Source organism: uncultured Marivirga sp., assembly GCF_963974845.1.
Taxonomy (GTDB): domain Bacteria; phylum Bacteroidota; class Bacteroidia; order Cytophagales; family Cyclobacteriaceae; genus Marivirga; species Marivirga harenae.
The window spans coordinates 57,672-173,014 of the sequence record NZ_CAXBEQ010000007.1 but is presented as its reverse complement, the minus strand read 5'-3'; the positions used below and the strand labels follow the sequence as shown (position 1 = coordinate 173,014).

Here is a 115,343-nt window from a genome sequence, read left to right as displayed (position 1 = left end):
AGGAATGAATCGAACAGGATTTCAAGAGGAGCATTTGGCAGAGGTGATAGAAATGATGAAATCAAATGAAGAGCATATTGTTTTTGAAGGTCTTTGTACTCATTATGCTGGTGCAGAAAGTATCACCAATTACTTAAGGGTAATGGATCAAATCAAAAAGTATAATCAGCTTTACGATATTTTTAAAGAACACGGTTTAATCCCAAACAGGAGGCATACAGCATGTTCAGCAGCCGCCATGTCTTATCCCGAAACTCAAATGGATATGGTTAGGATCGGAATTTTATTGTATGGTTTTTGGCCGAGCCAGGAAACCTTTATTGCATATCAAAGAAGTAATGGTTACGGGCAGGAAGGACTCAGCAGAAGAGTGAAGCATCCATTAAAGCGAGTCATTAGTTGGAGAAGTAAAATAATGTCTGTAAAAGAAGTGCCTGTTGGGGAGTTTATAGGTTATGGAACCAGCTACCAGGCCACCAAGAAGATGAAAATAGCAACAGTTCCAGTTGGTTATGCATATGGTTTTGCTCGGTCCTTGAGCAATCAGGGGAGGGTAATTGTTAACGGAAAAAGGGTGGCGGTAATAAGTACCGTCAATATGAATTTAATGATTATCAATGTAACAGAATGCAAAAATGTCGGGAAAGGAGATGAGGTAATCATGATCGGGTCCAATGGTAAGGTAAATGTCACTGTTTCTAGTTTTGGAGAGCTAAGTAATCAATTGAATTATGAATTGCTGAGTAGATTACCCATGGATATACCGCGAAAGGTAGTGATTTAGCAGATTATTTAACCCTCTATATAAATTTTTATATAAAATATCACATAATTTATTGCAAATATGTAACATTAATTGTTAATTAGAGACGTAATAAAATTAAAACTTTTAAACCATTTGACATGAAAAGATTACTACTAGCTGTTGCAGCTTGTTTCGTAATAGCTTCCTCAAGCTATGCAACGAACGCAGATTTGTTTGAACTGAATGAGGAGAAGATCAATGCTGAGTTTGCTGAATTGAATGAATTGGAAGCTTATGTATCCATGAATGAAAATGTAACTATTCATAACATTTATCAAGAAAATGCAGGATTGGTTACAGGCATGAATTTATCTTACGGGCCTGAAGGTATGATGGGTCATAACAGGTTTTCGTTAGACGAAATGGAATGGGGTTCATTTGCTTGGGGTTTCTGCTGTTGGCCGATTGGTATTTTTACTGTTTTATTAAACAATGACAAAGGAAGTAACCATAAAATTTCTTTCTTCATTGGTTTAGGAACTTCGGTTTTATTAGGTGCATTATCTTCACCTGCTTATATTTCGTACTAAAATTAGAATTTAGTAAAAATCAATTGAAAAGGACTATCCCTCACGAGAGGGGTAGTCATTTGTTTTTATGAGACACATCCTGACATTAGTTTTCCTTTTTTTTTTAGCAAGTTTTTCGGCTTTTACTCAATCTTACTTCAGGGTAACTGCCGATTTTTCAATTAAAGATAAAAATCCCAAGGGCTCTGAGTTCTATAAAGGGAAAGTATATTTTGATAAGGAATTCAATAAGATCGTTTACCAAGTTTCATTTCCTGAACAGAAGACTTTGGTTTTGGCGGATACCCAAATGTATGTTTTGGTAAATAAGAAAATTGAAAGCCAGTCTTTTACACCAAGCACAAATAAATTTACCATTTTCAATTTAGCTTTAAGTGGTGATTTAAAAAATTACGGGCTAGATAAATCAGGTTACTATATTAATTCCATAGAAGAATCTGACGATCAGACTATTATTGAATGGTTACCCCCCGCAGGTTTAGAGGATAAATTGGGTAAGGCGGTTCTATCATTGAAAAATAATCAACTTTTTGGAATAGTTTTATTTAAGCCCAATGGTGAAATCATGGGGAAAAGATTTTATCAAAATTATGTAAGTGTCAATGGATTACCATTTCCAAAAAAAGTAATTCAAGTATCATATCTACATGGACAGGAATATTATAAAATCACTACATTTGAAAATATAAAAATTGATGAGCTGGAAAATGATGAGATGTATCGTATTGATCTTTATAATAAATAGTCTATGTTTTCAAGTCTGGTCGCAAGTTAGTTCGGAATTAGAAATATTAGGAGGAATTAAATACGATATAAATTCAGTTGAAAAAGTTAAGATAAGTGATCAATATGATCATGTGCATGTTAATACTAATGAAGTTCAGTTTGTGTTTTCAGGTCTTTTTCTTTTCTATAAGTCATTCATTTCTTCACAGGATGCTCAATCCTGTTCTTTTATACCCTCTTGTTCTGTTTATGCCTTGGAGGCTGTAAAAAAGCAAGGTGTCCTAAAAGGAATGATGAATGGATTTGACCGCTTATCGAGATGTAATTCGCTCTCTCCCGAGAAATATAAAATAGATCCTAAAACCAAACTTTTAATTGACCCTTTAGTAGTACAATGAAATTTTACATTTTCTTATTCTTGTTCGTCTTGAGTTTAAACCTATCCCAAGCGCAAGATATTTACACCTTCAATAAGAGTAAAGAATTCGCATCCTATTTGTTCAAGAGTGGACAATATGAATTGTCTGCAGTTGAATATGAAAGACTATTGTTTGTTGATAAAAATAGTGACTCTTTGAAAATCGCTTTGGTCAACAGCTATTATAAAAATGGTGAAGTGGACAGGGCAGTGAGAAGAACTGAATCATTGTATCCTTCACTTTCTGATTTTACAAGGACGATGTCAGAATTATATTTACAAATGTTAATTCTCGGGAAACAGTTCGAAAAATTTGATCAGAATGCTGTTCGGTTGCCAATTAATGAAAAAAACAGAACAATTTATGAACTGCATAGGGAGGTTTTGGCAGGAAACTGGGAAAGCGTGGAAGCAAAAATCCCGCAAATTTCCGCTAGTGACCACCCCTCAATTACTGGTTTAAAGAATTTATCATCACAAGCAAAAGCTTTCAAGCCCAAGAAACCATGGGTGGCTGTTATGATGTCTGCTGTTTTGCCGGGCAGCGGGAAGTTTTATACCGGTAATTACAAGGATGGGATTTTTAGTTTGTTCGTAGTGGGAGGGAGTGCCTTTCAAGCCTACAGGGGCTTTAATAAAGAGGGTATTTCATCTACATCAGGATGGATATTTGGTGCTTTATCTACAGGTTTTTACGCTGGTAATATTTATGGATCAGCTAAGTCAGCACAGGTGTATAATCAAAACTTTTGGTTGGAAATTGATAAAGATGCAGAAAATATTATTCGTTCTACTTACTAGTCTTTCTTTTTCGGTTCAGATTTCTTTTTCACAAGATGTAAAAGAGACCTTGCAGTTTGCAGAGGAGCAGTTTATAATAGGAAATTACACCAATAGTATTTTGGCGTATGAACGAGCTATTTATTTTGAAGAAAATACTAGTTCAGAAACTTACTTCAAACTAGCAAATGCATATTTCAGTAAAGGCGATATTGGCAGAGCAATTAGAGTTTATGATAATGCTGCCTTTTTAGAGAAAGATAACGGTAAGCGGAATGACATAATATTTAAAAAATGTTTGGCTTACTTAAGTACAAATCAATACAATCAAGCTATTATTTCTTTAGGGGCAATCAATGATTTTAATGATACTGAAGCAGGATTGAAAAAGCAATATTTTAAATCCATTGCTTATTTTCTAAAAGAGGATTTTGATCAGTTTGAAGTATTGTTTGATGAATATGCTACAAATCTAAAACTAGCATCTAATCAACATTATATTGACCTTGAAACCTATAATCTAAAGGCGGATAAAGTAAAACCTAAACTAGCCATGTGGATGAGTGTATTTGTACCGGGCAGTGGACAGATTTTATATGGAAATTGGAAAGATGGACTAAATTCCATGGCCCTGACCGCGGCTTTAGTGGGTTTATATTTTAACTATGTTACTGAATTTTCCTTAGTGGAAGGATATTTAGTCGTATTGCCGTGGTTCCAACGATACCATAAAGGAGGTTATTTAAAGGCTAAGGAAACAGCCTTGAAGAAGCAAAGGGAATACAGAGGCAAAGCTTATGGTGAAATACTACAGTTGCATCCAGCCCTATTTTAAGATGGTTTAAATATGAAAATTTTACTTATAAGGTGTATCCTTTTTTTTGTCTTTATTCAATATAGTTTCGTTGCACTTTCTCAAATTGGTAACAAGGGCAATCAACAATTTTTTAAGCATCTTTATAATTTTGAGTTTTATAAAGCGGATAGCTTACTCTCCAATCTTGACAGCATTCAAGATGCCAGTCAGTATAATTTTTTAAAATCACATTTCATGAGGTGGTATTACTTGCCGATCCATGAGCAGGATGATAAAATATTATCTCTGTATAATCAATATTTGGAAGCAACAACAAATGAGGATAATGAATTGAACTACCTTTTTGTTAATAGTGCCTTATTGAAAGCTGAATTCAACTACAATCAAGGTAATTATTACAAGGCTTATCATAATGGTTCCAAGGTATACGAGCTTGTTAAGCTTAATTTGGAAAAGGCACCGGATAAGGAGGAATTAATGTTTTTATCTGCACTTTATCACTATTACTATCAATATTATAAAAATGAAAACCCTATTTATGGAAGCATGATGTGGCTTTTTAAGGAGGGAAATAAACAAACTGGTTTAGAGTGGTTGAAAATAGTGGCGGGAGGTGAAAGTATTGCTAAGACAGAGGCATTGATCTATTTATCTCATATTTATCTGAGGCTTGAAAATAATTTAGATTCAGCATTCAAATATGCAGAAATACTTCATCAGATGTATCCAGAGAATTTAAAGTTCTATGAGGTATATCTTGAAAGTGCTATTTCAAATAACTTGAATAATGAGTCGGTTCAATTACTCATTCAGGAGCTTCAAAATTCGAGAAAGATCTATTTTCAAAAATATGGTATTTGCTATAAGGCGATTCAACGTGCAAATAGAAATGACAAAAATAAAAGAGAAAGAATTCTTGATCTAAAAAATGCTTTGAGCTTTATTGAAAGAAATGGTGGAGGTAATCATCTATCTTCCTTAATTTATTATAGTTTACACCAATTAACAGGTGAGGAGGAATATTTAAGGCAGAAAAATAAGTATGAAGTTTATCAATTTGCTTTAACGGGATATCTTAAAAGTGAAAGTAACTGATATTTATAAAAACTGGCTTGCCGCCCCCACTATTCCAGCATGATTTTTCAATTCGGCAGGAATTACATTCAGTTTTTTGTCAATATATTTTTCATACTTTTTAAACTTCTTGCTAACTCCACCTCCAATAATGATTAGATCTGGCCAGAACAATTTATGAACTTCTATCAAATATAGATTTATTCGTTTGCCCCAAACCTCCCAACTTAAATCCTCATTTTCTCTTATGGAGTTGGCAGCATAGGCTTCTGCTATATCGCCTTTAAATTGAATATGCCCAAGTTCAGTATTGGGCATTAATTGTTGGTTATGAAATAAAGCAGATCCAATTCCCGTGCCCAGAGCCAATACCAAAACAGTTCCATTATGACCTTTGCCAGCACCATAATTCATTTCTGCTAAACCGGCTACATCCACATCATTCATCACTCTGGTGGCGCATCCGGTAGCTTTTCTAATCATATTAGCTAGAGGTTTTTCAATCCAGCTTTTATCAATATTTGAAGCAGTTTTTACCGTCCCATCAATGATAGCGGCCGGGAATCCACAGCCTATCGGACCAGACCAATCAAAATGCTTTTGTAGTTTTACTACTGTTTTCATCATGGCTTCTGGCGTTGCAGGTTGGGGAGTTTCAAAACGTTTGCGCTTAGTAATAAACTCACCTGTTTTTAAATCTACAACGGCTGCCTTCATTCCAGAACCTCCGATGTCAATGCCTAATACTTCCAAATTTTATCCAATTAGTTTCTGTTTTTAAGTTAATACATTTTTGAATCTGATAAAAAGAATTTCAAAGTTGAGACATTGAAAAATGTGACCTCTTAAAAAGTAATTATTATATGGTACTTTCTAAAAGGTCACAATATAAATCCGCTAAGCTGCAAACCTCAATACTTACTCACTTCAAGACTGATTCACGTCTAAATCAAGGGCAATTTTTTTACTTGTGCTTTTAATTGATTTTTTCGTACCGCGATTTGAATCTCAGTTTCCGGTTTTGCAAAATCAGTTTTTACGTAACCCAATCCAATACCATGACCCAGAGTCGGGGACTGCGTGCCTGATGTAACTACTCCTATTGTATTGCCTTCCATATCCAATATCTCATATCCTTTTCTAGGGATACCACGGTCTAGCATGTGGAAAGCCACTAATTTTCGTTCGACTCCTTCTTCCTTCTGTTTCTTAAGATTTTCAGAATTGATAAAATCTTTGGTGAATTTTGTCGCCCAGCCAAGTTTGGCTTCAATAGGTGAAGTAGAGTCATCTATATCATTTCCATACAAGCAGAATCCCATTTCCATTCTTAAAGTATCTCTGGCACCAAGACCAATTGGTTTTATGCCAAATTCTTCACCAGCTTCTATGATTTTTCGCCAGATGTTTTCTGCATCTTTATTGTGGAAGTAGACTTCAAAACCACCCGCACCGGTATAGCCAGTATTGGACATTATCACATATTTTGCATCAGCAAAAGCTCCCACCTCAAAATGAAATGGTTTAATGGCAGATAAATCCATTTCTGAAGTCAATTTTTGTAGCGTGTCTTCAGCTTTCGGTCCCTGAACAGCAAAAAGTGAAAAATCATCTGATATATTTTTCATGATCGCACCAAATTCTTCATTTTGTTGCGCAATCCAGTTCCAGTCTTTCTCAATATTGGAAGCATTCACCACCAACATATATTCCTCTTCTCCAATTCGGTAAATTAAAAGGTCGTCAACAATTCCACCCTCATCATTTGGCAAGTAGCCATATTGCGCTTTTCCAATTACCAAAGTAGAAGCATCATTGCTAAACACTTTTTGAATTAAATCTATGGCTTTTGGACCTGAGATTAAAAATTCTCCCATATGCGAAACATCAAACATACCGACTGCATTACGCACGGTATTATGTTCCTCAATCAAACCTGTATAAGAAACAGGCATATTATATCCGGCAAAAGGCACCATTTTAGCGCCTAATTGCTCGTGTATGTGATTTATAGCTACTTTTTTCAATTCCATAGTAGTGGTGTTTTAGTCTTAAAATTTCCTTAAGCAAAAGTATGGAAAATATGGGATTTACAGGAGATTTGGGCTGACCTTTTCCAAAGATCTAAATTTTGGAAATGATTTTAGTTACCTCTCTCCACAAATAGGAATATCCATCGTGGTCTGTGCCTGCCCGAAATCAGGCAATGGGATATGAATAAATTGCACTTCCATTCCTCTTAGGAAAAGGAATAAAGCTAAAGTAAATGCCAATACAGGCTTCATGTTTTGAGTGAAGCCGTTCAATTTTCTGAAAGTCAGTTTTCCGGCCCACACGCTTCCTATTATCCACGGGAGAGTACCTATACCAAAAACAGCCATAAATACAACAGAATCCATAATGGTTTCAGTGGCAAAAGAGCTTAGAAGTGCAAGATAGACTAGTCCGCAAGGAAGAAGACCGTTGAGCAAACCAATTGAAAATCTTGAGAGAATATCTTGCTTTCCAATAAACGTTCTAAAACTATTTTTTACCTTTTGGTAAGGTACTGATTCTATGCGATTAATGAATTTAAGGAATCGAAAACGGGCAGGTAATACATAAAAGTAAATGATAAATATCGCCATGATGATGGATAAGCTGTTTTGCCATCCTAAAATGGATAGACCTTCTCCAACAAAAGCCAAAGCTAAACCTAACATGATGTAGGTGATAATTCTACCTGTTTGGTAAGCCACAAAGCCCCATGCCATTGATTGATTGCGGAATACGCCCAGCATAAGTGGTGCACACATAAAAGTGCAATGAATGCCACCTAATAAACCTATGCTTAAAGCTGCCCAAATCATTTCTAACGCTGAATGAAAATTTGCTCTTCCTTAAAATATTTCTTGCCGTCAGTTTCCCAACTAAAAGAAATCTTCCAGCTACCGGCCTTAAATTTTTCAATGGGAATATTTATTTCCTCACTGATGGGTACAAAGAAATCTAGATCTGCGTCAGCGGGACGGTAAAATTGAATTTTCCCTTTTACTTTTTCAGCATCCGCAAATTTCAGTTTCAGCATTTGGCCTTCTTGCTTTGCTGATACTAAACCTGGCCAATCCCGACCATTTTTGATTTCATTCATTTTCCCTTCATATGCTATTTCTTCCTCATAGTAATTTTCTTCTACCATATGGAATTCCTGTCTCATACTGAAAACCACCATGCTGATAATCAATATCACGAAGCCTATAAATACTAAAGTTATTTTATTCCCCCAATGCATAATTATTTTAGTTTACTGAATGTGTTCGGTCCCGGAAATCTTGAATCAATGGTTTGGATTAATTCATCATCACGGTAGATCTCTACTTGAATTTTTTCGTCAATCTGAGCAAATTGCTTTCTCGTCATTTCTACAAAAACGTAAACCTCATCTTTTTCTTGTCCTTCCAAAACTTCAATGGGGCCAGAAGGGAAGAATAAACGGGCAGATATTGGCTTTACTTTATAAGTCAAATTCATAGGGTCAAAGGATTTGTTGATCATCTCCATTTGATACATATTGCTGATGATAGAATCATTTTTAATTTGATATATAGAACCGGGCGTTCTTGTCATAGTGACTTCAATCGGAGCTCTTCCGACCAATAAAAAGCCCATAGCACCTACTAATATGGCTAAAACAACAGAGTAGGCAATAACTCTAGGTGTAATCAATTTTTTGGTCTTTTTTTCTACTCCTTCTTCAGAATCAAATCGAATCAAACCCTTAGGTTTATTTATTTTTGTCATCACTTCATCGCAGGCATCAATACAAGCAGTGCAATTAACGCATTCCATTTGAGTGCCGTTCCGGATGTCAATACCTGTGGGACAAACTTGAACGCACAAGCTACAATCAATACAATCCCCTTTATCGGCTTGAGGTTCATTCTTTTTTAGTTTACCTCTTGGCTCACCTCTCAACCAATCATAAATTACCACAATGGATTTTTTGTCTAGAAATACACCTTGCAATCTTCCATAAGGACAAACCACTGTACAGGCTTGCTCTCGGAAGTAGGAAAATACAAAATAAAATATCCCTGTAAAGACTAGTAAACCCGTAAAGGCACTCCAATTAGCTTGTGGTCCTGCTTGAATTACCTCAGACATTTCACCAATTCCAATCAAATAAGCCATGAATGTGTGAGAAACCCAAAAGCTGATCAAAAGGAAAACACCTTGCTTAGTACTTTTCTTCCAGATTTTGTTCCAGGTCCACGGAGCTTTAGCAAGTTTCCTTTGTTGGTTGGCATCACCTTCAATCCAATATTCAATTTTACGGAAAACCATTTCCATAAATACCGTCTGCGGGCAGGCCCAACCACACCAGACCCGGCCAAAAACTACCGTGAATAGTAGAATAAAGACGACAAAGATTAGTAGCAGAAAAATTAAAAGATGTGTGTCTTGTGGCCAGAATACGCTTCCTAAAATGACAAATTGTCGATCGAAAATATTAAATAACAATAATGGATGTCCTCCAATTTTAATAAATGGACCAGCAAAGAATAAAATCAACAGCAACCAGGCCAAAACCCTTCTGTAGTTATGAAAAATCCCTTTTGGTTTTTTTGGGAAAATCCAATTTCGCTTTCCCTGCTCCCCAACTGTTGCTAGTTGCCCTCTAAATTGCTCTTCGTGTAAATTATCCATACTGTACTTTGTTTAGAGACCTGTCAGGTTTTCAAAACCAGACAGGTCTAACTATTATTTTTATTCTTAAGCTCAGATTCCGGTCGGTGAACCATGGTCGGTGGCATACCGACCATTCCCAATTTTCTCTATTGTTCCACTGCCTCAACCTCTGGCAATTCATCCACATTTTCCTCAATGCGTTCTTCAGCTTGTAATTGCTTTCTAATCTCACCTTGGGGCTCTTTAGGACTAGCAGGGGTACTTCCTACCAAACTCAAGATGTAGTTCGATACATCCTGTATTTGCTTAGGACTCATGTTACCTTTCCAGGGAATCATTCCTTTGGCAGGCACACCTTCTGACACAGTAGTGAAAACGCCCTTGATATCATTTCCATGTATCCAGTATTCATCAGTCAGATTTGGGCCAACACCACCGCCACCATCATCAGCATGACAAACGGCACAATTCTTTTTGTACAGAATCTGTCCTGCTTTCATTACGGCTTCATCAGTCTGTAATTCAGCTGTTTCTGCTGTGATTTGAACCATTCCTGCTTTTGTGCGGGCTTCTGCTTTCAATGCCGCTTCCTCAATTGACGCTTGATATTCGGTTTGTTGATCAGGAATAATATCGAAAATCAAAAAAGCTGGAACATAAAATAAAGCAAAAATGAAAGTACCAATAAAAACATAGCGAAGCCAAGGTGGCATTCCATAGTCCATTTCTTTGATGCCGTCATAATCATGATCTAACATCATATCTCCTTGTTTATCAACGGGCTTAAACTTGCCAGTGATCCATCTTTGCTTGAATTGTTTAAAGAAGCTTATACGAACCTCTCCTTTTTCAGCTGCTTTTTTATTAAGGATAATTTCTGCAGTTTTCAGCATTAAGACTGCTAGAATAACCATTAAAACAATAAGAACTACTAATAGGCCTCCGATTAGAAGTAATAGGCGTCCCTGTTCTGATTGCATGAGTTGTTCCCACATCGTAACTGTTTCAATTTCCATTTCTTCCACCGCCTCTTCTACCTGTGCGAAGAGTGGGGTGATGCCCAATCCTAAAAGGAAAAGGCTGCTCCATATCTTTTTAGTGACTTTTTTCATCTGTAGAATCATTTTGGTATGTAACATTATCCTCTTCCATGGGTAAGGACTTCATCTTATTGATATAGCTTTTATCTGCTCTTATCACCCACCAAATCAGGCCGATAAAGAAAATAAAGAATATACTCAGCGAAATGATGGGAAATATTTCCACATTTTCAATTGTTTCGAAATAGTACTTAAACATATCTTTTCAATTTTATTTTTCAGCAACTTTTATATCAGTACCCAGTCTTTGCAAATAAGCAATCAAGGCTACAATTTTGGCTTCTGGAACAGTCTCAATTCCATCAGCCTCTAGGCTTTTGACAATTTTTTCGGCTTGCTCTTTTGCATTTGCCTGGACTTCCTCTTCAAATCCTTCCTCATACGGAACACCTAATTGTCTCATAACCGTGATTTTATCAGGAAGCCCTTCTAAGTCATAGGCTTGTTGAAGTAACCATGGGTAAGGAGGCATAGTAGAACCTGGTGACATTGACCTTGGATCATACATATGGTTGAAGTGCCAAGAATCAGGGTATTTTCCACCGACCCTGTGCAAATCTGGCCCCGTTCTTTTGGAACCCCATAAGAATGGATGATCATAGACATACTCACCAGCTTTGGAGTACTCGCCATATCTTTCAGTTTCATATCGGAAAGGCCGTATCATTTGAGAGTGACATCCTACACAACCTTCGCTTATGTAAATATCCCGACCCTCTAATTCAAGCGGAGTATATGGTTTTACAGCTTCAATTTTGGTGGCCTCATTGTCTTTCATCATAAATGAAGGTATCAGTTCAAAAATACCACCTATTAGGATCGCCACTGTAGTAAGAATAGTGAAGAAAACTGGTTTTCTTTCCCATACTCTGTGCCAATATTCTTTTCCTTTGCTCACTGCTTTTTCTAAGGCTGGAGCCTCAGCTGCCTCATTGGCAACAAATTTCCCAGCTTTAGCTGTCTTGATCAAGTTGTAGACCATTACAAAAACACCCACCAAATAAAGTAAACCTCCAAACGCTCTTAACATATGCATCGGTATGATTTGCAGAGTAGTAGACAAGAAGTTAGGATACTGTAAAATTCCGTCTGGAGTAAATTCTTTCCACATCAACCATTGTGTGAAGGCAGATACGTACATCGGCAAGGCATAGAAAATAATGCCTAAAGTACCCAGCCAGAAGTGGGTATTCGCTAATTTCCTGGAGAACAATTTGGTTTTCCACATTTGTGGTATCATCCAGTATAACATACCAAATGTTAAGAAACCATTCCATCCTAACGCACCAATGTGGACGTGAGCCACAATCCAGTCAGTATAGTGAGCAATAGCATTTACACTCTTTAATGATAGCATTGGCCCTTCGAAAACAGCCATACCGTAGGCGGTTATAGCTACAACCATAAATTTCAAAATCGGATCTTCTTTGACTTTATCCCATGCACCTCTTAGGGTTAATAATCCATTTACCATTCCACCCCAAGATGGAGCAATTAACATGATTGAGAATGCGGTACCCAAGGCTTGTGCCCATTCAGGTAATGAGGTGTAAAGCAAGTGGTGAGGACCCGCCCATATGTAAAGAAAAATTAAAGCCCAGAAATGGACAATTGATAATTTATATGAATAAATAGGTCGATTTGCAGCCTTCGGCAAAAAGTAGTACATCAAACCCAAATAAGGAGTGGTTAGAAAGAATGCTACTGCATTATGACCATACCACCACTGCACTAAGGCATCTTGAACTCCAGCAAAAGCGGAATAACTTTTCATAAAATCAACCGGAATTGCAAAGGAATTTACAATATGTAATACGGCTACGGTTACAAAAGAGGCAATATAAAACCATATAGCTACATACATATGTTTCTCTCTTCTCTTGATTATGGTACCGATCATGTTAATTCCAAATACTACCCAAATTAATGCAATAGCAATATCGATAGGCCACTCTAGCTCAGCATATTCTTTGGACGAAGTGAATCCCATCGGTAGAGTAATAACAGCAGAAAGAATGATCAACTGCCAACCCCACATGTTTATCCACGATAGAGTGTCACTAAACATTCTGGTTTTCAGCAATCTTTGCATGGAATAATAAACTCCAGCAAAGATGGCATTACCCACAAATGCAAAAATAACGGCATTGGTGTGTAAAGGCCTTATTCTACCAAAGGTGGTGTATTCCGAACCTAAATTAGCCTCAGGTGCAAACAGCTGTGTGGCGGCCAAAAGACCTACCAGCATCCCGATGGCGCCCCAAACTACTGTTGCTATCGCAAAGTATTTGACGACTTTGTTGTCATAATGAAACTTTTCAATTTCCATGTGATTCTTGTTTATGATTTGTTGATTGATTACTTGATTTATTTTCTTTTTTTGATACGGCATCGTCCCACAGCATTCTGTAGGAAGGTGTGGAGGCATCATCGAACTGCCCACTTCGAACAGCCCAAACAAAAGCTACCAAAAAACCTGTCGCTACTATCAAACTCACGATTATTAGTACTACTAGTATGTTCATGAATATTGGTCTTTTTTAGTTTGTAGTAGATATTTACTAGCTAAATACCGGGTGCCCAGAGTAGCTAGAAGCACCACTGAAAAAGAGCTTATAGGCATCAATATAGCTGCAATAACAGGTGATAAAAGTGCTTGTACTGCAAAACTCAAGCCTACCACATTGTATAAGAATGAGAGAATAAAGCCTGCAATAACTAATTTGAATGTAGCTTTGGAAAATTTCATAATGTTGGGAAGTAACCTTAAGTTTTCACCCAAAAGGATACCATCGCAAGCAGGACTGAACTGCCGTGTGGATTCTGTAATGGCTAATCCGAAATTGCTTTTGCGTAAAGCGGCAGAGTCATTTAAACCATCTCCGGCCATCATTACTTTTTGATTTGATGCTTGCCATTTGGTAATAAACTCCTTCTTATCGCCAGGTAATTGTTCAAAATGCATATTATCCTCCGCTAGCCATTGTTTTAAATACTCTTTTTCGGCTGGTTGGTCTCCAGATAATAGGTTCAAATGATATGAGGAGCTTAATTCCGTAAATAATTTGCCAATGTTTTCTCTGAAGACATGTTTTACATTGAAGCAGCCGTATGTCAAACCATCCACATTGATAAAGACTTGAGAACTATTAGATTTCTTATCAAAATCTGTAGGTTGATTATCAACAAATTGTTTTTTACCTAATTTGATAATTTGCCCATTAATATTGGCGCTAATTCCTTGTCCACTTATTTCTTTGTAGTCCACGATTTCCTGAGATGGATAAAAAGGGAGCCAGTTATAAATAATTTGACTTAATGGGTGCTTTGACTGGTTAAATAGAGTTTTAACTGCAGCTAAAATCTTATGTTCTGGCATATTTCCCTCAAAAATTACTTCAGCTCTGTCAGAATAAGTAAGTGTACCCGTTTTATCAAAAACAATAGAATCTATTTTAGATAAATCTTCTACAGATTGAGTACTTTTTACGAAAAAACCGGCTTTGCTCAAAATCCTCATAGCGTAGCCCAAAGTTACGGGTGTTGCCAATGCTAATGCGCAAGGGCAAGCCACAATCAGAACTGTAGTGAAAGCTCTGATGGCACTTTCAAATGAACCTATGATTAGCCAACTTCCCAAAGAGATAAATGCAATAGCTAAAACAACTGCCGTGAAATACTTACTAATTTTGTCGGCCGTACTTTGGACTTGTGCTTTTGCAGCATCTTGAATTGATTCATCGTCCCAAAGTTGAGCTAGATAGCTTTGAGAGGGTCTTTTTTTAACTTGCACCAACACAGATACTCCCTTTAACCTTCCTCCTGCATAAATCAAATCTTCTTTTTGTTTGGTTTCTGGTAAAGATTCACCTGTGACAAAACTGTAATCTATGGAGGCCTCGTCTGAAATTAATAGACTGTCTGCCGGAATAATTTCTTCATTTCTGATTTTAAGGATGTCAGAGGGAAGTATGCTATTAAGTAATACTTGTTCTTCATGCTGAGCCTGAATTTTAGTGACAGATAGAGGGAAGAATGATTGAATATCTCTATCGAATCGAAGGTGGTCAAATGTTTTTTGTTGATAGTATTTACCTAACAGTAAGAAAAAAACCAGTCCTGATAAGGAATCTAAATACCCCAAACCAGATTGAAACAAAATGATATAATAACTATAACTGAATAGAGTGAATATGCCAATGCTAATTGGAACATCCATATTGATTTGTCTTTGTTTGATTGCACCCCAAGCAGATTTGAAATAATCCTGTGCGGCAAAAAGCAATACTGGAATTGCCAGTAGGGCATTTAGGTATGGAAAAATCTTGGAAATAATGTCCTCATTGAATATGTCGAGTCCAAAGTATTCCGGTAAGCTAAATAGCATGCTATTACCAAATACAAAGCCAGCTATTCCAATCTGCAACCAGATTCTTCTGTACGGTGAGGTATTAGATTTTGATTTCTCTAATTGGATATCAGGCGTATAGGCTATTGAATCTAAAATATTAACCAGTTCCAATAAGGTGAGTTCTTCATGATTGAAAGAAATAATAACTGTTTTTTTATTGAAATCTACTCTACTGCTGATTATCCCAGAGTGGAGCTTATAGAGCTTTTCTAATAGCCAAATGCAAGCGCTGCAGTGAATGGCAGGAATGTAAAATCTAACCTTGCTGATATTATCATTTTTGAAATCAAGTAAACTATGGGCAAAAGCTTCGTCTTTAAGAAATTCAAAATTTTGCCGAGTTCGTTTTTTAGAACTTACACCTGGACTTTCAGCTACGCAATAAAAATTATCCAGATCATTTTCCAGCAAAATCTCATAGACCATGCGGCAACCTTGGCAACAGAAATTCTGGCCAAGGCTTTCTATGAGCTCCTGGTCACATTTCTCACCGCAGTGTGCGCATTCTACATCCTGTAATTTCGCTGCTGATACACTCATTAATTGCTAATTTTTTATTTTTCAAAAGTAATAGCTGTTGGTCTCTAAAAACATGACATAAGTCAGACTTAAGCTTGAGTTTAATCATTCGTTAATCTAAAAAAAAATAAGGACATAAGTAAATAACGGAAAGGGTAATTGAAAAATTTTTGTTTAGAATTGCTTTAAACTTTGTTAAAAAAGACTGCTGCTATTTCAAAGCTCATATTCAAAACCTAACTTAGGCTTTAGAAAAAAATAGTTTGAAAAATGTCGATGTCTAAACCCGTGATGAAGGAAATTTTGCAGCGTGCAAAAAACATACTAGATGAGTATCTTAATGATCAGCATTTGAGGAAAACTGCCGAACGTTATTCTGTTTTAGAAGAAATTTATTATTTACCACAGGATGAACATATAGATGTAGAAACACTCTTCCTAAGAATGAGAAATAAAGAATACACTATTTCCAGAGCCACAGTTTATAATTCAATCGATCTTTTGGTGGAGTGTGGATTGGTGGTAAAGCATAATTTTAAGGATAAAAATGCACTCTATGAACCTGCTTTAACCTATGAACATCATGACCATTTGGTTTGTAATGACTGCTTGAAAATCAAGGAGTTTTTGGATCCAAGTATTGAGGATATCAAAAAAAGAGTTGGTAAGTCAGTTGGATCTGACATTAAACATCATTCGTTAGTTTTTTATGGAGATTGCACAATAGAGAATTGTGAGAATTTACAAAGAAAACAGGCCGTTAATGATTGATTAATAGGTAGAAAGCAGTCTGACCATCTTCTTACGAAATCTACAATTCAATGAAAACCGTAACAAAACCCCATTGTAATCGCTTAATATAGCATGATGCAATTACAAGAAACAATACAACATTTAAACCGAATAGTAGATAATATAGCCCAAGTTAATGCCCAAATTGACGGGTTGACGTATGAGGATTTTCGTAAGAATGAAACAGTAAAAGAAACCGTGTACGAGTATCTACAAGAAATTGGTCAAGCCGCAAGAGAATTGTCCGAAAACCAAAAGTTACCGAGTGAAATCAATTTGGAACCATTGGTAGCGTTTAGAAATGCACGATACAATCAAGAGGCAGAAACAGGTCATCAGCAAGTATTTAATACACTTCCTGATTTAAGACTTATTGCGGAAACTATTGAAAAATCAGATTTATACCAAAATAATTTATAATAATGGATATTACTTTAGAACCTGTAGACTTTAATATAAGTCAAGAATTGAATGATCACATGCGGGAGATGTTCAATAAACTTTCAAAATACAACGATCAAATTGTTGGCATTGATTTGTATTTAAAATCAAATGCAAATGATGAGGATAAAGAAAAAACGGTTGATGCAAAAGTTTTTTTACCTGGAAATGACATTTTTGTCTCGGGTAAGGGTGACAACTTTGTTTCTGCAGCCCAAGACTGTTACGATGTTGCCAAAAGACATGTCAGAAAAGCTAAGGAAAAAGTGAAAGACAGACAGCAGCACCGACCTGATAAATACTAAAAGACCTATTTATAACATATTTGAACTGCCTAAGGTACCAGAGATTTAAGTCTAGTGCTCTAGGCAGTTTTTTTGGTATTGGCAAAACTTGACCAAGTAGCCAGCTCTCCTGAAATCCATTGCTGTGTAATTTTTCGTACTTCTTTAAACAATAATGAATTAAAAGGATTAGCTTTAGCAAGCAATAGAGGAGTTTTTTTATGAGAGTAGCTTTAGCGGGTTTGTTGATCTTATCGGTCTTAACAGGGATCGGATTAATTTTTTGGCATCAAGAATGGAAATTTTCCAAACCCACACCCATACCAGCTGGATACAGCAGCCTTCAGCGTGGTGATTCAGTCTCAAAAAATGTTCTTTCTTCTTTAGAAATCGGGGAAGAAGATCAAGCTTTTATTCATTTTTACAATTTCGATTGTCCATGCTCTAGATTTAACATCAAAGAATTTCAAAACCTCGTGATCCAATATGGTTCAAAGGTGAAATTTTTAGCGGTCTTGGAAACTGTCGAAAGAAATGAAAGTGAAATTGAGGAGTTTAGAGAGAAATATAGTTTAGGTATAGATATCCATTTAGATAGGGAAGGAGTAATAGCAAGCGAATTAGGAGTTTACAGCACACCGCAAGCGGTTTTAATAAAAAATCAGCAAGTTTATTTTAGTGGCAACTATAATAAAGCAAGATTCTGTACTACCCAAAACACCAAATTTGCAAGTATAGCACTGAGCGCAATGGTCAGTGATAAAGAACCACCAGTTTTCCCAGAATTGGCAAGCATAGCTTATGGTTGTGAGCTACCTGCAAATGGAAATACCGATACAAGAATTGATAAATTTTTTAATTTTTTAAATTTATGACCGCAATCGCAAAAGAAAAGTTCAAACCTTATTTTGATGAAATATATAGGAGGGCTGATAGAGTTACTGAAATTACCATTGGAGGATATTTCCTTTTTGGATTGTTTTTAGCCTTCTTCTATGATACTTGGCTGGTAGGACTCGGAGTGGGATCATTGTCTTTAATTTTATACTTTGGAGTGAAGCTTTTGCTCCGTGGAAAATACGCCCATCACTACGTAGGAAGCTTAGTTGTTGCTATTTTTATGGCTCAATTTATATATCAGATGCATGGGTTGTTTGAGATGCATTTTACAGCCTTTGTTGCGGTCATAGTTTTAATGGCTTATCAAAACTATAAAGTATTTATACCGGCTACAATTTTCATTGTAATGCACCACGGCATTTTTGCTTACATTCAGTATTTGGGTTTTGTAAATAATGAGGAGACTTATCAATCAGTTTATTTCACTCAGTTGGATTACATGGATTTGCAGACATTCCTTTTCCATGTTGGCTTGGTTGCTGTTGCTGTAGTAATTGCAGCGTCCTACTCTATATACACGCGAAACAGGTCAAAGTTTTTGATTCAAAAAATGATTGAAAGCGAGGAGCAAGCAGATATAACCAAAACTAATATTCTTTTTGCTAAAGAAATAGCCAATAGCAATTATGATAAAGAATTTGACTTGAACGAAGAAGATCCGTTAAGTAGCGCATTGATGGATATGCGAGAAAGCTTAAAGAAAAGTTCGATTAGAGAAGAACAGGAGCGTTTTACGAACAAGGGCTTGGCTGAACTATCCAATATAATTCGAGATAACGGTAGTAATCTTAAGGATTTGACTTATGAGGTTATCGAATTTTTGGTAAAATATATGAAGCTCAATCAAGGAGGATTTTTCATTGTAAAAGAGGAGGGGGATGATACTTTTCTCGAATTAGAAGGCTGTTATGCTTATGATAGAAGAAAGAAAATCAATAAAAAAATTCAGCCTGGAGAAGGTTTGGTTGGTCAGTCTTATCAGGAAAAAGACAGCATTTACCTTACTGAGGTTCCCGAAAACTATATTAACATTAAATCTGGGTTAGGAGATGCCAATCCGCGGTCTATAATAATTACCCCAGTTAAAAGAGATGAATATATTGAAGGGATAATGGAACTGGCGAGCTTTAGAGTATTAAAAGAATATGAAAGAGATTTCTTGGAGAAGGCAGGGGAGAGTATCGCAGTGGCTTTAAACACTGCCAAAGTGAATCAAAAAACCACCGAGCTCTATCAGCAATCTCAGCAACAGACAGAAGAAATGAGAGCACAGGAAGAGGAGATGCGTCAGAATATGGAGGAATTATCTGCTACACAGGAAGAAATGCAAAGAACTCAAAAAGATTATGAAAAGATGCTGGCTGATGCACAAAACGAAAATGAAGAATTAAGGAAACAATTGGCAAGTAAGCTTTAACATTTACGAGATGGGAAGTGCTACGTAAAATGTACTTCCCTTGTGTTCTTCTGATTCTACCCAGACTTCGCCATTCAGTAAATCCACATACTTCTTAACTATTGATAAACCTAAACCTGTAGAGTTTTCACCACCCGTGGGTTGTGCACTTAATTTTTGAAATTTTTTAAATATCATTGATTTATCTTCATCTGTGAGGCCAGGACCTTCGTCCCGCACTGAAAATATTATGTTACCCTTTTTTCGCTGTGCATCTACAAAAATATCGGTGCCTCGTTCAGAAAATTTGATGGCATTTACTACAATATTTTCTAAAATTTGGGTAAGAAAAAGATGATCAGATTTTAGTGAGATGTTTGCCTGCGAATTATAATTTATTTTTATTTTCTTGTTATCGGCAGAAACTTTTAAATCATTTTTTACCGATTTTAGCAATTCTTTTATATTAATATCTTCGGGAATAACCTTCATTCTATTCCCCTCCAGTGCATCAAAATCCAAGATCTTAGTTATCATGTGATTCAATCTTTCGGCTGAATCCTTTGCTTGATGTATTATTTTTAAATCATCATCTTTGAAATTTTTGTTTCCTACTTTTAATATCTCCAGCAGTCCTGTAATTTGATTAATTGGAGATCGTAAATCGTGGGCCAGAATCTTTACTAAGTTATTTTTTTCTTCATTTAAATTAGTCAATTGTAAATTCCGATTAGACAACTGTTCATTTTTGTTTTGAATACTTTGTTGTTGTCGCTCTATTTGTTTGTTTTTGCGGCTCAGTATTTTCGCTACTTTTTGTTCTCTATAGAAGAGTATAATAATGATAGCCAATAAACCAGTAGTAACAATAGCTATTATAATGTAAGTGACGCGGGTATTTTTTTCTTTTTCTATTAATAAATTGGCATTCTTTAATTGCTCTAATTGAATTTCTTTTTCCTTAGTCAGAATAGAAGCACCTAAATTCTCTTGTCCATATAGGCCGTCTATAAAATTATAGAGTTCCGGCCCCATGTATTTGGAAGTAATATTTGCCAGTTTGGTACTGGTTTTGGGATCCGCAAGAAATTCATTGAAAATTTCTATCCAGTCGCTGTTTTTAGGGGCAATAAAAGCATACCCTTTACCTTTTATAGTGAAGAAGTTTTGTCGTGTCAATGTTCCTCCTCCTTTAATCAACATCAGGTATATAGGTAAGTCTATAAATCCGAATCGATCGTCATCCTTACTAATCTCATCAAGGATGTTTTTATCAGATTCAATGTATAAAATCTCAAAATCTAAGTTCAGCTGTTTTCTCAATTGCAAAAGAAATTGCTCATAAGTAGTTCCCTTAATGGTAACTGCCGTCATTTGAGACATCATTTTGTTGATTTCCCCTAATGTCCGAACTATTGGGGTGCCTTTACTTGATACCAGTACGGCAACATCCGATAAGTATGGTTTTGTAAAATCTACTATAGTGTTCCGTTTCTCAGTTATTGAAAAGGCTGAAACCCCAAATGAATTAGGCTTTAGTTCAGAGCTAATATGCTCTAAGATGTTATTAAAACTATTATTTTCAATCCATTTTAACTCAAGGGTAACATTATATTTGTTTTGAATATAGATTTGAAATGATTCTAAAATCTCTACCTCTAGTCCTTCAGGATTTCCACTCTGGTTTTTGTAAATAAACGGATTAGAGATGTACCAATGTAAATTTAGTTTGGCATGACCTTGTTTTTGAGCTTGGTGCCAGCTTTCAGTCTGACCCATCACCGGAACTTGCGAAAGAAGCAAGAGATTTACAAAAATGATCAGGACACTTCGAATTCTCATATTCGGTCTAAAATTTAAACAAAATATGAAAATTATATAAGTATCTGAAATTTAATCTATAAGTTGGGATAATTAAAGGTTAAAACACGCGGTCTGGAAGACCTATTTCTTACAGAGCGTCAGTTTGCAGCGTCAATGACTTTTCTCCTCATTTCAATTTTTTCTTCGTAAGTTCTAGCGAAGTCATTTTCATAAATTGCTGATTCCCATTCTCCGTACATTGGATTAGGAAGTATTATGAAATTGTGTAGTACTTCTTTATAATTTTTCTTAACTAAATTTTTTCCTAATGTAGAATCTCTTTCTGCAAATTTCTGACTGTAATCTGTCAGATTATCTCCAACATATAAGAGTATGTTGTGCCTGGCCGCAACCATTTCTCGTCTCTCTGACTTATCACTTTTTGTTGTCCGTAAGAATAAATGGTCTTTTTCAGCTTGTGGCAACTTAAGTGTTTTTAAGTTTTTCAGCGTTGGTTCGAAGACGTTTATTTTTCTGTTGGAGATATAGAAAATCTTTACTCCTAAACTATCAGCAAAATTTAAAAAGTCAATGGCCCCAGGCAGCGCCTCAGCCTTGGCCTCTGTGCACCATTTTCCCCAACTTTCTGAACTGTAATTTTCTCCTTCTAAAAATAATCTTGCCTCAAAAGGACTGTTATCCAGAACAGTTTCATCTAAATCAAGTACAACTGCGGGAGGGAAAGCCGAAGTGGTTAAGGTGTCCATTTTCATTTTCAGTAACATTTTCCCTTTATCGTATGCCTGTAGAAAGGATAACTCCATTTCGGCAGATTGTTGAAACCATAAAGTAGCATTGCCTAATTGCAAGGATAGCTTTTCAGCCGAACTGAGAGATTTTTTGCTTGAAAAATGATCGCAAGAGCTAAAAAACAAGGTGGCGATGATGAAAATTACAGGACGCATTTCTTTAATTTTAAACCTACCGCAAATTTAGAAGGTAATTCGGTAAACAGAAATACTATGTAGCCAGGAAGAATGATTTTTATTATATTAATTAATTATAATTGAGTTTTTATGCACGATTTTTTAGTTCACATTCGATTTTCCATCTGATAAAAGTTTAAATTTGAATGATCAAAAAGAACATTTTATGTTAATAAGACCAAGAAGAAACCGTAAATCAAAAGCCATTCGTGAAATGGTCGAAGAAACGACCCTCACTACCAAAGATTTTATCTTCCCTTTGTTTTTATTAGAAGGCCAAAAGAGAAAAGTGGAGGTCGATAGTATGCCCGGGATTTATCGTTTTTCAATTGACTTGATGCTGAAAGAAATAGAAGCCTGTCTAAAGCTGGGAATTAAATCATTTGACGTCTTTCCTGTGGTTGAAGAAAAACATAAGGATAAAATGGCAACTAAAAGTGCTGATGAGAACTTTTTCTACTTGAAAGCTTTAAAAGAAATTAAGTCTAGTTTTCCAGAGGCTTGCATTATGACAGATGTAGCCATGGACCCATACAGCAGTGATGGGCATGATGGCATAGTGGACGAAAATGGCAATATTCTCAATGATGAAACGCTGGATGTTTTGGCAGACATGGCTTTGGCACAAGCCGCAACAGGAATTGATATAATTGGTCCATCTGATATGATGGATGGCAGGGTAGAATATATTAGAGATGTCTTAGATGAAAATGGTTTTGAAAATACGTCCATTATGAGTTATTGTGCTAAATATGCATCTGCTTTTTACGGTCCCTTTCGTGATGCCTTGGACTCTGCACCGAAATCTGGTGATAAAAAAACCTACCAAATGAATCCGGCTAATAAATATGAAGCTTTAATTGAAGCTGAGTTAGATGCGCAAGAAGGAGCAGATTTTTTAATGGTTAAACCCGCCTTAGCCTATTTGGATGTGATTCACTTGCTGAAAGAGAACAATGAATTACCAATAGCTGCCTATAATGTAAGTGGCGAATACAGTCTTATTAAAGCAGCTGCTGAGAAAGGCTGGCTAGATGGAGAAGCCGCAATGATGGAAAGTTTATTGAGTATCAAAAGAGCAGGTGCAGATGTGATATTAAGCTATTTTGCAAAAGAAGCTGCTCAAGTATTGAGAAAATAGTGCTTTAACCATATCCGCAGCATGGTGCTTATCTTAGACTGAGTAAAAGCTTGATATTGTGGTGTCAAGCTTTTCCATTCAAATAAACTTTATTGTTTATCTGTGATTTTAAAATTACTTTCAATCAAAATTTTAATTATACCATAATGAAAATAAAAACTATACTATCAATATTGGCAATTTTCAGCTTTTTGAGTTGCCAAAATCAGCAAGAATCAGCCGAGCTCATCATAAAAGGAGGAACCATTTATACAGTTAATGATAATCAACCTACTGTGGAAGCGGTCGCAGTCAAAGACAATAAAATACTATTTGCAGGAAGTGAGGCTGAAGCTGAAAAATATATAACAGAAAAAACTCAGCAGATTGACCTCAAGGGGAAAACTATGACTCCAGGCTTTATTGAAGGGCACGGTCATTTTATGGGCTTAGGTTACAATGAATTAAATGTGGATTTACTTCAGACAAAAAGTTATGATGAAGTGATCCAAAAAGTGAAAGAAGCTGTTGATGCGGCAGAACCGGGCCAATGGATTACAGGCAGAGGTTGGCATCAAAGCAAATGGAATAAAATGCCGGATAATACTATTAATGGTTTTCCATTGCATCATGCGATAAGTGAAGTTTCACCCAATAATCCAGTTTATTTACGTCATGCGAGCGGTCATGCAGGTATGGCTAATGAAAAGGCCATGCAAATTGCAGGCGTATTACCTTTATCTAAAGAGAGTATGGCTAATCTGGATGTCGAAGGTGGGGAGATTTTTAGAGATGGTAAAGGTAACCCAACTGGCGTTTTCAATGAAAGGGCGATGACCTTAATTACCCAGCATATTCCTGAAAGCACACCGGATAAAGATCGAAAAGCTTTTGAATTAGCAGTAAAAGCTAGCCATAGAAATGGGATTACCAGTTTTCATGATGCAGGTATTGGTAGAGAAAATATTCAGCTTTACCGCGATATGAAAGCCGAAGGTAAATTGGATGTGAGAATGTATGCCATGCTCACAGGTTGGGATAAGGAGCTCTTAGAAGAATGGTATAAGAATGGTATAGAAGTGGATAGTGCTCATCTATTAACCATTCGCTCCATTAAATTAAATTGCGATGGCGCTTTAGGATCAAGAGGGGCATGGCTTTTGAAAGAATATACCGACCAACCTGGTCACTTTGGGCATGAGACTTTACCAATGGAATTTGTTTACACTACTTCTAACAAAGGCTTGCAAAATGGCTTTCAAGTTTGTTCTCATGCTATTGGAGATAGGGCCAATCAGGAAATTTTAGACAGATATGAAAAAGCTATGAAAGAAAATGCTGATCAAACTGAGAACCACCGATTCAGAATTGAGCATGCCCAGCATTTACATCCCGATGATATACCAAGATTTGCTGAATTAGGTGTTATTCCTGCTATGCAAGCTGTTCATATGTCTTCCGACCGTCCTTGGGCGATTGACAGATTAGGAGAAAAGAGAATTAAAGAGGGCGCTTATATGTGGCAAGCATTATTACAATCAGGAGTTCCGATTGTTAATGGAACTGATGTGCCTGTTGAACCTATTGATCCTTTAGCTTCATTTTACGCAAGTGTGAGTCGTAAAACTTTAGAAGGAACTCCTGAAGGTGGATACGAACCAGAACAAAAAATGACTAGGGAACAAGCATTAAGGTCTTATACGTTAGATGCGGCTTATGGTGCTTTTGAGGAGGAAATTAAAGGATCAATAGAAGTGGGCAAACTAGCCGATTTCACTATTTTTGATAAGGATATTATGACTGTTCCTGAGAATGAAATCCTAGATACCAATGTTGCTATGACTATTTTTGATGGTCGTGTGGTTTATGAGAAATGATTTTAATATCTGATTATAATATCAGCTCTGAAGGCAGACATTATAAATTGAAACCGATTTTCAATGGGACAAGATCCCCACCTTCGCGGGAATGAACAGTAATAAAAAAAGGTCCGAAATTTCAGACCTTTTTTTTGTTATTTATTTTATCAACCGTCAATTGCTTCATAATTCTCTATATTCTCAGGCAACTGGATATCAGCTAACAATTTTTCTTCCAATAAATCTGCCCAAGCTTTCATATAATCCACCACATCTTCTTTGCTATTATGGTGTAATTTTATTCCTCTTTCCCCCATAAACCTTCTCACTTCCTGATTCTTCAGTCGTTCCAGATCAATCATATCGTTTCTTTCCAGTCCGGAATCCATCATACTGGATATGATTTCGTCCATTGGCATGGAGCTAATGCTACAATAATCCTCTACTTGATCTGTCCAATCACCTGATTTTCTCATGGCATATTCATGGATTTCTCTTTTGCTGTAGGGAGTGAGTTCTTGAGCTAAATGTCCACAATTACAACCGCCCATATGGCCCCATTGGTAATGAGTTCCCTCTTGAATTTTCTTAGCAGCAGTTCTAATCGCTTTTATAAGTTTTATATTGGGTCTTGCCATAATTTTATTTTTCTTTTTGTAACTATCTATTTACAAGGAAAGTTTATTAAATGAATTGAAATTGTAAGCATTTTTCGAATTAATGAGCGAAAATTGTCAAAGCTTGTTAATTTTGCTTAACTATTATAGAAACATTGAGTTTACTCATATAAAACTAAAGAAGCATGGCATTTAATTTTTTCAAAAAGAAAGAAGATAAAGAGAAAAAGAAATCTAATCGATACAAGGAGTTAACAGTTCGTCAAGTCATCAATGCAACGACAGATGCGATTGTAATAGAGTTTGAAAAGCCTGAATGGGAAATTTCATATACAGCGGGGCAATTCCTAACGCTAATCACTGATATTGATGGTGAGAGCGTAAGAAGAGCTTATTCTCTTTGCACCTCTCCGCTAGTTGATGAATATCCTGCTGTAACAGTGAAAAGAGTCGAAAACGGAAAGATGTCCAATCATTTAAATAGCAATTTAAAGGCTGGCGATAAACTTCAGGTATTGGAACCAATGGGTAATTTCACGACTGAGGTGGATGCTAATAAAAAGCGACATCTGATCATGTTTGCCGGAGGTAGTGGAATAACTCCTATGATGGGAATTTCAAAATCAGTTCTGCATGCTGAGCCAGATAGTATTATTTCTTTGATCTATGCTAATAGAAATTTAGAGTCAGTAATCTTCAAACAAGAGTTCGATAAGTTAGAAGATGAATATGAAGGTAGAATGCATGTGATTCATGTACTGGATGATGCCCCAATTAATTGGCAAGGTGAATCCGGGTTGTTGAATGAAGAGATGCTGAAAAAAATCTTAGATAGAATTCCAAACTGGGGTAAGGATCAGACACAATACCTAATGTGTGGTCCGGAAGGGATGATGAAGAATGTAGAGCAACATTTAGACATTTTTGGTATTGATAAATCCAATGTTTACAAAGAGAGCTTCGTACAAGGAACTATCGATAAAGCGGAAAAGACAGTTAGCGAAGAAACTCAAGGTGATGAGTATGAAGTAACTATTCTGTTCGATGGAGAGGAATATAAATTTCCAGTTCCAGCTGATAAAACTATCTTGGAAACTGCATTAGATATGGATATCGATTTACCTTTCTCATGCCAAAGTGGATTATGCACAGCATGTAGAGGTAAGCTATTATCGGGAACTGTCCGAATGGAAGAAGATGAAGGTTTGTCAGATGCAGAAAAAGAGGAAGGATTTGTGTTGAATTGTGTTGGCCATCCGACTTCAGCTGATGTAAAAATTGAAATAGGATAAAACATTAAGAGAATAAACCAGTAAAACAGAAAGAGGGCGATATGTCCTCTTTTTTTATTTAATCGATTGGAAATTATGGAATTTGAGATAAAAGAAAGACAATTTTTACCGAAGGATTTTAAAGTAAAAGATTGGGAAACGCTAAAACCATATTTTGAAAAATTATTGAATCAAGACATTGATTCGGATGCAGATCTGAAAAAATGGTTTGCTGACCTCAGCGAGTTAGAAGCTGTGGTATCAGAAGATATGGCTTGGCGCTATATCAAAATGACTTGCGATACTACCGATGAAAAGTTAGCGGCTTCTTTTGAAGATTTCGTAAGAAATATTCAACCTCATATTGCTCCTTATAGCGATAAATTGAATAGGAAAGCATTGGCATCTCCCCATTTATCAGCTGTTAAGGAAAAAGAAGGCTTTGACATCATGATCAGAGAGATGGAGAAAGATGTGAGAATATTCAGGGAGGAAAATATTCCCTTAGAAACTGAAATTTCCAGCCTTTCACAACAATATGGTGCTATTTCTGGGGCGATGGATATTGAGCATGAAGGAAAGGAATTAACCCTTCAACAAGCAGCAGTAAAGTTACAATCAACTGATAGGAAATTAAGAGAAGAGATCTACCAAAAGATTTCATCAAGAAGATTAGACGATAAAGAGAAGCTGGATGATCTGTTCAATGAACTAGTGAAATTGAGAACCGAAGTGGCGATAAATGCTGGCTTTGACAACTTTCGTGATTATATGTTCGCTTCCATGGGGCGATTTGATTACACTCCACAAGATTGCTTTGATTTCCATGATTCGGTGAAGTCTGAAGTGGTTCCACTTTTAGATGAAATTGCCAGAGAACGAAAAGAAAAGCTTGATATTGATAAATTGCGACCATGGGATAAAGCGGTTGATATATCTGGAAAAGAAGCATTGGCACCTTTTAAAGGAGCTGATGATCTTACAGAGAAAACAATCAAGGTATTCAACCAATTGAATCCTTTTTTGGGAGATTGCCTTACTAAAATGGTTGAGATGAAGCATCTTGACCTAGATTCTAGAAAAGGGAAATCACCCGGAGGCTATAATTATCCGCTCTCAGAAACTGGTGTGCCATTTATATTCATGAACGCTACTTCTACATTACGAGATATGGTGACCCTTCTACACGAAGGGGGGCATGCTGTGCATTCTTTCTTAATGAATGGTTTAGAGTTAAATGATTTCAAAAACCCACCTTCTGAAGTGGCTGAGTTGGCGTCCATGAGTATGGAATTAATCACCTTAGATTATTGGGATACGTTTTTCGATAATGAAGAGGACTTAAAAAGAGCTAAAACAGAACATCTGGAAGGAATTATAGAGACCCTTCCTTGGGTGGCTACTATCGATAAATTTCAACACTGGATTTACGAACATCCTGATCATACTGTGGAACAGAGAACTAAAGCCTGGAATGATTTTCTAGATGATTTTTCAGATTCCATCACTGATTGGTCAGGCTTGGAAAAATTCAGAGATAATATGTGGCAGAAGCAACTGCATCTCTATGAAGTCCCATTTTATTACATAGAATATGGTATGGCACAATTAGGTGCCGTGGCTGTATGGAAAAACTACAAAGAGAATCCTGAAAAGGGATTAGATTCCTATATGAAAGCACTGAAAATGGGTTATACCCGTTCAATCCCTGAAGTTTACGAAGCTGCGGATATCAAATTTGATTTCAGTAAAAAGAATATCAGTGAATTGATGAATTTTGTGAAAGAGGAGATGAATAAGCTTTAAGGTGCTATTTAGAAATTTGGACAGCGATGTGAAGGTTATCAAACCGTTTAATTCCTTCTTCTTATAGTAGCCCGAATTAAAGAAAGGAAAGTTCAAAAGAACTTTCCTTTTATATCAGTTAATCAATTATGATATATCCCTGATTTTTAGCGCTTATTATTATTGACGAGCTCAGACGGTAGTCAGACCGCCTTTATAAAAATATTTTCCTATAAGGCCAATAGCTAAGAATAAAAAAAATCCTGCTCAGTTGCCCGAGCAGGATTTTGACTTTAATTATACAAAAACTATTTCTTGTTTTTAGCTAAGTAAGAAGAAACGCTTTCTCTTGATTCTTCCATCGCTTCTTTTCCTTCTTCCCAGTTTGCAGGACAAACCTCTCCAAACTTCTCAACATGTTGCCATGCATCAACAACTCTTAACATCTCATCGATATTTCTACCTAATGGAAGGTCATTGATAGTTTCATGACGAACAATTCCTTCTTTATCAATCAAGAAAGTTCCTCTATAAGCTACAGGAGTTCCTTCGAAGATTAAATCACCTTCTTCATTATAGTTCCAGTCACCAGCTAAAACGCCAAAATTATTGGCAATAGTTTTAGAAGCATCTGCAACTAATGGATAAGTAACACCTTCGATTCCACCGTTTTCTTGTGGAGTCAATAACCAAGCTAAGTGGGTTTCTTCAGTATCAGTAGATGCACCGATTACCGCCACACCTCTTTTTTCGAACTCAGCTAATTTCTCTTGGAACGCCAATATCTCTGTTGGGCATACGAAAGTGAAATCTTTAGGATAAAAGAAGAACATCACATCTTTTTGACCGATGTACTGCTCTAAAGAAAAATCTTCTACGATTTCTTCTCCATTAATAACTGCTCCTGATTTAAATACTGGTGCTTTTTTTCCTACTAAAGACATATTCTAATATTTAATTATTGTTAAAATTTATTATTTGATTTTAAATACTTATTTCCTTTCAATACGATCATATACTAGTGATGTTGTTCGTATACGAATTAATTTTTTCAATAAACTTTTTATTGTTTTTTGTTAAGTACATAAGACACTTAAAAAGTGTATTAGGTATGATATATCAATGCTTTTATCTAATGACTAAACCTTTACTTTCTTTCGAACTGCAAAGGTAAGTTTGAAAATTTTGAATAACAATTGCAGGTGTAAAAGTTTCGATTGATATTTCAAATGGAATTATCAATTTTTTCTATAATAATTCCAAGCACTCTTAATTATTTCCGTACGTAAAATTAACTTTTTATATCCCTTATTATTCCTATATCTTTAGGCTTTAAATTTAATTTATTAGATGAATCCATCGATCAAAGACTATATAGTTTCTATAAACTCTGCCATAGAAAGAGAGAACTTTGGAAGCAAGCCTCAAGAACTGTATGAGCCCATTCGTTACATTATGGCTCTCGGAGGAAAGAGAATGCGTCCGCTTTTAAGTTTGTTAGCCTACCAGCTTTATCAAGACGAAATTGAAAAAGTTATACCAGCTTCTTTAGCTGTAGAGATCTTCCATAATTTCACTTTAATGCATGACGATATCATGGATAAGGCGCCCTTAAGAAGAGGTCAAGATACGGTGCATAAAAAGTGGAACGAGCCTGTTGCTATACTTTCAGGTGATGTAATGCTGGTTAAAGCTTATCAGCAACTCATTCAATATGTTCCGAATGAGAAACTCACAGAGGTCCTGGAAAAATTCAACCAATGTGCAATTGAAGTTTGCGAGGGGCAACAAATTGACATGAATTTTGAAGATCAGGAGCAAGTGCATGAAGATGAGTATTTAGAAATGATCCGTTTGAAAACTGCTGTTCTGTTGGGTTTTAGTCTTGAGTTTGGAGGGATCCTTGCAATGGATAATGAAGCTGATCATGCATTGCTGTATCAAATGGGAGTTAATGCTGGTATTGGATTTCAGTTGATGGATGATTTGCTTGATGTTTATGCTGATCAGGAGAAATTTGGAAAGCAAGTAGGTGGAGATATCATCGCCAATAAAAAGACTTATCTATTAATCAAAGCAAAGGAATTAGCTAGCGGAGAAAATTCTAACGAGCTTAATCAATGGTTAAGAGCGAAGGATTTTGATAGTAGTGAAAAAGTAAACGCTGTGAAGGCGATTTATGATAAACTCAGCATCAAGCAGCTAACAGAAACTAAAATGAATCAGTATTTTGAAAAGGCATTTAAAAATTTGGATGACTTAGATGTGCCTTCAGAGAAGAAGCTCGTCATTAAAGATTTCTTCAATTACCTTATTAACAGAGAACAGTAATGAGTACTACTTTAATTATCATTATCGTCACTTGTATAGTGAGCATTCCAGCCTTCAGTAATCCATCCAGAATGTATGCTTGGATGTTCAATCCTTATCAAATTGTGTATAGAAAGCAATATTACAGGATGATCACTTCGGGCTTTTTACACGCTGATTATGTGCATTTAATTTTTAATATGCTTACGCTGTATTTCTTTGGAGATGCGGTGGAGTACTATTTTAATCAATTAACTAATTATGGCACTTTCCTATATGTGGGGCTTTATCTATCTGCAATAGTAGTTTCGGATATTCCAAGCCTTTTAAAACATAAAGAAAATCCGAATTATAATGCGCTGGGAGCATCGGGTGCTGTTTCTGCAGTAGTTTTTAGTAGTATTTTATTTAACCCAATGACAGATTTATGTTTGTATGGATTGTTATGTTTGCCGGGCTTTATTTTTGGAGCCATTTATGTGATTTATTCTTATTATCAAGGTAAAAGACAAGGGGATAATGTGAACCATGATGCTCACTTATTTGGTGCACTGTATGGGGTACTAATTACGATTGCAATCTGGCCCGGAGTTATTATGCATTTTATTGAGCAGTTGAGAACTTTTAGTTTGTTTTAAATAAGAAGCTAGAATCTAGAAACTAGAAACTAGACACCAGAGACGAGTATTGAAGTAGTTGATTATTTGAGAATTATTGAATTAAACGAAATCGAGAGTTTGCAGGATATGGGTGCTACTTCAACTTGCTTCTGATCAGTCTGACTAGAAATACCAAGTATACGCCCCTCTCTTTTTATCTAACTTATCAACAGCTAAACCTCCTAATTTGCCGACCTAGTTCTCGCAAAATTTTGTAGATTTGTCTAAAAATAAATAGTAAAAAATGAGCAAACAAAAACCTTCTATCCCTAAAGGAACCCGTGATTTTGGACCTGCTGAAATGGCTAAGAGACATTTCATTTTAGATACCATAAAAAAGGTCTATCAAAAATACGGTTATGCACCCATAGAAACACCTGCAATGGAAAATCTAAGTGTATTGCAAGGGAAATACGGAGATGAAGGAGATCAATTGCTTTTTAAAATATTGAATTCAGGAGATTTCCTTTCTAAAACTGAAGAAGAGGACCGATTTGATTCAAAATCTCTCCAGCCTAAAATTTCGGAAAAGGGTCTTCGATACGACCTTACCGTACCATTCGCACGATTTGTGGTAATGAACCAACATAATTTGACTTTTCCCTTCAAGCGATATCAAATTCAACCGGTTTGGAGAGCTGATCGTCCGCAAAGAGGAAGATACAGAGAATTTTATCAATGTGATGCGGATGCCATTGGCACAAACTCCATGCTGTGTGAAGCAGAAATAGTTTTGATGATCCAGGAGGTTTTCAAAAGTTTGCAAGCTAAAAAGGCTAATAGTTTGGATTACGCTATCAAAATCAATAATCGCAAAATTTTATCAGGAATAGTAGAGGTAATGGGCGCAGAAGGTAAAGAAACTGATTTCGCTGTGGCTATTGATAAGTTAGATAAGATAGGAGAGGAGAAAGTTAAAGAAGAGCTCATAGAAAGAGGTTTTGAGCAATCTGCTATCGATACTTTGTCACCATTATTTGCTTTAAGCGGAGATAATAAAGAACAATTGAATTTCTTAAAGGGATTCTTGAAGAAATCGGAAATGGGTCAGAAAGGCATTAGTGAACTGACTGATGTATTTGATATTCTTGATTCGTTCGGAGCAAATGTGCCTCAATTGGAATTGGATGTTACCTTGGCTCGTGGACTTTCATATTATACAGGAGCTATCTTTGAAGTGAAGCCAAAGAATGTTCAGATGGGCAGTATTTGTGGAGGAGGACGATATGACGGGCTAACGGATACATTTGGTTTACCAGACGTTTCCGGTGTTGGGATTTCTTTTGGTGTAGACCGGATTTACGATGTGTTGGAGGAGCTAGAATTATATCCTGATAATGCGGAAAGTAGCACTGAAGTCTTGATGGTGAGTTTTGATGAAGAAAGCTGGAAATACTGCTTGAAAGTATTGCATAGATTAAGAACTGCCAATATAAGAGCAGAACTTTATCCAGAGCCGATAAAGTTGAAAAAGCAGATGAAGTATGCGAATGATAAGCAAATTCCATTTGTGATTTTGGTAGGCTCCGAGGAAATGAAAACAGGCGATTTAACTTTCAAGAATATGAAAGAAGGGACGCAAGAAAGTATGAATGCAGAAAGCATTTTAAAACGATTTTTAGGATATGAGTGATTTTTTTGTACTTGGCGAGCACGATCTTACCCTAGCGGAGATAAGAATTATTTTAGCAGATAATAAAAAGCTGAAACTGGCAGAAAAGGCCGTGAACGCAATAATTAATTGTCGGAAATTTTTAGACGAACATATTCAGTCTTCCGAAGCTCCTATTTACGGGATAAATACCGGCTTTGGCTCGCTTTATAGCCGAAATATCTCCAAAGCTGATTTAGAGCAATTACAGTCTAATTTGGTGATGTCACATGCTTGTGGCACCGGGCCCGAGATTGATAAACGCATTGTAAAGCTCATGCTTTTGCTAAAAATCCAGTCTTTGGCTTACGGTCATAGCGGAGTTCAGTTAGAAACGGTTCAACGATTGGTGGAGTTCTTTAATGCGGATATTGTTCCAGTAATTTATGAATCAGGTTCTTTGGGTGCGTCAGGAGATTTAGCTCCTTTGGCTCATTTATCATTACCTCTTATAGGTACGGGAGAAGTCCATTTCAAAAATGAAAAAATTAGTGGGGAAGCTTTGATGGCAAAAATGCAGTGGGAGCCCATACATCTGAAAGCAAAGGAAGGTTTAGCTTTATTAAACGGAACACAGTTCATGAATGCTTTTGGTGTTCATGCAGTCTTAGCTTCTGAAGATATTTTGAATTGGGCAAATACAATAAGTGCCTTATCATTAGATGCTTTTGATGGTCGTCCCGAGCCCTTTGATTCCAAAATTCACTTGATTAGGAACCAGGATGGCCAAAAAATAGTGGCCAAGAAAATTTTGGAACTGCTCAATGGTAGCGAAATCATCAATCAAAGTAAAGTCCATGTGCAAGATCCATACAGTTTCCGCTGTATTCCTCAAGTACACGGGGCAAGTTATGATGCTATTGATTATGTTCGAAAAATTATAGGAAAAGAATTGGCTGGCGTTACGGATAATCCCAATATATTTCCAGAAGAAGGTGAAATTATCTCAGGAGGTAATTTCCATGGTCAGCCGTTGGCACTTTCATTGGACTTTTTAGCGATTGCCTTAGCTGAACTGGGAAGTATTTCCGAAAGAAGAACATACCAATTAATTTCAGGAAGCCGAGGTCTGCCTGATTTTCTTGTGATGAATCCTGGTTTGAATTCTGGTTTGATGATTCCACAGTATAGTGCAGCAAGTTTGGTGAGTCAAAGTAAACAGTTATGTACTCCGGCCTCGGTGGATAGCATAGTTTCCTCAAATGGTCAGGAAGATCATGTGAGTATGGGAGCAAATGCTGCTACTAAGCTTTATAAAGTGGTGGAAAATACCTACCAAGTTTTAGCTATTGAATTGATAAATGCATCGCAGGCAATAAAATTTAGAAGACCGTTAAAGACAAGCTCACATTTAGAAGAAATAATTCGTAATTTTAGGCTAGAGGTATCGTTAATAGAGGACGACCGAATTTTGCATCATGATATTGTAAAAGCAGTTCGTTTTATTAAAAATAATTTGGCTTGAGGATATTACTATTTATTTCTTTTCTGGTTTTTAATTCAATCTCATTGTTGGCGCAAGGAAGTTTTAGTAGTGAGAACGGTTTGTTTACAGTAAACTACTTGAAGGGCTGTGAATCTACTCAAATTGAAGTGACCCCTGTCAATGCGACCGGAACACCTTTTATTTGTTTCGATGCTGATTTATCCAATATAGGTTCAAACAACGAGTGCTTCGGAAATCCGGCTCAAACTGCAGAGGATTTCCGCTTTACCTATCAGGATGCAGGTACTTATAGTATATTATTTCTAAGGCAATTATCAAATACTCAAGTTTATGACAGCATAACCATAGAAATCATAGAACCCAATACTCCTTTTGTATCATTAACCAGTTGTAATGATGATCTGATTTTAGATCTAGATCAGCAGCAGGAAAGCTTTGATTTTTATAATGTAGATTTTGGAGATGGATCTTCTCCTCAGGAGTTATTCATTACCGCATTTCCATTCACTTATCAGTATTCAGATCCTACTCAAGAATATAGCATGTCAGTGACGGGCTCCTTCAATAGTAGCGGAAATAATAACTGTAATAATAATATTTTTACTAAGACATTTGTTCCAATTGATCAAAACGAAAGCGAAGCCAACATTAACAGTATTGAAATCTTATCAGAAAACAGTTTTGAAATCAATTTTTCGTTAAACGAAAATCAAAGTTACCAGCTACAACTAAAGCAAAATGAAAGTGGAAATTACCAGAATGTCACTACTTTTTCTGGTCAACAGACTGGGAGTTATACTTTTCAGAGTATAAATTTAAATGCAAATTTTTATTGTGCCAGAATTGTAGCTACAAGCCAATGCGATGGACAGCAGTTGATTTCCAATGAAGTTTGTACTATCCAACTTTCTGCTATTGCTGATTTGCAAGGAAATATTGTGGAATGGAATGCCAATAGCTTTGAAAATTCGAAGGTGCTAAAAAATGGAGAAGTAGTGTATACTGGAAATTCACCTTTCATAGATGAGAGTGTGTTATGTGGCCAAATTTACGAATATCAGATTATAGCAACCGATGCAAACGGTTTGGAGCAAAGGTCTCTGCCCAAAGAAGTGGCAGCTATTAAACGAAACATAACAGTCCCGATTGAACAAATTGCTACCAATGTAATATCAAATACAGAACTCGAATTAAGCTGGCAAGTGCCGCAAGGCCTAGATCCTGATAGATTCATTGTGTATAAGAAGCTTAATCTTAATGATCAATTCTTTAGGATTGATTCGGCAAGCGGAAATTCATATTTAGATGAAGAGTTTGGGTTCGAAGAAAGGCAATTTTATTATTCAGTGGCGTATGTAAATAGTTGTGGGGGCATTTCTCCAGTAGTTACCACAGCCCAAAACATTCTATTGAACTTTAATCAAGATGCATCTGACGTTAACTTTACTTGGAATTCATTTACTGGATTTAGTTCACGTCTAAGCGAATATGTTATAGTGAAATATGATGAGAATATGAACTTACTTGAAGAAAATAGTATTGGAAATGATACCCTCTACAGTGAGAGCGTAGCACAAAGTGTTGATCAATTGGCTTTTTACCAAGTAGAAGCGCATTCGGAAAGTGGGCTAATAGCGTATTCTAATTTACTGAGATATAAAATCCCGTCAAGTTTTTTTGTCCCTTCGGCTTTCTCTCCTAATGGAGATGCCTTAAATGAGGAAATAACTGTGGTGGGTAAGTTTATTGATGAAGTAGAGTTTAGTATTTACAATAGATGGGGGACTTTGATTTTCCGAAGTAACACATTAGGAAGCGGCTGGGATGGATTTCTGCCTACACGCCCTGCTCCTGAGGGAACTTACACCTATACTGTGCGTGTAAAAGATGAATATGGAGAAGAGTATTATAAAAGTGGTGTTTTTAATTTAATAAGATAGATATGTTTGACATGATGAAAATGATGGGACAAATTAAGGAAGTACAGGGCAAGGTAAAGCAAGCTCAGGAAAATTTAGTCCACATCACAGCAGAAGGAGAAGCCGGTGCTGGGATGGTTAAAGCCAAGGTAAACGGAAAAAAGCAGTTAGTAAGTATTGAAATAGATGATTCTTTGGTGAATGATAATGATAAGGAAATGATCCAGGACTTAACTGTGGCTGCAGTCAATAAAGCCATGGAAGAGGTGGATGTGTTGGCAAAAGAAGAAATGCGTAAAGCTACAGATGGTGCGCTCCCAAACATACCGGGAATGGATTTAGGTAATATGTTCAATGCCTGATAGCGTAGCAGTTGTTATATTAAATTTTAACGGCAGGGATTATCTAGAAAAATTCCTGCCGATTGTTATACAAAATTCCCATCCCTATGAAGTAATTGTTGCAGACAATGCTTCAACAGATGACTCAATTAATTTCCTGCAAGAAAGTCATCCTGATATAAGATTAATTAAGATTTCAGAAAACTTAGGCTACGCTGGAGGTTATAATTATGCCTTAAAAGAAATCAAATCTGATTTCTATATATTACTAAATTCTGATGTGGAAACTACGCCCAATTGGATTGATCCAGTCATAAGTTTGATGAAGCAAAATGAAAATATAGTAGCATGTCAGCCTAAAATTAAGTCATATCATCAGAAAGAATATTTTGAATATGCCGGTGCGGCAGGAGGATTTATTGATTTTTTAGGATATCCATTTTGCAGAGGAAGGATTTTTTCACATCAGGAAAAAGATCAAGGTCAATATGATGACACTATCCCTGTATTTTGGGCTACTGGGGCATGTTTGTTTGTGAAAGCTCAGACCTTTCATGAAGTAGGAGGCCTTGATGACAAATTCTTTGCTCATATGGAGGAAATTGATTTTTGTTGGCGAGCCAAAAATCTTGGTTATGAAATATATTATTGTGGAGAAAGTACTGTTTACCATGTGGGAGGAGGAACCTTACAAGCGGAGAGTCCTTTCAAGACCTATTTAAATTTTAGAAATAATTGGCTATTGTTATATAAGAATCTCAGTAAGGAAGAATTCCATGCTATTAGAAAGCGTAGAAAGCGTTTGGATGTATTGGCAGCTATTCAATTTGTGGCTAAAGGACAAAGAGCAAATGCAAATGCAATTTTAAAAGCCCATCAGGATTTTCGCAAAATGAAAAATGACTTCCAAGCTAATACCTCATGTGGACAGTTACATCCTGAGATTTTACAGAAATCAATAATTAATCAATTTTTTGTAAAGGGAAAAAAGAAATTCTCTGATTTGAAAATATAGCTTAAAACAACCTACTTTATTGAAAGTCAATAACATTCTTGATTATAAAAATCTGCCATCTCCTCAGGTATTTCAAAATAGCCATCATTCATTTTCTCTACAAGTTCAGAGCAGTCCGAAAAAAGATTGGCCAAATGCTTTTTCTTAAATCCAAAGATTCCCTGTGTCACTCTAACCATTTCAGTGGAATTTGCTTTTCGAAGGAACGGGATTTCCAATTCATATCCGCTGTCTGGATCTCTATATTCATCCCAATATAATTTTACTTGACCATTTACAGACAATCGCATAAAGACTTTCTTTCCTTGACCAGGAACGCTTCTATGGAATACAGTAAATAATTCAGTGTAGCTATCATACCATATCGATTCATAAGATAGATCACCAATTTGGTAAAAAACGATATCTTTAGGCCCATATTTTTTATTGAATATCCAATAGCCTTTCATTTTCACTTTGTTGTATATTTTACCAAAAGGCTCAGGACTTCTATCCTGAAGTTGGCCATAAATGGTATCGTTTTGATTAGTCACGATGTAGCCATTCTGATATTCTGATTGAGCCACTGCACTGAAAACACTGGATAGCATCAAGACCATCAACGCTATGATTGGAATATTTTTCATTTGACTGAGTTTTGAACTAGTCTAACCACATCACCTATTTTGGAATTATCAATCCAACGAGTGATAATTACCAATTCATTTTCTTCATCAATTATGATATAGTTTCCTCCAAAACCAGCAGCGTAGTATACATCTTTGGATACGCCTTCCCAACTTTCTTGGCTGTTGTTCCACCAGAGATAGCCATAATCATTCTTGGCCTGTGATGATATTTGGACGCTTTTGACCCAGCTTTCCGAAATTAACTGCTTGTCATTCCATTTTCCATTTCTCATGAAAAGTAATCCGAAGCGAGCATGATCTAAAGTGTTAATGAATATACCGCCACCGAAATGTCCACCACCACTAACAGACTGAACTTTTAATCCATCAACATTTACAAAAGAATTAGGATAACCTAACCATCTCCAGCTTGAAGAGGCTCCAATGGGGTCCATTATATGCTCTTTCAAAATGTGTGGGAGCGGTTCTCTCCAGACTTGTAAGAGTGCATATGCGAGTACATTTACTCTAACGTCATTGTATTTGTAATGAGTACCAGGCTCATGTAAAGTTCTTGCTCTCCAGTCATCGATATTACCAGTCTTAGGAGGTCGGTCTGCCCAGTCATAAAGCCCAAATTGTTGCCCTGACCAATCAGAAGATTGAGTCAGCAAGTGGTCCCAAGAGATTTTTTGATTGTGGTCCCCTTGGAAAGTTCCATCCCATACATACTCATGTACTTTATCTTCAATATTGTCAATCAGTTTTTTATCCAAAGCCAAACCAGCTACAGTAGATAAATAACTCTTTGCAACGCTAAATGTCATATCAACACGGTTTATGTCTCCCCATTCCCCAACAATATACCCTTCTTTTACAATTAAACCGGCAGTTCCAGCTCGTTCTTTGGTTTTGCCCAGGATTTCAAAATAAGGCTCTCTGGAAAAAGCTTCAATTATGGCAATTCGCAAATCCCTATCTACAGAATTTTCATTTTGACTTGCTATGTTGACAGCGCTATCTAGTAATTGCTGGCTCATGTTCATTGAACTAGCAGATTTTCTTTCCCATTCTCGGTCAGGATAATATTGGCTAAAAGCCTCATTAGAGATTAAGAATATGCTGAAAATTAATAGGAGGAGAAATTTCATAGGTTGCGTAAGATTTATTTGAACAATGGAAAATAATCATTTTATATCATATGTAACCGTGGATAGCCAGTTTAAATAGGTGTGAAGTACAATATATTAGAAATGTGCAAATTTATAATGGTTTAGTTTACTTGAGTTTTCTGTCTTATAATATAACTTTTCCGTTAAAATAACTTGATTAAATATTTAAATAAAATAAATTTATTACATCTAGTAGAATTTCCATTTAGGTTGATTTTAAGCTTTATTTTATAAAAAGTGCATGGGTTTTCAGTTTCCATTTCAAAATATTTATTTGTTTTATATTTATTTTTTCAGAATAAAATTCTTATAATTGTGGTTAAATGAAGATAATTAACCGCATAATTGACCAAAACCTACTTTAAGATGTTTAAGGATAATATTGAAGAGCTATTTAAAAACGTCCTTTACCTTTCTCAAAAAATATCATTTAAATTCAATGTACTTACATGTATTTCAAATGGTATGTCTAACCCTAAAATTATGTTTTTAGAAGATTATCACTTTAGATGACATGGCTGGTTGAACAGTAAGTGTTAGAATAATTATAATTTTTTTTAAAGTCGAACCAATACTCGACATATTTTTCACTAAACCTAAATACAATGAATTCAATTTTTACAAAACTAAACCTCATAGCTTTGGCATGTTTCCTTATTGGGAGCACTGCTATGGGTCAGACAAGTCAACAAAGAGCAAAAATCACGAATCAATATAATAAACAAGTATTGACGGAGCTCGAACAAAATTTTTCAGCCAAAGCCCAAAAAGAAAAAGAAGAAGCTATCGCGATGGCTGAACAAAAAGGCTGGGAAGTAAAGATGTATCTTGACGATGGTCGATATGCAGAACTACAAAAAGTAACTGCAACAGGAGAGCCGATTTATTATATTACTTATAATACTGATGCAGCCCGATCCACTAGAACAAATTTCCTGAATTCAGGAGGCGGATTAGGTTTAAACCTAAATGGAGATAATATGACTGCTCACGTTTGGGATGGTGGTTTAGCACGTGCTTCTCACCAAGAATACGATGGGCCTGGCGGTTCTAATCGTTTCTCAGTAGGTGACGGATCTAGCACATTGAACTTTCATGCTGCGCACGTAACAGGTACTATTATCGCATCTGGCGTTCAAGCAAATGCAAAAGGAATGGCGCCACAAGCAAATGCAATAGGTTATGATTGGAATAGTGATCTTTCGGAAGCTACAAATGCAGCTTCTAACGGAATGCTTGTCTCCAACCACTCGTACGGATATAGAGCCAGTCAATTACCCGATTGGTATTTTGGTGCATACATAGCTGAGTCTAGAGATTGGGACAATCTGATGTACAATTCTCCTTATTATATGATGGTAGTTGCAGGCGGTAATGATGGAAACGATAACTCTTCAAACGGTAGTCCATTAGGTGGCAATAGCTCATTTGACAAATTATCTGGACATGCTACTTCGAAAAATAACTTGGTTGTTGCCAATGCACAAGATGCCAACATCGACAGTAATGGTAATTTAATTGGAGTTAGTATCAATAGTTCTTCAAGTGAAGGACCAACTGATGATTATAGAATCAAGCCTGATATTACGGGTAATGGAACTGGTGTTTACTCGACTTATGAAAGCAGTAATACCGCTTACAACTCTATTACAGGAACATCAATGGCATCTCCTAATGTTGCAGGTTCAATTTTAGTTTTGCAAGAACATGCAAACAATGTATTTGGAAATTATGCGAGAGCAGCCACAATTAAAGGTGTTGTTTTACATACTGCTGATGATGCAGGAATCACAGGTCCGGATGCTGTTTGGGGATGGGGTCTAATGAATGCCAAAAGAGCAGCTGAAACTATGACCGGTGCTGGTGATATATCGAAAGTAGAAGAATTAACCTTGAATAATGGTCAATCATATTCTGTTACGGTTGAATCTGATGGAACGAGTCCTTTATTGGCTTCAATTTCTTGGACTGACCAAGGCGGTACTGCAAATACAGGAACTACAAACCTTAGCACTCCAGTATTAGTGAATGATTTAGATATTAGAGTTACTAAAAATTCTACTACATATTCACCTTACAGATTAACTGGTGTGAATAGCAATTCAAAAGGAGATAATAATGTTGATCCATACGAGAGAGTTGATATCAATAATGCAAGTGGTTCTTATACAATTACAGTAACTCACAAAGGATCTTTGGCAAGTGGAAGTCAAGATTTCTCATTAGTAGTAACTGGTCTTTCTGGGACGCCAGTTGTTTGTGATGCCACTACTCCAACTAGCTTATCACCTTCGAACGTAGGTTCAAATAGTGTTGATTTAAGCTGGGATGCGGTAACAGGTACTACCTATGATGTGCGATACAGAGTTTCAGGAACTTCTTCTTGGACAACTGAAAGTACTTCATCTAGTTCTATTACTCTATCTGGATTAAGTTCTACTACGCAATATGAAGCACAAGTAAGAAGCAAGTGTTCTGACGGAAGTAACTCTACTTATTCTTCAAGTGTAAGCTTTACAACTACAGAGGTACAGTTAGTATATTGTGATTCAAACGGAAACAATGTTTCTGATGAGTATATTGGAAGAGTTCAGCTTGCGAGTGTAGATAATTCTTCTGGAGCTGCTGGTTCTGGGTATGCAGATTTCACTTCTCAGTCTACTGATTTAGGTAAAGGAGATGCTAATACAATCACAGTAACTCCAGAATGGACTGGAACAGTTTACAGTGAAGGCTATAGTGTTTGGATTGATTATAACCAGGATGGCGATTTTACAGATGCAGGAGAGCAAGTTTGGACGCAGTCTGCAACGCAAAACACACCAGTTAGTGGAAGCTTTACGGTACCTACCAGTGCCCAATCTGGAAACACAACGATGAGAGTTTCTATGAAATATAATGGGGTACCTACTTCTTGTGAATCTTTCTCTTATGGTGAGGTAGAAGATTATACGGTAAATATTACTACAGGTACTCCTGAAGTATGTACTGTCCCTTCAAGCTTAAGTGTATCAAGCATTGGAGAAAATACAGCTACATTGAGCTGGTCTTCTGAAAGTGCTGCCAATAACTATACTGTTAGAATCAGAGAAAACGGAACTAGCACATGGTCTACATTATCTGCTTCTTCTAATTCAAGAAGTGTAAGTGGGCTTTCAGCAGATACGGAATATGAATGGCAAGTAAGAAGTAATTGCTCAAGCAGTAATTCTAACTATTCTTCTTCTGATCTATTCACGACAGATGCTCCAGTTGTAATAACATATTGTAACTCAAGTGGAGATGATTCAAGCTATGAATGGATTCAAAGAATTGTGCTAGGATCAATTGATAATACCAGTGGTGACAATGGCGGTTATGCTGATTTCACTAACCAAGTTGCAAATGTTCAGCGTGGTACATCTACTTCTATGAATGTTCAAGCCGGATTTAGTGGTAGTAGTTATACTGAATACTGGAGTGTTTGGATTGACTTAAACCAGGATGGTACTTTCAGTACTGGTGAAAGATTAGTTAATGGTTCTTCAAGTAGTAGTAACTTATTGAGTGCTACATTGAATATTCCATCTACTGCTTTGACAGGAAATACTAGAATGAGAGTTACAATGAAATACAATGCTCAGGGAACTCCTTGTGAAACCTTTAATTATGGTGAAGTAGAAGACTATACCGTGAATATAACCAATAGTCCATCGAATTACGCCATGACTGATTTCGATTCTGAGCTATTAGGTAAAGAAGATAATATTGCAAACTTTAGCTTGTATCCAAATCCGGTACAAGGTCAGCTAAATGTAAATATCAGAAATATTGATTCTTCAAAAGGTATAAAGATTTACAGTAGTAATGGTGCTCTTGTAAAATCAATCAATACTGGAAAAGATGTCACTAGCATTGATGTTTCTACTTTAGAAAAAGGAATGTATATCTTGAAAGCGAACACAGCAAAAGAAGCTGTAAGTGCGAATTTCATTGTGAAATAATTCTAGATAAATTAATTGAAATTGAAAACGCATGGAGCTCTGCTTCATGCGTTTTTTTATGTCTTAACTTGAAAAGTGAAATACTTTCAAGATTTATTTATTAATTTGAAATTTAATTAAATCACTATTTCATGAAAATCTATTTAGCTGCGCTGTCACTTTTCTTATTGATTAGTTGTCAAACTAAAGAATCGAAGGATCAACTTTCTGCTCACGAAGGTAAAATTCAAGTAGAAGGAGGTGAGTTATGGTATAAAGTAATGGGGGATGGAGACGGTATTCCGATTTTAACTTTACACGGAGGACCAGGAGGGACGCATCGTTATTTTTATAAACTAAGTCCTCAAAATGAAGATAGAAAAGTAATTCTATTTGATCAGTTAGGCAGTGGTAGGTCAGATTATCATAATGATACCACGCTCATGACGGTTGATCATTTTGTCAATCAAGTGAAGGCGGTTGTAGATCATTTAAAGCTAGAAGGTTTTTATTTGCTAGGGCAATCATGGGGTGGCGCCTTGGCGGTGGAATATTATATGCATCACCCAGAAGGGATCGAAGGTTTGATTCTCACTAGTCCTTTGATTTCAACTCCGCGTTGGGAAGCGGATGCTGATACATTAGTCACTCAATTACCTGATAGTTTACAAAAAATAGTGCAGGAAGCAAATAGAACTGGGGAGTATAATACTCCTGCATATGATAAGGCAAATTCCTATTATTGGAGTCAATTTGGATTGAGAACATCAAAGAAATCTCATCCAATGGATACGGTTGAGGTGTCTGGTAATAGTGTGATTTATAATTATATGTGGGGCCCAAGTGAATTTAGATGCACAGGAACTTTAAAAGACTTTGATAGAACAGCCAGCTTGTCCGAAATTGAGGTGCCGGTATTGTTTTTAACGGGAGAGTTCGATGAAGCTAGACCTGAAACGATTGATTATTTTAGCAGTTTAGTGCCCAATTCAAGATTTGAAGTCGTGCCAGCATCTGGTCATTCAACTTTAAATGATAATCCTGAAGATTATAATCGATTCATAAAAGAATTTCTATCCAATCAAAAATAAAAACTCATGAGACCACTATTCATAATTCTTTGCGCTGCATTTTTCAGTTTCAATTCATTAGCTCAACTTAATAGACCAAACGATCCTCTTGCCCATACCTATTCTATTGTAGCAAGAGACGCCAAAACTGGTGAAATGGCCGTAGCCGTACAGAGCCATTGGTTCAGCGTTGGAACAGCTGTTTCCTGGGGAGAAGCCGGTGTGGGGGTTGTGGCCACACAATCTTTCACCAATAAATCATTTGGCTTAAGAGGCTTGGCCATGCTCAAAGCAGGATTAAGTCCTCAAGAAGCAATGGACAGTTTGTTGAACAATGACGATGGAAAAGCTTTCAGACAAGTCGCAATTTTAGATGTCAAAGGAAGAGTAGCCACACATACAGGAGCGAAATGTATAGACGAAGCAGGTCATGCCAATGGCGATAACTTTTCAGTACAAGCCAATATGATGCTGAACGAAACCGTGGTTCCTGCCATGGAAGTAGCTTGGAAAAAACACAGTGATTTGGCTTTGGCAGAGCGTATGGTCAAAGTATTGGATGCCGCACAAGCTCAGGGCGGAGATATCAGAGGAAAGCAATCTGCTGCACTTTTGGTGGTAAAAGCAGAAGCTTCAAATGAACCTTGGAATGATAGAGTATTGGATTTAAGAGTAGATGATCATCAAAATCCAGGTCTGGAATTAAACAGATTGGTGAAAGTTTATAGAGCCTATGAGCACATGAACCAAGGCGATTATTTTGTGGAAAAGGGTAAAATGCAAGAAGCAATGAACCAATATAATTCGGCCATGGAAATGTTCCCTGAAAACCTTGAAATGCAATATTGGACGGCTATAACCTTAGCAAATGACGGCAAAACAGATCAGGCAGTAAAAATGCTTCAAAAGATTTATAAGCAAGACGCTAATTGGCGAGAATTGACGAAAAGATTACCCAAGGTTGGCTTGTTGGAAGTGGAGGATCAAGAATTAAAGAAATTATTGAAATAAAATTATATTCAACCCAGATTAAAAACCCTTTATGAAATTAACGAGTAGCGTTTTATCTTTATCAATTTTTAGTGTATTTCTTATTTCTTGTACAAACAATGAGAGTAAAGAAAAATCACAAGAGGAAACAATCACAATCGACTTAGACCAAGCCCAAACCTTAAAAACAAGCGATCATTTTGAACTGAAAGATGTCATTTATTTTTCTGACAGTTTGGTGGTGGATAATTTAATGAAAGTTTCCACTCATAATGAGTATGTAGTGCTTCATTGTGGTTGGGGATTAGATTACCTCCTCATAAAGGACATGAAAACGGGAGCGGAGGTAGCGATATCAGCAAAAGGGGAAGGTCCCAATCAATATCAAAAGCTAAGTGATTTCTTCATTAATCATAAAGGGCAGATTGAGTTACTAGACGGACAAGCAGGAAAAATCTTAACCTATAATTTAAAAGGTGAATTGCTGTCAGTATATCAAAATGAAAAACTGCAAAATGCCGGCAGTTTCTTAAGCCTAAATGGTGAGGATTATTTCATTTACGGGGGGAATTTCTATGCTGGAAAGTCAGGTTATCAAATGCAAATTTGGAATAAAAATGAAGGAAAGGTAAAGTCCAGCTATATTCCTTTTGATGAGCAAAAGGCAGGATTTATGCTTTTTATAGAGCCGAGAAATTTCTCCAAGAATCCATCCAGTTTCTATCAGGTTTACAATCAGTACGTTTATGAATTGGGTGAAGATGCGGTTAAAGATTCTTTATATCTTGATTTTGGTCAAGATAACATTCCGGCCGAATTGTTTGAAAATTCTTATCAGGATGTTAGAGAATTTAGCCAAGATATGGCCAAAAGTGGATATGCCTACGGTCTAGGAAATTTTCTATTAGAAGAAAATCTACTATTTGCTTCAGTTAGGAAGAATGAGCAAAATTTTCATTTCTATACCAACACTAAAACAGGGGAATCAACTGTTTTTGATAAGATCAGTAATGATGTTTTCGGTTTGAAAACCGATGAAAAAATCGGCTACCAATATAGACCGGTAGCCATGGATGGTAACGATATTTATTTTATTGTAAGCTTAGAAGCACAAAATGAAAACTTTGGAAAAACGCTAGTTACAAATTCATCAAAAAGTGAGCTGAACCAAAGACTACTATCAAAAATTGAAAATTTTAAAGATGGAGATAATCTGGCGATTGTGAAGTGTGAGATTACTGGATTTTGAATTACACTTAAATCTTCGATCCGTTGTAAGTAAAATATTTTCCCTAGGCATTTTACTAGATCAATTTTTCACTTTTATAATTAAACCTTGATAATGTCGCAATAAACCGCTCGTTGCAGATGATCATTATTGTCTTTGGCATGAAACTTGATTTACTTATATTGTAAAAAGCTTATAACCTAAATAAAAAGAAATGAGAGTTAAGTTCACTTTATATACCCTGTCGGTTTGTTTTTGTCTTGCTATCCTGCTTTCTTGCAAAGAGGAGAAGATAGAGAAAGAACCAGTCAATAATCAAGTTGTAACCGAAAACCCTATCAGTCTAGATGTTATTAAATCCGGAGTATTTATTAAAAACGCTGAAGTAAATGAAGGAAATATTCCTAATGCGACTAAGGATTTCAATTTTACCGTTATTGGATCTGCACATAAACCCGATTTTTCAAGTACTAGCTTTATAGGTGGTTTTTTAAATACTGGCTTTAGAGGAGATGTGTCTTCAATTGAGTCCATTAATGGATATTATATTCAATTTAAAGATTTAGATGGAAATAAAGTAGATAATCATTTCGACCTAGCTGTAAATGATCAAGGCAGCAGTAGATTTTTTGGTGTTTTTGATGAGGTAGTTAGGATGGGGTCTTTTAGTTTTGATATAGCAGTTTACAGCAGTCAGGGTGTAAGTCAAAAAAAAGAAATACGTGTTGATGTGAGAGAATGGGGAGGTACGTCATCTATTATTGGTATATGGAAATTTGACAAAGCATTTGATCACAATGATCAGCAGATTCCAATTGATTGGGTTGATTATTTTTTTGAATTTTCGGAAAATGGAGATTATCTGCGTTACTTCAAAAAAGATTATCAGATCGTAGATTCAGACTCTGAGGAGAATTATTACTACAAGGGTAAATGGTCGTTTGCAGCTAAAGAAGGAGAGTTGGGTACTATTGATTTTTCTTTTATTGATTTAATAAATCCTGAAAGTAGTATTCAATACGATTATGGATCTATTTTTATCATTTCTTCAGTTCGAGTTTTTGATGATGAATTAAGGTTAGTTAGGAACTTTGACACGAATTATGAGACAAGCTTTGTTTTCAAAAGAATAGAATAGTATCAGCTAAAGTATTAAAGAAAATATGGCGCCAGTTCCAAAGCTGGTGTCCATTTAATGTAAGTGTCTAAATCAATTAAAAGCGTTCTGCTTTGAAAAACAAGTGACTTTGGTTGCTATCGCATTATTAAGGATGCAGTTCTGCTTTTTTCAGTTTCAATTCATTAGCTCAACTTAATAGACCAAACGATCCTCTTGCCCATACCTATTCTATTGTAGCAAGAGACGCCAAAACTGGTGAAATGGCCGTAGCCGTACAGAGCCATTGGTTCAGCGTTGGAACAGCTGTTTCCTGGGGAGAAGCCGGTGTGGGGGTTGTGGCCACACAATCTTTCACCAATAAATCATTTGGCTTAAGAGGCTTGGCCATGCTCAAAGCAGGATTAAGTCCTCAAGAAGCAATGGACAGTTTGTTGAACAATGACGATGGAAAAGCTTTCAGACAAGTCGCAATTTTAGATGTCAAAGGAAGAGTAGCCACACATACAGGAGCGAAATGTATAGACGAAGCAGGTCATGCCAATGGCGATAACTTTTCAGTACAAGCCAATATGATGCTGAACGAAACCGTGGTTCCTGCCATGGAAGTAGCTTGGAAAAAACACAGTGATTTGGCTTTGGCAGAGCGTATGGTCAAAGTATTGGATGCCGCACAAGCTCAGGGCGGAGATATCAGAGGAAAGCAATCTGCTGCACTTTTGGTGGTAAAAGCAGAAGCTTCAAATGAACCTTGGAATGATAGAGTATTGGATTTAAGAGTAGATGATCATCAAAATCCAGGTCTGGAATTAAACAGATTGGTGAAAGTTTATAGAGCCTATGAGCACATGAACCAAGGCGATTATTTTGTGGAAAAAGGAAAAATGCAAGAGGCCATGAATGAGTATAATGCAGCCATGGAAATGTTCCCGGAAAACCTTGAAATGCAATATTGGACGGCCATTACTTTGGCAAATGATGGGAAAATAGATCAGGCAGTAAAAATGCTTCAAAAGATTTATAAGCAAGACGCTAAATGGAGAGAGTTGACGAAAAGATTACCCAAGGTTGGCTTGTTGGAAGTGGAGGAGCAAGAATTAAAAAAATTATTGAAATAAAATTATATTCAACCCAAATTAAATCTCTTTATGAAATTAGCGAGTAGTATTATTATTTTATCAATTTTTAGTGTATTTCTTATTTCTTGTACAAACAATGAGAGTAAAGAAAAATCACAAGATGAAACAATCAAAATCAACTTAGACAAAGCCCAAACCTTAAAAGTAAGCGATCATTTTAAGTTGAAAGATGTCATTTATTTTTCTGATAGTTTGGTGGTGGATAATTTAATGAAAGTTTCCACTCATAATGATTATGTAGTGCTTCATTGTGGTTGGGGATTAGATTATCTTGTCATTAAAAATACGCTTACAGCTAAAGAGTTTATTATATCGGCTAAAGGAGAAGGGTCCAATCAATATCAAAAGCTAAATAATTTTTTCATTAATAAGAAAGGGCAGATTGAGCTGCTCGATGGACAGTCAGGAAAAATTTTAACCTATAATATGGAAGGTGAGTTACTTTCTGTATATCAAAATGAAAAATTACAACAAGTGACAAGCCTTCTTAGTATAGATGGAGAGCACTATTTCCTTTTCGGTGGCAATTTCTATGCTGGAAAGTCAGGTTATCAAATGCAAATTTGGAATAAAAATGAAGGAAAGGTAAAGTCCAGCTATATTCCTTTTGATGAGCAAAAGGCAGGATTTATGCTTTTTATAGAGCCGAGAAATTTCTCCAAGAATCCATCCAGTTTCTATCAGGTTTACAATCAGTACGTTTATGAATTGGGTGAAGATGCGGTTAAAGATTCTTTATATCTTGATTTTGGTCAAGATAACATTCCGGCCGAATTGTTTGAAAATTCTTATCAGGATGTTAGAGAATTTAGCCAAGATATGGCCAAAAGTGGATATGCCTACGGTCTAGGAAATTTTCTATTAGAAGAAAATCTACTATTTGCTTCAGTTAGGAAGAATGAGCAAAATTTTCATTTCTATACCAACACTAAAACAGGGGAATCAACTGTTTTTGATAAGATCAGTAATGATGTTTTCGGTTTGAAAACCGATGAAAAAATCGGCTACCAATATAGACCGGTAGCCATGGATGGTAACGATATTTATTTTATTGTAAGCTTAGAAGCACAAAATGAAAACTTTGGAAAAACGCTAGTTACAAATTCATCAAAAAGTGAGCTGAACCAAAGACTACTATCAAAAATTGAAAATTTTAAAGATGGAGATAATCTGGCGATTGTGAAGTGTGAGATTACTGGATTTTGAATTACACTTAAATCTTCGATCCGTTGTAAGTAAAATATTTTCCCTAGGCATTTTACTAGATCAATTTTTCACTTTTATAATTAAACCTTGATAATGTCGCAATAAACCGCTCGTTGCAGATGATCATTATTGTCTTTGGCATGAAACTTGATTTACTTTTATTCTAATAAGTTTATAACCTAAATAATAGAAAATGAGTGCTAAGTATACTTTATTCACAATTGCAATGTTTTGTTTTCTTTTCATGTTGATTTCATGCCAGGAGGAGAGGATAGGGGAAGGACCAGTGCAAGATAATGGTCCAGCCATAAATTTAGTTGATATTGAGTCCGGAATTTTTATTAAAAACGCTGAAATAAATGATGGAGACATTCCTCCATCGACTGAGAATTTTGATTTTGAGATTAGTGAATCCATTAGCGGTTTTTTAAACACTGGATTTAGAGTAGAATTAAATTTCGCCTTTGAGTCCGTCAATGGGATTCTTATTCAGTTAAAAGATTTAGACGGAAATAAAGTAGATAATCATTTCAACTTAGCTGTAGATAATCAATTGCACGTTATTATTGATGGTGTTTTTGAAGAGGTAGTAACTAAGGGGTCTTTTTGCTTTGATTTGGCAGTTTACAGCAATCAGGGTGTAAGTCAAAAAAAAGAAATATGTGTTGAAGTAAGAGATTGGGGAGGTACGAACTCTATTACCGGGAAATGGAAGTTAGACAAAGTATTTTTTAATATTGATGAGGAGATTCCAATTAATGATCTAGGTGAATGGGTAGATGTATCAATAGACTGTCAGGACGGAAATAGTTTAGAAACATCATATCAAATTCCTTTCGATGACTACTTCCTAGAATTTTCGGAAAATGGTGATTATCGTAACTCTTTCAAAAAGAAATATCAGATTGTTGATTCCGCTGCCTCACAAGAAGCTTGTGTGGAAAAGTATAAAGACTTTGAAGAGAATTTTGCCTATACAGGGAAATGGTCGCATGCAGGTAATAAGGGAGAGTTGGGTACTGTTGATTTTTCGTATATTGATTTAATAGATCCTAATAGAAATGTTCAATACGATTATGGATCTATTGGGATCATTGCCCCTTCGGCAGAAGTCATTGATGATGAATTAAGATTAACTTGGGATCAGGGCACGAATCACGAGCAAAGCTGGTTGTTCAAAAAAATAGAATCGTATTAAATTCATTGTGTAAGAATATAGAGCGCCAGTTCCAAAGCTGGCGTCTATTTAACATTCATGCTAAATGAATTAAGGTGCTTCGGGTTTGAAAAATGAGCTTGTTTGATTTCTATGGAGTTAAAAGTGCTTTGAGTGACCTTCGTACAATGAATAGCCTCAATATGTATCTACTAAAATACTGACTAGGTAAAATTCCTTTTTTGGAGTAGAGATATCGAGTAATTTTAAAAATTTTTCTTTTAAAATTTAAGCTAAACTCAAATGATGGACTCTTACTTTTCTTAAATACCAGATTAAAATTACAATTCATGATTTTTATTCTTACATATTAGGCCTGCTTTGTCTATAAAAAGGACCTTCCTATTTTAACCCACCATCCCCAACATCCACCGTTTTTATAAATCACATGCTTTTCTCCACAAAAGCCCTTATTTTAGGTGAAATTTTAATGGTATAACTATGAACAAAATATGGGCTTTTCCACTTGCTTTGGCATTCTTTGCATGCAATAGTGGTGAAAAAAATCAGAAAATGGAGATAAAAGATTATCCTGAAACAGCTAAAGTAGATACTGTGGATACTTATTTTGGTACAGATGTGCCTGATCCTTACCGTTGGCTGGAGGACGATCGCTCTGAGCAAACAGCAGAATGGGTAAAGGCACAAAATGAAGTCACTTTCGGCTATTTGAATAATATTCCATTCCGTGATAAAATTGAAGAGCGCTTAACTGAACTTTGGAATTATGCCAAGGAAAGTGCCCCAAGAAAGCATGGTGATTATTATTACACTTACAAAAATGATGGTTTGCAAAATCAATGGGTAGTTTACCGAAAAAAAGGCTTAGATGGTGCGGAAAGCGTATTCCTTGATCCCAATACCTTTTCTGAGGATGCTACCACTTCATTGGCAGGCACTTTTTTTACCAAAGATGGAAGCCTTTTGGCTTATTCCATTTCTGAAGGCGGTTCTGATTGGAGAAAAGTGATCGTCATGAATGCGGAAGATAAATCCATTGTGGAAGATACTATTCGCAATGTGAAATTTAGTGGTGTTTCATGGAAAGGAAATGAAGGTTTTTTCTACAGCAGTTATGACAAACCAGAAGGAAGTGAGCTTTCAGCTAAAACTCAGGAACATAAACTATATTATCACAAACTCAACACACCTCAATCTGAAGATGAATTGATATTTGGCGGAAGCGAAACCCCAAGACGCTATATTGGTGGATATGTCAGCGATGATGAAAAGTTCTTGTTTATTTCGGCCTCTGTAAGTACAAGTGGTAATGAATTATATGTAAAAGATTTATCAGATTGGAGTAATCCTATTGTGCCCATAGCAGAAGGTTTTGAGAGCGAACACTCAGTTTTGGATAATGATGGTGATAGATTACTGATTGAAACCAATTTAAATGCGCCCAACAAAAGATTGGTTGAGGTGGATGCCAATGATCCTTCTACCGAAAATTATAAAGATGTCATCCCAGAAACGGAAAATGTATTGAACGTCAGCACTGCAGGTGGTTACATTTTTGCCAATTATATGGTAGATGTAAAGACCGAAATCCATCAATTTGATTATGAAGGCAATAAAGTTCGTCAAGTGGAATTACCAGGCATTGGTTCTGCCGGTGGTTTTGGCGCTGAAAAAGATGATGAAAAACTATATTACAGCTTTACATCCTTCACTTATCCTTCAGCCATTTTTGAATATGATATTGAAAAAGGGACTTCTGAATTGTATTGGAAACCAGAAATAGATTTCAATTCAGAAGATTACGAAACCGAGCAAGTATTTTACGAAAGCAAGGATGGCACTAAAGTCCCAATGTTCATCACCTATAAAAAAGGAATGGAGAAAAATGGTAAAAACCCAACAGAGCTTTATGCTTATGGCGGATTTAATGTGAGTTTGCGTCCAAGCTTTAGTGTAGCTCGATTAGTATGGTTGGAAGAAGGTGGAATTTACGCACAACCCAACTTAAGAGGTGGTGGAGAATATGGAGAAGAATGGCACAAAGCCGGTACTAAAATGCAGAAGCAAAACGTGTTTGATGATTTCATTGCAGCTGCTGAGTATCTTATTGCCGAAGGCTATACTAGTTCTGATAAACTGGCCATTTCCGGTGGTTCTAATGGTGGTTTACTAGTAGGGGCTACTATGACGCAGCGACCGGATTTAATGCAAGTAGCCTTCCCGGCTGTAGGGGTAATGGATATGTTAAGATATCATACTTTTACGGCAGGCGCAGGCTGGGCTTATGACTATGGAACCTCAGAAGATAGCAAAGAAATGTTTGAGTACTTGAAAGGCTACTCTCCGGTTCACAATGTGAAAGCAGGCGTGAAATATCCAGCTACTATGGTTACCACAGCCGATCATGACGATAGGGTAGTGCCGGCTCATTCATTCAAATTTGCTGCGGAATTGCAGGAAAAACATGCCAGTGAAAGTCCTGTTTTAATTAGAATTGAAACCAATGCCGGACATGGAGCTGGAAAACCAACGGATAAAATAATAGATGGCATAGCGGATAAGTATTCTTTTGCCTGGTATAATATGGGGGTGGTTCCTATGGATGAGGAAATGTAGTTGAAATTGACTAGATTGCCAATTAGGAGACCTGAGAAAATACTTTTCAGGTCTTTTTTTTAAGTAGTCTGGTCCCGTGACATTTTTGTTACACCTATGGCATCACTTGAAAATTTCTACTATAAGTTAATGGTTGCTCTTAACTTTCAAAAAATCATTTTTTACTTGCTGTTCATTCAGATTACTTTCATCACAGATCAATTGTCATACTTCATTGAAATTCTTATTTTTTCAATTCCACCATGCTCTAGAAGTCTTGGACTGGCTAATACCTGTTTTTTTATCTTTAGGCCAGTTTGAAAGAATAGCAAACGAGTTGTAATTCATAAAGTCAAAAATGATTTGATTGGAGAGATTTGTAACTATTTATGAAAAATTCGGTTTTGGTAATATATTGTAACTGTTTTGATTTCGATATACATTTTCTCTAATGTCATTGTAAAACAGTTAGTTATCTCTTTTTGAGACCCTAAGTTTAATCAATAATAAAGATTAACGTTCAATAAAATTTTTCATTAAATAATTGTAAATGGGTATTAAAAATCTACAGACATTCTGGAAATTAATTAAAGAAACAGCTAAAAAGTGGATATCGAAAGAACCCTTTAGACAAGGCCCTATTATAGCTTATTATTCTATTTTTGCCCTCCCGGGTTTACTGGTAGTTTCTATAACTATTGCAGGCTACATTTTCGGGGATGAAGTAGTTAGTGGAGAACTGCACCGCCAAATCTCTGATGCCATCGGAGAAAATACAGCAGATTCTGTTCAAGCTTTGCTGAAAAGATCTCTGGAGACGGAAGATTCTACTTTTGCCAGTATTATTGGTTTTGGTACCATCTTGATAGGGGCTACTACTGTTTTTGCACAGTTGCAAAGGTCTTTTAATGAAATCTGGGAAGTGGAAGGCGATAAACAAAAGGCAGGTGTATGGCCATTCATCAGGACAAGATTATTTTCTTTTGGTGTTATCTTATCAATCGGATTTTTGTTGTTGGTTTTTTTACTCCTTTCCTCTTTATTGTCAGCTTTTGGAACTTGGATAGAACAATATTTCTCCGAGGCCTTACTTTTTATTGTTAAGATTTTAAACGTGCTGGTTTCGCTTGGGGTGATTACTTTACTATTTGCCCTTTTGCTAAAGGTGTTGCCAGACGCAAAAGTGCAATGGCGTACAGTGTGGATTGGGGCATTCATGACCGCATTACTCTTCGTTTTAGGCGAATTTGCTTTGGGATTCTATTTTGGTACAACTGATCCCGGATCGGGCTACGGGCCTGCCAGTTCAGTAGTATTGATTTTGTTATGGACTTCCTATTCTGCAATGATTGTCTTCTTTGGAGCGGAGTTCACTAAAGTGTATTCTGATTATCATTATGGGAAAATGGAGCCTGCGGATCATGCTAAAGCCAAAGACAAAGAAAGTAAAACTGAAGATTAACTGCTTTATGGATGATCAAAAATGACAGTAGGCTGCTTGTTTTCAATCAGCTTGATTTAGTGATAGATTTCAGGGCAAATCGTTTTCTCAACTTAATTAGGCCCAATGATTTTTCCAGTGCTAAAATGAATAAAATAACTATGTAGTGCTATTATATATATGTTATTTCTATACTTCATTTTGCTAAAGCAAATGAAACATTGCAGTTTTGCACCGCAAGTTGAAAACAAAACCCAAGAAGCACATGAAATCTATGATTTCATGTAGCCTTAAGAAATAAGAAAATACGCATGAGTTCAGAAAAATATGCCGTCATATGGAAGCATTTTAATCATAATTCTGAAATAGGGATTCGCTTAAATGCTCAGCAAGATTTCAGTCTGCCTTATTTCCTGACTGAAGAAGAAAAAATGAAATTTGATAATAAAGAACAGGTGAAACTGAATCCTTTTCATTTGGTGATGGGTCTACTGGTTGGCTATTTTGATAAACCGCCCGACATTGATACTGATTTTGCAAAGCAGAGGGCTTCCATCATTATTCAAGAGCACTTGGCTAGTTTCAAAACCACTTCACTTGAAAACCTTATCTTAGACTTATCGAATTTCTTGCGAGACAGCCACGGACAGAAAGTGAGCTTACAATCTTTAATGACAGGTGTAGAGCTGCTGCCCAAAAGCAGTGCCATAAAATATGATGCCTGCATAGATTTGATTAATTGCATAGATGATGATGAATTGGAAGATCGAATAGCGGCCATTCAACGGTTAAAATTGATCCTCAGTAAAATTGATCCTAAAAAAATCAATCAAGAGCTTGTTAACGATTATTTGAAAATGATTCAGATTGCAAATGAATTTTAAAAAATGTTTTTCAGTCTCCCCTAGCAGATGGTTCATCTCTCTTTTTCAATGCGATTGTACATCAAAAAGTACTGTTAATAATGCTGAGATAGAAAACTAGATTCTAGCGCTATATTTTTCATCAACAGCTATTTATGAACTATTATTAACTACCTTTGCGCTCCAATTGAGAAATTACCTATATGAAGCGTATTAACGAATACAAAAAATTATTTAATGTAGAAGGCCCAATCGACCTGAAGCAGTTAAAATCAACCTACAGAAATCTAGTAAAAGAATGGCATCCTGATAAATTTCAGGCTGGAGATCCTAAAGCAGAAGAAGCAGAAATCAAAAGTCAGCAGATTATTGACGGTTATCATTTCCTCATCAGTATATCTCCTGAAACAAAAGAAGCAAATCTAGCAGAATACACTAAAACCACTACTGAATCCAATATCCTAGATTTCAGACACAAAGGCTTACTGCTTGAAGTTTCCTTCTTAGATGGAAGTACTTATGAATATTTTGGAGTGAATAAGAATGTATATCAAAAGCTTTTGAATGCTGATAAACCCTATCGCTTTGCCAAGAGAAATATTTTTAACAGTTTCTTATACCGCAAATCGAAAAAAGCTATGGAGACGGCATAACTCCTTATTTAAATTGAAGATTGCTGATTTATTTACAGCATTCTTTGCGCCTTAGCGACTTAGCGGTTAATTTTAACCTATGAGCGTAACAATAAGAAAAGCAACCGAGAAAGATATCCCGAGAACTTTAGAATTAATCCAAGAGTTGGCAGTTTACGAACGTGAACCTGAGGCTGTTGTAGTAGATGTTGATGAGCTCATCAAAGATGGTTTTGGTGATAACCCAGCTTACGGTCTATTTGTGGCTGAAACTGAAAAAGAAATTGTAGGTATTGCCCTTTATTATTTTCGCTATTCTACTTGGAATGGGAAAGTGATGTACTTGGAAGATTTAGTGGTAACGGAGTCAGAAAGAGGAAATGGCTACGGCAGGAAATTGTTGAATGCTATATTGAAGGAAGCAGACGAACAAAACTGCCGACTTTGTACTTGGCAAGTACTAGACTGGAACGAACCATCGATTGAATTTTATAAAGCAATTGGCGCGGACTTAGATGAAGGATGGATAAACTGTACTGTGAAAAGAGATCAGTATAAAGGGATTTATAAAAGTTAATTGAATTAATTTTTATTGATGTTTTTCATCCTCTCCAAAACTATAAGTTATTTACTGATGCCGGCTACTCTAGTAGGTTTGGCATGGTTGGCATTTTTCATATTTAGGAAATGGAAATTCCGAAAATATTTAGCCATTTTAGGTTTTGCATTATTCCTTATTTTTACTAATGATTTCTTAGCTAACTCTTTTTTAAAAGCTTGGCAAACAGAACCTGCAGATTTGGAGCAGCTGAAAAGTGATGATTTCACTTACGGAGTTCTTTTAACAGGCATGACCAATACCCTGAAAGAACCTAAAGATCGAGTGTATTTCAATCAAAATGCTGATCGTCTTTTGCAATCCATGATGCTGTTTGAGCAAGGAATTATTGATACTTTGTACATTTCCGGTGGAGGTGCCACTGCTTTAAGGAAGGATTTACAAGAATCTAGAGTGTTATTATCCTATTTGAAGTCTGTAAAATTTCCGATTGATAAAGTAATAATTGAGGATGAATCAAGAAACACAGTAGAAAGTGCACGTTTTGCCAATGATTATTTAAGCAAGCAAAACAAAATCCTATTGATCACTAGTGCTTCCCATATGCCAAGAGCGATGGGTTGTTTTGAAAAGGAAGGTTATAAAATTCAGCCCTATTCTACAGTTTTTCTAACTAATGATGAAATGATCAATCCTTCTATGTTCTTACCATCAGATGATGCTCTCTTAAAATGGAATATTTTATTTAAAGAATGGATGGGCTACTCAGCTTATTGGCTGGCGGGGTATTTATAGATTGAAATATCTGGGATGTCCTATCGTGGTTTTTGAGATTGATAATCTCATTCTAGTTTTGATATTGATGGCTAAATAAGTCCAAATAGATGTTTAAATTGTGTTGGTGCAAATTTTTGTAAGATACTAGCTTTTGGTATAACGGTTGTAACTGTTAGAGCGATCAGCGCTATGATTAAAAAAGAATGATTATGCAGAAACAAAACCTAATACTTCTTCACGGTGCTTTGGGTAGCTCAAATTCTTTTGACAGCTTAGTCCCATTTTTATCAAAAGATTTCAATGTCCTTGTACCGGATTTGAAATGGCATGGAAGGCGGTCAACTTTAGATTCTAGTTTCAGTATGGAAAATTTAGTTGAAGATTTTGAAACCATCCTGGAAAAAGAAAATATTCCGTCTGCACATGTATTTGGTTTTAGCATGGGCGGATATGTTGCACTTTCCTTAGCATTGAAAAGGGGGCAGTTCTTCAAGAAAATAATTACCTTAGGCACCAAGTTAGATTGGAAACCCGAGCAAGCAGAAAAAGAGAGCAAAATGCTGAATCCTGAGAAAATTCAAGAGAAAGTCCCGCAATTTGCGCAGCATCTAAAAAATTCACATGGAAAAAATTGGATGAATCTTTGTAAGCAAACAGCTAATATGATGCTCGATTTAGGACATAACCCAATATTGACTACAGAAAATATTGCTGCTATCGATTTGCCTATTCGATTAGCACTTGGAGATCAAGACCACATGGTGAGTTTTGAGGAAACGATAGCTTTTTATAAGTCACTTTCGAAAGGTGAATTTCAGGTTTTTCCCAATTGCCCTCATCCAATTGAAAAAGTAAATCCTAAGTTATTAGCTGATTCGATTCTTCGATTTTTAGAATAAAGTTCAATAATATACAACTGACAATTAGTTCAAGTACTGGTATTTGAAATCCAATCGACTATCTTTGCAGGATGAAGGTGATCACTATTTTCCTATCAATTTTGATCCTAGGTTTATCTGCTGCACCCTGTTGTATAGATGAAGAGATCTGCCATGAGGAAGTTTCCTGTACAGATGATGCTACTCAGTCTTCAGAAAACGATAGTCCGGAGTTACCATGTTTACCTTTCTTTTCCTGTGGTTCTTGTACTGGGTTTAGCTTACTTAATTTAGAATTCTCAAATTTAAGTTCCCAATTCTATGAACAGCCTGACTTTAGTGCTAGCTACTTTCTGGGCGCACCACAAATATATAGCCCCTCTCTTCTAAAACCTCCCAAACAGATTTAGGAATTTTGCATTTAGTTTAACACTTCCTCCATTTGCAGGATGTGCAATAAATTACCATCTTAAATCTCAATTGAAATGTTAAAATATATATTATTATCACTGCTTTTTTTGAGCAGTCAAATTACTTATTCACAAAACTCTTTTAAAGCTGCTATTCTAGATGAAGAGACAGCTGAACCGATAGTAGGGGCCACAGTCTACTTTCCCAATCTTGATAAGGGAAAAATCACGGATGTAAATGGAACTGTCAATTTTACTGACATTCCAGATGGCAAGCATCAACTTCAAATTAGTTATGTAGGCTATGAAACCATCAAAAAGACATATTCATTTCCTATTTCGGATGATTTATTGCCTATAAAAATTTCAATGCATCATGACCATGAAGAAATGGAAGAGGTTACGGTTACCTCTACTAGAAGTAGTAGAACTATAGAAGATATTCCTACTAGAGTGGAGATGATTGCTGGCGAGGAGTTGGCTGAAAAAGGAAATATGAAACCAGGTGATATTAGAATGTTGCTGAATGAAAGTACGGGTATTCAAACCCAACAAACCTCTGCTACCAGCTACAATTCAAGTATTAGAATCCAAGGTTTGGATGGAAAGTACACTCAATTAATGCGTGATGGTATGCCTCTTTATTCTGGTTTTTCGGGTGGCTTAAGTCTCATGCAAATCGCACCGCTTGATTTGAAGCAAGTAGAGGTGATCAAGGGTTCTTCCTCCACTTTATATGGTGGTGGAGCCATTGCAGGATTAGTAAATCTAATCACGAAAAAGCCAAAAGAAGATCGAGAATTAAGTTTCATGTTTAACGGAACTTCAGCACTGGGTTTAGATGCAAGTACTTTCTATTCTAAAAGAAATGACAAAATCGGAACAACAATTTTTGCTTCCTATAATAAAGGAACGGCATACGATCCAGCAGATATTGGACTTACGGCTATTCCTAAATTTGATCGTTTTACTCTAAATCCTCGCTTATTTCTTTATTTCAATGAAGAAACAGAAATGAATGTTGGTGTAAATATCGTGACTGAAGATCGTTTAGGGGGTAATATGGATTACGTAAATGGAGAAAATGTAACCGATGCTTATTACGAAAATAATGAAACCGATAGGATTTCATCCCAGCTAAATTTCACTCATCAAACAGATGGAAATTCCCAAATAGAGGTTAAAAACAGTATTAATTTTTATGATAGAAGTATAGAAGTTCCGGATTTTACATTTTCCGGCAGGCAGATTTCTTCTTTTAGTGAGATCAATTATTCAACTTTTAATGAAGTTTCTGAATGGGTGGCTGGTGCCAATCTTTGGACAGACCAGTTTAATCAATTTGAAGGTTCACCTAATCAGGAGTTAGATTTTGAGAACAACACTGTGGGACTTTTTGCTCAAAATATCTGGAATATGGCAGACCTTTGGACCTTGGAAACAGGTTTCAGAATTGACTACCATAGCGAATACGGATTATTTCCCTTGCCTAAGCTGTCTTTAATGTTTGAGCCTCAACAGGAACTTACTTTAAGACTAGGAGGAGGTTTGGGCTATAAGACTCCTACCGTTTTTTCAGAAGATGCAGAGAAAAGGCAGTTCAGAAATATTCAGCCCATCAATACAAATTTGACTGATGCTGAGCGATCGCTGGGTGCTAATTTCGATATCAATTATAAGAAATCCGTTACAGATGAGCTGACGCTCTCTAGCAATGTCTTGTTTTTCTATACGCAAATTGAAAATCCACTGATGTTGAGAAATATTGGAACTACCTATGAATTTCAACAATTTGATGGCTATATAGATACCAAAGGAGCGGAAGTTAATATGAAATGGTCTTATCATGATTTCAAGCTCTTCCTAGGATATACTTATTCAGATGTAAATACGTATTCCAATGGCGACCAAAGCACCTTCCCCTTAGTAGCTAAGAATAGATTAAATAATGTATTGATGTATGAAAAGCATGGAAATTTTTGGATAGGCTTGGAAGCTTATTATTTCAGCCCTCAACAATTAAATGACGGTGAGATTGGGCAAGCGTATTGGATTACAGGTTTGATGACAGAAAAGACTATCGGAGAATATTTTTCTGTCTTTTTGAATTTCGAGAATTTTTTAGATACACGACAAACGGCATTTGATACGATTTATACTGGAAGTATAGATGATCCGGAATTCCGAGATATTTATGCTCCTGTTGATGGTTTCGTTATCAATGGAGGCTTGAAAATTAAGCTGTAATTTTTTTCACTGTAATTAATAACATAAGTACTTATGATGAGGTGCTTTTTCAATGGTAGTAGTGGATATTTTGAATTGTAAAACTAAGTTTATCAATTTTTATCGATTTCATTATTATTAATTAGTATATGTTTATGGTTAATAAATAAATTTAGCTTATTTCGCAACTGTATTTAACAGTTATTTTATATGAAAAAATTTATTTACCTATCAATTTTACTTGGATTAACCATTTTTACTTCCTGTGAAGAAGCACCACCTATTGAACCAGATGTCAATAACATTACAGTTATTAATGATGTGAAGGATTCTATGAAGATTGCTGAACAGTTGGCAATGTTAAATAAGGCAGGCGAGTTCTATAATGTAAACATGAAAATATTAGACGGAACCACTCCAATTGAAGGAGCAGCAGTGAAGCTTACGTCTTCATTAGATGGCGAACTAATTGAACTCACAGAAGTATCGGATGCATCAGGGAATGTTGTTTTTGATGAGGTCTCTGTTGGGGGTAATATTATAGAAGTCCAAAGAGAGGGATATTATTCTGCGTTAGGATTGATTGAATTCAAATTTGAAAGAGGTTACAATTATGAAATTATTGATGATATAGTAGCACCTATCACAAAAAACGAATCTGCAATAATACCTCTTTACAACAAAGGAAATGGAACCAATACAGCTAAGATTAAAGGGAAAGTTAGCATTGAAACGGACTTAACCAATAAAACAGCTGAAGCGGTGAAAAGCCAATTAATAAAAGCGGACTTTTCGGGGAATATTGTGAATGTAAGCGAAGGAATCAGATTTTCTGAATATTCATTAAATGTTGAAGGAGGTCTGGGGGAAGCAGTGACTAATGAGTTTGGAGAATATGAGCTTATAATCCCTACGGGAAATGAAGGAGTCTCTGTAGATTTAATGATTCCTCAATTGCGTTTGAAGCAGAAGCTGGCCTACTTTGATTCAGAGACTGATGAAGCTGTTTTAGATTCTGTTTTGACTACTTTTGGTTATAATGAGCAAGTGAGCAACGTTCCTTTTGTGAGTGGAATCAAAACACTAATTCCGGAGCCACCAGCACCAGGTAAAGGTTTTCAAGTGAATAATTTTACCAAGGCAGGCCGGGCATTATTTGCAGATGTACAAAATTATTATGATGAAATAGATGTTTCACCGAATAATCAGGAATTTGGTGAGGTTTTGTTTTCTTTTACAGCAGGATCAGGTTATAATGGTACTCCAGAAGTGGTAATAAGTGATCCAACTGGTGAAGGAGCGGAACTAGAAGCGAAAGCAGAATATGCAATACAATCGATCACAATAGACAGCAGTGGCCAATATACTCCTGGAAATTATGTTGATTATTACATCCGAGGCTACTATAATTCCAGTTGTTGTGTAGAATCTTTTGGTATTTATTCAAATGGTTTTGTTGTTGATGAAAGCGGAAAAATTACACAGCAACAATTAGATGAAAGTTTATCTTTTGTTTTTGAAAACAGGAGATGGTTTGGCGATAATTATTATTCGCTTTACAACGAGCAAAAAATCGATAGCATTACAATTACTTTTTCTCAATGGAATATAAATGCTCAGTCGGAAGCTACAGTTAACTTTAATTCAAAAATAACGGGTGTAGAAATTATTGAGCAGGGCCAGAATTATACCAATCCTACTATTAGTTTTGAAGGAGGTAATCCGGACGAAGCAGCTGCGTTTGAAATATTGGAATTTAGAACGCAATGGAACTTTGAATTAGACAACAGTGCAAATTCCTCTCCCTACACTGCTATACCAACTGTTATATTTGAGTACTTAAAAAATGATGTATATAATACAAGTAGTCGAATTGAATCAGAAGGTCAAGGCTATTTGACGGTTTCTGATATAATTGAATCGAATAATGGAGAAATTGCGTTTTCTGATAATAAGAACTATCGAACTCAATTTTATTCCGTTGCAACACCAGTGGCATATGTTACCGAACCTGTTCATGAAAAAGTGAATATAGACTTTATTGTTGATGATGGTACTATTGCAAGTAATTACTACGGCTACAATATAGGGAATGGCTATAGGGAGAAATTTTCCATAGAGATCGTCCCACAATTTGCGGAACTTCCAGGAGAAGGTGCTAATGTTCAAATTATTGGAGGGACTCAAAAAGGGGATGAATACCAATGGAGTGGAAATTTGATTCTTAACAATACTGGAGAAGGGTATCTGGAAAATGTTAACCGTGTCGGTCCAAGAAACTTTTCACTCTCTTATAATAGCAATGACCTATTTTTAAACTCCCAGGATGAGATTATTCTGGATATCGATTATGGTACTGGAAGACATTAATCAAATTACTACATGATTTACAAAAGGAGCCTCGGTGGCTCCTTTTTTTATTTTGTAGCAGAGTCAATAAAGGGAAGACCATTCCAGACAAAAGGATACTAGATTCGACTTCTTCTGCAAAACAGTTTGCAGATACCTCATCACATATTGTAATTGAAAATAAAAGTAACAGTAACAGAATATCCCTACTGGGCTAAATATTGTTCAGCAAATTCTTTCATATGCCCAATTAAGGGTAAAGCTAATTTACCTTTATCACTTAGTTTATACTCTACTTTGGGCGGGACTTCTCCATAATTGGTTCGAATTACTAATTCACTGTCCACTAAATTCTTCAATTCTTGAATCAGCATTTTTTCACTGATGTCAGGGATGTCTCGCTTCAATTTTGATAAACGCTTGGGTTCAGTAGCCAATTGAATAATAATTAAGAGCTTCCATTTCCCACCTACCAATTCTAGTGTTGTTCGAATCGGACATCTTGGTGTAACCTTAATCAAATCATTTTCCATACTTACAAAAAGGTGTGTATATGTAGTGGGAACAAGTACAAAATTAATAGGTATAATAGCAAGTAACTAAGACAAAAAAGTAAGTCATGAAGAAATTAGCAGTATTCGGAGCAAGTGGAAAGACAGGAGCACAATTTGTAAATCAAGCGCTGAAAGAAGGTTATTCAATAAAGGCGTTAGCTAGAAACCCTGGTAAGATCCAAGATCAATCTGCAAACTTAGAAGTCATTAAAGGAGATGTATTAAATGCTGAAGATGTAGCGAAAACCCTGTCTGGTACTGATATGGTCGTCAGTTTGTTTGGTCATGTGAAAGGATCGCCCGATGGTTTACAAACGCAAGGCACCAAAAATATCATAGGAGCTATGAAGGAATCGGGAATCAATCAAATCATTTCTTTGTCAGGAGGTGGGCTGCCTTTTCCTGAAAAAGATCAACCTAAATTTCCTGATAAAATGATTCGATTCATCATGAAAATTGCGGTACCTAAAATCTTAAATGATGCCAAAGACCATGCAGAATTATTGAAAAAAAGTGATAGAGACTGGATTATTGTACGAGGTCCAAGGTTGACTGATGATACTAAAAAGGAAGATTATAGAATCGGCTGGGTAGGGGTAGATGCTAGCACGAAAATTGGCAGAGCGGATTTGGCTGATTTTATTCTGCAGCTTTGTAAAGAAAAAGAATTTGAGAAATATGGCAAGCAAATGCCGTTTGTTAGTTATTGAAACTACTTACAAAAATTAAGCAACAGTATAAAAAAATGATTTTGGGCGATAGCTACTATGGATTATTCTGGTTTAATTTTAATAAGTTTTTACAGGAAAGCGAACGAAAATATTTCAATGATTTATTGTAATAGAAGTAATAGGATTTTCATCATAATTTTGACCAATTCAATTGATGATTTTTCTTAAATATACGTAAGCATTATAAGGGGATAAACGTCCAAAGTTTTTAAATATAGCAATTGGAAATTATGAGGATATTAATTACTGGTGCAACTGGAAATATTGGCAAAGCTACTATCGATGCTTTGTTAAGTCTCAAGATCGATGCTGAAGTTGTAGCTGGATTGAGGGATATTAAGAATGATGTCATGGCTTTTGAAAAACCCGAGTTCCTTGAATTTCAAGAATTTGATTTTGAAAAAGTTGATCAATTCAATAAATATCTTGAGGGTATTGATACTTTATTTTTGTTAAGGCCACCGCAAATATCGGACACTAAGAAGTATTTTCAACCCTTAATTGCTGAAGCAATCAAGTTGGGCTTAGAACATATCGTTTTTCTTTCGGTTCAAGGTGCTGATAAAAATAGCATCATTCCTCATTATAAAATCGAAAAAATGATAATGGATTCAGGGATTCCCTATACATTTCTGAGACCAGCTTATTTTATGCAAAATTTCACTACCACTTTAAGAAAAGACATAATTGAAAAGTCGGAGGTTTTTTTACCTGCTGGAAATGCAAAATTTACTGTGGTAGATGCAAAAGATATTGGCTTAGTGGCAGCTAAAATATTACTAAGCTCCGAAGATCATCAAAATGAAGCTTACGATTTGACAAATAACGAAAAGCTGACCTTTGGGGAAATGGTTCATCAAATCAACGAAATTACTGGCCAGAGCATCACCTTTAAGTCTCCGAATTTGGTCTCCTTCTTTATCAGAAAGAGTAAAGAGGGTGTACCTACCATGTTGATTTTAGTAATGATAATGTTACATTACTTCCCAAGATTCCAAGCTACTCCTGATACCAGTGATTCAGTTTTGAGAATTACAGGAAATGAGCCAGGAAGCTTTAAAAGGTTTGTTGTGCGGGAGCAAGAATTGCTAAGTCAAATTACTAAGTGAAAAAGGACCAGTAGTATTACTTCTTGAGTTTTAATTACATCAAAATACTATTTCTAGCTTCTGAAGAGCACTTTTCCTTGATTTTGATTCTGAATAGGGAGGGGAATTTTGATCTATTGTAAAAAAGACGGTCCATTTTTAAGTGTATTAAGTTAGTATTTTCGTAAATTTAAAATATAAACCTTCTAAAATCACCCTATAAAATTTGAAATGATGAAAAAAGTCAATTATCAGGATGAAGTGGCAACTAGATATACAGCATATAATAGTCTTTTTTTAGATTTGCCTTATGACCATATATACAGGACAGGGACACTTTTGCCCATACTTGAGCAGTTAAGCCAACAAGGTTTTAAGAACGGAAAAGAACCAATAGAGATAATTGATCAATTTAAGAGGGAAATTTTAGGAGATAAAGATGAAAAAGAGCTTCATCAGTTACTGTTTCAATTAATTCAGTATGTAGAAAGGCAGGTTTTACTTTTTGACTCTATTGAAGATGCTGCTTTTGAAAAGATATTTAATGTAGAAGGGAAAGGTTCCATAAAAGAGCTCATTGGAAGGGTCAGACATGCGAACAAACTGAAGGAGCTAAAGGAAAAATTAGAGACTTTTTCAGTTCGAATTGTGCTAACTGCCCACCCCACTCAGTTTTATCCTGGCAATGTTTTGGCGATCAATACTGATCTCGAAAACGCCATCAGAAAGAATGATCTAGCTTCTATTAATTCCTTGATGTTGCAGTTAGGAAAAACCCCTTTTATTAACAAAGTAAAACCAAGTCCTTACGATGAGGCAGTTAGTCTGTGCTGGTATTTAGAAAATGTATTTTATAAAAGTATACCCTCAATTCTGTATGATTTGGTTGAAGAATTAGATGAGCATTGGGAAGATTGGATAAATCCTGATTTACTAACCGTTGGTTTTTGGCCAGGAGGGGACAGAGATGGTAATCCATTTGTCACTCATGATATTACTGTTAAAGTAGCAGATAGGCTGAGAGAAACTATTTTGAAATGCTACTACAGAGATCTACGTGCCATAAGACGAAGACTAACTTTTAAAGGGGTGGAGGATAAAATCCTACAAGCAGAGCAAAAAGTTTATGATTCTCTTTATGGAAATAAGTCAAAGGGATTTAATAATCCGGAAGAATTAATCCGGATGTTGAAAGAAGCGCTCAAAAACCTGAAGGCTGAACATAACGGAATATTTTCTGAGCTTTTAGAGAAATTCATTTTAAAGGTGAGAATATTTGGCTTCCATTTTTCCATCATGGATATCCGGCAGGATAGCCGCAAACATGATGCTTTGTGGGAAGATATTTTGGAGCATCAAGATGATAAAAATATTGCTGCTCAATATGAAAAAATGCCAGAGCAAGACAAAATTAATCATCTACTTGGCGTTGAAAAACTACCAAGTGACAATAGTATTTACGATGCTTTTCACCAAGAAATGCTAAAAAGCTTTGATGCATTGGAAGAGATTAAGAAAAGAAATGGAAACAGAGCTTGTCATCGATACATAATCAGTAATTGTCAGTCAGCTCTGCATGTAATGGAGGTTTTCCAGTTAGCAAGGATTAAATTAAGTGCTAGTGCTTATGAGTCACTAGATATAGTTCCGCTATTTGAAACCATTGATGATTTAGCTAATGCCTCAGACATTATGAAGCAGTTGTATGAAATACCATTTTATAGAAAGCACATTAAGAGCAGAGGAGATAAGCAGACGATCATGGTAGGCTTCTCTGATGGTACTAAAGATGGTGGTTATTTACGAGCTAATTGGTCAATTTTTCAGGCTAAGGAAGCACTTACGGAAATTTCAAGAGAATATGGTATTAAAGTAATTTTCTTTGATGGGAGAGGAGGTCCTCCTGCAAGAGGTGGCGGGAATATGCATGATTTTTATGCTTCCCTAGGCCCTAAAATAGAAGATGAGGAAGTTCAAGTGACTATCCAAGGTCAAACCATCAGTTCTAATTATGGGAAAGTAGGATCTTGTCGTTATAATATGGAGCAGTTGCTATCAGCAGGATTGGAAAATCATTTGTTTGCCGATGATAATAGAGTGCTTGCTGAAAAGGAACGAGCCTTATTAGATCAGTTGGCAGAAACTGCTTACCAACTCTATAAGGACTTTAAAAGTCACGAGAAATTCACAAGCTATTTAGGTAATGTAACCCCACTAAAATACTTTGGTGATACCAATATCGGAAGTAGACCTACGAGTAGAGGAAAAAAAGGTGAATTGAAATTTGAAGATCTTAGAGCTATCCCGTTTGTTGGTGCATGGGCTCAAATGAAACAAAACATCCCTGGATTTTACGGAGTAGGCACTGCACTTAGCACGCTCAAGCAGAAAGGGAAAGCAAAGGATATCAAACAATTATATTCTGACTCTCTATTTTTTAGAACCCTATTGGGCAACTCCATGCAGTCCATCGCAAAATCTTTTTACCCTGCTACGGCTTATCTAGGTAAGGATAAAGAATATGGAGAATTCTGGCAGTTAATGAAAAAGGAATTCGACCTGAGTAAGGAGGAGTTGGATGAAATCAGTGGTAAAAAAGGACTATTGCATGAAGCTCCTGTATCCCAAGCATCAATAGCTATTAGAGAGAGAATAGTGTTACCTTTGATTACAATTCAGCAGTATGCAATTCAAAAGTTAAGGGAAGGTGTGGAAAATGAAGATATCTATAAAAAATTGATTCTGAGAAGTATGTTTGGGATTGTGAATGCAGCAAGAAATGCAGCATAAAATGTGAAACTTTGCAGACTTGCAATTGACGAAGATAAACCAATGAGTTCTGAAAAAAAAAGCCCGAATAAATCATTCCTTTATTCGAGCTTTTTTAAAAACTTATTATTTTAATTACTGAAAAGTATCCTCTTTAATCTCGATATTTAATTCAGCTGACTGCAAATCAGCATTCATTTGGAAGCCTTGATTAATAGCTCTTTTTTCAGGAATCATAATTCCATCTACCTCTTTATAGCTTTTAATTTCCTCAGAAGCCTGAGCTGAAGAAGTTTTTACTTTTAACCCTGATTCAGCATCGAAATAGGAAGTACTTGTTTGACCTGAAGGCATAGTAACAGCCACGCCATAAGCAGGCTTTCCGTTTATTTCTTCTACATTTTTTAGTTCAAGCGTAGCACCCATTTCAGAATAGTGTAGTTCTGGGAAAATCTTTGCTCCTGCTTTTACTCCTGCCTTAGCTTGCTCTGGTAAAGGAACTTCTTGACCTTGTTGAAATACCTTTACGCCTTCATCATTTACCAAAACTTTGCTGAGAACCATTGGGCCCATTGCAACTTCTTGCTTATAATTACTATTATCTTTTACTTCGTTAATGCTAATGTTTTGACCTTGAACACTTGCATTATAAGAAGTTTTCATTGACTTAACAGCCTCTAATTTCGCTTTGCCACCTAGGGCTTCAAAATACTTTTCCAATACTTTTTCAGCTGTTAGATCAGCAGGCATAGCGCTTTTATCATTCGGATCATATTCTTCTCCTTTTCGATTGTAATATTTCAGCTCACCAAATCGGGATAAGCTTTTTGCTACATCTTCTCCTTTACCCACTACCAAAATATTGGCATTATTTGGTAAAATGTATTTTTGTGCTGCTGCTTTAACGTCTTCTAAAGTTACCGCCTCAAGATTTTTCAAATAATTCGCATAATAGTCTTTTGGCAAATTATATCGAGCAGTATTGATAGCAAATGATGCCACTGTTTGTGGACTTTCCAACGATCGAGCAAAACTACCTGCAATAGAAGCTTTGGCAGCATCTAGCTCTTCTTGGGTAACACCTTCTTCATTTATTTTCGTTAACTCAGCCATAAATTCGTTTACAGCACTATCAGTTACCTCATTCCGAACGCTTGCACTTGCAGTAAAACTACCAACAAATTCATCTGCGCTTAAAGAAGATCTTGCTCCATAAGTAAAGGCCTTGTCCTCTCTTAAATTTTGCATTAATCTTGAAGAGAAGCCACCGCCTAGGATTTGATTTAAAACTCTAGCAACAATAACATCCTCGTCACCAATTGTTAATTCAACAGGGTAGGTTACATTTACTACAGACTGAACAGAAGCTTCTCTGTCCACAAGAGCAACTAAAGTTTCTTCCGGAGGACTAGGGATTTCGTATTCAGCAGTCGGAACATTACCTTTCTCCCATTTCTCAAAATTCTTCTTGATTAGCTTCTTGGCTTCTTTAGGAGTAATATCTCCGACAATCGCCAAATAACCTATGTTAGGTCTGAAATAACTGTCATAATAGGCCTTAATTTCCGCTAAAGTTATATTCTCTACTGACTCTTCAGTTTCAAACTCTCCATATGGATGATTATCACCATAAACCAATTTTCCTCTTACATTTGAAGCGATTGCGTTAGGATCATCTTTGGAAGCCGCTAAGCCGGATAAAGTCTGCTTTTTTAATTTATCCAATTCGTCCTCAGGGAATGCTGGGTTGAACAATACATCTGTCATTAACTCCATCAATTTATCTTGATGTTTAGTTAGTGAGGTTGCAAACATTCCAGTTGAATAAGTATTGATGTTAGCTCCTATGAAGTCAATATCTTGATCTAATTCTGCTTTAGTACGATTCTCAGTTCCTTTCATCAACATTTGACCTGCCATGCTCACGTAGCCAGCTTTATCTCCTTCCAATACGGGATCTCTATCAAAAGTTAAAGAAAATGCCACTCTTGGCAATTTGTGATTTTCCACCACAAATACTTTTAAACCATTTTTCAAAGTGAAAGTAGTAGGCTCACCTATATTAATTTCCTTTGCCGGTGTAGGTTCCGGAGCAGTTGTTCTGTCCACTTGGGCAAATGCAAAACTTGCCATCAGAGCGAAAACGAAACTTAAATATATCTTTTTAACCATTTTTCTAAAATTATTTCGTGAATCGAATTATTGATTTTGTTGAGATTTTGGTAAGTAATAAAGTACTACTCTATTATCTTCAGTGAGATACTCTTGAGCTACTCTTCTAATATCTTCTTTAGTAACTTTCATATATCGATCTATCTCTTTATTGATTAAGTCAGCATCGCCATAATAAACATGATAGTTTGCTAAACTCTCTGCAATTCCGGCCATGGTACTGTTACCAGAAATAAAATCATTTTCCTTTTGGTTTCTGATTTTTTCAAATTCTTGGTCAGAAATAAGTTCCTCTTGTACTTTTTGGATTTCTGCATCCATTGCATTTTCCAATTCTTTCAAATCACCACCTATTGTAGGTAATCCGAAAAGGAGATACAATCCGGGATCTTCGGATGAAAATGGGATAGCGGCAACTTGTAGTGCTTTTTGTTGTTCATCAACCAAAGACTTGTACATTCTGGCTGATTGACCACCGGAAAGTGCCGTGCTCAACATTTCCAACGCATATGAATCTTCGGTGCCTTGTGCTGGCATATGGTATGCTTGAATTACAGCAGGCAATTGAATGTTGTCATAAATAGTATCTCGAACTTCTACTTTTTGTTCCGGCTCCACTATGTCTGGTCTTGGTATTTCTTTTCCACCTTTTTCAATAGGACCAAAATAGTCTTTCACTAATTTTTTGGCCTCATCAATTTCAATATCTCCAGCTATAGATAAAGTCGCATTCTCAGGAACATAGAAAGTTTCGTAAAATTCTACAAACTCATCCAAAGACGCAGCATTTAAATGCTCCAAAGAGCCGATTGGCGTCCATCTATAAGGATGCTCAGTATATGCTCTTTTCATGATTTCAGGTAAGATAGTCCCATAAGGCTGATTGTCATACCTTTGTCTCTTCTCTTCTTTTACAACTTCGCGTTGTGTTTCCACACCTATATCTTGTATTTGCGCGTGCATTAATCTTTCAGATTCTAACCATAAACCTAGTTTTAATTGATTTGATGGTAAGATTTCATAATAGTAAGTTCTGTCATTTGACGTATTGGCATTGTTAACACCACCAGCATTGGTGATATATTTGTCAAATTGACCTCTTTCAATATTTTTTGACCCTTCAAATAATAAGTGCTCAAAGAAGTGAGCAAAACCTGTTCTTTCAGGGTTTTCATTTTTGGAACCTACATGGTACATTACTGAAACTACCACTATTGGAGTGGAATTATCTTGATGTAAAATCACATGCATTCCATTGTCTAAATCGAATTCAGTAAACTCGATTTCCTTTTTTTGCGCCATTGAGCCGTAGGCCATCAATAAGCACAAAGACCCGATCATAAGTCTTTTCATCATAAGTCGATTGTTTTAGATTGAATTATTTTTTAATTTAATTGCGAATATAATACAAATATTACATCTAATTGTTCTGCCTATTGTTAAATTTCTAAGCCCTTTTTTGTAGTAAGTTGAGGAGGTTACCCAGTTTCCCATCTTGCTTGGTATTTTCAGTGGTTTCTATGAAGTAAGTGTTGAAATCTTCAGGATTTAGAATAAAAAAAAGCCTTCGAAATCACTTCCGAAGGCTTTAAATCTTGATTTTCTCCGATTATTCTCCCATGAAAGGATATTTGTAATCGGTAGGAGTGACAAATGTTTCTTTTACCATTCTCGCAGAGCACCAACGCAGTAAGTTCAATTTTGAACCTGCTTTATCATTAGTACCTGATTTTCTAGCACCTCCAAATGGATTTTGATTTACCACTGCGCCCGTTGGTTTATCGTTTATATAGAAATTACCAGCAGCTTGGCTTAAGCGTTTTGTCGCTCTTTCTATGATATACCGGTCATTACTGAAAATCGCTCCTGTCAAGGCATAAGGAGAAGTCTCATCAACTAGAGTTAATGTTTCTTCAAAATTTTCCGCATCGTACACATAGATTGTTACTACTGGGCCGAAAATTTCTTCTTGCATAGTTACAAACTGAGGGTCTTTAGTAACGATGACAGTGGGTTGAATAAAGTACCCTTTAGAATCATCACATTCTCCACCTGCAATTACTTCTGCAACATTGCTTTCTTTTGCTGTTTCGATATATCCTTTGATTTTATCAAACGCCTTTCTGTCAATTACTGCATTGAAGAAGTTTTCAAAGTCTTCGGGGCCACCCATCTTGATATCTTTGATATCAGCAACCAAGTTTTCTTTTACTTCATCCCAAATATTGTTGGCAACGTAGACTCTTGAAGCAGCAGAACATTTCTGCCCTTGGAATTCAAATGCTCCTCTTGTTATGGCAGTCGCTACTTGTTTGGCATCAGCTGTTTTATGTGCTAAGATGAAATCCTTACCACCAGTTTCGCCTACTATTCTTGGGTATGATTTGTAGGTTTCAATGTTTTCCCCTATAGTTTTCCAGATATTTTGGAATACGCCAGTACTTCCTGTGAAGTGAATTCCAGCGAAGTCAGGATGCTTGAAAATCTTTTCTCCGGTAGTAGGGCCGTCTACATAAATTAAGTTGATGACACCATCTGGTACACCAGCTTCTCGGAAAATTTCCATTACCACATTAGCAGAATAGATTTGCGAATAAGCGGGTTTCCATACTACAGTATTCCCCATAAGTGCTGCACTCGAAGGTAGATTACCCGCAATTGCCGTAAAGTTGAATGGAGTTAATGCAAACACAAATCCTTCTAAAGGTCTGTATTCCATTTTATTCCAAACGCCATCAGGTGAAAAAGGCTGTTCTTCATATATTTCGGTCATGTACTTCACATTGAACCTTAAGAAATCAGCCAGTTCACATGCCGAATCTATTTCAGCTTGGTAAGCATTTTTTGACTGTGCCAACATGGTAGCAGCATTAATTTTATCTCGGTAAGGGCCTGATATCAAATCAGCGGCCTTTAAGAAAACTGACGCTCTTTGTTGCCACGGTAAATCCGCCCAATCTTGCTTGGCAGCTAAAGCAGCTTTGATTGCTTGCTCAACATGACTGCCATCACCTTCATGGAACTGCCCTAATTTATGCTGATGATCATGAGGAGGATTCAGAGGATGTGTTTTTCCAGTTCTTACCTCTTCAGCACCAATATACATCGGAACGTCTACTTCTTGAGCTCTCAATTCTTTGATTTTGGCTTGTAAAGAAGCTCTTTGGGGAGTTCCAGGTGCATAACTGTTTACCGGTTCGTTCTTCGGAATAGGTACCTTATAAATTGCTGTTGGCATATTTGTAATATTTAAACTGTAAAAATTAAAAAGCTAAAATTAGGTAAATATTTCAGTTTGACTTACCAATTGCTATGAAATTTTAGCTTGTATTCTCCCTTACGTTTTTAAAATATTTTGTTTAGATAGAAAGCATTTTTCTGATACAGTATTTTGTGTATTTAGTGAGTTAGAATATTGATTTTTAGCTTGTTGGTTTTAGAAGTGATTAGTCATTGACTAACTGGTGGTAATAAAAGCTGATAGAACTTTCTTTTCTTTCAGTCACTTAGTTCTTGGAAACCTTAGAATTTTATCATTTCATATAAGCATGAATTCGATATTGAAATTATGCTTAAAAAAGTTTAGAGCAACATTTTGGATTTTTTAAAAGAATAATGAAAATCATTCGTATCCTAAGTAAAGCAGAATACAGTGTAAAACGGATAGATTAAGGTTTTGGCCCGTCCTAAAGTGGGTTTCCCTTTTTAATAAACGAACTCAGAATTCATTGCTTCTGCAAAATAATTTGTTTACGATTGAAAAATGACTTTTGGTTCTAGAGATTCCTTATTATCCAATTAAATATTAGCAAAAACGTTATCCGCAGTTTTCTATACTTTCCTTGCTTGTTGTCACTGAATTACCTTTTTACTCCATCCGCCTTCCTTCCAAAGTAATAGCTTCTTTTGAATCCATCTACCATTTGCAGAATTAGATCTTAGTTGTATTTTGTGGCTAAAAGTGGTTCAGGAACTTAAGCAATTGGCATAAAGATTCTTATACATCAAATAGTATGATATTGACCTTATTTTAAATCTTTTATTAAGCAATATTACACTGAAATAAAAAAAGCAGGAATTTAGAAATTCCTGCTCAGATACATATTTTAGCGAATTGCTAGCTGTTAGCGACCATCACCAAACATATCTTTTAATTTGTTCTTGGCTTTCTTCTTCAATTTTTCTTTTTCTTCTTCAGCTTTTTTCTTTGCCTCTTCTTCAGCTTGCTTTTTCTTTCTCTCCAATTCTGCTTTTGCACTATCTTTCACAGCCTGAGCTTTCTCCTCTACTTCAGCCTTCAGTTTTTCTTTCTCCTCATTTAGTTTATCAACTGCTTGCTCCTTTACAGAAGAGGTAACTGAGCTGCCTCCTTCAGTTGTGGTTTTACCTAACTGTACACGTGGGTCGGTATAGGTGCCACCTATATTGAAATTTAGATTGACAGAACTCCCAACAGCTTCTATATTGCTTCCTAATAAATTGGAAATGGCAGTATTGGCTGCCTTTCCTATACTACCTGTTGGTACATTCACTTTTAAGTTATAGGCAATATCTCCTGCTAATCCTGTACTTCCGTCAATGGTAGCCTTGTATTTCCCCATATTAACATCAAATGGTTTTACACTTAATCTACCGTCTTTAATTTCAGCTTGAACTTTCACGTCTTTGATTTGCACTTCATTGGTATTATCCAGTTTTGAAAGAGAAGTTACTCCTTTGATGACTTTCGAATCTTTTACTGCTGCCTCTGCAATTTTGATCAATCCGCCACCACTAAGGCTTGCTAAGTCAGGAATCATTTCTTGAGTCAGCAAACCGCCAATAGTGAAGTCTGTACTAAATTTACCCTCCATTTTCTCAGCAATTGGTACAAATTTTTGTACTGTCACTACATTTTTGAATGTTTCGGGAATGCTAATTTGAGAAATATCTAGTCTGAAATTGAATTTTGGCTCATATTCGTCTTGACTATTATAAACCCCAGCCATTTTAATAGAACCTCCTAACATATCTACTTTCATAGGGTCTAATGTTAAGATTCCGTCTTTTACCTGAATTTGACCAACTGCATTTTTCATCACAAAATTATCATATTTGATAGTTTGTGCAGTGGCATCGAAAGTAAAATCTATAGTTTTAGGAATCACCACGACTTCCATTGCTGTTGAATCTTCCGGGCTTTCTGTCGTGTCTTCTTCTGATACGCCCATCATTTCGTTGATATCCAATAGGTTAGAGGCCAATTTCATATTACCCTGGATGATCGCATTCTCATCAATTGCATAGGCGATGTAATTACTAACGCTTCCATTCAAAGTAAAATCGCTTTTCCCGTAGTTTCCTGTTAAAGCAGTGAGATTGATGGATTGTGGATTAAAATCCATAGTGGCGTTCGTAATTGTAAAATCTGGAGCATCTTTTTCAGCATAGGAAAAATTTTGCATGACAAGATTACCCGTGGTGATCAGTTTATCATAATTCTCTTGCTCTACATCTACATAAGAACCTTTAGAGTTAATATCGGCTTTTATGATTCCGCCCATTTTGAAATCTTCAGAGGGTTCTATTTTAGAAATGATATCTAAATTTAAACCTCCTTGCATACTTAATTCCCAAATCGGGGAATCAAAATTATTGACCACGGCCTGTGCGGTAAATCGGTCTTTATCGATAGTCAGCCCAAAATTTTTCAATTCTAAAAATCCATCCTTTAAATCGCCTGATTCAGATTTTGCATGCAATTCCATTGCTATTTTCTCTATCGGAAGCGGAACATCGGGTGCCTTTACAAATGCATCTCTCACTACTAAGTCCACAGCAAATCCGGGCATTTTGGTATCACTATAAATTCCTTTGATATAACCTGAAAAATCAAATTCACCTTTTGTTTCTAAATCGTCAAAACCGTCAGCATACATTCCGGGCACTAAAGAAAGCACATTTTTAAATTCGGTATCAGTAGTAGCAAAATTGATATCCATATCATAATCATCGGTGGGCATTGCGAAATAACCATCAAAATTCAGGTGGAAATCGTTTAAGGTTGCCTTAGCATCCTTAAAAGTAAATTTCATATTTTCCATATCCATCCCTAGAAATAAATCTGCTTCTAAAGTTTTATGTGCTACAAAAACATCGCCACCATAAGCAAAAGAAAAATCTTCGGCTGTAGTTTTGGTTTGCATATCAAAAACAGATTGCGTAAAATCACCATTTCCAGTGTGATCGACTCCCGTTAGTGAAATAGCCACTTCATACATTTGATCATAATAGTTGATTCTACCATTCTTAATTTCCCAATGATCAATTCCAAATTTAAACTCCTCTTGAGAAGTAGAAGGCGCTTCAGTTTCTTCGTTTTCTGAAGGATAGGTAATATCATAGTTTGCCGAACCATCTTCTAATACTAGAATATTGATTAAGGGTTGATCAAGCATAATCCCCTTAATATTTAAGGGTTCTCCTTTTATAATAGCAACTATGTCCATTTCTACAGCGAAATCCTTGGCGGAAAAAAGTGTATCGCCTTCAAATGTTTCTTTGCCAGTAATGGAAAAATCACGTACACCTAGCGTTAGATCGGGAAAGTTAGAGAGTAAAGAAATACTGATTTTTGACAGTTCAAAATTCACATTAGCATTGACCGAGTTATCAATTTCCGTCTGAACAGCCGAAACTATTCGATCCTTAAATAGAACTGGAACCAATATAATGGTCAACACGAAAAGTGCAATTATACTACCGAGGACGATTAATAGCTTTCTCATAAATTCTCTTAATTTTATACTAGTGTAAATTTAGAAATAAAAAACAATACCTAAAGAATACGCAGTGTATATCGAACTGTTATTAATCATTTATTTTATTAATCATTACGTAATACTATTTGACCTACTTTCTCATTTTGCTGTTTTTGATAATTCATCTTAGTTTTTTATTGATTGTTGAACTGAGCAGTGAGATTTTACTATTACAATAATCAAAGTTAGAGATGACGGCTTTCTTCGCACTAAGGATAAAGGAAATTTATTATTTAGGAGTGATACCTTTTAACAATTGATTTTAATCATAGTTGATTATGAAATTGCAGTTATGAAAAAGACTTTAAGATTAGTATTGGGAGATCAACTTAATGAAAGACATTCCTGGTTTTCGGATGTCAATGAGGAAGTATTATATGTGATGATGGAAATGCGCCAGGAAACGGATTATGTTACTCATCACATTCAAAAAGTAGTTGCTTTCTTTTCAGCTATGAGAAGTTTTAAGATCAATTTAGAAGAGAAAGGTCATAATTTTCTCTATTTGAAAATATCTGATAGCAATAATAAACAATCACTATTAGAAAACATTAATCGAATAATACAGGAAAATAATATAGAACATTTTGAATACCAATTGCCCGATGAATATAGGTTGGACCAACAGTTGCAAGGCCTGTGCACGGAACTTTCAATTTCTTCCGCTGCGGTAGATTCGGAACATTTTTTAACGAAAAGAAGTGATATTGCTGAATTTTTTGAAGGTAAAAAACAATTCTTAATGGAGAATTTCTACCGGCAGATGAGAAAAGAGCACGATATTCTCATGGATGGAAAAGAGCCAGTTGGAGGGAAGTGGAATTTTGACCAAGAAAATAGAAATAAATATAAGGGGGATGTTCCAATTCCTCCTGCATACAGCTATAAAACGGATGTTGCTGATGTCCTGTCAGAAATAGAGGATTCGGGAATCAAAACTATAGGTAAGATCGATGCCAAAAATTTTCATTGGCCTATAAATAGGAAGGAGGCTCTCCAATTTACTCGCTATTTTTGCCGTGAACTGTTGCAGAATTTTGGAACTTATCAGGATGCCATGCACACAGAACAGAAATTCTTGTTTCATTCAAGAGTTTCATTTGCCCTTAATTCAAAATTAATTTCACCGAAGGAATTGGTTGATAAAGTCGTTGAAGAATGGGAAGATAATCAGGATAAAATAAACATCGCTCAGGTGGAAGGCTACATTCGACAGGTGATTGGATGGAGAGAATATATGAGAGGGATCTATTGGGCAAAGATGCCTGATTATGCAGAAAAGAATTTCTTCGAGCATGATAGAAAACTACCAGATTTCTACTGGACGGGGGAGACCAAAATGAAGTGTATGGAGAAGTCTATAAAACAATCTTTATCTGATGCATACGCTCATCATATCCAACGCTTGATGGTGACTGGAAACTTTGCATTACTAAACATGACTAATCCTGCTGAGGTGGATAAATGGTATCTGGGAATTTATATTGATGCAATAGAATGGGTAGAAATAACCAACACAAGAGGAATGAGCCAATTTGCAGATGGAGGAATCGTAGGCTCTAAACCCTATCTTGCTAGTGCTAATTATATGCATAAAATGAGTAATTATTGCTCCAATTGTTTCTATGACCATAAAAAGAAAGTAGGGGAAAAAGCCTGCCCTTTTAATAGTCTCTACTGGAACTTCTATAATACACACAGGGATAAACTGAAAAAAAACCAGCGAGTTTCGATGATGTACAGGACCTGGGATAAAAAATCCGATCAAGATAAACATGATCTATTAGAACAAGCGGATTACTATTTAGAACACGTTAATGAGCTTTAAACTGATTTTTTTAGTATAAAAAACTATAAGTCAGCTAATTAAAAAAATTGGCTTGAAAGAAATTTTATATTATCTATTTATTATATTTATTAATAAATTGTTAACTTTATATAATGCAAAATCGTTATATGTTAACATTAAGGTAATATTGAAAGCAGTTTTAACACCATATCGGCATATTTTAAATTATATTTCAGGAGTGCTTGTTTTAATTCTCTTAAGCACACTTCATATAAAAGCTCAAAATTTTGACCCAAAGGACAAAGAGCTTTTGAATGACATTACATTTATTGCGTCAGTTGATAAATTTGAAAATCATAATGCTTGGAATAGGTTAATTAGAAAGTTAGAGAGCAAATCAAAAGCAGATAACGAGTACTTTTTGGAGTATTTGTTTTACAAAACACATCAAAAACTTCTAAAAGAATATAAAAAAGGAACTACTTTCAATAATTTATTGGAAACTGGGGATTACGATTGCGTATCAGCGAGTATCACTTATTCTATCTTGTTAAAGTATTTTGATATTACCCACAAGATAATCGAAACAGACTATCACGTTTTTATAATTGCAGAAATAGGTGAGCAAGAATATGTTTTAGAAACCACCGACCCGGGAAACGGTTGGATTTCTGATGAAGAAGAGGTTCAGGATTTTAAAAAAGATTTTTTACCGGATACTAATTCTGCTTTGATGAATCATCAGCAATCGGTAGGAGCTAATAGCTACGGTCAACCAAATTCGAAGACTATTTATAAAGAGATAAGTTTGAGACAATTAAGCGCATTACAGTATTTCAATCAGGGGCTGATTGCAATACACAACCAAGATTACCGACTGGCTACAAGAAGACTGCAGCAAGCCTTAAATCTTTATAATTCTGAGCGTATCATTACAGTCTTTAAAATTGTGGCTCAATAGATTCAGTTTTCCTTTATCTGCATAGCGCTGCGAATAATATCAATTCTTAATAGAAATTAGCAAAAATTTAATCTTTAATAGCTGTCATTGTTGATTAATGCAATAAATTTGCGATTAATCGACAAACGAAGAAACTATGCCAAGATTTACTTTATCAGTTTTGATTTCTCTTTTTACTATCACTTCCGTTTTTGCTCAGGATCAAACTTTTGAATTCGATTCTAAAAACACATTGACTTTGGCCTTTGGCTCATGTAATCGACAAAACTTAGAACAACCCTTATGGCAACCTATAATTGAACATGACCCGGATCTTTTTATGTTTCTGGGGGATAATATTTATGGTGATACAGATGACATGACAGTCTTGCGAGAGAAATATGAGTTGCAGAAAAATCAGATTGATTACAAAACCCTGAGAGAACAAGTGCCGATTATTGGTGTTTGGGATGATCATGATTACGGTAAAAATGACGCTGGACAAGAATATAAGTTTAAGAAAGAGAGCCAACAATTATTTTTAGATTTCTTTGACGTATCTCAAGTTGATCCTAGAAGAGAAAGAGAAGGGGCTTACTCTTCCTATGATTTAAAGTGGAAATCACATACCATTAAAGTGATTTTATTGGATGCCCGATATCATAGGGATCATTTGGATCGCGTTAACCGAGTTTATCAAAAGAACGAAAAAGGTACGATTCTAGGTGAGGCTCAGTGGGCTTGGTTGGAAAAGGAATTATCGGATCCGACAGTTTCTCTTTATATAATTGCTAGTGGTATTCAATTCATCCCAGAAGATCATGATTATGAAAAATGGGCCAACTTTCCGAAAGAGAGACAGAAGCTAATTGATTTAATTCAAAAGAAGCAACCAAAAGGCGCATTACTTTTAAGTGGGGATCGACATATTTCCGAAATTTCCAGTTTACAGGTAGAGGATCTAGATTATCCATTGATTGATGTTACTTCTAGTGGCTTAACTCATGTTTGGGAAAATGCACCACAAGAACCCAATCAACACCGAATTGGAAAGTTAGTAAACAAGCTAAATTATGGTTTAGTAAAAATCGAAGAATCTGAAAGCGGCTTAAGGGTTATTTCAGAAATAAGAGGTGAAAACCAAGATTTACTTCAGGTTTTTGGAATAGTTTATTAATAATCAAATATTAATACTGAAACTAAAAGTCACATTGTGATATAATTTATCAATAGGAACTACTGGGCTTGGGTCATATGTATTTTGATATAGCAGGGTTAGGCCCAGATATTTGGTTAGTTTATAAGTTAATCTTGAGCTACTTCCTGCCCTCGGCACATTAAAGAGATTCTCTATTTTATCTTGGTAGTATATACTTAAATCCAACAGGAACTTGTCCGAAATTCTTTGTTTGTAGCTAATGTAGCTACCTAATCTTATTTGTTCGTTGGTGATCGGGTTTGCTGGGTTGGGAATAACTTCGGAATCAGGAACACCTCTGTAATCCCATCTTTCGTACTCATAAAAAGGACCAATTCCAGCGAAAATTCCAGCACTTCTTTTATACAGTATTCTCCACCTAAAGTTTGCTCCTGCTGCATACTTCCTGTCCAACCCCCTTACTTCGTTCCAATGAGCCTGAAAATAGGGTTCTAAAGCGAAAGGGAGGGTGTCTTGTATTCTTCTATATTCGATAAAAAAATAGCCACCGCTTTCAAATGTCTCATCACCAAAGCGTGATAATTCTACCTTATTGGCAATTGTGAAGGCATTGTGATCAAAAAGAATTGAAAAATCAGCAGTATTTTCAAACTTAATCAGGTCTTCTTTTAGGTTTTGATATTGGAAACTAGGTACAATATTTCCTGTAATATGCTTAGTAGTGTCTAAAATAACTGCAAAGTTCTCAAAATGTAGAATTTGACCTACTGCGGAAAAAGACAAAATAAATAGAGCTATTGTAAAAAATATTTTAGGCATATGACTGTCGATACGTTGTCTGTATAATTTATGGAAATTTTATTAAGAAAAATACACTGAGCAGCAGATTGTTTAGAATTTAAAGTCGAACTCCAATTTTATTGTGTTGTGTATTTATTGAAATTTATGTATAAGTTTATACTGTTTAATGCTAAATCAAGTGCTTTGAGGCTGACATTTGTATTTGCGTTTCTAGTTTTATTTGGGATGTTGGATATCTTTCAGAATATGATACACTGGATGTATTGGCTGTCACCAATTCTACCAGCATTAGTGATTTGGGTTTTCTTTCTTATGGAGAAGATAGGTGATTTTTCTGAGAACCCCTTTGAGGGAAGCTATAATGATGTTCCAATTACGGCCATATCATAAACAATTGAAATTGATTTGCGGGAAATGATCAATGATCAAAATATACCTCAGCCGTCAAAGGCGGAAAACGGGTTTTTGTTGTAAAAAGAGTCAAGTTGAAAATGGAGAGCCTCGCGAAAGCTATGTTTACTATTTCATTCTCAGAATAGCAGAAAGCTGAAGAGAAACATTTAGTAAAGTCATTTTTGCACTGGCATTTCTTTCCAAATAGTATGTGGCCTTATTAAGGATGTCATTCATCTGAGCAATTTTTTCTAAGCTTAAGGTTTTACTGAATTTCATAACAAATTGCTCGTGTTCGTCAGGAACTCTCATCAATTCAGTACTTTGCATTAGTGCTACTAGTGATTCCCTCAAAATATTTTCTGCATGAACAAGCCATTGTTGTTGATTCATTTTACCCCACTTATGAAAGTCTTCTGATCGCCTCACTAGTTTAGTGTAATCGTTAGCCCAACATTCACGCATCCATTGTTCAAATTCTTGTTGTGCATCATCTGAAACGTCATCTATCAATTCTACAGCTTTATGCAAATCACCCTGGGCAATATGAGCTAGTTGCTTTGCTTGATTTTCAGCGACCTCATATTTGGAGACCAGAATACTCTTTACTTCTTCATCAGAATAATTCGGTACATGCACGGCTTGAGTTCTTGAAATGATTGTACCGATTAGTTTTTCTCTATTATTGGACACTAATAAAAATACAGTCTTATCAGAAGGTTCCTCAATAATTTTCAAAAGTGCATTGGCAGCAGAAGGGTGTAAATATTCTGGTAACCAGATCAGCATAATCTTGTATTTTCCTTCAAATGCTTTCAAAGATAAATTTCGGATAATGTTTTTGCTTTCGTCTTTTGCTAAATTCAACTGCCTATTTCCTGTACCAATATGATCAATCCAATTTGATACTGACGCAAAAGGATCTTTCAGGAGAAAAGATCTCCAATACTTCATAAAGTTATTACTCAGTTTAGAGTCATCGCCTTTAATATTGTCGTTAGCTGCAGTTGGAAATGAGAACTGAAAATCGGGATGAATGAATTTCGCATTTTTATGGCAGGAATTGCACTCTCCACAAGCATCATCTTCATTAGGATTTTCGCAATTTAAATAGGTTGCATAAGCCAAAGCCATTGGTAAGTTGGCAGTACCCGGATTTCCCCAAAATAATTGTGCATGGGCAATTTTACCGGTTTTAACACCCTTTATCAGCTGATCTTTTAAATCTGTAAGTCCCGGTATATTGGCAAATAGCATACTATGTGTTTATTAGCTTTCTTCTAATTTCTTTAAATCTGCTTCTTTCTTATCCTTCCTCTTGTGGATAATAGCAGAAATATAAATACTTATCTCATATAAAATCAATAACGGAAAGGAAATCAGCAATTGACTTATAGGATCAGGTGGAGTTATGAAAGCACTAATTACTAAAATAACTACAATAGCAATTTTTCTATACTTTTTCAAAATCTGTGGATTGATAATCCCAGCCTTACTCATAAACAAAATCACCATAGGCAGCTGAAACATTAATCCACATGCTAGTACCAACATGGTTAAAGTAGAAACATAGGAAGTAATATCGAATTCATTCAAAACGGAAGCATCTACTTGATAATTTGCCAAAAAGTTGATAGAAATAGGTGCGACTATATAATATCCGAACAAAACTCCAGACATAAATAGCAAGCTTACAAAAAAAGTAGCGCCTCTGCTTGTCTTCTTTTCATTTTCATATAATGCTGGGCTCACAAATCGCCACATTTCCCAAAAGAAATATGGAAAGGCCACTATAATACCCAATACTATGGAAGATGTGATGTGCATACTGAATTGCCCAGTCATTTTCCTACTTTGAATAATGAATGGTAGCTCTTCTATGCAAAAAGCAGTTGAATTCGCTACAGTTTGCCCCAGATTACAAGCCATTTGGTAAAACCAGAAGTCAGGTCTGGAAGGGCCCAAAATTAAGGTTCCAAAGACAAACTCTTTTGAAGCAAAAGCTATGATAGAAAAAAGTACAACTGCGGATAAGGCCCTAACGATGTGCCATCGAAATGCCTCCAGATGATCTAAAAAGCTCATCTCCGCTTGTGGTTGATCTGCTGGCATAATTTATTTAAACAAAGGAAACTCTACCATCCATTCATTGATTTCACTCTTAACTTGTGCAATTTTTTGCTTGTCTTCATGCTGAGTGATTACTGTATCAATGAAATCCACAATTCTTCCCATATCAGATTCAACTAATCCCCTCGATGTTACTGCAGCAGTTCCTATTCTCATACCGGAAGTAACAAATGGTGATTTATCATCAAAAGGCACCATATTTTTATTGATAGTGATATCTGCTTCACCTAAAACGGCCTCAGCGATTTTACCGGTAATTCCTTTTGAACGTAAATCGATCAGCATTAAATGGTTGTCTGTTCCACCTGATATGATTTTATAATCTCGCTCCATAAACGCTTTAGCCATAACCTCAGCGTTTTTCTTCACTTGGAGAATATAATTGAAATAATCATCGGTCAAACATTGTCCAAATGCAACAGCCTTGGCAGCTATGACGTGCTCTAAAGGTCCTCCTTGCGTACCTGGGAATACACCTGAATCCAATAGTTGAGTCATTTTACGTAATTCACCTTTAGGATTCTTATATCCAAATGGATTGTCAAAATCATCCCGCATCATAATTAAGCCACCTCTTGGCCCTCTTAAAGTTTTATGAGTTGTCGTGGTTACAATATGACAATAGTCCAAAGGATCATCTAAGAGCCCTCTGGCAATTAAACCGCTAGGATGAGATATATCTGCTAACAGGATAGCGCCTACTTCATCGGCAACTTCCCTTAGTTTTTTATAGTTCCATTCGCGGCTATATGCAGAGGCACCGCAAATGATCATTTTCGGCATTTCTTTTTTAGCAGTGGCCTCAACTTTATTCCAGTCAATCAAGCCTGTTTCTTCCTCTACGCCATAAAAAGAAGGCTGATACAATTTACCAGAAAAATTAACTGTCGAGCCATGTGTTAAATGACCACCATGGGATAAGTCAAAACCTAATATTTTATCGCCAGGATTCAGACAAGCTAGCATCACTGCTGCATTTGCTTGAGCACCAGAATGTGGCTGAACATTAGCCCAAGTAGCACCAAATAATTCTTTAACTCTTTCTATTGCCAAATTTTCAACCTCATCTACCACTTCGCATCCACCGTAATATCTTTTACCTGGTAAGCCTTCTGCATATTTATTGGTCAACACGCTGCCCATTGCTTCCATTACTTCGGGCGAAGTGAAATTCTCAGATGCGATCAATTCCACACCGATTTCCTGTCTTTTTTGCTCCTTTTTAATAAGGTCGAATATAATATTGTCTCTTTGCATTTTGTATACCAATTTGGGCTTAAAATTAGCGCAGAATTACGGGATAAACAATTGTATTGCTTGAAGCTTTTGCAATCCAGAGTATAAATTTATGATTAGGATAAAGATATAGCTCGTAAAAGTAAAAAAGCATGCTCCTAATTAAAGTAAGCATGCTTTTTAATTCAAGATGAAATTGATAATTAATTAATCATCAATTGTTACATGTCCCCAATTGTGTCCTTTTCTAATTCTATTCAGTTGTGTATGAGTGATTCCAAACTGTCTGGCGATTTGACTGTATCTCGTCTTCTCGTTTTTCAACATTTTTTTAATCACTCTAACATCAGATTCTGTTAATTTATATCCTGTAACTCTTTTCTTTAAAACTTTTGGATTTTTGTTATTGTGGTCTGCCAGCTCTCTTTCAGAAACCCATTTTAAATTACTAACATGATTATTTGATTTATCGTAATCCAAGTGAGTCACATAAACCTGATTGTCATTATCTTTTGGGATAAATGATTCAGCAACTAGACGGTGTACATAATAGCTTTGCGTAATTCTTTTGTCAAATCGAACCATAATGGCTTGATAGCCATTAACATTGGAGCCCTTGATGATTTTTCCGGTTTCACGTGTAGAATAACTTTTTATCCGACCGTAATTAGAGACTTCATATTTTGCATGCGGTAGATCCACATTGAATTCAATCTCTTTCCACTTTTCCAGTTTTGGATCCATGTGCTTTCTTAGTTATAGTTTGTGCTTAGTTATATCAAAATTAAAGGTAGCTAATTAAATGAATAAAAAAAATACCATAATTCTTAGATTAGTCATAATTGTACTTTTTTCGCCATAGATTTTGTAGCTTTTGTCGAAAATCTTTTTCTCTGGCATTGCCCTGAGGCTCGTAGAGAGTCTTTTTACTAATCTCATCGGGCATAAACTCTTGGAAGGCAAAATTTTCAGGAAAGTCGTGAGAATACTTATATCCGCTACCGTAATTCATGTCTTTCATCAGCTTTGTCGGGGCATTTCGTAAATGCAAAGGCACAGGTAAATCACCAGTTTCTCGAACTAATTGTTTAGCTTTTTTAATGGCCAGGTAGGAAGCGTTGCTTTTCGGAGAACAGGCTAAATAGGTTACACATTGCGCCAAAACAATTTCTGCTTCTGGATACCCAATCATCGTAACGGCTTGAAAAGTGTTAGTAGCAATTAATAGAGCATTTGGGTTGGCTAGTCCAATATCCTCAGAGGCAGAAATCAATAATCTTCTGGCTATAAATTTCACATCTTCCCCTCCTTCGATCATTCTTGCTAGCCAGTAAAGTGCGGCATTTGGGTCACTTCCTCTTATACTTTTGATGAATGCTGATATGATATCGTAGTGTTGCTCACCGGATTTATCATAAATTGCCATTCTATTCTGTGCAATTTCTTTCACTTTGTCGTTAGTAATCTCGATTTGTTCATTCTGACCAAAGGCATCGATTACCAATTCGAATAAGTTCAGAAGTTTTCTTGCATCACCACCTGACAGCTGAATTAGGGCTTCATATTCTTTAATATCAATATTGAGCTCTTTTAATTTTTCATCTTTCCCTAATGCAGTTTTTATTAGCCCTTTTAGATCGTCCAATTCGAGTGCTTTTAAGGTATAAACTTGACATCTAGAAAGGAGAGCTGAATTCACCTCAAAGGAAGGATTTTCTGTAGTGGCACCTATTAAAGTAATCACCCCTTTTTCTACAGCACCCAAAAGAGCATCTTGCTGAGACTTGTTGAAGCGATGAATTTCATCAATAAATAGGATGATTTTTCCCGAACGGGATGCCCGTTGAATCACTTCTCGTACATCCTTTACCCCGGCACTTATTGCACTTAAAGTCTGGAATGGAGCCTTTACTTGATTAGCAATAATATTAGCAATGGTAGTCTTTCCGACTCCTGGAGGTCCCCAGAAGAGCATTGAGGGTACTTTTCCTTGCGCAATTGTTAATCTTAAAACGCCTTTTTCACCCACTAAATGTTGCTGACCAACTAGTTCATCCAATCGTGTAGGTCGCATTCTTTCCGCCAACGGTTTATCTTCTCCAAATATCATAATCCTTCTAACTTAATAATCTGCAATATCCGCATAATCCCTTACTTTTGCCAAATGAATAAGACCTGGCAAATTCACGGAGCACTGGCACTTGTAGGCTTGATCTATGGAGCGAATTACGTTATCGCAAAAGGAGTGATGCCTAATTATATGAGTCCCAATGCTTTTATATTGTTGAGAGCAACGGTGGCCACTGTTCTTTTTTGGATTTATCATGCTCTCACCTCTTCAGAAAAAGTCATCAGAAAAAAAGATTACTGGTTATTTGCTAAGTGTGCAGTTTTTGGGGTGATGGGAAATCAGCTTATTTTCTTCAATGGACTAAGTCTGACCAGTCCTGTGAATGCGAGTATCATCATGACAGCCAATCCGATCATAGTCTTGGCAATTTCCTTTTGGCTGCTGAACGAGAAGATTACCTGGCGCAAAGTCCTAGGGATTCTAATTGGTGCATCAGGAGTGATTATGTTGGTTTTAAATAAAGAAGTTAGTATAGATAACGATGCGTTTTTAGGAGACATTTTTATTTTCCTTAATGCTACTTTTTATGGAATTTATTTGGTAATGGTGAAGCCACTCATGCACAGATATGAACCCATTACGGTGATTAAATGGGTGTTCCTTTTCGGGACGATCATGATTGTGCCCTTTGGAATTGTGCCAATCTTCGATGTGGAATTTCAGACTTTCCCAACAGGAATTTGGTATAGTATCATTTATGTAATAATTGGAACTACGTTTTTGGCTTATCTTTTGAATGCCATGGCTTTGAAGCATGTTAATTCTACCATTGTGGGATATTATATTTATTTACAACCTGTATTTGCTACGCTTATTACTATTCTAATTGGTCAAGAAGTTTTTCGCTGGGAAAAGACATTATTTGCAATGATGATATTTTTTGGAGTATATTTAGTAAGTCAACAAAAGAAAATAAGACATGAAAAAGTACCTGATTGAAATTAAATGGGGATTAATATTTGTGATTATGATGCTTCTCTGGATGTTTTTTGAAAAGGCTATGGGATGGCATGATGAAAATATAGCAGATCATGCTACTTATACCAATTTTGTAGCGATTCCTTCTATTATTGTATACGTATTAGCATTGTTAGAAAAACGTAAAAAGCATTTCAATAATGTAATGACTTGGAAGCAAGGGTTTGTTTCAGGTATGATCATTACGGCCGTGGTTGTGATATTGACACCATTTAGTCAATTGGTTACGCATGAATTAATCACACCTGAATATTTTGAGAACCTAAAAGCTTACGCGATCGAGCAGGGACAGATGACACAAGAAGAAGCAAAAGATTATTTCAATTTGAATAGTTATTTATTACAAAGTGTAGTTGGAGCTTTAATCATGGGTGCCCTAACTTCTGCCCTTGTTGCTATTTTTGTGAGGAGAAAGGGGTGATGAAATTACATTAATATTTTTAAATGGTTCTTTTTAGAGAATATTTACCCTTAATTTTACCTCATGGGTGAATTTTTTTATCGGTTGGGTATTTTGTTTTTAAGTCTGGGGGTAAAACTTCATGCACTTATTAGTAAGAAATCCAAGAAGTTTGTAGAGGGTCGTAAGGATTTATTTTCTGATTTGGAGCAAAGGTTTGAGTCCGTTGAGCAGCCAGTGGTTTGGTTCCATTGTGCATCTTTAGGTGAATTTGAGCAAGGTAGACCTGTCATGGAAGCATTTAAGAAAGATCATCCAAACTTCTTTATCTTGTTGACTTTTTTTTCACCCTCCGGTTATGAGGTTCGAAAGAACTATGAGTTGGCAGATTACATTTGTTACATGCCTTTGGATACTGCTGCAAATGCCAGGCAGTTCGTCAATATCACAAATCCTAAGATGGCATTCATTATAAAATATGAATTCTGGCACTACCATTTAAAAGCATTGTCAGAATCAGATTGCTGGGTATATTCCATTTCAGCTATTTTCCGTTCTAATCAACGGTTTTTTAAATTTTATGGAGGTTTCCATAGAAACATATTGAAGTATTTTGATCATATTTTTGTCCAAAACAAAACTGTAGCGGCACTACTGAAAGGGATTCACATTCATAATGTGACGGTTAGTGGAGACACACGTTTTGATAGGGTGAAGTCTATTACGGATGATGTTAGGCCTGAGGAAATGTTTGTTGAATTCTCTAACGACCATCCTATTTTAATTGGAGGAAGTACCTGGGAGTCTGACATTGAAGTAATTGCACCATTTTTACATCAAAACCCGGAGTGGAAAGCCATTATTGCTCCACATGATATTAGCGAGAGTAATTTGAGAGTACATGAAGAGATATTGGCAATTTCTACTTGTCGTTTAAGTGAAATAGAGTCTGCTTTTAAATCGGAAACAAGAGTTATTCTGATTGATAATATAGGCATGCTGTCATCCCTCTATCAATATGGAAAAATAGCATTCATAGGAGGAGCATTTGGAGATGGATTGCATAATACGTTGGAAGCTGCTTGCTTTGGCTTACCTGTTTTTTTTGGAAACAGAAATTACAGTAAATTTCAAGAAGCAGTGGATTTAATAAAGGCTAAAGCAGCTTTTAAAGTGGCAGATTCACAGGAGTTTTTGTCCCTAATAAAATCAGAGGAAATTAAATTAGAGGAATCCTCTCAAAGAGCATTGGAATATGTTAATAAGAATTTCGGAGCTACTGAGAAGATAATGAAACATATAGGGCCTATCATCCACAAAATGAAGTTATCATGATTAAAGGAAGAGTTTTTAAATCGACTGGAAGTTGGTACACAGTTTTTGCTGACGGTAAATTCTATGAGTGCCGATTGAGGGGTAAACTTCGCTTGGATGATGAGAAAGTGACTAATCCTGTGGCGGTAGGAGATTGGGTAAATATTGCACCTGAAAATGAAAAGGAAGCCATTATAAAAGATGTTTTACCCCGAGAAAATTACCTTATTAGAAAATCAACTAGAAAGAAAAAGCATAGCCACAGATTGGCTTCTAATATTGATCAGGCAGTTTTGGTGGTCACCCTGGCTTTTCCCAGAACGAGTTTAGGATTTATCGACCGTTTTTTAGTGAGTTGCGAGTCGTTTCGAATTCCTGCAGTATTGGTATTTAATAAAGCAGATTTATTGGATGAAGAGGGCTTAGAATATTATGAAGCACTTAAATTCGATTATCAGGAATTGGGATATAAAGTTTTATTGGTATCGGCTGAAGAGAATGTAGGGATAGAAGAATTTAAAGCCTCTTTAGAAGGAAAAACCTCACTTCTTGCAGGTCATTCAGGAGTAGGGAAATCTACCTTGCTGAACTTAATTTCACCATATATAGAACAAAGAATAGGGGAGGTGTCCGAATCAGTTGGAAAAGGAGTGCATACCACTACTTTTGCCGAAATGTTTGAGGCATGGGCAGGAACTTTTGTGATTGATACCCCAGGCATTAAGGAATTGGGCTTATGGGATATTGGCAATGAAGAGCTTAGTCATTACTTTCCTGAAATGAGGCAATATATTGGTGATTGCAAATTTAATAATTGTACTCACACCCATGAGCCAGGTTGTGCTTTTCGAGCTGCGATGGAGGAAGGGAAAATTGCCCCTAGCCGATATGAAAGTTATTTGAGTATTTTAGAGGATGAGGATAGTCACCGATAGTTTAACACTAATAAGGGCGTTTGAAAAATGCTTTTAGACAATAATGATTGCAGCCAAAGGCTGTGATTTACCATCTAGTCTTAGCCTTTCGCTAAGATTTAAAGGTATTTGGGTAATGTCTTAGAGAGCCGCTAAGACCGGTAAAAAAGCTTTCCATCAATCACTTCTTCTTAAATGCTTTAGTTAGAAAGTATAGTGCAGGTATATTAATGATGATAATAAATGTTGGTAAAAACCATTTTCCTAATGTTTCAGAATTTCCTGTTTTAGCATTTATCGTTTCATAAATTATATATGCAAATACAAATCCTATGATTAAATTCAATATCCTGATTAAATTAGAAGCATTTCTGTATTGCCTTTTAGCATTTTCCTCTGTTATTTCAGTAGGGTAATTAAATATGTGCGGATACTTATTTAAGACTGATAAACCAATGAAAAGCATGGTACTTATCAGAGGGAGTAAAAATATAGATTGTTTACCACCATATCTATCAGCTTCTCCTGAGGCATTAAAATGGACCGGGATTTCGCTATTTAGTTCTGAATATGATAAGAAAATATAAAGCCATGTCAGCACTAGAATTGCCAAGTTGGCAATCTCAATCAAATATTCGAAGGTTGTTTTTTGAAGCTTAATTTTGGGTCTGTTGTGCTGCATTTTTTGGTTCAAGAATTATGGGTTTTGACAGTTAAACCTCCTAGTCTTACCGTCTCGCTAAGACTTACAGGACAAGGTCTCAGCGAGACGCTAAGACCAGTGAAGCTTTGACGGGTTTAACTATTTCCTCATCACCACATCGGCAAAATATCTTTTGTCGTCATAAAAATACTTTTCTACATTTAAACCCGCTTCTTTTGCAATATTTTCAATCATATCCTCATCAAATTTTTGGGATACTTCCACATGAATAAGTTCCCAAGCTTTAAAATGGACAGTGGTATTAATGAATTTTAAGTTGACCTCCTGCTCTTTCTGCGAAATTAAGAAACTTTTCGTAGTGCCGGTTTGCGGGTCATAAGATGGATAATGCTTAAATTCCTCTAAATTAAAATTGGCATCCAATTCACTATTTAGTCTTTTTAATAAATTCATATTAAACAGTCGAGTAATACCCTGTGTATCATTGTAGGCATTTCTGATCAGTTCCGGGTCTTTTTTCATGTCAAAACCCATGATAATTCGGTCGCCTTTTCTAAGCTTACTTGATATGTGATTTACAAAAGATTGTGCAGCGGGTAGTTCAAAATTCCCAATATTTCCACCCATAAAAAGAACCACCATTGGATTTTTTCTTTCAGCATTTAATGCATCCAAAGCAGAAAAGTATTCCTTATTAATAGGTTTAATATCTAGATCTGGAATAGACTTTTGCATTCTTTCCTGCAATAGATTAAGTACATTTTGAGAAATGTCGACTGGCTTATAATTGAAATTTGCTTTCTCCGCTACAAAATGTTTCAATAGAATTTCTGTTTTCAAACCGTCTCCCGCGCCAAATTCAATCAAATTAAATCCATCAGCATCAGTTGAAATTATGGAAAGAATTTCATCCTTATATTTCTGAAAAATATCGTACTCACAATTAGTGAGATAATATTCTGGCATATTCATTATTTCCTGAAATAAACGATCTCCTTCAGCGTCATAAAAAAGCCAACTAGGAAGTGATTTTTCTTTTTGTGTGAGACCTTCTTTTACTGCATCTCCTACAGAGAAATTAATTTTTTCGGTTGTTGTCATAAATCTTTTGCTAATCTGATCCCACTGAAATGCCATTGCAAATGCGGATGAAAAAAGTTTCTGTATGTTTTACGTGAGTGATTGATTGAGGTGGCTCGAGAAGAACCGCGCATTACCATTTGGTTAACCATAAATTTTCCATTGTACTCGCCTATGGCACCTTCTGGTTTTTTATAGCCAGGGTATGGAAGATATGCGCTGGCTGTATGTTCCCACCGTTTACCCCAGTCAAATAAGTTAGATGCTGTTTCCCATTCAATTTCTGTAGGTAGCCGCAGTCCTTTCCATTCTGCAAAGGCATAGGCCTCATAAAAGCTGATATGCATCAATGGTGCGGATTTGTCAATAGGTTTTAAGCCAGCAAGTGTGTAATAATACCAGTCCCCTTCAATTTTATGCCAATATAAAGGAGCTGAAATCCCAGTTTCCTCTAACCATGCTCTGGCGTCTGAGTGCCAAAAAGTATGTTTTTCATAGCCTTTATCTTCTATAAATTCAGCATATTCGCCATTAGTCACTAATCGATTACTGATTTTTGCGCCCTCCAAATGCACTTCATGATATTTATGTTCATTATCAAAAGAAAAGCGCTTGCCTTCAAAACCAATTTTATAATTCCCTTTATTGATTTGTACCCAATCCTGCTCCCAATCTTCAGTGAAATATTCCTCAAAGCCTTTGTCATAAACAGGGAATAGAGGGTTGTGACCTAGAATATATTTGATGTCATAAAATAATAATTCCTGATGTTGCTGTTCATGGTTGAAGCCGATCTCTAGAATGTTTTTCATTTCATCCGTAATGATTTGAGAAAGCAATTCCCCAACGGCAATATCTACATATTTCCTGTACTGATAGATTTCTTTTACGGTTGGTCGGGTCATATTACCGCGATTGGGTCGCAACATCCTTTCCCCTGCACTCACATAATAGCTATTGAAAAGGAAGGCGAACTGAGGATGAAATTCTTTATATTCTTTTGAAAATTTCTTCAATAAAAAAGTCTCGAAAAACCAAGTAGTATGAGCTAGATGCCATTTTGGAGGGCTTACATCCTCGGTTGGCTGTGCAACGTAATCCTCTATTTGAAGAGGTTCGCAGATGCCCTCTGTTGTTTTCCTGATTTCTTGGTAGCGATTGAAATAATTTTGCATAGAAACTTTAAACTAATAAATAATGCTTCAAAAACGGAGAAAAAATCAAATTAACGTAGGTAAAACTAGTAAAATGGCGTTTTGAAGACATACTTAGTTAACTGTTAGAAGGAATGAAAGTTTTAGCGAATTCGATAAATCTTAAATCTCATAAAATTTAAAAACTTTTGTAACGTTTAGAATGCAAGATTCCAACTTTTACAAAGAATAGTGTATCTTAGTACAGTACAGAATAAAATTTATGTAATTATGAAAAAGTTATTGAGTCTATTTTTGAGTCTAACAGTAATTTTATGGTCTTGTGATTCTAGCAATGAAAACGACCAAGATCCACAACCTGTAATGCCGCCAGAATATAGTATGGCACCAAACTTTGATGATTTCCAAACGGAAGGAAACCAAAGGAATCAAACAATTGAAAACTGGTTTTACTCAGCAATTAATGTTAGTGTATATTCTGCTTTACTAACAGGTGGTTTGGCTGTTCCAGTAACAGCATTCAAAGCCACAATCACCCAAAATCCTGTTTATGATACAGATGCTGGTGTATGGACTTGGGAAAGTAATTTTTCTGCAAATGCCAATGATTTTGCAATTCGTTTAACAGCCGATGTGGTGAACGGAAATGTGGATTGGAAAGGCTATATTTCTTCCAACTCTAACAATGTAGATGATTTTGTTTGGTTTGAAGGTCAATCTAATGTCGATGGTAATAGCGGAAGTTGGACACTCTACGAAAGTCCACAGAATCCTTCAGCTTGGATCAGCACTGAATGGTCTAGAAATGAAGACAGAACTGTTGCAAACGCTGATTTCACTATAGAAAAAGAAGGTGAATTACTAGGTAGTTATATCAATTACAGTAGAGATGACAATAGTGATTTGAATCGCTCAGTGGAAATTTCCAATACTCAAACGAATGATTTGATAGAAATCTATTGGAACAGTGAGCTGAAATTTGGTCGGGTGAAAAGCGAAAATCACTTTAATGATACGGATTTCCATTGCTGGAATGAAGATTTACAAGATGTATCCTGCGAGGATTAATCTTAAATAGACCAGCCAAAAATCAATAAACTATCAACCTTAATTTATTATTTTGAATAAAATATTAATGAGCTTTCTTTGCCTTTCAATAGGTATGTTTTCTTGTAATGAAATTAAGGATATTGAAAAAGAACCCTATTTACGTTGGGTTGGAGATATCCAATTTGATGAAGAAATTGATAATCCTGATTTTAAATTATGCTATACAGATAATAACGTTCGGCAATATTTCAATTTCAGCAAAGGTGTACAATATAAAGGTGAAAAGCCCGCCATTGATAAGTATTTCCTAGAAAACTATAAACCAACTGAATCTAAGCAGATTGGCTTCTTGCGAATTAGATTTATCGTAAATTGCAAAGGAGAGACTGGAAGGTTCCGTTTGAAGGGTATGGGACAAGATTATCAACCCATGGCTTTTGATAAATCAATCACTGATCAAATTCTCAGTTTGAGCAAGAAAATGGACGGTTGGCTCCCTATCGAAATGGAGGAGATGAACAATACACCCTGGGATTATTACCAATACCTTATTTTTAAAATTGATGGAGGTAATATTATTGAAATAATGCCTTAACCTAGCCCAAAAATCTATGAAGTTATATTTATCTTTCTTCTTTTTAGCCTTCAGTTATAATTCCTTTACTCAGCCTAACTGCAATTACTTTTTAAATGAAGGGGATACATTGAAATATGAAGCTTGCTTGCAAACTGAAAATGCCAAGGGTCACTATCAATTCAGTAAAGAATATCAAATCGCTATGGATAAGGCTATAAAGATAGACCCTACTTTTGCTTATCCTTATAGAGCGAAATCAGTTGCGTACTTAAAAAGTGGTGATTTTATTGAATGGAAAAGACTAATTGATTTAGCGGTAAAATATGATCCTCTTGGAAATTTAGGCTATAGGGCTTCCTGCAGATATCAATTCTTCCGTGATTACGGTGGAACAATTGTAGATATTGAAGAATTACTGAGAATTTCTAATGCAGATATTGGGCATTCAGCTAATGGTAATTATCATTTACAAGTAGTCCGTGCACTTTGCTACAAAGCACTTGGTAGGAAGCAAAAAGCAATCGACCTCATAGAAACTCAATTACAGGCTGAAGGATATGTGATTGGGATTTACGATTATATCCATTTGGGCGTCCTGTATTTAGAAAATGGAGATTTATCCAATGCTAAATTAAATTTTAAAAAGCAGCAAGACTATAATGATTTGGCAGAAAATCATTTTTACATGTCTAAGGTCTTCAAAGCAGAAAACAATCTAAAAAAGGCAAAAATCGAATTGCAAAAAGCCGTAGAACTATATGAAATTGGTTATGTGATGTCAGATCCTTATGTGCATCCGGTAGATAAAATTTTTTGGAGTATGATCAAAGTGGAACAAAAATCCTTGAATTAATAAGAAGCAACTCCGCCATCGGGACTATTGCTATCAGCCGCTCCCTCCATATAGCCCGTTTCAGCATTAAATTTTATTCCCATTAACCGGCCCAAAAAATTACGCATTTGGATTTTATGGCCCATTGCTTCCAGAGCTTTTAATGTTTCAGGTGCCATTTTATATTCTTCATAAATGATTTGATCAGGCAACCACTGATGGTGGATTTTTGGTGCTTCTATAGCTTGAGACATGGGAAAATCGTAAACTGTGGTGGCAAGAATGGTTTGAAAAACAGTGTTGATAATTGTTCTGCCACCAGGACTGCCAATTACTAAAAATGGTATATCATTTTTCATTACTATAAATGGACTCATACTGGATAACATCCGTTTTCCCGGTGCTATAATATTAGCTGGAGTTCCAATCTGTCCACTATTAGTAGTTTTCCCAGGAACGGCATTGAAATCTCCCATTTCATTATTGAATAAAAAGCCTAGTTTAGGAGAGTGCATTTTTACCCCATAGCCTTGCTCTAAGGTAGTAGTTAAAGAAACTGCCATTCCATTTCCATCCATAATTGATAGATGAGTAGTTTCTTGACCTTCAGAAATACGTTGAAGATCATTACTGTCGCTTTTACCAGCTTGCTCAAAATCAATTTCTTTCAATAGTTCATCAGCATAATCTTCGGAAAGTAATTTTTCCAATTCCGGTATATCAATGAAATCTGCATCACCCAAATATTGTGCCCGATCTTTGAATGCTTTGCGCATGATTTCGGCTAACGTATGATAGTATTGAACTGAACCCATTGTAGGGATTTCTTCTAAATGCTCCCACATATTCATCATTTGAGTGACAGCCACACCTCCAGAGCTTGGTAAAGGCATCCCGTACAATTCATAATCGTTAAAGATAGAATGAATAGGGGCACGTTCGATCGCCTCATATTGCTTTAAGTCCTCTAAAGTGACAATACCATCCTGCGATTGGATATATTCGACTATGGTTTCTGCTACTTCTCCTTCATAAAAGGCTGTTTTACCTTCTTTTTGAATCTTTTTTAAAGTTTCCGCCAAAGCAGGTTGCTTCCAGTACTCTCCAAACTCGACAACTTGTCCATCTCTCTCAATAAAACTTTGCATTTCTGGAAATTGGTCAAGATTTTTTGCAAAATATAGGAAATCGTTTGCCAAAGATTTGGGTAACGGAAAGCCGTATTCTGCTAACTGAATGGCACGTTCTAACAGCTTTTCCCAAGGTATTTTACCATACTTTTGATGGGCATCATATAAACCAGCTACAGTTCCTGGTACTCCAATTGCAAGAGCAGAATAATGATTGCTACCGGATTTCAGATTCCCTTTTTCATCTAAGAACATATCTTTAGTTGAGGCCAATGGTGCTTTTTCCCTAAAATCAAAAGTGGTGACATTTCCTTCCCCTGTATGAATGACCATAAATCCACCACCGCCCAAATTTCCTGCAAACGGCCATGTAACTGCTAACGTAAATGCAGTAGCAACAGAGGCGTCCACCGCATTGCCTCCATCTTTTAGAATTTCTATACCAGCTTGAGAGGCGTAGGTAGAAGCACTGGATACCATTCCGTTTTTGCCGTAGTGGTTTTGGGAAACCCCCAAGGATATACTAAGTAATAAAGTAATGAGAAAACTTGAAATACTCTTCATCGACACATTAGTTTAAGTTTGACTTGAAGTTAATCAAATATTTTGACGACTATTATCGATCACAGGCTGAAAAACTATTTGACGATAATCACCTTTTTAATAATTATATGCAAAGCATTTATAGTGATGGTTGTTTTTAAGCGACTCTTAATTGATGTGCCCAATACATTTCACCTAAATTAGGTTTATATTGTGTGTAATTAATGGTGCAACTTTTTGAAAAATGAAATTTATGCGAACTTGCTCTTCTTTATTTATATGTTTCAGCTTCATCTGCTTTTCACTTCAGGCACAAACTTATCAATCGTACTTTCAGGATGCTTCACGAACTTACACGGAAGGGAATTATCCAGAAATGCTCTCCCAGATCAAAAAAGCTCATGATCTGCGGCCAGAACATCAAACCATCAATTATTATTTGGCGATGGCGTATGCACTTAATGATTCAATCGATAATGCTAATTATTGGTTAAGATATGTAATCAATACAGATGCTGAAAATTATGATCCTCAAAGAGTGGATTTCAAGAAATTAGAAAGCACACAAGCATATGGAGAGCTTTTAGCCTATCAAAAAGAAATGATGGAACCTATTATTTCCTCTGATTCTGCCTTCGTGATCCCTATCTCAAATCTCCACATTGAAGACGTTGCCTACAATCCATACCAAAATAGTTATCTTCTAAGTAGTATCAATAAGCGCAATATTTACTCCTATAAAGATGGGGATTTAGTAACATTTTTTAAAAATAATTTCTCCTATGCCATCACAGGAATGGTGGTTCAGGACAGTTTATTTTGGTTTACAGGAGCAGGATTTACACAAGCTGGCTTAAGCGAAAGCTCAGCTCATTTTGAGCAATCTAAGCTGTATAAAGCTGATTTGAGAAGTGGAAAGTTGTTGGATAGTATTTCCATTGATGATAATCAAAAGCATATTTTCGGAGACGTGATTTTAACCGAAAATGACCAATTATTGGTTTCTGACAGCAAAACCAATACAGTTTACAGACTTAAAGATGATAAACTGGAAAGCTGGATTAGTTCAGAATATATCTTGTCGCTTCAAGGGGTAGTGCAGATTGGGAGTAAAGTGTTTTTAGCTGACTATAGTCAAGGACTATTCGTTTTCGATTCAGCTACTAGAAGAATTCAGAAAATGAAATCCCTACCTGATTTGTCTTTGAAAGGAATTGATGGTCTTTATGCTCACGAAGGAAACCTCCTAGCGATTCAAAATGGCGTGACACCACATCGAGTCATTTTATTGCAACTGAATACAGACAGAGTTGAAATAGAGGATTTTGAGTATTTGGAAAAAAACCATCCTGCTATGGGCGAGCCAACTTTGGGCTTTATTGATGGGAATCATTTGATATATGTAGCTACAAGTTTTTGGGGTTTAAATGAGAATGGAGTTATTCAAAATGAGGATGGCAATCTTCCGGTAATTCTGAAATTACCATTACCTATTGAGAATTCAAATGCCCTATCGGTATTAGATTATGTCAAGATTTTGAATGGAAAGGAAAAAGAAGCCTTTCATTTTTACGAGAATAACTGGGCTGAATTTCGTAGATATGCTTTGGGTAAAGGGGTTATCTCGGGTTTTAGAATGATGAAGTCTAAAAGTCAAGAATATGACATTATATTAGAAACTCGATATGCAAATAAAAGCCAGTTAGATGAAATTGAAAAACATTTTAATGATTGGCTCGGTGAAAATCCTGATGGTGATTTTTTGAATGACTTAAAACCTAATGAATTTCGAGAGAATGTGAAAAATGAAACAGTCGAGAACTATACAAATTTAGCTTCGGAAGAATTTCAAAATCAAGATTGTGAATCTGAAAACCATCGAGCTTTTGATTTTTGGTTAGGCAATTGGGAAGTATATAATAAAAATGGCGATCACATCGGGACAAATATCATTCATATTATCCAAAATGCTTGCGGAATTCAAGAAAACTGGAATTCCAAGAGGGGAGGAGCAGGAACAAGCTATAATTTTTATAATAACAAGACCGGAATGTGGCATCAAAGTTGGATCTCCAATACTGGAAACGCTTTGTTGCTTAATGGTAATGTTGAAGATGGACAAATGATTATGCAATCTGAAGAGCTAAATGGGAAAATTGATCAAATAAAGTGGGTCCCGCAAAAAGATGGAAGCGTTTTCCAAATTTGGGAAATCTCTACGGACCAAGGAAAAAGCTGGAGTGAGGCTTTTTGGGGCAAATATGTTAAAAATATTAATTAGTTTTCAGGGAAGATCGGAGTAGATTTATATTTTGTTCTTGATCCATTGTAAATAGAAATTGATGAAATATCTATTATTAATTTTTCTCGCTCTCAATTTTAAGCTCTACGCTCAGCAGCAGCCAGACATGGATTTCCCCATTTCTATTGAAAACCCTAAATATGGTGTAGATAAGACTGCTTTGATCGGAATTGATGCCTCACATCATAATCTGCACCAGCTTAAAACCAATTTCGCCCCTTTTGCTAAATTGATGTGCGCAGACGGTTATAATCCCATTTCCATAGAGGAAATCACTAAACAGTCACTTGATCCTTTGAATATCTTTGTGATCTCCAATGCCTTGCACAGTACTAATGTCGGTAATTGGAGCCGTCCCATTGCTAATGCGTTTTCTGAAAATGAAATAGATATGCTGGAATCTTGGGTGGAAAATGGCGGTAGTTTGCTTGTGATCGCAGACCATATGCCGTTTGCTGGAGCGGCAAATGAACTTGCTGAAAAGTTCGGATTTTCATATGAAGACGGCTTCGTTATGAAATCGGGAAGAAGCAGTTGGCCTCCTGAAACGTATTCTAAGAAAGCAGCTAATCTATTTGAAACACCTATTACTAAAGGTATTGATTCCATAGCAGCATTTACGGGTTCAGCCTTAATGGCACCTTCAGACGCAATAGTTATTGCTAAGTTTCCGACAACCCACCGCCTTTTAATTCCGGATGTGGCCTGGCAATTTGACGAAAGTACAGTTGTAAAGCCCACGGAAAAAGTAGTAATGGGAGCAATATTGAAATACGGAAAGGGGAAAGTGGCCTTTTTTACCGAAGCGGCTATGTTTACCGCTCAAATAGTTCAGGACGAGATTAAAGTAGGTTTCAATTCTCCTACAGCCCCTCAAAATGTTCAATTCGTTTTAAATACGATTCATTGGTTAGATAGTGGGTTGATAGTAGATAGAACTGATTATTCCGTAAAAGACTGACTACCGACTTTAATCTTTTTTTTTAAGTATCGAGTAATCCCCATTTTTAGATATTTTCCAATATAGTTAGTAAAACAACTATTTTTATACGAACTTTGTCAGCGAATTGAAGTTATACTTATAATAACTTATTAAAACAATGATACAAACTGACATTTGCATTATCGGAGCTGGACCAGTAGGTCAATTTGCAGTATTTGAAGCAGGATTATTGAAGTTGCGATGCCATTTAGTGGATGCGCTTCCACAAGTGGGAGGACAACTTTCTGAAATTTATCCGCAAAAACCAATTTATGATATTCCGGGATATCCGACTATCAAAGCACAAGAATTGGTGGATAATTTGACTGAGCAAATAAAGCCATTCAATCCGACCTATACTTTAGGTGAAAGATTAGATAAGGTAGAAAAAACTGCTACTGGTTTTAATTTAAGAACTTCGGATGGTACCGAAATAGAATGTAAAGTAGTTGTGATTGCTGGTGGATTAGGCTGTTTCGAACCTCGTAAGCCACCTATGAAAGAAATTGCTGACTTTGAGGGTAAAGGAGTTTCCTATATGGTGAAGGATCCTGAGCAGTTCAGAGATAAAAACGTGATATTGGCCGGTGGAGGTGATTCTGCATTGGATTGGACGATTGAACTTTCTAAAATCGCTAAGAAAATTACCTTGGTACATAGAAATGAGACTTTCCGTGGAGCACCAGATTCAGCTGATAAAGTATTTGAATTAGCCAAAGAAGGAAAAATCAACTTATTGTTGAAAAGTAATTTAGCTTCTCTGTCAGGAAATGGTAAATTAAATTCAGTAAAAGTTACAGGAGCTGATAAATCTGAAATAGAGTTGGACGCTGATTATTTAATTCCTTTGTTTGGCTTGAGTCCTAAATTGGGACCAATTGCCGATTGGGGATTAAGTATTCACAAAAATCAAATAGAGGTAAATACTACTGATTATTCAACTAATGTGCCTGGGATTTATGCGATAGGTGATATCAATACATATCCAGGTAAACTGAAATTGATTTTATGTGGTTTTCATGAAGCAGCATTGATGGCACAATCAGCTTTTAAACACATTTATCCTGAAAAGCATCTTAGTTTTAAATATACTACTGTAAACGGTATCGAATCTTTCTAATTACTTTATATTTGCGATTTGAAAAGTGAAATCTGCAAGCAATAAGTTATGAATGATATAAAAATAAAAGTACAAGATTATTCAGGTGATGTCCAAGAATTGGAGGCTCCAACCGATATGGGCTTGAGCCTTATGGAATTCTTAAAAGCAAATGAGTATCCAGTTTTGGCTACTTGTGGGGGAATGGCACTATGTGCTACTTGTCATGTGAAAGTGGAAGAAGGTTTTGACAGTTTAAATGAACCGGGGGATCAGGAAATGGATCAGCTGGATATATTACCTAATGCAGAGCACAATAGTCGATTAGCTTGCCAGATGAGATTGCATCCTGATATGGATGGGATGATGGTTCGCCTTGCTGCTGATGAAGAATAAAAAAGTTAAAATTTCTTAGAAAGTAAAAGAGCACTCTCATTATTGCGAGTGCTCTTTTTTGTTCCAGTAAGTTAAGCGATTCTAAACACTTTCATTTTTGTGCTTCCTAGTCTATCAATAGCCTAAAAGATCCTCGATCTGCTTCTCAACTTTCTCAGCATTTGGCAACATCGCTTTCTCCCATTCAACATTAAGTCCTATGGCAGGTAGATTTAAAGCTCCATAGGAGCGAACTGGTGCATCTAAATACTCGAAACATTCTTGGTTAAGTCTACCGGATAATGATTCCGCAAATGAATTCATCAGAGGCTCTTCCGTCAGCACCAATGCTCTGCCATGTTTCTCTGTTCTTTCTTTTACTAATCCCCAATCCAAAGGATTTAATGTTCTCAAATCGATGATCTCAACTTGGCCTTTAAATTTTTTAGAAGCTGCTTTTGCCCAATAAATCCCCATTCCGTAAGTAATAATGGTCATGCTTTCTCCATTATCAATTTTCTCTTGGTCTGCCTCTTGCTCAATTCTTGCTTTCCCTAATGGAATAATATAATCTTCATCCGGCTCATGATTTTTAGCACCATCTGTTCCTGGTACTTTAGACCAATACAAGCCTTTATGCTCCAACATTATTACTGGATTTGGATCATAGAAAGCAGCCTTCATTAGTCCTTTCATATCTGCTGCATTGGAGGGATAAACTACTTTTATTCCTCGGATAGTCAACAAAGTTGACTCAATTGAACCAGAGTGATAAGGACCACCACCTCCGTATGCTCCTATAGGTACCCTAATTAAAGATTGAATTGGAAATTTACCGTTTGACAAATAGCAGGACTTAGAAAGTTCTTCAACCAGTTGATTCATACCTGGCCAGATGTAATCGGCAAATTGAATTTCAACAATTGGTTTTGCTCCGACCGTTGACATACCAGCAGTGCTCCCAATAATATAAGCTTCTTGAATAGGCGTATTGAAAACACGCCCATCGCCATATTTCTTAGCTAAGTTAGCGGCCTCTCTGAAAACACCTCCTAGCGTACCTCCAACATCTTGTCCATAGAAAAGTGCTTCCGGATTATTTTGTAAAATATCGTCAACAGCATGCAATGCGGCATCTACCATTACGGATTTCTCAGCGCCTTTTGGCTTTCTTTGTCCTTTTTCTTCCGTTATAGGGGTTTCTGCAAATTCATGTAATTCTACTTCACTGGCATCAACATCTTCAGCATCCAAAGCTTTTTGGTATGCTTCATTGGCAGTCTTTATGGCTTCCTTTTCTAGTTTCTTTAACTCCTCTTCTGAGAAATCATGTTTTAACAGGAATTGATGAAACTTTGGGATCGGGTCTCCCATTGAGTGAAGCTCTAGATCGTCTTCACTTCTGTACCATTCTTTTCTTACCCCTGAGGTATGATGACCTAAAAGTGGACAATTAGCATGTAGCAAAACAGGACCCTTACGATTTCTAACATGCTTTATAGCATCTCCCATTTTATTATAAGAATCTTCAAAATCAGTTCCATTGGCTTGCATTCTTTTCAAACCTTTAAATCCTGCTGCGTATTCATAAGCATCCATTGCACGCATTTCCTTTCCTGTAGCAGAAATTCCCCAGTCATTATCTTGTATCAAGTAAATGATCGGTAGATTTTTCAATACAGCCATTTGGAATGCTTCTGCCACTTCTCCTTCAGTAACAGACCCGTCACCAAGTGAACATACTACGACAGGTTTTTCTCCTTCACTTCCTAATCCATGCTCTTCTTTAAATATTAATCCATGAGCCATTCCTGTTGCAGGAATCACCTGCATGCCTGTTGCAGAACTTTGGTGCGGAATGGTCGGCATTCCTTCTCTTTTTAAGGAAGGGTGATTGTAGTATGAACGACCCCCAGAGAAAGGGTCATCTTTTTTAGCCATTAATTGGAGCATTAGTTCGTAAGGCTCCATACCAATTCCTAATAATATACTTTCATCTCGATAATAAGGCGCTAAATAATCGATGGGCTTTAATTGCATAGAAGCGGCCAACTGTATAGCTTCATGCCCGCGAGAAGTACTATGCACATATTTTGAGGCAATGGCTTTATTTTCATCGTAAATTTCAGCCATTCTTTTGGCAGTATGCATTAAGCGATATGCCTTTTCTAAAATTTCGTTTGATATATTGGTTTTCTTAGCCGTCTTAACACTCATACTCTAAATCTATTTTCGTTTCCTGAAGTCAAAAATACGGAATTCTTTGTTTTTCCTACCGATTGTTAGGCAGTTATTTTGATATACGGTTGTCATTTGATTTTAGGTACTATTTTTCCAAGCTATTTCCATTTTAGCTACTGAATTGTTGGTTTTTTCTTTTAGACTATCTATTTTCAGATCGTGTTTGTGTTTGTATGCATTTCAAAAAGTGAATGCATTTTATGGGTGTATGGATATCGGTCTTTTCTACTTGAAATTATATAGAACCTTTTCCATTTTAAAAATTCGGGCTTGAACCGAGCTGGAATTGCTTTGCCTTTACCATAATTGGTAGTAGCACAGACGCATTATGTTTCACTATCAACAAACTAATTATGCGTTATCGTTTACTATTATGTATTCTGCTATTACCACTTTTCAATTTGCATGCACAAGTCAATAAATTAGTTCGTCATAAAGTACAACTCGGTATTAGTTCGGGTGCGGACAATTCCCAACATAGCCACTATATTTTATCTAATCTTTCTTTACATCTGCTTTCTGGTTATACGGGAGCCATTCAAGGATTTCAGATTAGTGGGATTAGTAATCGTTCATTTTTATACACCAACGGAATGCAACTTTCCGCATTTTCAAATGTTACTGGAAATTTAGCTTTCAGATCCAAAAAGCAAGTTGATTTTGAGTTTCGAGGTGCTCAAATAGGAACTTTAATCAATAAAGTGGAAGGTGACGGGAAGGGAATTCAAATGGGTGCTTTCAACAGAGTGAGTAAAACTTTTGAAGGGGTTCAGCTTGGGATGTTTAATGCCATTCAACGTGGCGCATTAGGTTTGCAAATCGGGGGGATTTTGAATTATGCACCTAAAAGGAATTCTATGGCTCAAATTGGTTTGTTTAATTATTCATTTGATGCTGGTCTGATGTATGAAAAAGGATTCTTTTTTATGCGTGACCACTTCCAATTAGGCTTAATGAATATTACTAATGGCAATAATGGCTGGCAAATCGGATTGATTAATTTAAGTAAAGATAATAAAGGTATTCCGGTTGGGTTGATTAATACTAATACTAGTCATGGAGAAGGAAATTTGGCAGCCAATGAGATCATGAATACTTATTTAACCATTTCCAATGGCAGTAAATATTTGCTCAATCGATTGATAGTAGGTTACAATTATAGTTGGAATAAAAACATTAATTGGACAACGGGTTATGGTTTGGAATTGAAGTATTATAAAAATAAAAATTACAATTCAGTTTCTCTATCCCATGACTTATTGTATTTGATGCAAAGAGGGGAGAAATGGACCCAAGGTTTGCCCAGCAGCAGGATTTCTTTGAATTTCAGTTATGATCTATTTAAAAAATACGCACCTCCTTTATTAGTAGGAGTGTCCTACAATATTGGCTATTTCTCCAATGAAGAAGCACAGTTGGATTTGCCTTTAATAATGAAAGCAACTGAAAACCGCACACACTGGATTGGCTTTGATTTTGGGTTTAAGCTTTAGATGAAATTTTAAGTCACAAATATATATTTGTTTATATTAAGTAAAGTACGTGACGTACTTTACTTAATAAATCAATACACTAAACAAGTTAGAATTATCAAATCAGTTTTTTACATTTTTAGCCAATTGATTCTCTGTCACTTATATATTTTTTAAATATTAGAACCGTTTTTCTGGTTGACAATACCAATAATTTTTTAAATTGATTCTAAAATCATATCAACTTTACTATATATGGCGAAGGCGAAGAAAGAAGAAAAAGTATTTGTACTCGATACCTCAGTTATTATTTATTCCCATGACTCCATCATGAACTTTGCAGAGCATGATGTGGCTATACCTATTACAGTTTTAGAGGAACTCGATCAGTTCAAAAAAGGAAATGATACGAAGAATTTTGAAGCCCGTGAGTTCATCAGAATGATAGATAAATTGGCTGATGGCCGATCTTTGAGTGAATGGATTCCATTGAATGGGAAGACGAAAGGTGTATTTAAAGTCTTGATGCCAAGCAAAGAAGCTGTGGAATCAGATCAAATATTTTTAGAAGATATACCCGATCACAAAATCTTAGGAAGTGCCGTACAGCTGCAAAAGGAGTTAAAAGATAAAACGGTTATTTTGGTCACGAAGGATATTAATCTGCGGTTGAAGGCCAAAAGCTGTGGATTACGCTCAGAAGATTATCAGACAGGTAAGGTGAAAAATGTGAGTGATTTACATTCAGGGAAATTGCAGTTGGAGACTGTTACCACCGAGACTATCAATAAGCTTTATGATACTTATCATTGTGAGGTATCAGACATTATGGGCAAGAAGAAACCCATGAACAATACTTTTTATATTTTGAAAAGTAATAAGAATTCAGCCCTGGGTTATTACAATGCATTGACTAATCAAATAGATAAGGTTGATAAAAAGTCGGCTTATGGCATTATGCCTAAAAATGCAGAACAGGCCTTTGCTATTCATGCCTTGCTTAATCCGGAAATAAAATTAATGACCTTGCAAGGAGTGGCGGGTACTGGTAAAACCTTGATTGCATTAGCTTCTGCTTTGGAACAACGCAAAGATTTTAAACAGATATTTTTAGCAAGACCTATTGTGCCGTTATCAAATAAAGATATAGGCTATCTTCCTGGAGACATAAAATCCAAATTGAACCCTTATATGGAACCGCTTTGGGATAACCTTAAATATATTCAACATCAATTTCAGGAGCATGAACGAGAGTTTTTGAATATTACGGACATGGTCAATAAGGAGAAATTAACTATTCAGCCCTTGGCTTATATCAGGGGAAGAAGTTTATCTAATATTTATTTTATTGTTGATGAAGCACAGAACTTAACACCTCATGAGGTGAAAACCATTATTACAAGGGCAGGAGAGAATACAAAAATCGTATTTACTGGTGATGTTAATCAAATTGATACGCCTTACTTAGATTCCCAATCCAATGGACTTAGCTATTTGATAGATAGGGTAAAAGGACATGAACTGTATGCACATGTCACGCTCGAAAAAGGGGAGCGTTCAGAATTGGCCAATTTGGCTAATGATGTGTTGTAGATTGATATTAGACCAACAAATATGGGATAATTAGATTTTCAATTTGTAAGCAATTCCCCATTGATTATGAGTGAAAAGTTCAAAAACACCTATAGAACAGCATCTGCCCGAAGGCAAAAATGGGATTACAGATGGGATGCCAGTTATTTCGTTACAATTTGTACAAAAGATCGGCATCATTTTTTTGGTGAAATAATCGATGGAAAAATGCAATTGTCTCATCAGGGCATTTTGGCAAATGTATTCTGGCATGAAATTCCCCACCACGCAATATCAGTGCATTTAGATGAGTTTGTGGTAATGCCAAATCATATCCATGGAATATTGGTTTTGCAAAATGGTTTTCCGCCACCTGTCTATTTTGAGGTTTTTGATTTTAATTCATTATGGAATGATGGTGCTGATAACGGTAGAACAGGGTACGGTAGAGACAATGCATGCATTGTCTCTACACCCACGGAAATGAATAATCCAGAAATATTGACGGGCAAAACCAGGTTCCAAAACCCTGGGAAAAATTCTATCTCATCCATTATTGGTTCCTACAAATCTGCTGTTACAAAACATGCTAATCGTTTAAATTTGGAAAATGGCTGGCAAACCCGATTCCATGACCATATCATCAGAACAAAAGAAGAATATTATAGGATCAAAAAATATATCCGCAATAATACTAAAAATTGGGAGGAGGATAGATTTTTTGAGAATTAGTGCATAAAAAATAAAACTACACGGATGTTATTTAACCATCTCCAATTTTTTCACAATAAGATTTTTCAATGAACCTAAATCCTGCTGATCCAGTGTTTCGGCAGGTATCCAGTTTTGAATTTTATTCCCTTCTTTTATGAAAATAGCAGGGAGATTATCTTTAATTCCGTATTGTTCCAACCATTCATCCTTGTGTAAAAAGGTTAGCGGGATATCCAAAGTCTTTTTAAATTCAGCCCATTCTTCCCTGATTTTGAAAGTCCCGTAGGTGATGTCACATAAGCTGCAGGGATAAGTTTTGGGAGAGAATATTTTGTGCATGATGTCCATGTAGCCATTCCATTTTCCTGAATTAGCATTGTAAACAAATATTAGTTCCATACTTTTAATTACGAATTATGAATTTTTTGATTATGAATATGGCTAGCGTTTCAAGAGAAAGAGACCTGTCAGCTTTTCAAAACCTGACAGGTCTAGATTTCGAATTATTAATTGCCCAATGATTAATTACTAATTAATCACGTTCCCACCATCCTTTGCTGTTGATATCATCACCACCAATTCTTTGGACTGCTTCTTGATAATTTTCAGTATTTGTGGCTTGCTCTGATTCCGGGTATAAATACCGAACAGGATATCTTCCTTCATTAACTGCGTCTGGTCCGGCCTGTAAAGAAGGTATGCCAGTTCTTCTGATGTTGAACCATGCTTCGTGCCCAATATTGATGAGACTCAACCATTTTTGGGTCATTATTTTGGTGATGTTATCAGTACCGTTCAATTCAACTGCATCCCTTGAGAAGTAGTCTTCTGGGACATCAACACCATAATATTCGAAACTTGCTCTTACTCCATTTTCATAGTACTGCTGAACATTTCCAGCAATATAATTTCTTTCAACTGCTTCAGCCAAAGCAAATTGTACTTCTGCATACTGCATGAATTGTGCGTCTGCTCCGTCAGGAACATCCCTAAAAATTGATCCTACAACAGATAAATCATTGACTCCTAGTCCAAGTTGTTGCACTCGCTCATTAGTTTGACCATTTTGGATGCCTCGATAGTAAACAGAGTCATTAGCTAAACCGGCAGCTACTGGCTGATATAGTACTGCAATCCTTGGATCATCCCAAAGGCTAAGGACAGAATCAGCTGTCTTGCTCATCACATGCTCTACTAACCCACCTACAGAAGAAAGAAAAAATGGAAACTGGTTCGGAGCGGATGCCAAATACGGCAATACGGCATTATCTGCATTGGATTCCATCAATTTACCAGAGTTGGCTAAAGAAGATAATTCAGAGAAGTCATTCAATCTCTTACTTATCCTCATTAGGTACCTTACTCGAAGCGAATTTGCGAACCTTACCCATTTATCCAAGTCGTTATTGAACATTACATCACCGTTTATGAGCTGATTTGTGCTCTCTAACGTATTCGCTGACCTTGTCAATACTGCTAAAATACCGGTTTCAGGATCCGTATAAATACTTTCCTGAGTATCATATTTTGGTTTGTCAATTCCTTCCTCTAATCTTCCTGCCTCGGTATAAGGGACATCATTCCAAATATCGGTCATTTGGGTGAACAGGAAACACCTCATAATATCTCCTACTGCTGCGTATGCTTCATTTGAGGTAGGAGATGCCTTCATTGAGTTGATGTCGGTCAGCAACCCATTTACCACAGCCCAATAGGTTGAATTAGAACCAATGATGTATCTGTCTAAAAATCCAAAGTCGATCGCTGCAACATGTTGAGAAAAGTAATTTGACTGATCAAAACCTTGATAGTAGGTATTCTGATCACTAGAAACTGAAATAATATTAGTGAGTAAAAATTGAGGCTCCACATTTTCCGGGGAATTGGGATTTTCATTGATTTCCTCAAAGTTATCTGTGCAGGCCGTAATCAACAGAGCGGCTAGCAGTAAGGTGAATGTATAGTTGAATATTTTCATTTTTTACTTCTTAAAATTTTGTTTTAATGCTGAAACCGAAACTTCTTGTGGAGGGTAATGACATATCATCTACACCCTGTACTATGTTTCTGCCTTGTAGAGCATTTAATTCGGGATCAACATGAGGGTTTTCCGTGAACAGTAAGAGATTGCTGCCGATGAATCCAAATTTGACGCTCTGGAAACCGATTCTTTGGCTCAGCTGCTTACTTAAACTATAATAAAGACCTACTTGCCTCAATTTAATATAAGAAGCATCATAAATAGAGCTTTCTTCGTTTCCTCTTGAGTAAATGGCGTTATAGTAAGAAATTGCTGAAACACTGGTGGTGTTCTCGACATAGTTAGGGTTTTCTTCGGTTCCAATGTTGACTATTCCATCTCCAATAATTCCATTTTCTCGACCTGCTAAAGTTTCTTTCAAAACTCCAGAAGTATTACCTAAAGACCTTGTCCTTGAAGCGATAATACCTCCATATCTGAAGTCAAACAGGACATTCATGATTATATTCTTATAGGAGAACTCATTGCTGAGACCTACAGAGAAATCAGGGTTGTAATTGCCTAACAGTCGTAATGTCCCGTCTGTAATAGGAGCTCCATTGCTGTCATATACAGTTCTGCCGTTTACCTTTTTGAAACCAGTCCCGTACATATCGCCAACTAGACCATTTTCTTTGGCTATATAGAATAAAGAATTGGAGCCGCCTGCACCACCAAAGAAATCAGCATTACCTGTTACAAATTGATCTACCCCTTCAGGTAATTCTAGTACTCGACTTCTGTAAGCGGAATAATTAGCCGCTACTTTCCATTGAAAGTTGTTTTGCTTGACGGCTAATCCTGTGATTGATGCTTCAAGTCCTCTAGTTTGTACTTTTCCACCGTTTTCCAGTTTATTGGCAAAACCAGTAGTTAAGGAAATAGGCCGAGCAATGATTTGGTCGGTACTAGTGTTTTGGTAAACGGTAATATCTGTTTGAATCCTATCTTTAAGAAGCCAAATTTCTGCTCCTGTTTCGTAGGCGGTCAGTCTTTCTGGCCTCAAATTCAGATTTTTTAAAGTGCTTTGGTTAGTTACCTTAAGCTTATCACCATAGTTCTGGTTGAAAGCAAAAGTATTCAGCAGTTGATATGGATCCGTGTCATTACCTACGCTGGCTGCACTGGCTCTCAGTTTCACAAAAGTGAAAAGCTGTGGTAGTTCTACCATATTGGATAATACATAACTTAAGCCGCTTGAATAGTAAGCAAAAGAATTGTTGTCTATGGGTAGCGTGCTGCTCCAGTCATTACGTACGGTAACGTCAAGATAGAGGGCATTTCTAAAATTGATATTTCCTGTGCCATAAATACTATTGATACGCTTTTCAAATAATTCATTATTCCCTGTTAAGGGTGCATTAGAATTGGCTAATGTATAAATATTTGGTAGCGCTAGTTGAGAAGCTTCAGTAAATTTGTAGGTGACGGTCTGATCGAAGCGATTTGCTCCTACCGAAAGATCATAAGTGAAATTTTCATTTATTCGATCGGAATAAGACAGTAGGAAATCTGTATTCATTTCTTTGTAAAACACCTGATCTTCACGATAACTACCCGTAGGATTGGCGTTGGTGCTTAGTGCTCTTCGAAATGCCCTGTTGTCATTGTAGATGTCAGTACCGCTTCTTACCGTAAAACGTAATTTCTCACTGAAATCATAATTTACGGAGGCATTTCCTAATACTCGATGCTTGTCAAAACTATTCGTGTTTTCAAATAAGGTGAAGTAAGGATTATTGACCCAAGCGTAATTGTAGTTGAACTGCTCTAAACCTTCCTGACCGGCCTGCCAATAATTTTTGAGCGGCTCAAAGTTTGTTTGTCTTTGTGTCCAGTTAAAGCCATACATTACATTTTCGTAGCCATAACCTAAGTTAGGGCGGTTTTTACTTCTTGTATTGATGTAATTAACATATGTATTTACACTTAATTGGTCAGTTAATTGTTGGTCTAAACTGATCGCCAGACCGTCTCTGTTTAAATCAGTATTAGGTAGTATACCCTCATTTCGCAAGTTGCTGTAAGCCAGCCGTATATTTCCTTTGTCACTAGCTGAATTTACTGCAATATTATTTTGAGATGTGATGCCTGTCTCAAAGAAATTCCTGATATTATTGGGTCTAGATACCCATTCAGTTGGTCTGATTTCTGTCAAGCTACCATCTGCTCTAGTCCTAGCTATTACATCTCCACCCCTTACAGGGTTTCCGTTGATATCAGTAGAAGGTCCATCAAATTGCGCTATGAAATCACCTTGATCTAATTTTGGACCGTAGCTGAAAATGCCAGCTGTTCCATCCAGGGCACCAAGACCTGTATCAAAAGCGAAATCACCAATTCCACCACCATATTCATTTTGATAATCAGGTAATGTTAAGAGTGTTTCAAATG

At 36.1% G+C, this 115,343-nt stretch carries 96 protein-coding genes (2 of these 96 cut by a window edge); 61 read left to right on the top strand and 35 right to left on the bottom strand.

Going from position 1 to position 115,343, the window contains the following annotated elements; translation table 11 throughout:
- The 7 genes from alr to AAC601_RS15575 all read left to right on the top strand — a co-directional run.
- A protein-coding gene (gene alr / locus AAC601_RS15605; RefSeq protein ID WP_303270498.1) for an alanine racemase crosses the window boundary here: on the top strand, positions 1 to 784 show its 3' portion. The gene continues 404 nt to the left of window position 1, outside the view; 784 of the gene's 1,188 nt are visible here — the last part of the coding sequence; its start codon lies beyond the left edge, outside the window; the stop codon is at positions 782 to 784.
- Between the two features lie 119 nt (positions 785 to 903).
- Entirely contained in the window at positions 904 to 1,335 is a 432-nt protein-coding gene (locus AAC601_RS15600; protein WP_303270497.1) for a hypothetical protein, read from the top strand.
- Between the two features lie 67 nt (positions 1,336 to 1,402).
- Entirely contained in the window at positions 1,403 to 2,080 is a 678-nt protein-coding gene (locus AAC601_RS15595) for a hypothetical protein (RefSeq protein ID WP_303270496.1), read from the top strand.
- Positions 2,043 to 2,459 carry a membrane protein insertion efficiency factor YidD gene (gene yidD, locus AAC601_RS15590; RefSeq protein WP_303270495.1) on the top strand — a complete coding sequence of 139 codons (417 nt, stop codon included), beginning with the start codon at positions 2,043 to 2,045 and terminating at the stop codon, positions 2,457 to 2,459. Before AAC601_RS15595 ends, yidD begins: the two co-directional genes overlap by 38 nt.
- Positions 2,456 to 3,280: a hypothetical protein gene (locus tag AAC601_RS15585; protein WP_340153767.1), complete on the top strand. Its 825-nt coding sequence runs from the start codon at positions 2,456 to 2,458 to the stop codon at positions 3,278 to 3,280. The genes yidD and AAC601_RS15585 overlap by 4 nt, the downstream gene beginning before the upstream one ends.
- Positions 3,249 to 4,094 (top strand): CDC27 family protein, encoded by an 846-nt coding sequence (locus AAC601_RS15580; protein ID WP_303270493.1) that lies wholly within the window; start codon positions 3,249 to 3,251, stop codon positions 4,092 to 4,094. The genes AAC601_RS15585 and AAC601_RS15580 overlap by 32 nt, the downstream gene beginning before the upstream one ends.
- Positions 4,095 to 4,106: 12 nt before the next feature.
- Entirely contained in the window at positions 4,107 to 5,171 is a 1,065-nt protein-coding gene (locus AAC601_RS15575; RefSeq protein WP_303270492.1) for a hypothetical protein, read from the top strand.
- A 3-nt stretch (positions 5,172 to 5,174) separates the two neighbouring features.
- Here the strand turns inward: AAC601_RS15575 and AAC601_RS15570 are convergent, their stop codons facing one another.
- The 10 genes from AAC601_RS15570 to AAC601_RS15525 all read right to left on the bottom strand — a co-directional run bounded on the left by AAC601_RS15570 (position 5,175) and on the right by AAC601_RS15525 (position 15,869).
- Positions 5,175 to 5,903 carry an ROK family protein gene (locus tag AAC601_RS15570; protein ID WP_303270491.1) on the bottom strand — a complete coding sequence of 243 codons (729 nt, stop codon included), beginning with the start codon at positions 5,901 to 5,903 and terminating at the stop codon, positions 5,175 to 5,177.
- 191 nt (positions 5,904 to 6,094) lie between these two features.
- Positions 6,095 to 7,183, bottom strand: a complete 1,089-nt coding sequence (gene gcvT / locus AAC601_RS15565; RefSeq protein ID WP_340153766.1) for a glycine cleavage system aminomethyltransferase GcvT — start codon at positions 7,181 to 7,183, stop codon at positions 6,095 to 6,097.
- A 114-nt stretch (positions 7,184 to 7,297) separates the two neighbouring features.
- Complete coding sequence (locus AAC601_RS15560) at positions 7,298 to 7,999, bottom strand: sulfite exporter TauE/SafE family protein (protein ID WP_303270489.1); 702 nt, start codon at positions 7,997 to 7,999, stop codon at positions 7,298 to 7,300.
- A gap of 2 nt (positions 8,000 to 8,001) precedes the next feature.
- Positions 8,002 to 8,421 carry a FixH family protein gene (locus tag AAC601_RS15555; protein WP_340153765.1) on the bottom strand — a complete coding sequence of 140 codons (420 nt, stop codon included), beginning with the start codon at positions 8,419 to 8,421 and terminating at the stop codon, positions 8,002 to 8,004.
- Between the two features lie 2 nt (positions 8,422 to 8,423).
- On the bottom strand, positions 8,424 to 9,836 hold the full coding sequence (gene ccoG / locus AAC601_RS15550; protein ID WP_303270487.1) for a cytochrome c oxidase accessory protein CcoG: 1,413 nt from the start codon (positions 9,834 to 9,836) through the stop codon (positions 8,424 to 8,426).
- Between the two features lie 128 nt (positions 9,837 to 9,964).
- Positions 9,965 to 10,930 (bottom strand): c-type cytochrome, encoded by a 966-nt coding sequence (locus tag AAC601_RS15545; protein ID WP_340153764.1) that lies wholly within the window; start codon positions 10,928 to 10,930, stop codon positions 9,965 to 9,967.
- Positions 10,914 to 11,117 carry a cytochrome C oxidase Cbb3 gene (locus AAC601_RS15540; RefSeq protein ID WP_303270485.1) on the bottom strand — a complete coding sequence of 68 codons (204 nt, stop codon included), beginning with the start codon at positions 11,115 to 11,117 and terminating at the stop codon, positions 10,914 to 10,916. Before AAC601_RS15540 ends, AAC601_RS15545 begins: the two co-directional genes overlap by 17 nt.
- Positions 11,118 to 11,129: 12 nt before the next feature.
- Positions 11,130 to 13,247, bottom strand: coding sequence for a cytochrome-c oxidase, cbb3-type subunit I (gene ccoN / locus AAC601_RS15535; protein WP_340153763.1), 2,118 nt, complete (start codon positions 13,245 to 13,247; stop codon positions 11,130 to 11,132).
- Positions 13,237 to 13,443 (bottom strand): cbb3-type cytochrome oxidase assembly protein CcoS, encoded by a 207-nt coding sequence (gene ccoS / locus AAC601_RS15530; RefSeq protein ID WP_340153762.1) that lies wholly within the window; start codon positions 13,441 to 13,443, stop codon positions 13,237 to 13,239. Before ccoS ends, ccoN begins: the two co-directional genes overlap by 11 nt.
- Positions 13,440 to 15,869: a heavy metal translocating P-type ATPase gene (locus tag AAC601_RS15525; protein ID WP_340153761.1), complete on the bottom strand. Its 2,430-nt coding sequence runs from the start codon at positions 15,867 to 15,869 to the stop codon at positions 13,440 to 13,442. The genes ccoS and AAC601_RS15525 overlap by 4 nt, the downstream gene beginning before the upstream one ends.
- 249 nt (positions 15,870 to 16,118) lie before the next feature.
- Here AAC601_RS15525 and AAC601_RS15520 point away from each other — a divergent pair, with 249 nt between their 5' ends.
- The 5 genes from AAC601_RS15520 (at position 16,119) to AAC601_RS15500 (ending at position 19,682) form a co-directional block, all read left to right on the top strand.
- Positions 16,119 to 16,619 (top strand): transcriptional repressor, encoded by a 501-nt coding sequence (locus AAC601_RS15520; RefSeq protein ID WP_340153760.1) that lies wholly within the window; start codon positions 16,119 to 16,121, stop codon positions 16,617 to 16,619.
- 93 nt (positions 16,620 to 16,712) lie between these two features.
- The gene (locus AAC601_RS15515; protein ID WP_340153759.1) at positions 16,713 to 17,060 is read left to right on the top strand and encodes a hypothetical protein; all 348 of its coding nucleotides are present in this window, start codon (positions 16,713 to 16,715) and stop codon (positions 17,058 to 17,060) included.
- Between the two features lie 2 nt (positions 17,061 to 17,062).
- A complete protein-coding gene (gene raiA, locus AAC601_RS15510; RefSeq protein WP_303270480.1) occupies positions 17,063 to 17,386 on the top strand; it encodes a ribosome-associated translation inhibitor RaiA in 324 nt (107 codons plus the stop codon).
- Positions 17,387 to 17,586: 200 nt separating this feature from the next.
- Entirely contained in the window at positions 17,587 to 18,240 is a 654-nt protein-coding gene (locus tag AAC601_RS15505) for a hypothetical protein (RefSeq protein WP_340153758.1), read from the top strand.
- Complete coding sequence (locus AAC601_RS15500) at positions 18,237 to 19,682, top strand: GAF domain-containing protein (RefSeq protein ID WP_340153757.1); 1,446 nt, start codon at positions 18,237 to 18,239, stop codon at positions 19,680 to 19,682. Before AAC601_RS15505 ends, AAC601_RS15500 begins: the two co-directional genes overlap by 4 nt.
- Positions 19,683 to 19,685: 3 nt before the next feature.
- On the opposite strand, the gene AAC601_RS15495 is transcribed toward AAC601_RS15500, so the two are convergent.
- Together AAC601_RS15495 and AAC601_RS15490 are read right to left on the bottom strand one after the other, a co-directional pair.
- Positions 19,686 to 21,503 carry an ATP-binding protein gene (locus AAC601_RS15495; RefSeq protein ID WP_340153756.1) on the bottom strand — a complete coding sequence of 606 codons (1,818 nt, stop codon included), beginning with the start codon at positions 21,501 to 21,503 and terminating at the stop codon, positions 19,686 to 19,688.
- Positions 21,504 to 21,622: 119 nt separating this feature from the next.
- Complete coding sequence (locus AAC601_RS15490) at positions 21,623 to 22,429, bottom strand: 5'-nucleotidase, lipoprotein e(P4) family (protein ID WP_303270476.1); 807 nt, start codon at positions 22,427 to 22,429, stop codon at positions 21,623 to 21,625.
- Positions 22,430 to 22,616: 187 nt separating this feature from the next.
- Here AAC601_RS15490 and hemB point away from each other — a divergent pair, with 187 nt between their 5' ends.
- Together hemB and AAC601_RS15480 are read left to right on the top strand one after the other, a co-directional pair.
- Entirely contained in the window at positions 22,617 to 23,591 is a 975-nt protein-coding gene (gene hemB / locus AAC601_RS15485) for a porphobilinogen synthase (protein ID WP_303270475.1), read from the top strand.
- A 146-nt stretch (positions 23,592 to 23,737) separates the two neighbouring features.
- Positions 23,738 to 25,447, top strand: a complete 1,710-nt coding sequence (locus AAC601_RS15480) for an amidohydrolase (protein ID WP_340153755.1) — start codon at positions 23,738 to 23,740, stop codon at positions 25,445 to 25,447.
- A 149-nt stretch (positions 25,448 to 25,596) separates the two neighbouring features.
- Here the strand turns inward: AAC601_RS15480 and AAC601_RS15475 are convergent, their stop codons facing one another.
- Positions 25,597 to 26,067 (bottom strand): hypothetical protein, encoded by a 471-nt coding sequence (locus tag AAC601_RS15475; RefSeq protein ID WP_340153754.1) that lies wholly within the window; start codon positions 26,065 to 26,067, stop codon positions 25,597 to 25,599.
- Positions 26,068 to 26,231: 164 nt separating this feature from the next.
- Between AAC601_RS15475 and AAC601_RS15470 the strand changes: the two genes are divergently transcribed.
- Together AAC601_RS15470 and AAC601_RS15465 are read left to right on the top strand one after the other, a co-directional pair.
- Positions 26,232 to 27,338, top strand: coding sequence for a 2Fe-2S iron-sulfur cluster-binding protein (locus tag AAC601_RS15470; protein ID WP_340153753.1), 1,107 nt, complete (start codon positions 26,232 to 26,234; stop codon positions 27,336 to 27,338).
- 75 nt (positions 27,339 to 27,413) lie between these two features.
- On the top strand, positions 27,414 to 29,123 hold the full coding sequence (locus tag AAC601_RS15465) for a M3 family oligoendopeptidase (protein ID WP_340153752.1): 1,710 nt from the start codon (positions 27,414 to 27,416) through the stop codon (positions 29,121 to 29,123).
- 287 nt (positions 29,124 to 29,410) lie between these two features.
- Here AAC601_RS15465 and AAC601_RS15460 read toward each other — a convergent pair whose 3' ends face one another.
- Positions 29,411 to 30,046, bottom strand: coding sequence for a peroxiredoxin (locus tag AAC601_RS15460; protein ID WP_340153751.1), 636 nt, complete (start codon positions 30,044 to 30,046; stop codon positions 29,411 to 29,413).
- A gap of 406 nt (positions 30,047 to 30,452) precedes the next feature.
- Here AAC601_RS15460 and AAC601_RS15455 point away from each other — a divergent pair, with 406 nt between their 5' ends.
- The 7 genes from AAC601_RS15455 (at position 30,453) to AAC601_RS15425 (ending at position 38,444) form a co-directional block, all read left to right on the top strand.
- Positions 30,453 to 31,433, top strand: a complete 981-nt coding sequence (locus AAC601_RS15455) for a polyprenyl synthetase family protein (RefSeq protein WP_340153750.1) — start codon at positions 30,453 to 30,455, stop codon at positions 31,431 to 31,433.
- Positions 31,433 to 32,050: a rhomboid family intramembrane serine protease gene (locus AAC601_RS15450; protein WP_340153749.1), complete on the top strand. Its 618-nt coding sequence runs from the start codon at positions 31,433 to 31,435 to the stop codon at positions 32,048 to 32,050. Before AAC601_RS15455 ends, AAC601_RS15450 begins: the two co-directional genes overlap by 1 nt.
- A 265-nt stretch (positions 32,051 to 32,315) precedes the next feature.
- The gene (gene hisS / locus AAC601_RS15445; protein ID WP_340153748.1) at positions 32,316 to 33,704 is read left to right on the top strand and encodes a histidine--tRNA ligase; all 1,389 of its coding nucleotides are present in this window, start codon (positions 32,316 to 32,318) and stop codon (positions 33,702 to 33,704) included.
- Positions 33,697 to 35,187: a histidine ammonia-lyase gene (gene hutH / locus AAC601_RS15440; RefSeq protein WP_340153747.1), complete on the top strand. Its 1,491-nt coding sequence runs from the start codon at positions 33,697 to 33,699 to the stop codon at positions 35,185 to 35,187. Before hisS ends, hutH begins: the two co-directional genes overlap by 8 nt.
- On the top strand, positions 35,184 to 37,109 hold the full coding sequence (locus AAC601_RS15435) for a gliding motility-associated C-terminal domain-containing protein (protein ID WP_340153746.1): 1,926 nt from the start codon (positions 35,184 to 35,186) through the stop codon (positions 37,107 to 37,109). The genes hutH and AAC601_RS15435 overlap by 4 nt, the downstream gene beginning before the upstream one ends.
- 2 nt (positions 37,110 to 37,111) lie before the next feature.
- Positions 37,112 to 37,450 carry a YbaB/EbfC family nucleoid-associated protein gene (locus tag AAC601_RS15430; protein ID WP_303270464.1) on the top strand — a complete coding sequence of 113 codons (339 nt, stop codon included), beginning with the start codon at positions 37,112 to 37,114 and terminating at the stop codon, positions 37,448 to 37,450.
- On the top strand, positions 37,443 to 38,444 hold the full coding sequence (locus tag AAC601_RS15425; protein WP_340153745.1) for a glycosyltransferase family 2 protein: 1,002 nt from the start codon (positions 37,443 to 37,445) through the stop codon (positions 38,442 to 38,444). The genes AAC601_RS15430 and AAC601_RS15425 overlap by 8 nt, the downstream gene beginning before the upstream one ends.
- Positions 38,445 to 38,470: 26 nt before the next feature.
- On the opposite strand, the gene AAC601_RS15420 is transcribed toward AAC601_RS15425, so the two are convergent.
- Together AAC601_RS15420 and AAC601_RS15415 are read right to left on the bottom strand one after the other, a co-directional pair.
- Positions 38,471 to 39,070, bottom strand: a complete 600-nt coding sequence (locus tag AAC601_RS15420) for a hypothetical protein (protein ID WP_340153744.1) — start codon at positions 39,068 to 39,070, stop codon at positions 38,471 to 38,473.
- Entirely contained in the window at positions 39,067 to 40,203 is a 1,137-nt protein-coding gene (locus AAC601_RS15415; RefSeq protein WP_340153743.1) for a serine hydrolase, read from the bottom strand. Before AAC601_RS15415 ends, AAC601_RS15420 begins: the two co-directional genes overlap by 4 nt.
- A 626-nt stretch (positions 40,204 to 40,829) precedes the next feature.
- Here AAC601_RS15415 and AAC601_RS15410 point away from each other — a divergent pair.
- The 17 genes from AAC601_RS15410 to AAC601_RS15330 all read left to right on the top strand — a co-directional run bounded on the left by AAC601_RS15410 (position 40,830) and on the right by AAC601_RS15330 (position 64,864).
- The gene (locus tag AAC601_RS15410) at positions 40,830 to 44,207 is read left to right on the top strand and encodes a GEVED domain-containing protein (protein WP_340153742.1); all 3,378 of its coding nucleotides are present in this window, start codon (positions 40,830 to 40,832) and stop codon (positions 44,205 to 44,207) included.
- A gap of 131 nt (positions 44,208 to 44,338) precedes the next feature.
- Positions 44,339 to 45,277 (top strand): proline iminopeptidase-family hydrolase, encoded by a 939-nt coding sequence (locus AAC601_RS15405; RefSeq protein WP_340153741.1) that lies wholly within the window; start codon positions 44,339 to 44,341, stop codon positions 45,275 to 45,277.
- A 6-nt stretch (positions 45,278 to 45,283) separates the two neighbouring features.
- Positions 45,284 to 46,267, top strand: a complete 984-nt coding sequence (locus AAC601_RS15400) for a DUF1028 domain-containing protein (protein ID WP_340153740.1) — start codon at positions 45,284 to 45,286, stop codon at positions 46,265 to 46,267.
- Positions 46,268 to 46,298: 31 nt separating this feature from the next.
- The gene (locus AAC601_RS15395) at positions 46,299 to 47,495 is read left to right on the top strand and encodes a 6-bladed beta-propeller (RefSeq protein ID WP_340153739.1); all 1,197 of its coding nucleotides are present in this window, start codon (positions 46,299 to 46,301) and stop codon (positions 47,493 to 47,495) included.
- A gap of 193 nt (positions 47,496 to 47,688) precedes the next feature.
- Entirely contained in the window at positions 47,689 to 48,612 is a 924-nt protein-coding gene (locus AAC601_RS15390; protein ID WP_340153738.1) for a hypothetical protein, read from the top strand.
- Positions 48,613 to 48,824: 212 nt separating this feature from the next.
- Complete coding sequence (locus AAC601_RS15385; RefSeq protein ID WP_340153817.1) at positions 48,825 to 49,709, top strand: DUF1028 domain-containing protein; 885 nt, start codon at positions 48,825 to 48,827, stop codon at positions 49,707 to 49,709.
- A gap of 30 nt (positions 49,710 to 49,739) precedes the next feature.
- Positions 49,740 to 50,936, top strand: coding sequence for a hypothetical protein (locus AAC601_RS15380; RefSeq protein WP_340153737.1), 1,197 nt, complete (start codon positions 49,740 to 49,742; stop codon positions 50,934 to 50,936).
- Positions 50,937 to 51,129: 193 nt separating this feature from the next.
- Entirely contained in the window at positions 51,130 to 52,134 is a 1,005-nt protein-coding gene (locus AAC601_RS15375) for a hypothetical protein (protein WP_340153736.1), read from the top strand.
- Positions 52,135 to 52,593: 459 nt separating this feature from the next.
- On the top strand, positions 52,594 to 54,729 hold the full coding sequence (locus tag AAC601_RS15370) for a prolyl oligopeptidase family serine peptidase (protein WP_340153735.1): 2,136 nt from the start codon (positions 52,594 to 52,596) through the stop codon (positions 54,727 to 54,729).
- Between the two features lie 529 nt (positions 54,730 to 55,258).
- Entirely contained in the window at positions 55,259 to 56,170 is a 912-nt protein-coding gene (locus AAC601_RS15365; protein ID WP_340153734.1) for a YihY/virulence factor BrkB family protein, read from the top strand.
- A gap of 290 nt (positions 56,171 to 56,460) precedes the next feature.
- Positions 56,461 to 57,033: a hypothetical protein gene (locus tag AAC601_RS15360; RefSeq protein WP_303270448.1), complete on the top strand. Its 573-nt coding sequence runs from the start codon at positions 56,461 to 56,463 to the stop codon at positions 57,031 to 57,033.
- A 182-nt stretch (positions 57,034 to 57,215) separates the two neighbouring features.
- Positions 57,216 to 57,665, top strand: a complete 450-nt coding sequence (locus AAC601_RS15355; protein WP_303270447.1) for a KTSC domain-containing protein — start codon at positions 57,216 to 57,218, stop codon at positions 57,663 to 57,665.
- 79 nt (positions 57,666 to 57,744) lie between these two features.
- Positions 57,745 to 58,221 carry a GNAT family N-acetyltransferase gene (locus AAC601_RS15350; protein ID WP_303270446.1) on the top strand — a complete coding sequence of 159 codons (477 nt, stop codon included), beginning with the start codon at positions 57,745 to 57,747 and terminating at the stop codon, positions 58,219 to 58,221.
- A 57-nt stretch (positions 58,222 to 58,278) separates the two neighbouring features.
- Positions 58,279 to 58,998: a YdcF family protein gene (locus AAC601_RS15345; protein WP_340153733.1), complete on the top strand. Its 720-nt coding sequence runs from the start codon at positions 58,279 to 58,281 to the stop codon at positions 58,996 to 58,998.
- 191 nt (positions 58,999 to 59,189) lie between these two features.
- Complete coding sequence (locus AAC601_RS15340) at positions 59,190 to 59,879, top strand: alpha/beta fold hydrolase (protein WP_303270444.1); 690 nt, start codon at positions 59,190 to 59,192, stop codon at positions 59,877 to 59,879.
- Between the two features lie 464 nt (positions 59,880 to 60,343).
- Positions 60,344 to 62,515: a TonB-dependent receptor gene (locus AAC601_RS15335; RefSeq protein ID WP_303270443.1), complete on the top strand. Its 2,172-nt coding sequence runs from the start codon at positions 60,344 to 60,346 to the stop codon at positions 62,513 to 62,515.
- 189 nt (positions 62,516 to 62,704) lie between these two features.
- The gene (locus AAC601_RS15330) at positions 62,705 to 64,864 is read left to right on the top strand and encodes a hypothetical protein (protein ID WP_340153732.1); all 2,160 of its coding nucleotides are present in this window, start codon (positions 62,705 to 62,707) and stop codon (positions 64,862 to 64,864) included.
- A gap of 185 nt (positions 64,865 to 65,049) precedes the next feature.
- Here the strand turns inward: AAC601_RS15330 and AAC601_RS15325 are convergent, their stop codons facing one another.
- Positions 65,050 to 65,376 carry a helix-turn-helix domain-containing protein gene (locus AAC601_RS15325; protein WP_303270440.1) on the bottom strand — a complete coding sequence of 109 codons (327 nt, stop codon included), beginning with the start codon at positions 65,374 to 65,376 and terminating at the stop codon, positions 65,050 to 65,052.
- A gap of 86 nt (positions 65,377 to 65,462) precedes the next feature.
- Between AAC601_RS15325 and AAC601_RS15320 the strand changes: the two genes are divergently transcribed.
- The 3 genes from AAC601_RS15320 (at position 65,463) to AAC601_RS15310 (ending at position 70,006) form a co-directional block, all read left to right on the top strand.
- Positions 65,463 to 66,107, top strand: a complete 645-nt coding sequence (locus AAC601_RS15320; protein WP_303270439.1) for an NAD(P)H-binding protein — start codon at positions 65,463 to 65,465, stop codon at positions 66,105 to 66,107.
- Positions 66,108 to 66,358: 251 nt separating this feature from the next.
- Positions 66,359 to 67,237, top strand: coding sequence for an NmrA family NAD(P)-binding protein (locus tag AAC601_RS15315; RefSeq protein WP_303270438.1), 879 nt, complete (start codon positions 66,359 to 66,361; stop codon positions 67,235 to 67,237).
- A 213-nt stretch (positions 67,238 to 67,450) separates the two neighbouring features.
- On the top strand, positions 67,451 to 70,006 hold the full coding sequence (locus AAC601_RS15310; protein ID WP_303272085.1) for a phosphoenolpyruvate carboxylase: 2,556 nt from the start codon (positions 67,451 to 67,453) through the stop codon (positions 70,004 to 70,006).
- Between the two features lie 114 nt (positions 70,007 to 70,120).
- On the opposite strand, the gene AAC601_RS15305 is transcribed toward AAC601_RS15310, so the two are convergent.
- The 4 genes from AAC601_RS15305 to AAC601_RS15290 form a co-directional block, all read right to left on the bottom strand.
- Positions 70,121 to 72,157 (bottom strand): pitrilysin family protein, encoded by a 2,037-nt coding sequence (locus tag AAC601_RS15305; RefSeq protein ID WP_303270437.1) that lies wholly within the window; start codon positions 72,155 to 72,157, stop codon positions 70,121 to 70,123.
- A gap of 27 nt (positions 72,158 to 72,184) precedes the next feature.
- Complete coding sequence (locus tag AAC601_RS15300; RefSeq protein ID WP_303270436.1) at positions 72,185 to 73,513, bottom strand: pitrilysin family protein; 1,329 nt, start codon at positions 73,511 to 73,513, stop codon at positions 72,185 to 72,187.
- A gap of 253 nt (positions 73,514 to 73,766) precedes the next feature.
- On the bottom strand, positions 73,767 to 75,395 hold the full coding sequence (gene pruA / locus AAC601_RS15295; protein WP_303270435.1) for an L-glutamate gamma-semialdehyde dehydrogenase: 1,629 nt from the start codon (positions 75,393 to 75,395) through the stop codon (positions 73,767 to 73,769).
- 886 nt (positions 75,396 to 76,281) lie between these two features.
- Positions 76,282 to 78,924: an AsmA-like C-terminal region-containing protein gene (locus AAC601_RS15290; RefSeq protein ID WP_340153731.1), complete on the bottom strand. Its 2,643-nt coding sequence runs from the start codon at positions 78,922 to 78,924 to the stop codon at positions 76,282 to 76,284.
- A 325-nt stretch (positions 78,925 to 79,249) separates the two neighbouring features.
- On the opposite strand from AAC601_RS15290, the gene AAC601_RS15285 reads away from it, so the two are divergent.
- From AAC601_RS15285 to AAC601_RS15275, 3 genes are all read left to right on the top strand, one after another.
- Entirely contained in the window at positions 79,250 to 80,785 is a 1,536-nt protein-coding gene (locus tag AAC601_RS15285) for a cryptochrome/photolyase family protein (protein WP_340153730.1), read from the top strand.
- Between the two features lie 148 nt (positions 80,786 to 80,933).
- Positions 80,934 to 81,707 carry a hypothetical protein gene (locus tag AAC601_RS15280; protein ID WP_340153729.1) on the top strand — a complete coding sequence of 258 codons (774 nt, stop codon included), beginning with the start codon at positions 80,934 to 80,936 and terminating at the stop codon, positions 81,705 to 81,707.
- A gap of 136 nt (positions 81,708 to 81,843) precedes the next feature.
- On the top strand, positions 81,844 to 82,863 hold the full coding sequence (locus tag AAC601_RS15275) for an alkaline phosphatase D family protein (protein ID WP_340153728.1): 1,020 nt from the start codon (positions 81,844 to 81,846) through the stop codon (positions 82,861 to 82,863).
- 3 nt (positions 82,864 to 82,866) lie between these two features.
- Here the strand turns inward: AAC601_RS15275 and AAC601_RS15270 are convergent, their stop codons facing one another.
- Positions 82,867 to 83,664, bottom strand: a complete 798-nt coding sequence (locus AAC601_RS15270; protein WP_340153727.1) for a DUF481 domain-containing protein — start codon at positions 83,662 to 83,664, stop codon at positions 82,867 to 82,869.
- Between the two features lie 126 nt (positions 83,665 to 83,790).
- Here AAC601_RS15270 and AAC601_RS15265 point away from each other — a divergent pair, with 126 nt between their 5' ends.
- Entirely contained in the window at positions 83,791 to 84,036 is a 246-nt protein-coding gene (locus AAC601_RS15265) for a hypothetical protein (RefSeq protein WP_303270429.1), read from the top strand.
- A 129-nt stretch (positions 84,037 to 84,165) separates the two neighbouring features.
- Here the strand turns inward: AAC601_RS15265 and AAC601_RS15260 are convergent, their stop codons facing one another.
- The 5 genes from AAC601_RS15260 to AAC601_RS15240 form a co-directional block, all read right to left on the bottom strand.
- The gene (locus AAC601_RS15260) at positions 84,166 to 85,296 is read right to left on the bottom strand and encodes a DNA polymerase III subunit delta (protein ID WP_303270428.1); all 1,131 of its coding nucleotides are present in this window, start codon (positions 85,294 to 85,296) and stop codon (positions 84,166 to 84,168) included.
- A gap of 12 nt (positions 85,297 to 85,308) precedes the next feature.
- Positions 85,309 to 86,151 (bottom strand): twin-arginine translocase subunit TatC, encoded by an 843-nt coding sequence (gene tatC / locus AAC601_RS15255; protein WP_340153726.1) that lies wholly within the window; start codon positions 86,149 to 86,151, stop codon positions 85,309 to 85,311.
- A gap of 3 nt (positions 86,152 to 86,154) precedes the next feature.
- On the bottom strand, positions 86,155 to 87,426 hold the full coding sequence (gene glyA, locus AAC601_RS15250) for a serine hydroxymethyltransferase (protein ID WP_340153725.1): 1,272 nt from the start codon (positions 87,424 to 87,426) through the stop codon (positions 86,155 to 86,157).
- A 186-nt stretch (positions 87,427 to 87,612) separates the two neighbouring features.
- Entirely contained in the window at positions 87,613 to 88,149 is a 537-nt protein-coding gene (locus tag AAC601_RS15245) for an NUMOD4 domain-containing protein (protein WP_303270425.1), read from the bottom strand.
- A gap of 88 nt (positions 88,150 to 88,237) precedes the next feature.
- On the bottom strand, positions 88,238 to 89,515 hold the full coding sequence (locus AAC601_RS15240) for a replication-associated recombination protein A (RefSeq protein ID WP_340153724.1): 1,278 nt from the start codon (positions 89,513 to 89,515) through the stop codon (positions 88,238 to 88,240).
- A 54-nt stretch (positions 89,516 to 89,569) separates the two neighbouring features.
- Between AAC601_RS15240 and AAC601_RS15235 the strand changes: the two genes are divergently transcribed.
- The 4 genes from AAC601_RS15235 (at position 89,570) to rsgA (ending at position 93,163) form a co-directional block, all read left to right on the top strand.
- Positions 89,570 to 90,475 (top strand): DMT family transporter, encoded by a 906-nt coding sequence (locus AAC601_RS15235; protein WP_340153723.1) that lies wholly within the window; start codon positions 89,570 to 89,572, stop codon positions 90,473 to 90,475.
- Positions 90,456 to 90,935 carry a DUF4199 domain-containing protein gene (locus AAC601_RS15230; protein WP_303270423.1) on the top strand — a complete coding sequence of 160 codons (480 nt, stop codon included), beginning with the start codon at positions 90,456 to 90,458 and terminating at the stop codon, positions 90,933 to 90,935. Before AAC601_RS15235 ends, AAC601_RS15230 begins: the two co-directional genes overlap by 20 nt.
- A 63-nt stretch (positions 90,936 to 90,998) precedes the next feature.
- Positions 90,999 to 92,249, top strand: a complete 1,251-nt coding sequence (locus AAC601_RS15225) for a glycosyltransferase N-terminal domain-containing protein (RefSeq protein ID WP_340153722.1) — start codon at positions 90,999 to 91,001, stop codon at positions 92,247 to 92,249.
- On the top strand, positions 92,246 to 93,163 hold the full coding sequence (gene rsgA, locus AAC601_RS15220) for a ribosome small subunit-dependent GTPase A (protein ID WP_340153721.1): 918 nt from the start codon (positions 92,246 to 92,248) through the stop codon (positions 93,161 to 93,163). Before AAC601_RS15225 ends, rsgA begins: the two co-directional genes overlap by 4 nt.
- Before the next feature lie 160 nt (positions 93,164 to 93,323).
- Here rsgA and AAC601_RS15215 read toward each other — a convergent pair whose 3' ends face one another.
- From AAC601_RS15215 to egtB, 3 genes are all read right to left on the bottom strand, one after another.
- The gene (locus tag AAC601_RS15215; protein ID WP_340153720.1) at positions 93,324 to 93,824 is read right to left on the bottom strand and encodes a DUF1648 domain-containing protein; all 501 of its coding nucleotides are present in this window, start codon (positions 93,822 to 93,824) and stop codon (positions 93,324 to 93,326) included.
- Between the two features lie 120 nt (positions 93,825 to 93,944).
- Entirely contained in the window at positions 93,945 to 94,907 is a 963-nt protein-coding gene (locus AAC601_RS15210; protein WP_340153719.1) for an L-histidine N(alpha)-methyltransferase, read from the bottom strand.
- Entirely contained in the window at positions 94,904 to 96,061 is a 1,158-nt protein-coding gene (gene egtB, locus AAC601_RS15205) for an ergothioneine biosynthesis protein EgtB (RefSeq protein ID WP_340153718.1), read from the bottom strand. The genes AAC601_RS15210 and egtB overlap by 4 nt, the downstream gene beginning before the upstream one ends.
- A 249-nt stretch (positions 96,062 to 96,310) precedes the next feature.
- Between egtB and AAC601_RS15200 the strand changes: the two genes are divergently transcribed.
- The 3 genes from AAC601_RS15200 (at position 96,311) to AAC601_RS15190 (ending at position 98,520) form a co-directional block, all read left to right on the top strand.
- Positions 96,311 to 97,108 carry a hypothetical protein gene (locus tag AAC601_RS15200; RefSeq protein WP_340153717.1) on the top strand — a complete coding sequence of 266 codons (798 nt, stop codon included), beginning with the start codon at positions 96,311 to 96,313 and terminating at the stop codon, positions 97,106 to 97,108.
- Between the two features lie 67 nt (positions 97,109 to 97,175).
- Positions 97,176 to 97,685 (top strand): hypothetical protein, encoded by a 510-nt coding sequence (locus tag AAC601_RS15195; protein ID WP_340153716.1) that lies wholly within the window; start codon positions 97,176 to 97,178, stop codon positions 97,683 to 97,685.
- A gap of 16 nt (positions 97,686 to 97,701) precedes the next feature.
- Positions 97,702 to 98,520, top strand: a complete 819-nt coding sequence (locus AAC601_RS15190; protein WP_340153715.1) for a hypothetical protein — start codon at positions 97,702 to 97,704, stop codon at positions 98,518 to 98,520.
- On the opposite strand, the gene ggt is transcribed toward AAC601_RS15190, so the two are convergent.
- Positions 98,517 to 100,193 (bottom strand): gamma-glutamyltransferase, encoded by a 1,677-nt coding sequence (gene ggt, locus AAC601_RS15185; RefSeq protein WP_340153714.1) that lies wholly within the window; start codon positions 100,191 to 100,193, stop codon positions 98,517 to 98,519. The two genes, AAC601_RS15190 and ggt, sit on opposite strands and share 4 nt — an antisense overlap.
- A gap of 232 nt (positions 100,194 to 100,425) precedes the next feature.
- Between ggt and AAC601_RS15180 the strand changes: the two genes are divergently transcribed.
- The 4 genes from AAC601_RS15180 to AAC601_RS15165 all read left to right on the top strand — a co-directional run bounded on the left by AAC601_RS15180 (position 100,426) and on the right by AAC601_RS15165 (position 104,951).
- Positions 100,426 to 102,453, top strand: coding sequence for a hypothetical protein (locus tag AAC601_RS15180; protein ID WP_340153713.1), 2,028 nt, complete (start codon positions 100,426 to 100,428; stop codon positions 102,451 to 102,453).
- Between the two features lie 61 nt (positions 102,454 to 102,514).
- Positions 102,515 to 103,435, top strand: a complete 921-nt coding sequence (locus AAC601_RS15175) for a hypothetical protein (protein ID WP_340153712.1) — start codon at positions 102,515 to 102,517, stop codon at positions 103,433 to 103,435.
- Between the two features lie 139 nt (positions 103,436 to 103,574).
- Entirely contained in the window at positions 103,575 to 104,576 is a 1,002-nt protein-coding gene (locus AAC601_RS15170; RefSeq protein WP_340153711.1) for an NAD(P)/FAD-dependent oxidoreductase, read from the top strand.
- A gap of 48 nt (positions 104,577 to 104,624) precedes the next feature.
- The gene (locus AAC601_RS15165; protein ID WP_303270411.1) at positions 104,625 to 104,951 is read left to right on the top strand and encodes a 2Fe-2S iron-sulfur cluster-binding protein; all 327 of its coding nucleotides are present in this window, start codon (positions 104,625 to 104,627) and stop codon (positions 104,949 to 104,951) included.
- Positions 104,952 to 105,065: 114 nt separating this feature from the next.
- Here the strand turns inward: AAC601_RS15165 and AAC601_RS15160 are convergent, their stop codons facing one another.
- The gene (locus AAC601_RS15160) at positions 105,066 to 107,147 is read right to left on the bottom strand and encodes a thiamine pyrophosphate-dependent enzyme (protein ID WP_340153710.1); all 2,082 of its coding nucleotides are present in this window, start codon (positions 107,145 to 107,147) and stop codon (positions 105,066 to 105,068) included.
- A 377-nt stretch (positions 107,148 to 107,524) separates the two neighbouring features.
- Between AAC601_RS15160 and AAC601_RS15155 the strand changes: the two genes are divergently transcribed.
- The 3 genes from AAC601_RS15155 (at position 107,525) to AAC601_RS15145 (ending at position 110,947) form a co-directional block, all read left to right on the top strand.
- Entirely contained in the window at positions 107,525 to 108,664 is a 1,140-nt protein-coding gene (locus tag AAC601_RS15155) for a hypothetical protein (RefSeq protein ID WP_340153709.1), read from the top strand.
- A gap of 234 nt (positions 108,665 to 108,898) precedes the next feature.
- Entirely contained in the window at positions 108,899 to 110,236 is a 1,338-nt protein-coding gene (locus tag AAC601_RS15150; protein WP_340153708.1) for a PhoH family protein, read from the top strand.
- A gap of 66 nt (positions 110,237 to 110,302) precedes the next feature.
- Positions 110,303 to 110,947 (top strand): transposase, encoded by a 645-nt coding sequence (locus AAC601_RS15145; RefSeq protein WP_303270407.1) that lies wholly within the window; start codon positions 110,303 to 110,305, stop codon positions 110,945 to 110,947.
- Between the two features lie 27 nt (positions 110,948 to 110,974).
- On the opposite strand, the gene AAC601_RS15140 is transcribed toward AAC601_RS15145, so the two are convergent.
- The 3 genes from AAC601_RS15140 to AAC601_RS15130 form a co-directional block, all read right to left on the bottom strand.
- Positions 110,975 to 111,328 (bottom strand): hypothetical protein, encoded by a 354-nt coding sequence (locus AAC601_RS15140; protein ID WP_340153707.1) that lies wholly within the window; start codon positions 111,326 to 111,328, stop codon positions 110,975 to 110,977.
- A gap of 133 nt (positions 111,329 to 111,461) precedes the next feature.
- A complete protein-coding gene (locus AAC601_RS15135) occupies positions 111,462 to 112,907 on the bottom strand; it encodes a SusD/RagB family nutrient-binding outer membrane lipoprotein (protein ID WP_340153706.1) in 1,446 nt (481 codons plus the stop codon).
- A 10-nt stretch (positions 112,908 to 112,917) separates the two neighbouring features.
- Positions 112,918 to 115,343 carry the 3' portion of a SusC/RagA family TonB-linked outer membrane protein gene (locus AAC601_RS15130; protein WP_340153705.1) on the bottom strand. Its footprint extends 793 nt past the window's final position, so the window shows 2,426 of its 3,219 coding nt (coding positions 794-3,219); the start codon falls outside the window, past its right edge; the stop codon is at positions 112,918 to 112,920.

What these genes read in the sequence shown, in the direction of transcription:
- AAC601_RS15410 (WP_340153742.1), top strand. Translation starts at nt 40,830, where the DNA reads ATGAATTCAATTTTTACAAAACTAAACCTCATAGCTTTGGCATGTTTC.
- AAC601_RS15370 (WP_340153735.1), top strand. Translation starts at nt 52,594, where the DNA reads ATGAACAAAATATGGGCTTTTCCACTTGCTTTGGCATTCTTTGCATGC.
- AAC601_RS15245 (WP_303270425.1), bottom strand. Translation starts at nt 88,149, where the DNA reads ATGGATCCAAAACTGGAAAAGTGGAAAGAGATTGAATTCAATGTGGAT.
- AAC601_RS15300 (WP_303270436.1), bottom strand. Translation starts at nt 73,513, where the DNA reads ATGATGAAAAGACTTATGATCGGGTCTTTGTGCTTATTGATGGCCTAC.
- AAC601_RS15265 (WP_303270429.1), top strand. Translation starts at nt 83,791, where the DNA reads ATGTATAAGTTTATACTGTTTAATGCTAAATCAAGTGCTTTGAGGCTG.
- AAC601_RS15600 (WP_303270497.1), top strand. Translation starts at nt 904, where the DNA reads ATGAAAAGATTACTACTAGCTGTTGCAGCTTGTTTCGTAATAGCTTCC.
- pruA (WP_303270435.1), bottom strand. Translation starts at nt 75,395, where the DNA reads ATGCCAACAGCAATTTATAAGGTACCTATTCCGAAGAACGAACCGGTA.
- AAC601_RS15585 (WP_340153767.1), top strand. Translation starts at nt 2,456, where the DNA reads ATGAAATTTTACATTTTCTTATTCTTGTTCGTCTTGAGTTTAAACCTA.
- AAC601_RS15215 (WP_340153720.1), bottom strand. Translation starts at nt 93,824, where the DNA reads ATGCAGCACAACAGACCCAAAATTAAGCTTCAAAAAACAACCTTCGAA.
- AAC601_RS15425 (WP_340153745.1), top strand. Translation starts at nt 37,443, where the DNA reads ATGCCTGATAGCGTAGCAGTTGTTATATTAAATTTTAACGGCAGGGAT.
- AAC601_RS15235 (WP_340153723.1), top strand. Translation starts at nt 89,570, where the DNA reads ATGAATAAGACCTGGCAAATTCACGGAGCACTGGCACTTGTAGGCTTG.
- AAC601_RS15580 (WP_303270493.1), top strand. Translation starts at nt 3,249, where the DNA reads ATGCAGAAAATATTATTCGTTCTACTTACTAGTCTTTCTTTTTCGGTT.
- hisS (WP_340153748.1), top strand. Translation starts at nt 32,316, where the DNA reads ATGAGCAAACAAAAACCTTCTATCCCTAAAGGAACCCGTGATTTTGGA.
- AAC601_RS15470 (WP_340153753.1), top strand. Translation starts at nt 26,232, where the DNA reads ATGGCATTTAATTTTTTCAAAAAGAAAGAAGATAAAGAGAAAAAGAAA.
- AAC601_RS15495 (WP_340153756.1), bottom strand. Translation starts at nt 21,503, where the DNA reads ATGAGAATTCGAAGTGTCCTGATCATTTTTGTAAATCTCTTGCTTCTT.
- egtB (WP_340153718.1), bottom strand. Translation starts at nt 96,061, where the DNA reads ATGCAAAATTATTTCAATCGCTACCAAGAAATCAGGAAAACAACAGAG.
- AAC601_RS15455 (WP_340153750.1), top strand. Translation starts at nt 30,453, where the DNA reads ATGAATCCATCGATCAAAGACTATATAGTTTCTATAAACTCTGCCATA.
- AAC601_RS15350 (WP_303270446.1), top strand. Translation starts at nt 57,745, where the DNA reads ATGAGCGTAACAATAAGAAAAGCAACCGAGAAAGATATCCCGAGAACT.
- AAC601_RS15575 (WP_303270492.1), top strand. Translation starts at nt 4,107, where the DNA reads ATGAAAATTTTACTTATAAGGTGTATCCTTTTTTTTGTCTTTATTCAA.
- AAC601_RS15285 (WP_340153730.1), top strand. Translation starts at nt 79,250, where the DNA reads ATGAAAAAGACTTTAAGATTAGTATTGGGAGATCAACTTAATGAAAGA.
- AAC601_RS15380 (WP_340153737.1), top strand. Translation starts at nt 49,740, where the DNA reads ATGAAATTAGCGAGTAGTATTATTATTTTATCAATTTTTAGTGTATTT.
- AAC601_RS15275 (WP_340153728.1), top strand. Translation starts at nt 81,844, where the DNA reads ATGCCAAGATTTACTTTATCAGTTTTGATTTCTCTTTTTACTATCACT.
- ccoN (WP_340153763.1), bottom strand. Translation starts at nt 13,247, where the DNA reads ATGGAAATTGAAAAGTTTCATTATGACAACAAAGTCGTCAAATACTTT.
- hutH (WP_340153747.1), top strand. Translation starts at nt 33,697, where the DNA reads ATGAGTGATTTTTTTGTACTTGGCGAGCACGATCTTACCCTAGCGGAG.
- AAC601_RS15305 (WP_303270437.1), bottom strand. Translation starts at nt 72,157, where the DNA reads ATGGTTAAAAAGATATATTTAAGTTTCGTTTTCGCTCTGATGGCAAGT.
- AAC601_RS15415 (WP_340153743.1), bottom strand. Translation starts at nt 40,203, where the DNA reads ATGAAATTTCTCCTCCTATTAATTTTCAGCATATTCTTAATCTCTAAT.
- AAC601_RS15155 (WP_340153709.1), top strand. Translation starts at nt 107,525, where the DNA reads ATGCGTTATCGTTTACTATTATGTATTCTGCTATTACCACTTTTCAAT.
- AAC601_RS15200 (WP_340153717.1), top strand. Translation starts at nt 96,311, where the DNA reads ATGAAAAAGTTATTGAGTCTATTTTTGAGTCTAACAGTAATTTTATGG.
- AAC601_RS15480 (WP_340153755.1), top strand. Translation starts at nt 23,738, where the DNA reads ATGAAAATAAAAACTATACTATCAATATTGGCAATTTTCAGCTTTTTG.
- AAC601_RS15490 (WP_303270476.1), bottom strand. Translation starts at nt 22,429, where the DNA reads ATGCGTCCTGTAATTTTCATCATCGCCACCTTGTTTTTTAGCTCTTGC.
- AAC601_RS15180 (WP_340153713.1), top strand. Translation starts at nt 100,426, where the DNA reads ATGCGAACTTGCTCTTCTTTATTTATATGTTTCAGCTTCATCTGCTTT.
- AAC601_RS15515 (WP_340153759.1), top strand. Translation starts at nt 16,713, where the DNA reads ATGATGCAATTACAAGAAACAATACAACATTTAAACCGAATAGTAGAT.
- AAC601_RS15420 (WP_340153744.1), bottom strand. Translation starts at nt 39,070, where the DNA reads ATGAAAAATATTCCAATCATAGCGTTGATGGTCTTGATGCTATCCAGT.
- yidD (WP_303270495.1), top strand. Translation starts at nt 2,043, where the DNA reads ATGATGAGATGTATCGTATTGATCTTTATAATAAATAGTCTATGTTTT.
- ccoG (WP_303270487.1), bottom strand. Translation starts at nt 9,836, where the DNA reads ATGGATAATTTACACGAAGAGCAATTTAGAGGGCAACTAGCAACAGTT.
- AAC601_RS15260 (WP_303270428.1), bottom strand. Translation starts at nt 85,296, where the DNA reads ATGCTATTTGCCAATATACCGGGACTTACAGATTTAAAAGATCAGCTG.
- AAC601_RS15150 (WP_340153708.1), top strand. Translation starts at nt 108,899, where the DNA reads ATGGCGAAGGCGAAGAAAGAAGAAAAAGTATTTGTACTCGATACCTCA.
- AAC601_RS15135 (WP_340153706.1), bottom strand. Translation starts at nt 112,907, where the DNA reads ATGAAAATATTCAACTATACATTCACCTTACTGCTAGCCGCTCTGTTG.
- AAC601_RS15540 (WP_303270485.1), bottom strand. Translation starts at nt 11,117, where the DNA reads ATGTTTAAGTACTATTTCGAAACAATTGAAAATGTGGAAATATTTCCC.
- AAC601_RS15560 (WP_303270489.1), bottom strand. Translation starts at nt 7,999, where the DNA reads ATGATTTGGGCAGCTTTAAGCATAGGTTTATTAGGTGGCATTCATTGC.
- AAC601_RS15310 (WP_303272085.1), top strand. Translation starts at nt 67,451, where the DNA reads ATGAAAAAAGTCAATTATCAGGATGAAGTGGCAACTAGATATACAGCA.
- AAC601_RS15240 (WP_340153724.1), bottom strand. Translation starts at nt 89,515, where the DNA reads ATGATATTTGGAGAAGATAAACCGTTGGCGGAAAGAATGCGACCTACA.
- AAC601_RS15345 (WP_340153733.1), top strand. Translation starts at nt 58,279, where the DNA reads ATGCCGGCTACTCTAGTAGGTTTGGCATGGTTGGCATTTTTCATATTT.
- AAC601_RS15520 (WP_340153760.1), top strand. Translation starts at nt 16,119, where the DNA reads ATGTCGATGTCTAAACCCGTGATGAAGGAAATTTTGCAGCGTGCAAAA.
- AAC601_RS15225 (WP_340153722.1), top strand. Translation starts at nt 90,999, where the DNA reads ATGGGTGAATTTTTTTATCGGTTGGGTATTTTGTTTTTAAGTCTGGGG.
- AAC601_RS15375 (WP_340153736.1), top strand. Translation starts at nt 51,130, where the DNA reads ATGAGTGCTAAGTATACTTTATTCACAATTGCAATGTTTTGTTTTCTT.
- AAC601_RS15270 (WP_340153727.1), bottom strand. Translation starts at nt 83,664, where the DNA reads ATGCCTAAAATATTTTTTACAATAGCTCTATTTATTTTGTCTTTTTCC.
- AAC601_RS15325 (WP_303270440.1), bottom strand. Translation starts at nt 65,376, where the DNA reads ATGGAAAATGATTTGATTAAGGTTACACCAAGATGTCCGATTCGAACA.
- ccoS (WP_340153762.1), bottom strand. Translation starts at nt 13,443, where the DNA reads ATGAACATACTAGTAGTACTAATAATCGTGAGTTTGATAGTAGCGACA.
- tatC (WP_340153726.1), bottom strand. Translation starts at nt 86,151, where the DNA reads ATGCCAGCAGATCAACCACAAGCGGAGATGAGCTTTTTAGATCATCTG.
- AAC601_RS15140 (WP_340153707.1), bottom strand. Translation starts at nt 111,328, where the DNA reads ATGGAACTAATATTTGTTTACAATGCTAATTCAGGAAAATGGAATGGC.
- AAC601_RS15365 (WP_340153734.1), top strand. Translation starts at nt 55,259, where the DNA reads ATGGGTATTAAAAATCTACAGACATTCTGGAAATTAATTAAAGAAACA.
- AAC601_RS15355 (WP_303270447.1), top strand. Translation starts at nt 57,216, where the DNA reads ATGAAGCGTATTAACGAATACAAAAAATTATTTAATGTAGAAGGCCCA.
- ggt (WP_340153714.1), bottom strand. Translation starts at nt 100,193, where the DNA reads ATGAAGAGTATTTCAAGTTTTCTCATTACTTTATTACTTAGTATATCC.
- raiA (WP_303270480.1), top strand. Translation starts at nt 17,063, where the DNA reads ATGGATATTACTTTAGAACCTGTAGACTTTAATATAAGTCAAGAATTG.
- AAC601_RS15335 (WP_303270443.1), top strand. Translation starts at nt 60,344, where the DNA reads ATGTTAAAATATATATTATTATCACTGCTTTTTTTGAGCAGTCAAATT.
- AAC601_RS15360 (WP_303270448.1), top strand. Translation starts at nt 56,461, where the DNA reads ATGAGTTCAGAAAAATATGCCGTCATATGGAAGCATTTTAATCATAAT.
- AAC601_RS15145 (WP_303270407.1), top strand. Translation starts at nt 110,303, where the DNA reads ATGAGTGAAAAGTTCAAAAACACCTATAGAACAGCATCTGCCCGAAGG.
- AAC601_RS15405 (WP_340153741.1), top strand. Translation starts at nt 44,339, where the DNA reads ATGAAAATCTATTTAGCTGCGCTGTCACTTTTCTTATTGATTAGTTGT.
- AAC601_RS15555 (WP_340153765.1), bottom strand. Translation starts at nt 8,421, where the DNA reads ATGCATTGGGGGAATAAAATAACTTTAGTATTTATAGGCTTCGTGATA.
- AAC601_RS15160 (WP_340153710.1), bottom strand. Translation starts at nt 107,147, where the DNA reads ATGAGTGTTAAGACGGCTAAGAAAACCAATATATCAAACGAAATTTTA.
- AAC601_RS15210 (WP_340153719.1), bottom strand. Translation starts at nt 94,907, where the DNA reads ATGACAACAACCGAAAAAATTAATTTCTCTGTAGGAGATGCAGTAAAA.
- AAC601_RS15400 (WP_340153740.1), top strand. Translation starts at nt 45,284, where the DNA reads ATGAGACCACTATTCATAATTCTTTGCGCTGCATTTTTCAGTTTCAAT.
- AAC601_RS15175 (WP_340153712.1), top strand. Translation starts at nt 102,515, where the DNA reads ATGAAATATCTATTATTAATTTTTCTCGCTCTCAATTTTAAGCTCTAC.
- AAC601_RS15450 (WP_340153749.1), top strand. Translation starts at nt 31,433, where the DNA reads ATGAGTACTACTTTAATTATCATTATCGTCACTTGTATAGTGAGCATT.
- hemB (WP_303270475.1), top strand. Translation starts at nt 22,617, where the DNA reads ATGTTAATAAGACCAAGAAGAAACCGTAAATCAAAAGCCATTCGTGAA.
- AAC601_RS15505 (WP_340153758.1), top strand. Translation starts at nt 17,587, where the DNA reads ATGAGAGTAGCTTTAGCGGGTTTGTTGATCTTATCGGTCTTAACAGGG.
- gcvT (WP_340153766.1), bottom strand. Translation starts at nt 7,183, where the DNA reads ATGGAATTGAAAAAAGTAGCTATAAATCACATACACGAGCAATTAGGC.
- AAC601_RS15390 (WP_340153738.1), top strand. Translation starts at nt 47,689, where the DNA reads ATGAGAGTTAAGTTCACTTTATATACCCTGTCGGTTTGTTTTTGTCTT.
- AAC601_RS15545 (WP_340153764.1), bottom strand. Translation starts at nt 10,930, where the DNA reads ATGAAAAAAGTCACTAAAAAGATATGGAGCAGCCTTTTCCTTTTAGGA.
- AAC601_RS15320 (WP_303270439.1), top strand. Translation starts at nt 65,463, where the DNA reads ATGAAGAAATTAGCAGTATTCGGAGCAAGTGGAAAGACAGGAGCACAA.
- AAC601_RS15315 (WP_303270438.1), top strand. Translation starts at nt 66,359, where the DNA reads ATGAGGATATTAATTACTGGTGCAACTGGAAATATTGGCAAAGCTACT.
- AAC601_RS15500 (WP_340153757.1), top strand. Translation starts at nt 18,237, where the DNA reads ATGACCGCAATCGCAAAAGAAAAGTTCAAACCTTATTTTGATGAAATA.
- AAC601_RS15475 (WP_340153754.1), bottom strand. Translation starts at nt 26,067, where the DNA reads ATGGCAAGACCCAATATAAAACTTATAAAAGCGATTAGAACTGCTGCT.
- AAC601_RS15395 (WP_340153739.1), top strand. Translation starts at nt 46,299, where the DNA reads ATGAAATTAACGAGTAGCGTTTTATCTTTATCAATTTTTAGTGTATTT.
- AAC601_RS15340 (WP_303270444.1), top strand. Translation starts at nt 59,190, where the DNA reads ATGCAGAAACAAAACCTAATACTTCTTCACGGTGCTTTGGGTAGCTCA.
- AAC601_RS15525 (WP_340153761.1), bottom strand. Translation starts at nt 15,869, where the DNA reads ATGAGTGTATCAGCAGCGAAATTACAGGATGTAGAATGCGCACACTGC.
- AAC601_RS15430 (WP_303270464.1), top strand. Translation starts at nt 37,112, where the DNA reads ATGTTTGACATGATGAAAATGATGGGACAAATTAAGGAAGTACAGGGC.
- AAC601_RS15165 (WP_303270411.1), top strand. Translation starts at nt 104,625, where the DNA reads ATGAATGATATAAAAATAAAAGTACAAGATTATTCAGGTGATGTCCAA.
- glyA (WP_340153725.1), bottom strand. Translation starts at nt 87,426, where the DNA reads ATGCAAAGAGACAATATTATATTCGACCTTATTAAAAAGGAGCAAAAA.
- AAC601_RS15330 (WP_340153732.1), top strand. Translation starts at nt 62,705, where the DNA reads ATGAAAAAATTTATTTACCTATCAATTTTACTTGGATTAACCATTTTT.
- AAC601_RS15170 (WP_340153711.1), top strand. Translation starts at nt 103,575, where the DNA reads ATGATACAAACTGACATTTGCATTATCGGAGCTGGACCAGTAGGTCAA.
- AAC601_RS15460 (WP_340153751.1), bottom strand. Translation starts at nt 30,046, where the DNA reads ATGTCTTTAGTAGGAAAAAAAGCACCAGTATTTAAATCAGGAGCAGTT.
- AAC601_RS15465 (WP_340153752.1), top strand. Translation starts at nt 27,414, where the DNA reads ATGGAATTTGAGATAAAAGAAAGACAATTTTTACCGAAGGATTTTAAA.
- AAC601_RS15190 (WP_340153715.1), top strand. Translation starts at nt 97,702, where the DNA reads ATGAAGTTATATTTATCTTTCTTCTTTTTAGCCTTCAGTTATAATTCC.
- AAC601_RS15195 (WP_340153716.1), top strand. Translation starts at nt 97,176, where the DNA reads ATGAGCTTTCTTTGCCTTTCAATAGGTATGTTTTCTTGTAATGAAATT.
- rsgA (WP_340153721.1), top strand. Translation starts at nt 92,246, where the DNA reads ATGATTAAAGGAAGAGTTTTTAAATCGACTGGAAGTTGGTACACAGTT.
- AAC601_RS15290 (WP_340153731.1), bottom strand. Translation starts at nt 78,924, where the DNA reads ATGAGAAAGCTATTAATCGTCCTCGGTAGTATAATTGCACTTTTCGTG.
- AAC601_RS15230 (WP_303270423.1), top strand. Translation starts at nt 90,456, where the DNA reads ATGAAAAAGTACCTGATTGAAATTAAATGGGGATTAATATTTGTGATT.
- AAC601_RS15595 (WP_303270496.1), top strand. Translation starts at nt 1,403, where the DNA reads ATGAGACACATCCTGACATTAGTTTTCCTTTTTTTTTTAGCAAGTTTT.